At 61.6% G+C, this 115,343-nt stretch carries 75 protein-coding genes (1 of these 75 cut by a window edge); 59 read left to right on the forward strand and 16 right to left on the reverse strand.

All coding sequences use genetic code 11. From position 1 onward, the window contains the following. Positions 1-1,074, reverse strand: partial view of a glycosyltransferase gene (locus tag QTL96_RS11470; protein ID WP_289727790.1) — the 5' portion only. The gene continues 132 nt to the left of window position 1, outside the view; the window shows 1,074 of its 1,206 coding nt (coding positions 1-1,074); it begins with the start codon at positions 1,072-1,074; its stop codon lies off the left edge, out of view. Between the two features lie 332 nt (positions 1,075-1,406). On the opposite strand from QTL96_RS11470, the gene QTL96_RS11475 reads away from it, so the two are divergent. The 8 genes from QTL96_RS11475 to QTL96_RS11510 all read left to right on the forward strand — a co-directional run bounded on the left by QTL96_RS11475 (position 1,407) and on the right by QTL96_RS11510 (position 10,727). Continuing rightward, positions 1,407-1,913 carry an acyltransferase gene (locus tag QTL96_RS11475; protein WP_289727791.1) on the forward strand — a complete coding sequence of 169 codons (507 nt, stop codon included), beginning with the start codon at positions 1,407-1,409 and terminating at the stop codon, positions 1,911-1,913. Next, complete coding sequence (locus tag QTL96_RS11480; RefSeq protein ID WP_289727792.1) at positions 1,910-2,947, forward strand: Gfo/Idh/MocA family oxidoreductase; 1,038 nt, start codon at positions 1,910-1,912, stop codon at positions 2,945-2,947. The genes QTL96_RS11475 and QTL96_RS11480 overlap by 4 nt, the downstream gene beginning before the upstream one ends. Further along, positions 2,944-4,050, forward strand: coding sequence for a DegT/DnrJ/EryC1/StrS family aminotransferase (locus tag QTL96_RS11485; RefSeq protein ID WP_289727793.1), 1,107 nt, complete (start codon positions 2,944-2,946; stop codon positions 4,048-4,050). Before QTL96_RS11480 ends, QTL96_RS11485 begins: the two co-directional genes overlap by 4 nt. Beyond that, on the forward strand, positions 4,040-4,750 hold the full coding sequence (locus QTL96_RS11490; RefSeq protein ID WP_289727794.1) for a DapH/DapD/GlmU-related protein: 711 nt from the start codon (positions 4,040-4,042) through the stop codon (positions 4,748-4,750). Before QTL96_RS11485 ends, QTL96_RS11490 begins: the two co-directional genes overlap by 11 nt. Positions 4,751-4,752: 2 nt before the next feature. After that, positions 4,753-5,727, forward strand: coding sequence for an NAD-dependent epimerase/dehydratase family protein (locus QTL96_RS11495; protein ID WP_289727795.1), 975 nt, complete (start codon positions 4,753-4,755; stop codon positions 5,725-5,727). Continuing rightward, positions 5,724-6,905, forward strand: a complete 1,182-nt coding sequence (locus QTL96_RS11500; protein ID WP_289727796.1) for a DegT/DnrJ/EryC1/StrS family aminotransferase — start codon at positions 5,724-5,726, stop codon at positions 6,903-6,905. Before QTL96_RS11495 ends, QTL96_RS11500 begins: the two co-directional genes overlap by 4 nt. Positions 6,906-7,241: 336 nt before the next feature. Beyond that, positions 7,242-8,150 (forward strand): Hint domain-containing protein, encoded by a 909-nt coding sequence (locus QTL96_RS11505; RefSeq protein WP_289727797.1) that lies wholly within the window; start codon positions 7,242-7,244, stop codon positions 8,148-8,150. A gap of 279 nt (positions 8,151-8,429) precedes the next feature. Then, on the forward strand, positions 8,430-10,727 hold the full coding sequence (locus QTL96_RS11510) for an FdhF/YdeP family oxidoreductase (protein ID WP_289727798.1): 2,298 nt from the start codon (positions 8,430-8,432) through the stop codon (positions 10,725-10,727). 50 nt (positions 10,728-10,777) lie between these two features. Here QTL96_RS11510 and QTL96_RS11515 read toward each other — a convergent pair whose 3' ends face one another. Next, the gene (locus tag QTL96_RS11515; RefSeq protein WP_113168256.1) at positions 10,778-12,112 is read right to left on the reverse strand and encodes an aspartate aminotransferase family protein; all 1,335 of its coding nucleotides are present in this window, start codon (positions 12,110-12,112) and stop codon (positions 10,778-10,780) included. 149 nt (positions 12,113-12,261) lie between these two features. Between QTL96_RS11515 and QTL96_RS11520 the strand changes: the two genes are divergently transcribed. From QTL96_RS11520 to QTL96_RS11555, 8 genes are all read left to right on the forward strand, one after another. Next, on the forward strand, positions 12,262-12,810 hold the full coding sequence (locus QTL96_RS11520) for a cupin domain-containing protein (RefSeq protein ID WP_112943398.1): 549 nt from the start codon (positions 12,262-12,264) through the stop codon (positions 12,808-12,810). 196 nt (positions 12,811-13,006) lie between these two features. Further along, the gene (locus QTL96_RS11525; RefSeq protein WP_289727894.1) at positions 13,007-13,645 is read left to right on the forward strand and encodes a response regulator transcription factor; all 639 of its coding nucleotides are present in this window, start codon (positions 13,007-13,009) and stop codon (positions 13,643-13,645) included. 141 nt (positions 13,646-13,786) lie between these two features. Then, a complete protein-coding gene (locus tag QTL96_RS11530) occupies positions 13,787-14,929 on the forward strand; it encodes a Xaa-Pro peptidase family protein (RefSeq protein ID WP_289727799.1) in 1,143 nt (380 codons plus the stop codon). Between the two features lie 169 nt (positions 14,930-15,098). After that, entirely contained in the window at positions 15,099-16,124 is a 1,026-nt protein-coding gene (locus QTL96_RS11535; RefSeq protein ID WP_113009151.1) for a hydroxyacid dehydrogenase, read from the forward strand. A gap of 367 nt (positions 16,125-16,491) precedes the next feature. Continuing rightward, complete coding sequence (locus QTL96_RS11540; protein WP_289727800.1) at positions 16,492-17,478, forward strand: Gfo/Idh/MocA family oxidoreductase; 987 nt, start codon at positions 16,492-16,494, stop codon at positions 17,476-17,478. A gap of 49 nt (positions 17,479-17,527) precedes the next feature. Further along, entirely contained in the window at positions 17,528-17,851 is a 324-nt protein-coding gene (locus QTL96_RS11545; RefSeq protein WP_113168258.1) for a helix-turn-helix domain-containing protein, read from the forward strand. A 22-nt stretch (positions 17,852-17,873) separates the two neighbouring features. After that, positions 17,874-18,221: a CAP-Gly domain protein gene (locus QTL96_RS11550; RefSeq protein WP_289727801.1), complete on the forward strand. Its 348-nt coding sequence runs from the start codon at positions 17,874-17,876 to the stop codon at positions 18,219-18,221. A gap of 52 nt (positions 18,222-18,273) precedes the next feature. After that, positions 18,274-18,513: a hypothetical protein gene (locus tag QTL96_RS11555; RefSeq protein ID WP_112943403.1), complete on the forward strand. Its 240-nt coding sequence runs from the start codon at positions 18,274-18,276 to the stop codon at positions 18,511-18,513. Between the two features lie 230 nt (positions 18,514-18,743). On the opposite strand, the gene QTL96_RS11560 is transcribed toward QTL96_RS11555, so the two are convergent. Beyond that, positions 18,744-20,636 (reverse strand): diguanylate cyclase, encoded by a 1,893-nt coding sequence (locus tag QTL96_RS11560; RefSeq protein WP_289727802.1) that lies wholly within the window; start codon positions 20,634-20,636, stop codon positions 18,744-18,746. A gap of 160 nt (positions 20,637-20,796) precedes the next feature. Beyond that, positions 20,797-45,990 (reverse strand): Ig-like domain-containing protein, encoded by a 25,194-nt coding sequence (locus QTL96_RS11565; RefSeq protein WP_289727803.1) that lies wholly within the window; start codon positions 45,988-45,990, stop codon positions 20,797-20,799. 431 nt (positions 45,991-46,421) lie between these two features. Between QTL96_RS11565 and QTL96_RS11570 the strand changes: the two genes are divergently transcribed. The 5 genes from QTL96_RS11570 (at position 46,422) to QTL96_RS11590 (ending at position 52,549) form a co-directional block, all read left to right on the forward strand. Next, complete coding sequence (locus tag QTL96_RS11570; protein WP_289727804.1) at positions 46,422-47,885, forward strand: TolC family protein; 1,464 nt, start codon at positions 46,422-46,424, stop codon at positions 47,883-47,885. 21 nt (positions 47,886-47,906) lie between these two features. Further along, the gene (locus QTL96_RS11575) at positions 47,907-48,668 is read left to right on the forward strand and encodes an efflux RND transporter periplasmic adaptor subunit (RefSeq protein WP_112943405.1); all 762 of its coding nucleotides are present in this window, start codon (positions 47,907-47,909) and stop codon (positions 48,666-48,668) included. A 10-nt stretch (positions 48,669-48,678) separates the two neighbouring features. Then, positions 48,679-50,061, forward strand: coding sequence for an HlyD family efflux transporter periplasmic adaptor subunit (locus QTL96_RS11580; RefSeq protein WP_112943406.1), 1,383 nt, complete (start codon positions 48,679-48,681; stop codon positions 50,059-50,061). Continuing rightward, positions 50,058-52,187 (forward strand): HlyD family efflux transporter periplasmic adaptor subunit, encoded by a 2,130-nt coding sequence (locus QTL96_RS11585; protein WP_289727805.1) that lies wholly within the window; start codon positions 50,058-50,060, stop codon positions 52,185-52,187. The genes QTL96_RS11580 and QTL96_RS11585 overlap by 4 nt, the downstream gene beginning before the upstream one ends. A 98-nt stretch (positions 52,188-52,285) precedes the next feature. Then, positions 52,286-52,549: a hypothetical protein gene (locus tag QTL96_RS11590; RefSeq protein ID WP_018896692.1), complete on the forward strand. Its 264-nt coding sequence runs from the start codon at positions 52,286-52,288 to the stop codon at positions 52,547-52,549. Between the two features lie 31 nt (positions 52,550-52,580). Here the strand turns inward: QTL96_RS11590 and QTL96_RS11595 are convergent, their stop codons facing one another. Then, on the reverse strand, positions 52,581-53,501 hold the full coding sequence (locus QTL96_RS11595) for a GGDEF domain-containing protein (RefSeq protein ID WP_112943605.1): 921 nt from the start codon (positions 53,499-53,501) through the stop codon (positions 52,581-52,583). Between the two features lie 250 nt (positions 53,502-53,751). Between QTL96_RS11595 and QTL96_RS11600 the strand changes: the two genes are divergently transcribed. Next, positions 53,752-55,053: a hemolysin family protein gene (locus QTL96_RS11600; protein ID WP_289727806.1), complete on the forward strand. Its 1,302-nt coding sequence runs from the start codon at positions 53,752-53,754 to the stop codon at positions 55,051-55,053. A gap of 64 nt (positions 55,054-55,117) precedes the next feature. On the opposite strand, the gene QTL96_RS11605 is transcribed toward QTL96_RS11600, so the two are convergent. Further along, a complete protein-coding gene (locus tag QTL96_RS11605) occupies positions 55,118-55,516 on the reverse strand; it encodes a hypothetical protein (protein ID WP_112818959.1) in 399 nt (132 codons plus the stop codon). Between the two features lie 325 nt (positions 55,517-55,841). Here QTL96_RS11605 and QTL96_RS11610 point away from each other — a divergent pair, with 325 nt between their 5' ends. Continuing rightward, on the forward strand, positions 55,842-57,170 hold the full coding sequence (locus QTL96_RS11610) for a DUF882 domain-containing protein (protein WP_289727895.1): 1,329 nt from the start codon (positions 55,842-55,844) through the stop codon (positions 57,168-57,170). A 30-nt stretch (positions 57,171-57,200) separates the two neighbouring features. Here QTL96_RS11610 and QTL96_RS11615 read toward each other — a convergent pair whose 3' ends face one another. Then, positions 57,201-58,040, reverse strand: coding sequence for a GntR family transcriptional regulator (locus QTL96_RS11615; protein ID WP_289727896.1), 840 nt, complete (start codon positions 58,038-58,040; stop codon positions 57,201-57,203). 122 nt (positions 58,041-58,162) lie between these two features. Here QTL96_RS11615 and QTL96_RS11620 point away from each other — a divergent pair, with 122 nt between their 5' ends. The 11 genes from QTL96_RS11620 (at position 58,163) to QTL96_RS11670 (ending at position 68,359) form a co-directional block, all read left to right on the forward strand. Beyond that, positions 58,163-59,419 carry an ABC transporter substrate-binding protein gene (locus QTL96_RS11620; protein ID WP_289727807.1) on the forward strand — a complete coding sequence of 419 codons (1,257 nt, stop codon included), beginning with the start codon at positions 58,163-58,165 and terminating at the stop codon, positions 59,417-59,419. 115 nt (positions 59,420-59,534) lie between these two features. Next, positions 59,535-60,650: an ABC transporter ATP-binding protein gene (locus QTL96_RS11625; RefSeq protein ID WP_289727808.1), complete on the forward strand. Its 1,116-nt coding sequence runs from the start codon at positions 59,535-59,537 to the stop codon at positions 60,648-60,650. Further along, entirely contained in the window at positions 60,647-61,537 is an 891-nt protein-coding gene (locus QTL96_RS11630; protein WP_289727809.1) for a sugar ABC transporter permease, read from the forward strand. The genes QTL96_RS11625 and QTL96_RS11630 overlap by 4 nt, the downstream gene beginning before the upstream one ends. Before the next feature lie 57 nt (positions 61,538-61,594). Continuing rightward, positions 61,595-62,419, forward strand: coding sequence for a carbohydrate ABC transporter permease (locus tag QTL96_RS11635; RefSeq protein ID WP_051110755.1), 825 nt, complete (start codon positions 61,595-61,597; stop codon positions 62,417-62,419). Positions 62,420-62,439: 20 nt separating this feature from the next. After that, a complete protein-coding gene (locus QTL96_RS11640) occupies positions 62,440-62,934 on the forward strand; it encodes a GNAT family N-acetyltransferase (protein ID WP_289727810.1) in 495 nt (164 codons plus the stop codon). A gap of 437 nt (positions 62,935-63,371) precedes the next feature. Further along, positions 63,372-64,604, forward strand: a complete 1,233-nt coding sequence (gene proV, locus QTL96_RS11645; RefSeq protein WP_018896681.1) for a glycine betaine/L-proline ABC transporter ATP-binding protein ProV — start codon at positions 63,372-63,374, stop codon at positions 64,602-64,604. Positions 64,605-64,626: 22 nt separating this feature from the next. Continuing rightward, entirely contained in the window at positions 64,627-65,508 is an 882-nt protein-coding gene (locus tag QTL96_RS11650; RefSeq protein ID WP_113168266.1) for a proline/glycine betaine ABC transporter permease, read from the forward strand. A 63-nt stretch (positions 65,509-65,571) separates the two neighbouring features. Next, complete coding sequence (locus QTL96_RS11655) at positions 65,572-66,444, forward strand: glycine betaine ABC transporter substrate-binding protein (protein WP_112943414.1); 873 nt, start codon at positions 65,572-65,574, stop codon at positions 66,442-66,444. Positions 66,445-66,509: 65 nt separating this feature from the next. Then, the gene (locus QTL96_RS11660) at positions 66,510-66,797 is read left to right on the forward strand and encodes a helix-turn-helix transcriptional regulator (RefSeq protein WP_112943415.1); all 288 of its coding nucleotides are present in this window, start codon (positions 66,510-66,512) and stop codon (positions 66,795-66,797) included. Between the two features lie 56 nt (positions 66,798-66,853). After that, positions 66,854-67,198: a hypothetical protein gene (locus QTL96_RS11665; protein WP_113008993.1), complete on the forward strand. Its 345-nt coding sequence runs from the start codon at positions 66,854-66,856 to the stop codon at positions 67,196-67,198. 123 nt (positions 67,199-67,321) lie between these two features. After that, on the forward strand, positions 67,322-68,359 hold the full coding sequence (locus QTL96_RS11670) for a dipeptidase (protein WP_289727811.1): 1,038 nt from the start codon (positions 67,322-67,324) through the stop codon (positions 68,357-68,359). 46 nt (positions 68,360-68,405) lie between these two features. Here QTL96_RS11670 and QTL96_RS11675 read toward each other — a convergent pair whose 3' ends face one another. Beyond that, the gene (locus tag QTL96_RS11675) at positions 68,406-68,591 is read right to left on the reverse strand and encodes a DUF3008 family protein (RefSeq protein WP_112818901.1); all 186 of its coding nucleotides are present in this window, start codon (positions 68,589-68,591) and stop codon (positions 68,406-68,408) included. Between the two features lie 176 nt (positions 68,592-68,767). Here QTL96_RS11675 and QTL96_RS11680 point away from each other — a divergent pair, with 176 nt between their 5' ends. After that, complete coding sequence (locus tag QTL96_RS11680; protein ID WP_018896674.1) at positions 68,768-68,935, forward strand: Thivi_2564 family membrane protein; 168 nt, start codon at positions 68,768-68,770, stop codon at positions 68,933-68,935. 30 nt (positions 68,936-68,965) lie between these two features. Then, entirely contained in the window at positions 68,966-70,129 is a 1,164-nt protein-coding gene (locus tag QTL96_RS11685; RefSeq protein WP_289727812.1) for a low temperature requirement protein A, read from the forward strand. Between the two features lie 86 nt (positions 70,130-70,215). Here QTL96_RS11685 and yghU read toward each other — a convergent pair whose 3' ends face one another. The 4 genes from yghU to QTL96_RS11705 all read right to left on the reverse strand — a co-directional run bounded on the left by yghU (position 70,216) and on the right by QTL96_RS11705 (position 74,406). Beyond that, on the reverse strand, positions 70,216-71,091 hold the full coding sequence (gene yghU, locus QTL96_RS11690; protein ID WP_113168270.1) for a glutathione-dependent disulfide-bond oxidoreductase: 876 nt from the start codon (positions 71,089-71,091) through the stop codon (positions 70,216-70,218). A 75-nt stretch (positions 71,092-71,166) separates the two neighbouring features. Next, positions 71,167-72,153: an LLM class flavin-dependent oxidoreductase gene (locus tag QTL96_RS11695; RefSeq protein WP_112818898.1), complete on the reverse strand. Its 987-nt coding sequence runs from the start codon at positions 72,151-72,153 to the stop codon at positions 71,167-71,169. Positions 72,154-72,299: 146 nt separating this feature from the next. After that, complete coding sequence (locus tag QTL96_RS11700) at positions 72,300-73,211, reverse strand: glycosyltransferase (protein WP_112818897.1); 912 nt, start codon at positions 73,209-73,211, stop codon at positions 72,300-72,302. Continuing rightward, complete coding sequence (locus QTL96_RS11705) at positions 73,183-74,406, reverse strand: glycosyltransferase family 4 protein (RefSeq protein ID WP_210297118.1); 1,224 nt, start codon at positions 74,404-74,406, stop codon at positions 73,183-73,185. The genes QTL96_RS11700 and QTL96_RS11705 overlap by 29 nt, the downstream gene beginning before the upstream one ends. A 255-nt stretch (positions 74,407-74,661) precedes the next feature. Here QTL96_RS11705 and QTL96_RS11710 point away from each other — a divergent pair, with 255 nt between their 5' ends. From QTL96_RS11710 to QTL96_RS11735, 6 genes are read left to right on the forward strand one after another with little or no spacing between them, the layout of a single operon-like run. Then, a complete protein-coding gene (locus QTL96_RS11710) occupies positions 74,662-75,510 on the forward strand; it encodes a hypothetical protein (RefSeq protein WP_289727813.1) in 849 nt (282 codons plus the stop codon). Positions 75,511-75,527: 17 nt separating this feature from the next. Next, the gene (locus tag QTL96_RS11715; protein WP_113168272.1) at positions 75,528-77,117 is read left to right on the forward strand and encodes an acyl-CoA ligase (AMP-forming), exosortase A system-associated; all 1,590 of its coding nucleotides are present in this window, start codon (positions 75,528-75,530) and stop codon (positions 77,115-77,117) included. Continuing rightward, positions 77,114-78,340, forward strand: a complete 1,227-nt coding sequence (locus QTL96_RS11720) for a pyridoxal-dependent decarboxylase, exosortase A system-associated (protein ID WP_289727814.1) — start codon at positions 77,114-77,116, stop codon at positions 78,338-78,340. The genes QTL96_RS11715 and QTL96_RS11720 overlap by 4 nt, the downstream gene beginning before the upstream one ends. A gap of 44 nt (positions 78,341-78,384) precedes the next feature. Beyond that, complete coding sequence (locus tag QTL96_RS11725) at positions 78,385-78,657, forward strand: acyl carrier protein (protein WP_112818893.1); 273 nt, start codon at positions 78,385-78,387, stop codon at positions 78,655-78,657. A 48-nt stretch (positions 78,658-78,705) separates the two neighbouring features. Further along, on the forward strand, positions 78,706-79,656 hold the full coding sequence (locus QTL96_RS11730; RefSeq protein ID WP_112818892.1) for a glycosyltransferase family 2 protein: 951 nt from the start codon (positions 78,706-78,708) through the stop codon (positions 79,654-79,656). Positions 79,657-79,658: 2 nt separating this feature from the next. Beyond that, on the forward strand, positions 79,659-80,336 hold the full coding sequence (locus QTL96_RS11735) for a polysaccharide deacetylase family protein (protein WP_113168274.1): 678 nt from the start codon (positions 79,659-79,661) through the stop codon (positions 80,334-80,336). A 23-nt stretch (positions 80,337-80,359) separates the two neighbouring features. Here QTL96_RS11735 and QTL96_RS11740 read toward each other — a convergent pair whose 3' ends face one another. Further along, entirely contained in the window at positions 80,360-81,481 is a 1,122-nt protein-coding gene (locus tag QTL96_RS11740; protein WP_289727815.1) for a mechanosensitive ion channel domain-containing protein, read from the reverse strand. A gap of 750 nt (positions 81,482-82,231) precedes the next feature. On the opposite strand from QTL96_RS11740, the gene QTL96_RS11745 reads away from it, so the two are divergent. The 10 genes from QTL96_RS11745 (at position 82,232) to QTL96_RS11790 (ending at position 102,279) form a co-directional block, all read left to right on the forward strand. Then, the gene (locus QTL96_RS11745) at positions 82,232-89,239 is read left to right on the forward strand and encodes a hypothetical protein (RefSeq protein WP_289727816.1); all 7,008 of its coding nucleotides are present in this window, start codon (positions 82,232-82,234) and stop codon (positions 89,237-89,239) included. 157 nt (positions 89,240-89,396) lie between these two features. After that, positions 89,397-90,644: an NAD(P)/FAD-dependent oxidoreductase gene (locus QTL96_RS11750; protein ID WP_113198461.1), complete on the forward strand. Its 1,248-nt coding sequence runs from the start codon at positions 89,397-89,399 to the stop codon at positions 90,642-90,644. A gap of 151 nt (positions 90,645-90,795) precedes the next feature. Then, a complete protein-coding gene (locus QTL96_RS11755; RefSeq protein ID WP_113198460.1) occupies positions 90,796-91,365 on the forward strand; it encodes a hypothetical protein in 570 nt (189 codons plus the stop codon). 428 nt (positions 91,366-91,793) lie between these two features. Continuing rightward, a complete protein-coding gene (locus tag QTL96_RS11760) occupies positions 91,794-94,223 on the forward strand; it encodes a glucose/quinate/shikimate family membrane-bound PQQ-dependent dehydrogenase (RefSeq protein ID WP_289727817.1) in 2,430 nt (809 codons plus the stop codon). Positions 94,224-94,504: 281 nt separating this feature from the next. After that, on the forward strand, positions 94,505-96,454 hold the full coding sequence (locus QTL96_RS11765; RefSeq protein WP_018896655.1) for a PrkA family serine protein kinase: 1,950 nt from the start codon (positions 94,505-94,507) through the stop codon (positions 96,452-96,454). 37 nt (positions 96,455-96,491) lie between these two features. Next, positions 96,492-97,811 carry a YeaH/YhbH family protein gene (locus tag QTL96_RS11770; protein WP_112943428.1) on the forward strand — a complete coding sequence of 440 codons (1,320 nt, stop codon included), beginning with the start codon at positions 96,492-96,494 and terminating at the stop codon, positions 97,809-97,811. 12 nt (positions 97,812-97,823) lie between these two features. Next, positions 97,824-99,362, forward strand: a complete 1,539-nt coding sequence (locus QTL96_RS11775) for a SpoVR family protein (RefSeq protein ID WP_113008980.1) — start codon at positions 97,824-97,826, stop codon at positions 99,360-99,362. Positions 99,363-99,427: 65 nt separating this feature from the next. Further along, entirely contained in the window at positions 99,428-99,880 is a 453-nt protein-coding gene (locus QTL96_RS11780) for a hypothetical protein (protein ID WP_112943430.1), read from the forward strand. Positions 99,881-100,035: 155 nt separating this feature from the next. Continuing rightward, a complete protein-coding gene (locus QTL96_RS11785; protein WP_112943431.1) occupies positions 100,036-100,269 on the forward strand; it encodes a hypothetical protein in 234 nt (77 codons plus the stop codon). A gap of 192 nt (positions 100,270-100,461) precedes the next feature. Beyond that, positions 100,462-102,279: an ABC transporter ATP-binding protein/permease gene (locus tag QTL96_RS11790; protein WP_289727818.1), complete on the forward strand. Its 1,818-nt coding sequence runs from the start codon at positions 100,462-100,464 to the stop codon at positions 102,277-102,279. Positions 102,280-102,339: 60 nt separating this feature from the next. On the opposite strand, the gene QTL96_RS11795 is transcribed toward QTL96_RS11790, so the two are convergent. Together QTL96_RS11795 and QTL96_RS11800 are read right to left on the reverse strand one after the other, a co-directional pair. After that, the gene (locus QTL96_RS11795; protein WP_112943609.1) at positions 102,340-104,262 is read right to left on the reverse strand and encodes an adenylate/guanylate cyclase domain-containing protein; all 1,923 of its coding nucleotides are present in this window, start codon (positions 104,260-104,262) and stop codon (positions 102,340-102,342) included. Between the two features lie 140 nt (positions 104,263-104,402). Beyond that, entirely contained in the window at positions 104,403-105,428 is a 1,026-nt protein-coding gene (locus QTL96_RS11800) for a LacI family DNA-binding transcriptional regulator (RefSeq protein WP_289727819.1), read from the reverse strand. A gap of 136 nt (positions 105,429-105,564) precedes the next feature. Between QTL96_RS11800 and QTL96_RS11805 the strand changes: the two genes are divergently transcribed. From QTL96_RS11805 to QTL96_RS11825, 5 genes are all read left to right on the forward strand, one after another. Then, the gene (locus QTL96_RS11805) at positions 105,565-107,886 is read left to right on the forward strand and encodes an alpha-L-rhamnosidase (protein WP_112943434.1); all 2,322 of its coding nucleotides are present in this window, start codon (positions 105,565-105,567) and stop codon (positions 107,884-107,886) included. 78 nt (positions 107,887-107,964) lie between these two features. Continuing rightward, positions 107,965-109,239, forward strand: coding sequence for an extracellular solute-binding protein (locus QTL96_RS11810; RefSeq protein ID WP_289727820.1), 1,275 nt, complete (start codon positions 107,965-107,967; stop codon positions 109,237-109,239). A 54-nt stretch (positions 109,240-109,293) separates the two neighbouring features. Continuing rightward, positions 109,294-110,157, forward strand: a complete 864-nt coding sequence (locus QTL96_RS11815; protein ID WP_113168281.1) for a sugar ABC transporter permease — start codon at positions 109,294-109,296, stop codon at positions 110,155-110,157. Further along, complete coding sequence (locus tag QTL96_RS11820) at positions 110,154-110,978, forward strand: carbohydrate ABC transporter permease (protein ID WP_112943437.1); 825 nt, start codon at positions 110,154-110,156, stop codon at positions 110,976-110,978. Before QTL96_RS11815 ends, QTL96_RS11820 begins: the two co-directional genes overlap by 4 nt. A gap of 3 nt (positions 110,979-110,981) precedes the next feature. Further along, a complete protein-coding gene (locus tag QTL96_RS11825) occupies positions 110,982-111,962 on the forward strand; it encodes an ATP-binding cassette domain-containing protein (protein ID WP_113168282.1) in 981 nt (326 codons plus the stop codon). Between the two features lie 287 nt (positions 111,963-112,249). Here QTL96_RS11825 and QTL96_RS11830 read toward each other — a convergent pair whose 3' ends face one another. Then, positions 112,250-113,584, reverse strand: coding sequence for a solute carrier family 23 protein (locus QTL96_RS11830; protein ID WP_112943610.1), 1,335 nt, complete (start codon positions 113,582-113,584; stop codon positions 112,250-112,252). 391 nt (positions 113,585-113,975) lie between these two features. On the opposite strand from QTL96_RS11830, the gene QTL96_RS11835 reads away from it, so the two are divergent. After that, complete coding sequence (locus QTL96_RS11835) at positions 113,976-114,650, forward strand: L,D-transpeptidase (RefSeq protein WP_112943439.1); 675 nt, start codon at positions 113,976-113,978, stop codon at positions 114,648-114,650. Positions 114,651-114,663: 13 nt separating this feature from the next. Further along, entirely contained in the window at positions 114,664-115,200 is a 537-nt protein-coding gene (locus QTL96_RS11840) for an OmpA family protein (RefSeq protein ID WP_112943440.1), read from the forward strand. The last annotated feature ends 143 nt before the right edge of the window (positions 115,201-115,343 follow it).

Below are 115,343 nucleotides of genomic sequence, written 5' to 3' on the forward strand. Positions count from 1 at the left end.
CTCGTGAGTCGGGGAATACGTCGCCGCGATATATCGCGCCGCCTCAGCTCCTTGCCGCTGACACCAGTCAGGCTCGCGTTCATCGTTGATCACCGCCTGTTCCACTGCCTGGGAAAATCCAAGGATGTCCCCACTTGCTACCGGCGCCGCGAAGCCTTCTCGAAAAAAGTCGGTTCCACCGTATCCATGATTTCCCACCACGTAACACCCGCAAGCCATAGCCTCCGCTGCGGGAAGACCAAACCCTTCCTGACGCGTGAAGGCCATGAAAATACGGGACTTCCGAAGCTCTTCGCCTATAGCAGCATGAGCAAGGCCGTTTAGTGGTACGAATTCCCAGCCTTGGAATGCATCTCGGTTTTTGAGCAGGCTCATCACCTGAACAGCATCGTCACTGCTTCGACGAGGCATATAGCAAATCCGCTTTGGCCGCGGAGCGACGGATGGATAAAAGATGTCGGGATCGATACTCAAGCGTAGATGGAAAACGTCTAGATGAGGAAACCCGTATTGCAGCATCGCCGCGTTATGTTCTGAGACGGTCAAAACGCCCGCGAGATCAGATGACGCTCTGTAGGCGACGCGTGCGGCCTGCTCCCCTTGGCGCCAAGTCAAGTGTGTGTTCTGATTGAAGATCGCGTAACGAGTACCTTTCTCTAGGCTTTGAATGGTGCTCACGCTAATCTCGGACACAACCAGCAGGTCGCCGTGCAAGACAACCGTGTCTTCGACGTAGCATATAGGCGTTTGGTTCTCGAACCAATCGCACCTGAAGCCCGCGCGCTGGTGGAGTACAACGGCGTTAATACCGGCCTTGTTGAGAATATCTACATGTCGATAGATCACCAGTATGCCACCCGAAGGAACCTGATAATCAGGCGTAAGGAAGTATATAGTCGGCTTCGAGCTTGGGGCCGTGCTGGTCTTAACTTTGAGACGCCCTTTTCTCTCGGCACAAGCTGCCGCAATTCGCTTTAGAACACTGGAAAGGCTCGTGCGTAGGCCGAGTCGAGTTCGGTCCAGCGTCACCATAAAAATCCTCCTCAGCACCATGTCTTGGAAGAACTTACCCATAGGTCTGACGATATTCTACTTGCTCAAACGTGGAAACAGATACGCCAAATGGCGAGCAATTACCTGCGAGCGGCGGCTATCAAGCCTTGCAGCGATATGATAAACGCCGCTCCCCAAGTATATTCTCCCTCGCGCTACTATTATAAATGTTCTTTTATTACTTTCAGTAAAATATCCTCCTGTCTTTGACGTCTACGTCTTTAGGCGATGCAAATACAACATTCGTCATTCTTTACTTCTTGCAAAAAAATATATCTTCTGACCCCACGGACACCAACGCAGATATGTTTCGAGTTTCAAAGCATTGGCGCCGTATTTGTGGGGTTTCATGCATGATTGCTTCAAGTGTAAAACTAGGCGACGACGTCGTCATTCATCATCCAGACCTAGTGAATCTCTATGGCTGCTCGATCGGCTCGGGCACACGTGTCGGAACCTTCGTCGAGATCCAGAAGAGCGCCGTTATCGGTGAAAACTGCAAGATCTCCAGCCACTCCTTCGTTTGCGAGGGCGTGACGATCGAGGATGGGGTGTTTATCGGCCATGGCGTGATGTTCACGAATGATCTTCAGCCTCGCGCCGTCAATCTCGATGGCTCACTTCAGTCGGACGCCGATTGGGCTGTCGTCCCCACGGTTGTGAAACGCTATGCCTCGATCGGCAGCAACGCGACCATCGTCGCAGGCATCACAATCGGCGAGGGCGCGCAGATTGGCGCCGGCGCGGTCGTGACAAAGGATGTTCCTGACTACGCAATTGCAGCAGGCGTGCCTGCGCGGATCATTGGCCGCGCCAAGGACGCTCCAGTCGAAATTCTGTCATCTGGGAGGGCACGATGATCGGTATTGCCGTCGTCGGTTATGGCTATTGGGGACCCAATCTGGTCCGAAATTTCGCGGAAACGCCAGGCGCACAGCTGTTGTGGGTCTGCGATTTGAAAAAGGACCGGTTGGGCGCCGTGCAGATGCGCTATCCGACCGTCAAGATCACCGACGATTTCGACGAGGTCTTGCGCGACCCCCGCGTCGACGCGATCGCGATCGCGACACCGGTTTTCGCCCATTACAAGCTTGCCATGCAGGCGATGATGGCCGGCAAGCACGTGTTCGTTGAAAAGCCGATGGCTTCGACCTCGGAAGAGGCGCGCCGCATGGTGGAAGAAGCCACCCGCCGGGGCCTGATCCTCGCGGTCGACCACACCTTCATCCACACCGGCGCCGTCCGCAAGATGCGCGAGATCATCGAAACCGGTCTCGGCGACGTCTATTATTACGACTCCGTGCGCGTCAATCTCGGCCTCTTCCAGCACGATGTCAGCGTCGTCTGGGATCTGGCGGTTCACGACCTGTCGATCATGGACTACGTGTTGCCGGAAAAGCCGGTCGCGGTGTCCGCCACCGGCATGGGCCATGTGGCAGGCGAGCCGGAGAATATCGCCTATCTGACTCTGTTTTTCGAGAGCAAGCTGATCGCGCATATCCACGTGAACTGGCTGGCGCCGGTGAAGGTTCGCCGCACACTGATCGGCGGCAGCAACAAGATGATCGTTTACGACGATCTCGAGCCTAGCGAAAAGATCAAAGTCTACGACAAGGGCATCACGCTGAACGGCAATGCCGAACAGAACGGCGACAAGGTCTACGAGATGCGCGTCGGTTACCGCACCGGCGACATGTACGCGCCGCAGCTCGACATGACGGAAGCGCTCGGCCGCGAGCTTAAGCAGTTCGTCGATTGCGTCACCAACAAGACGCAACCGCTCGCCGATGGCCACGCCGGCCTGCGCGTGGTGCGCATTCTCGAAGCCGCGACGCAATCGCTTGCTCAGCGCGGCCGTGTCATCGAACTCGAACAGGCAAGGCTGATAGCATGATCCCGTTGCTCGACCTGAAGGCTCAATACGCGTCGATCAAGGACGATGTCGATGCCGCGGTTCTCCGCGTTCTTGCTTCCGGCCACTATGTGCTCGGCGAGGAAGTCGCGCGCTTCGAAGAGGAATTCGCGCACTATTGCGGCACGAAACACGCCATTGCCGTCAACACCGGCACCAGCGCGTTGCACCTGTCGCTGCTCGCAGCCGGCGTCGGGCCTGATGATGAGGTCGTCACGGTATCGCTGACCTTCGTCGCGACCACCGCCGCCATCTGCTACACGGGCGCCCGGCCGGTTTTCGTCGATGTGGAGCCGGTGACGCTCACCATGGACCCGGCGAAGCTGGAAGCTGCGATTACCCGCAAGACCAAGGCGATCGTGCCGGTTCATCTCTATGGCCAGATGGCCGATATGGATGCCATTCAGGCGATCGCCGACAAATATGGCCTGCCCATTATCGAGGACGCCTGCCAGGCACATGGCGCCGAATATAAGGGCAAGCGCGCCGGCAGCATCGGGATCTCCGGCAGCTTCAGCTTCTACCCGGGCAAGAACCTCGGCGCCTGCGGCGAAGGCGGCATCATCGTCACCAATGACGACGAGCAGGCCAAGGCGATGCGCATGCTGCGCGATTGGGGCCAGGAGAAGCGCTATCACCACGTGATGAAGGGCTACAACTACCGGATGGACGAAATCCAGGGCGCCATCCTCAGGATCAAGCTGCGACATCTCGAAGACTGGACGGAAGCCCGCCGCACGCGCGCCGCGCGCTATTCGGCGCTGCTTGCCGGATCGAGAAGCGTTCAGGCGCCGGTTGCCGCAAGCGACCGCCGCCATGTCTACCACGTCTATGCGGTGCGCACCCCTGATCGCGATCATCTGCAACAGGCGTTGCGCGACGAAGGTATCCATACTGGCTTGCACTATCCCGTGCCGGTCCACCTGCAGGAAGCGCATGCTGATCTCGGCTACCAGGTCGGTGACCTCCCGGTTTCGGAAGCGGCGGCGCGCGAAGTGCTTTCGCTACCGATCTATCCGGAGCTGACGATGCGCCAAGTCGAAGAGGTCGTGGCCGCGGTGGAGCAGGACGCCTATGTCAGCTGACCCAGCCCCTCTCGTCCGGCTTGTCCAGTCGGTGCACGGCCTGAAGGAAAACGCGTCCGATCCGCTCTATCAGAGTGAACTCGCCAAGGAGCTGCGCCAGACCTACGGGCTGGCGGGGCTGGTGGAGCTATACGCGCGTTTCGCCAATGGCGACGGCTTCGTCGACGCCTTCATGCGCAAGGTCATCTGGAACAGCTTCACGCGCTCCTGCGGCTCGGGCCTGCAGGTCGGCAGCGGCGTCGGGTTCAAGCATCCGGAGACCTTCGAAATCGGCAACGGCGTTTTCATCGGCGCCCAGGCCTATATCCAGGGACGTTTCGACGGCACCTGCAAGATCGGCGACAATACGTGGATCGGCCCGCAGGCCTATTTCGACGCGCGTAACCTCATCCTTGAGGAATGCGTCGGCTGGGGGCCGGGGGCCAAGGTTCTTGGCTCCAGCCATACGGCACTTCCGGTCGACGTACCCATCATCCGCACCGATCTCGAAATCAAACCGGTGCGCATCGGCGCTTGGGCCGATATCGGCACCAACGCCACCATCCTGCCGGGCGTTACCGTCGGCAAGGGCGCGATCGTCGGCGCCGGCGCGGTGGTTGTGGCGGATGTGGAACCGTTCTCTGTCGTTGCCGGCGTACCGGCGAAATTCATCCGGTGGCGCGAAGACTCCGATCCCTCAACTGTGAAAAGCGTGGAGTAGTCATGAAGAACCAGCGAATTCTGATCACCGGCGGCGCGGGCCTCATCGGCTCGCATATCGCGGACCTCGTTGCGCTGGAAGAGCCACGCGAGATCGTCATCATTGACAACTTCGGGCGTGGCCGCCGGGAAAATCTGGCCGAGGCGATCAAGGCAGCACCTGTCACGATCATCGAGGGTGACATCCGCGACCGCAAGCTGCTGAAGGAAACATTCGCCGGTATCGACACCGTGTTCCACCAGGCGGCCATCCGCATCACCCAATGCGCCGAGGAGCCGCGTCTGGCCTTCGATGTTCTGGCCGGCGGGACGTTCGATGTGCTCGAGGCGGCTGTGGAAGCAAAAGTTTCCAAGGTTGTCGCGGCATCGTCCGCCTCCGTGCTCGGCCTCGCCGAGAGCTTCCCGACTACCGAGGATCACCACCCCTATAACAATCGCACGATCTACGGCGCCGCCAAGGCCTTCAACGAAGGGCTGCTCAGAAGCTTCGCCGAGATGTACGGCTTGCGCTACGTCGCACTTCGCTACTTCAACGTTTACGGGCCGCGCATGGACGTGCACGGCGTCTACACCGAGGTGCTGATCCGCTGGATGGAGCGCATCGCCAGCGGTCTGCCGCCCATCATTCACGGCGACGGCCTGTCCACCATGGATTTCGTCCATGTCCACGATATCGCCCGCGTCAACATGCTTGCGGCCAAGTCCGACGTGACGGACGAAGTGTTCAACGTCGCCAGCGGCGAAGAGACCAGCCTGCGCGATCTGGCGGAGCTGCTGATGAAGGTCATGGGCGCGTCGATGGACGTGCAGTACGGGCCGGCGCGCAAGGTCAACGCCGTTCCTCGTCGTCTTGCCTCCACGGTCAAAGCGGAGAGCATGCTCGGCTTCAAATCGGAAATCAGCATGGAGCAGGGCCTGCGCGATCTCGTCGCCTGGTGGCGGAATGAGAAGATGCTGAGCACCGGAGAAGCGGCATGAGCCAAATTCCTGTCGCAAAACCTGTTCTCGACGAGCAGGAAGTCGAGGCGGTTCGCCGTGTCATACTCTCCGGCTGGGTCACGCAGGGCCCGGAAGTCGCGGCCTTCGAACGCGAGTTCGCCGATTTCGTCGGCGCCTCGCATGCCTGCGCGGTTTCGAACTGCACGACTGCGCTGCACCTTGCGCTACTTGCCGTCGGCGTCGAAGCCGGCGACGAGGTGATCACCGTAAGCCACTCCTTCATCGCGACCGCCAACGCGATCCGCTATTGCAACGCGACGCCTGTCTTCGTTGATATCGAGGCCGATGGTTTCAACATCGATCCCGAGCTGATCGAGGCGGCGATTACGCCGCGCACGAAAGCGATCATTTGCGTGCATCAGCTCGGCATGCCCTGCGATTTGAGCCGCATCGTTGCGGTCGCCGAGCGGCACGCCATCCCGGTTATCGAGGATGCCGCCTGCGCAACGGGCAGCGAGCTTCTCTGGAAGGGCCGCTGGGAGAAGATCGGCAAACCGCATGGCGATATCGCCTGCTTCTCCTTCCATCCACGCAAGGTGGTAACGACGGGTGACGGCGGCATGCTGACGACCGCGAACCCGGAATACGACTGCAAGTTCCGCCTTTGGCGCCAGCACAGCATGAGCGTTACCGATAGTGTGCGCCACGGCTCGAAGCAGGTGATCTACGAAAGCTACCCGGAGGTCGGTTTCAACTACCGGATGACGGACATGCAGGCGGCTGTGGGCCGCGAGCAGCTGAAACGACTGCCTGACATCGTCGCAAGACGGCGTGCACTCGCCGCTGCCTACACGCAGGCGCTCGACAAGCTGGACGGCATGCGCGCGCCTATCGAGCCGGATTGGGCGCGAAGCAACTGGCAGAGCTATTGCACAACGCTGCCAGATCATCTGGATCAGCAGGAGTTCATGCAGGCGTTGCTCGATCAAGGCATCTCGACGCGACGCGGCATCATGAACAGCCATCTCGAGCCGGCCTACGCGGCGGAGACTTCGCACCGCGTTTCGGGAGATCTGCAGAACAGCGTCAGCGCTCAGAACCGGACGGTCATTCTTCCTCTCTTCGTGCAGATGACCGACGTGGAGCTCAACGAGGTCGTGGACGCCATTGCAGGCAGCCTCGCGCCTTCCACGCCTGTGATCGCGAAGGCGGGCTGAAGCGAGCTTCGAACACGGAAAGCAGCAAGGCGAGCGGCGCTAAGCGCGCTGCTCGCCCCCGCGCGGCCAAACCCGTGATCAAAGTGGCGGATTATCCTGGAAACAAATGCGATCGGCGACAGGCGGAGCGTCCGCCGATGGGGACGCCCCTTATCAAATATCTCGCTAAGGTTGTCCGTTTCCCGGCATTCGCGCGACCTCGCATGCCGCGTATCACCTACCGCTATTTGAGTAGCTTCGAACCTATTCGGCTGAGTTTATCGCGGATGAAGTTGGTGTACGATGGTTAACAGCAATCAGGAATAGATACGTGTAACCCAAAAGACGGAGAGCATTATGTCATCGATGGACCCGGAAGAAACACCCTCTAACCGTGCACGCCGACATTTTCTCGGTGTTGCGGCGGCTACCAGCGCAAGAGTTGCCGGAATCGCTGTTGCGACCATGGCAATCGCCTCTTCGCCCGCGAAAGCAATGGGACGTAATTGGGGTGGCGGTCGCGGCGGCGGACATGGTGGTGGTGGCGGTGGCGGTGGTCACGATGGCGGCGGCGGTGGCGGCGGCCATTCCGGTGGCGGAAACTCCGGTGGTGGCGGCGGGGCGAAGTGCCTGCTGCGCGGCACCCTGATTGCGACACCATGTGGCGAAGTCGCGATCGAGGATTTGCGCCTTGGCGATCTCGTCGAAACGATCTCGGGCGAAGCCAAGCCAATCCGCTGGATCGGCCGCCAGACATTCCGCAAAAGCGTCTCCTCCTGGCATCCGACAGTCGTGCCGGTGCGCATCTCGAAGAGCGCTCTGGATGACGGCATGCCAAGCCAGGATCTCTACATCTCCGCCGGCCACGCCCTTTATGTCGATGGCGCTCTGGTCCGTGCGAAGGATCTGGTCAACGGCAGCTCCATAATATCGACACTGCCTCATGACAGCGAAACGATCGAATACTACAACGTCCTGCTCGACAGCCACGACGTGGTGATTGCCGCTGGCACGCCGGTCGAAACATTCCAGCTGAGCGGCAGCGACTACGAGAGCTTCGACAACTTTGTCGAAATCGAAAAGCTCTATCCGGCCGGGCGCCGCCCACGCATGATGCCTTATGCACCAGTGGTCGGCGAAGAAAGCGGACGGCAGCATCTGAAAGCTCTGCTGTTGCTCAGCGTTTCGCCCATCGTTCCAATGCGTGATCCGTTCAAGGACGTTTCGCGGCGCATATCGAGCCGCGTCGGCGAACTGGTCGGCTGAGAACCGTCGTCACGCGAATAGGTCTATCAATTGCGGATTGGCGCGGTCCTGCGCCAGTCCGTTTTTTTGATCTCCCGTGATCCTACATGCGGATGGCCACAGCCAACGCGTCCCGCCCGCCTTTCGTGTGCCCGCGCATGCCTGGACTAATCCGCTAAGCACATCTTGCGGCGTCAAACTGCGCTTATAGAGCTATGGCAACACCCTATGCTTCGGTATAGTGCAGTGCGGCATCGACAGATGTTATGCTGGCTATACTGAGTGTGGAGACGTGTGAACATGGCGAAGAAGCGGCCCGAGGGAATTGAGAAGTACGACGCACCGGCCGGCGGATGGGGCGCGCTGCGTGCCGTCGCCAAGACACTTGCCCATCAGCAGGTCGTCGCCCAGGGGGCCGCAACACTGCTGAAGGCCAACAAGCCCGAAGGCTTCGATTGTCCCGGTTGCGCATGGCCGGATCCCAAGCACACATCATCCTTCGAGTTCTGTGAAAATGGCGCCAAGGCGATCACCTGGGAATCGACGGCAAAACGTGTCGACCCAAGCTTCTTTGCAGAGCATACGGTGTCCGAATTGTGGGAATGGACCGACCACAGTCTTGAGGACGAGGGCCGCCTGACGCACCCGATGATCTACAATGCCGAGACCGATCGCTATGAGGTGATCGAATGGGACGATGCCTTCGCGCGCATCGGCGCGGAACTCAACCGTCTGGAGGATCCGCATCAAGCCGAGTTTTATACTTCGGGGCGCGCGTCCAACGAGGCCGCCTTTCTCTATCAGCTACTGGTGCGCGCTTATGGCACCAACAATTTTCCCGACTGCTCGAACATGTGCCACGAAGCAACCAGTGTCGGCTTGCCGAAGTCGATCGGCGTCGGCAAGGGTACGGTTCTGCTCGAGGATTTCGACCACACGGATGCGATCTTCAGCTTCGGCCACAATCCGGGTACCAACCATCCGCGCATGATGGCGACATTGCACGAGGCGTCGCGCCGCGGCGTACCGATCATTGTCTTCAATCCGCTGAAGGAGCGCGCGCTCGAGAAATTCGCCTCGCCGCAGGACCCGGTCGAAATGGCAACGCTGTCGTCGACACGGATTGCGTCGGCCTATCATCAGGTCCGCACCGGCGGTGATCTCGCGGCACTTAAAGGCTTGATGAAGTGCATCTTCGAGATCGATGACGCCGATCTTGCAGCCGGCGGTCCTGGCGTGCTCGACCGCGCCTTCATCGCCGAGCATACGACCGGCCTGGAGGCGCTGCGGGAAGATATCGACAACACCAGCTGGGACAGCATCATCACCGTATCCGGCCTGACGCGCGAGGCGCTGAAGAGTGCCGCCGAGGTCTATGTGAAGGCCAAAAGCGTCATCGTTTGCTACGGCATGGGCATCACTCAGCACAGCAACGGCACCGGAAATGTGCAACAGCTCGCCAATCTACTGATGTTGCGCGGCAATATCGGGCGCCGCGGCGCCGGCATCTGCCCTCTGCGCGGCCATTCCAACGTTCAGGGCGACCGCACCGTCGGCATTACCGAGATTCCCAACAAGGCGCTGATCGACGGAATGGAGAAGGCCTTCGGCTTCCGCCCGACCGACATGAAGGGACACAATGCGATTGAATCCGTCGAAGCAATCATGGAGGGTAGGTCCAAGGCGTTGATCTGCCTCGGCGGCAATCTGGCCGTCGCCATGTCCGACACCGACTTCACATTCGAGGCGATGCGCAAACTTGACCTTGCGGCGCACATCACGACCAAGCTCAACCGCTCGCATTTGCTGATTGCCAAGACCTCCATCATTCTACCCTGCCTCGGCCGCACCGATCTCGACACGCAAGCGTCGGGCCCGCAATCGGTGACCGTCGAGGACTCCATGTCGATGGTGCATGCGTCGCGCGGCTTCCTGAACCCGCCGAGCGAGATGCTGAAATCCGAGCCCGCAATCGTCGCCGGCATCGCCAAGGCGACGCTCGGAGATCGCCATGGCATCGATTGGGATGGCATGGTCGCAGATTACGACAGGATACGCGACAAGATCGAAATCGTCTTTCCCGATTTCTTCGACTTCAACAAGCGTGTGCGCGTCCGCGGCGGCTTCCGGCTGGACGTACCGGCGTCTGAGCGTCGCTGGAAGACGGAAAGCGGCAAGGCTACTTTCCTCATCGGCCGCGGCCTGCATGAGGACCCGTTGGTGAAAAATCCGGACGCGCTTGTCCTGACCACGCTTCGCAGCCACGACCAGTACAACACGACGATCTATGGTATGGATGATCGCTATCGCGGCGTTTTTGGTCGCCGTGACGTCATCTTCATGAATAAGGACGACCTCGCGAAACGCGGATTGTCGGATGGCGACATTATCAATGTCGTCGCCCTACCGTCGGCGGATGGAAAGTCGCGCAGCGCGCGCGGGCTGACCGCGATCGAGTACGATATTCCACGAGGATCGATCGCCGGCTATTATCCTGAGATGAACGCGCTGATCGCGCTCTCCGCCTATGACCGCATTTCTGGCACACCCGCCTACAAGGGCGTTCCGGTGACGGTCACTGGCGTGACCACTCAGTAGGCACGATTTGTGTTTCGGGCCTCGTCAAAACGAGGCCCGAAACATATTGATCAGGCTGCGCGCTTCAGCGCATCGCCGATGATCGAGACAATGGTCTCGATCTGATCCTTTTCGACGATCAGCGGCGGCGAAAGCGCGATGGTGTCGCCGGTGACGCGGATCAGCAGACCCTTCTTGAAGCAATCGACGAAGACGTCATAGGCGCGGGCGCCGACAGCACCTTCACGCGACGAGAGCTCGATGGCGCCGACTAGGCCTAGGTTGCGGATGTCGACGACATTCGGCAGGCCCTTCAGTGAGTGAAGTGCTTCCTGCCAAGTCTCCGCCAGACCGGCGCCGCGCGTCAGCAGGCCCTCTTCCTCGTAAATCTCGAGTGTGGCGATGCCGGCGGCGCTTGCAACCGGGTGGCCGGAGTAGGTGTAGCCGTGGAAGAGTTCGATGGCATTTTCCGGACCGGTCATCATCGCGTCATAGACCTTGCGGCTTGCAAACACAGCACCCATCGGGATCGCGCCATTCGTCAGGCCCTTAGCCGTCGTCACTAGATCCGGCACCACGCCAAAGTAATCGGTCGCGAACGGCGTACCAAGGCGTCCAAAGCCGGTGATGACTTCGTCGAAGATCAGCAGAATGCCGTACTTATCGGCGATCGCGCGCAAGCGTTCGAGATAGCCCTTCGGTGGAAGGATAACGCCAGCGGAACCGGACATCGGCTCGACGATGACGGCCGCGATGGTCTCGGCGCCATGCAGGGCAACCAGACGCTCGAGATCTTCGGCGAGCTCGATGCCATGGGCCGGCAGGCCCTTGCTGAAGGCGTTGTGCTCGACGTCAAGAGTATGGCGCATGTGATCGGCCGGGATCTGCGGGAAGACGCGACGGTTGTTGACGAGGCCGCCGACGGAAATACCGCCGAAGCCAACACCATGATAGCCCTTTTCGCGCCCGATGATACGGCTGCGGGTGCCCTGTCCGATGGCGCGCTGATAAGCGATGGCAATCTTCAGCGCGGTGTCGACGGATTCAGAACCAGACCCGGTGAAGAACACCCGATCAAGCTGCGCGCTCGCGCCACCGGGGGCAATCTTGGCCAGCCGCTCGGCGAAATCGAAAGCAATCTGATGGCCCATCTGGAAGGTGGGGGCGAAATCCATGGTCATCAGCTGACGCTCGACCGCCTCGGCAATCCTCTTGCGGGCGTGGCCCGCGTTCACGCACCACAGACCGGCGGTCCCATCCAGTACCTTGTTGCCGTCGACATCGGTGTAATACATGCCCTCGGCGGAGGCGAGCAGGCGGGGGGCTGCCTTAAACTGGCGGTTGGCCGTGAACGGCATCCAGAAGTTATCGAGCGACGGGCTGTTTGCTTTGCTGATCTGGTCCATAAGGTCTCTCCGGAATGGTGATGATGAAGTGATCGGCCAATTCAGATTCTCGAACAAGCCCTTTTCTGGATGCTTCCAACTCATTGAAAATCATGGAATTCGAAATCGAATGTTGTTATATTTCGAACACTCGAAACCTTGGAAACACCATGTCCGTCGATATCGGCCAACGCCTGCGCCATTTGCGCATGCTTCACAATCTTTCGCAACGCGAATTGGCGAAGCGGGCGGGGGTCACCAACTCCACCATTTCGCTCATCGAATCCAATTCCTCCAACCCATCGGTGGGCGCCCTGAAGCGCATTCTGGATGGAATCCCGATCGGATTGGCCGAGTTCTTTGCCTTCGAACCGCAGAAGTCGCGCAAGGCCTTTTACGCCGCCGAAGAGCTGGTCGAGATCGGCAAGGGCCCGATTTCCTACCGGCAGATCGGCGAGAGCCTGTTCGGCCGCCAGCTACAGATCCTGAAAGAATGCTACCAACCGGGCGCCGACACTGGAAAGGTCATGCTCGTCCATGAAGGCGAAGAAGGCGGCATCGTGCTTTCAGGCCGCATGGAAATAACGGTCGAGGACGAGCGCCGGATCCTTGGCCCCGGTGATGCCTACTACTTCGAGAGCAGGCGCCCGCATCGCTTCCGATGCGTCGGACCGGTCCCCTGCGAGGTTATCAGCGCCTGCACGCCACCGACGTTCTAACCACGCCAATCGCGAGCGTGGTGGCTATCAAGACCCCAAACCTAAGTATAGTGTGGCCGATCTTCATGTCTGGCTATGTTGCTTACGGTCGCGGATGCGGGCACAACGTGCAGCGAAGTGCCCACCCGCATTCAAAGCGGAGTGATGAGGGAGGCACTGCGAAATGACTCAACTCTGGAGAAACGCCGTGAGTGACATGCGACGAGCGACCATGGTGCAGCCAGTATTTCCCATGGTACTGATCGTCGACGACGACATCTCCGTGCGCGAAGCACTCGTCGATCTCTTTCATTCGGTCCGGATCGATGTTTCCGCTTTCGACAGCCCAGCCGCCCTGCTTGCGGGGGCGGACCTCAAGCGGCCAGGGTGCATCCTGCTCGATGTTCGCTTGCCAGGGCTGAGCGGCCTCGATTTCCAGGGGCAACTGGAGCGCTTGGGAAGCAGGCTGCCGATTGTCTTCATGACGGGTTTCGGCGATATTCCAATGAGCGTCAGGGCGATGAAGGCCGGTGCCGTGGATTTTCTGGTAAAGCCGTTTCGCGACCAGGACCTGCTCGATGCTGTCTCCACGGCGATCGAGCGCGACGCGGTGCAACGTAGCGAGAGCGCGGAGGGTGACGCAGTCGTCACTTTGGCCGACACGCTGACGCCGCGCGAGCGTGAGGTGATGATGGCTGTCAGCAAGGGGCTGATGAGCAAGCAGATCGCCTATGATCTCGGCATCAGCGAGATAACCGTCAAGCTTCACCGCGGCAACGTCATGCGCAAGATGGATGTCCGTTCGGTCGCCGACCTCGTACGCAAGGTCGAGCTTCTGGCCACTCGCCAGCCGTAAGGACCTATCGGGGCAACCCCCTCCCGATTGACTTGACGGCAGGAGCAGGACTAGCTGCGCGCGATCAAGCTGCGACTTGATTGCTGACACGGCGGCGCATGTGCGTCGTCAAGCAGCGGATCGATATCAAGAGGAATAGCCATGTCGGCCACACCCCGCCCCTCCCCCATTCCCGAAACAGAGCGCCGCGAGCGGCTTTCGACGCTGCGCAGCCGCATGGGTGCCGCCGGCGTGGACGCCGTGCTCCTCGGCTCGACGGAGAGCCTGCGCTATTTCACCGGCCTTGTCTGGCACCAGAGCGAACGACTGGTCGGCGCGCTGATCACGCAGGCTGACCTCTTCTACATCGTGCCGGGTTTCGAGCGCAGCCGCGTCGACAGTCTGCCAAAGCTCGACGGCGCAATCGTGACCTGGGAGGAAGACGAGAACAGCGCCGAAACCGTAGCCGGCTTGCTTTCGGCGGAAGGCCGCGTGGCGCTCGATGACGCCTTGCCGCTGTTCGTCTATCACGCACTTGCCAAGGAGCTCGGCGCGGAGCGCCTTGTCGATGGCGCGCGACTGATCCGCGATATTCGCCTACGCAAGTCTGCGGCCGAAATCGGCATCATCCAATACGCGATGAACCTGACGCTTGAAGTCCACCGCCGCGCGTACACGTATATCAAACCCGGCGTCCTGGCATCGGATGTCGTGCGCTATATCGACGAACAGCACCGTGCCCTCGGCGCCGATAGTGGATCGACCTTTTGCATTGTCTCCTTCGGCGAAGCGACCTCGCTGCCGCATGGCGCCGACGGCGAGCAGACCTATGCAGCCGGCGATGTCATTCTGGTCGACACCGGATGCCGTATCGACGGCTATCATTCCGATCTGACGCGCACCTATGTTCTGGACGAGCCGGATGCGGACTTTGCCCGCGCCTGGGCGATCGAGCGCGAGGCGCAGCAGGCCGTTTTCGACGCGGCCAAGCTCGGAGCTGCCTGCTCCAGCCTGGATGACGCGGCCCGCGCGGTCATCGTTCGCCATGGGCTTGGGCCTGATTACGCGCTGCCTGGCTTGCCTCACAGAGCCGGCCATGGTCTCGGCCTGGAAATCCACGAAGAGCCCTATGTCGTTCGCGGCAATAAGACGGCACTTGAACCCGGCATGTGCTTCTCGAACGAACCGATGATCGTTTTCCCCGGCCGCTACGGGATCCGTCTTGAAGATCATATCCACATGACCGAGACCGGCGCCGCATGGTTCACGCAGCCGGGCAAGAGCCCGACGGAGCCGTTTGCGTGAGATGCACGACATCGCCTGACTGAGCTGTCGGGCCCTACCCGACATGAAAATCAAAGGCCGCTGCCCGCGCAGCGGCCTTTCGTCAGTGTTACAGCGCCAGGCTCGAAGCCCCCTGTTACAAGCGGCATTTGCTGATAAGTCTTGCTCTCAGGGAATGGAGGAGGATGTGATGAGCCGCAATATTGTTCTGGTGGACCCTTTGCCACGAACGCTCGATCTGATCATGAAGCCGGATGTTCGCCGCCGGCTGGAAAATCTCGGCGAGCTGGTGATCTGCGAAGATCGGCAGATGCCGGCTGAGCAGGTCGACGCATTGCTTCCCGAGACGGTGCTGATCTTCGGGCAGACCGACATGCCGCGCGAGCGGTTGGACCGGGCGCCGAAGCTAAAGGCCATCATCAACGTCGAATCCAACTTCATGGCGAATATTGACTACCAGGCCTGTGTGGAACGCGGCATCTGGGTGATCACCCCGGCATCGGCCTTCGCATCGCCCGTGGCTGAGGCGGCACTCGGCATGGCGCTCAATCTTGCCCGCGGCATCACCCGGGCCGACCGCGATTTCCGGGCGGGAACCGAAGAATATGGGCTGGCCGGCAACGACGGCGTCTTTCGTTTCGCCGGCGCGCCGGTCGGGATCATCGGCTTCGGCGATCTCGGCAGGCAGCTGCGCGATCTCGTTCGTCCGTTCAAGAACACGGTGCGCGTGTTCGACCCATGGCTGCCCAAAGAGATCGTCGAGCGGCTGGACTGCGTGCCATCGGGCCTGGACGAGACGTTGAGCGAGAGCCAGGTGGTTTTCGTCTTCGCCAGTGTGACCAGCGAGAACGAGGGCTTCATCGGCCGTCGCGAGTTCCAGTTGATGAGGCCGGGCGCCGCCTTTCTCTTGATGAGCCGCGCAGCGGTGGTCGATTTTCCCGCGATGCTGGAGGCAGTGAAATCCGGCCACATCATCGCCGCGACCGATGTCTTTCCGGAAGAGCCTGTGGCGGCCGACGACCCCGTGCGCGGTTTGCCGGGCTTGCTGCTCTCGGCGCATCGCACCGGTGGCACCCGCGATGCCTTCTACGAACTCGGCACGATGGCCGTCGCCGATGCCGAACTCATCATGAAAGGTCTGCCGCCCCAGCTTTGCCGACGTGCGGACCCGGCAACGGCGAGCCGCTTGCGCTCGAAACCTGTGTCGGTGTCCTGAGATGGCCTTGGGATAGAGCAGAAAATAAAAAAGCCTGTCGCGGGAGGAGGTGCGACAGGCTTTTTAAAACAAATGAACAGCAGCTGGGAGGAGGAGTGCTACTGTTCGCGCAAGTCCCTCTGGGAGGAGGAGTGAGGCACTTGCAAACTCGAAGCTCTGCGGGAGGAGGATGCATCGCTTCGATGGATATGTATATACACACCCGTGCGCCTAAACGGTAGGCAAGTTTGTGCAAGGCAGCCATGCGCCATGCGCTTGGCGCGGAGCTCTCGATATGGCCGTCGGAGCACGAAGCCCCTGTACTGATCGACCGATCCAGCTATAGAACCAGCAGTCACGCGGAAATGCTGGTGAAAGGCGACACGGAATGCTGCGCTGGGGAATTCTCGGAACGAGCTTCATCTCGAACACAATGGCAGAGGCCATCAATGGCAGCGACGGATCGGTGATCGGCGCGGTCTTCGGTCGCGATCGTGAGCGCCTCGCAGCCTTTGCCGACCGCTACGGCATCTCCGTCAGGCATTCCAGCATCGATGCGCTTGTCGACGATCCCTATATCGACGTGATCTACGTTGGCCTGCCTAACAATGTGCACCACGACGCCGTCATCAAGGCGGCTGCTCGCGGCAAGCCGGTGCTGTCGGAGAAATCGCTGGCCACGACGATGGAAGAAGCGCATGCGCTTGCCGCCGCTGTCGAGCAGGCCGACATTTTCTTCCTCGAAGGGCTGATGTATCTCAGCCATCCTGTCATCGCCGAGCTTGGCAACATCATCCGATCCGGCCGTCTCGGCGCCATACGCTCGATTTCGGGCGCCTATGCCGCGGACATCTGGCAGGTCGTCAATCCCGCGGGCCGCGGAACGCTCTATAATCTCGGCTGCTATCCGGCTTCGCTGATGCACTACGTCATCCAAACGGCTTTCGGCGCCGACGCCTTCGGGGATCGCGTGATCTCGGGACACGGCAACCGGTCGCGCCACGACGGCAACATCTGTGACGCTGCGCTCACCGCCCGATTCGGCTCAGGCGTTTTGGCGACGCTGCAATCGACGGACTGCTATGGCATGTCGTTCGACTTCACTGTGCGCGGCGACCGCGCCTCGCTGCGCTTCCTCACCAATCCGTGGCTGCCCGTTGCCGGCGACAATCTGCTGGAGATCGAGGAATACGGCCTGCCCACGGAACGCATCGTCGTTCCGTCGGACCACGACGCCTTCGGCCACCAGGTCCGCCTCGTCGAAGACTGCCTGCGCAAGGGGCTGAAGCAGGCGCCCCGCCCCTCGCCGCGCCTTTCCGATTCCATCGAAATCATGCAATTGCTGACCGAATGGGAGCGGTGCTGCCGGACTTGAGCCGTCGTCCAGCTTGAGAAAGAGATCGATCCGGTTATATAAAATCATCATGATAACGTCAGCACAGATACGTGGCGCCCGCGCAATGCTCGGCCTCCAGCAAGCCGAATTGGCCGAGGCCGCCGGTATCTCCGTAGCGGATCTCGACCGTATCGAGCGCGGGGCCGAAAGCGCTGGCAGCACATTGCGCGCAATCAAGCACGCGCTAAAAGCCTCGGGCATCATCTTCGAAGCGGACGGAGAATTGATATCAGGCGGGCCGGGCGTGCGGCTGGCGCAATCGGCGGGCAAGTCGTTCGACACGGTCGAGACGGAAGTTGTTCAATATCCGGAATTCATGAAGAACGACGCACCTCCCGGTGCCGGCGGGTGAAGTTGAGGTTGAGGTTTGTGAGATGAGCTACGACTTTCATGTCGGCCAGAAGGTCGTATGCATCGATGACACGTTCAAGCATGTCAGCATCGACCAGGGTATTCGCAAGGGCGAGATCTACACGCTGCGCTGGGTCGGCGAATACACGCACTATATCGACGGCACCTTCTTCGGCGTGAAGCTGGAAGAACTGCATCGCGGCAACGATGATGGCCCGGAGGGCTACGGCGCGGCCGACATGCCATTTCGCGCCACGCGCTTCCGCCCGCTGGTCAAGGACAAGATCTCATCGCTGCGCAAGCTGCTTGCCCCCACGCCGGATGCGCCGGTGGAACCGAAGGTGAAGGTCAAGACGAAGGAAGAGGTCTGAGCCAGATACAATCTGGCCTCATCGAACCGACCCATCAATTTGAGGACAATTCTTGAACAGCGTTTCCGACCTCGTCGCCTCCGCAAAGACCGTTCACGCACGCTATCTGGCAGGCCGCATGGAGCGTGAAACGGTCAGGGAGTGGGTAATCCGGCTTGGCGCCTATCCCCAGCCGCACGGCGAACGGGTGCGCGAGGCAGCCGAATGGTTTCGCGTCGCCCAGACTGATCCCGTCCCGCTTGAAATCAAGCTTGTCGATCTCGATCGGCTGTCCGCAATCGTTTCAGGCTGACCGAAATAGGTAGTCTTCGCGCAAAACGAACCCATAAATGGCGCTTGAACTTCCCAGAAGTTGCGTTACATTCAACTTACATAATTCGTCTCTGACGGCTGACCACGGAGGTACTGGCAGTCGTTGTCGAGACGGGTCGAGGAAGGTCGGTGCGGTTTCGCCCCGGCCTTTTTCTTTACCGGATTGCCTGAAAACGTGCGCAGTGGAGGCCGCAGCAGCGGTGGAAACAGCTACCGCGCCGCTCTGCTCGTCCTTGGCGGGTTCCAGGCGACAGCCTGATTGCGGCCATCGCGCTTGGCCTGATAGAGGCCCTGATCGGCCTCGAGAATAAACTCGGCAGCGCTTATCTGTTGCTTCCAGTTAGATTTGGCCGAAATTCCGATGCTGGCCGTCACCACGCCGTATTCGCTGCCAGAGTGAGCGATCGCCCGCGCCAGCAGGGTGCTGCGGAACTGCTCCGCCAACACCAGCGCCTTGGTCCCATCGGTATCGGGCAGCAGAACGACGAATTCCTCGCCGCCGAACCGCGCGAGCACATCCTGCGGGCGGTTCATCGTGCGGCGCAGGCAATCGGCGATCGCCTTCAGGCACGCGTCGCCTTCTGGATGGCCGTAGGTGTCGTTGTAGGCCTTGAAGCGGTCGACGTCGATCATCAGCACCGCCATCGGCCGGCGCTCCAGGCGGCTTCGCTCGACCGCAACCGACATCGCGTGGTCGAAGGCCCGGCGGTTGAGAAGCCCAGTCAGGGCGTCGGTCTCGGCGAGGCTCTTCATCTGCTCGGCGACTGTCCTGAGCGCGAACTCGGCCTGCTTCATCGTCGTGATGTCTGAGACCGCAACAAGCGCCATGCCATTATCGGCGACGCGGGTGCGCAGGCTGAGCCAACGCCCGTCATAGAGTTCGATGTATTCTTCCTTGTCGAAGAACAACGCAGCGGCTGCTTCCGACAACCAGGCATCGGTAATCTCCTGACGGAAATCCCGTCGCTCGTTCGATTCCACGACTTTCTTGAGGATGTCCCTGATATTCGTTCCGGGCACGCGGGCCTCGCCCGACAGCGGGAACAACGCCGCATATTGCGTGTTGCTGAAAACAAGCGTGCCTGTTCGATCGAACATCGCGAAACCATCCGACATCCCGGCCATGGCGAGCGACAGCAGATCCTTGCTCTCGCGCAGTTCCTGCTCGATCTTCCGTTCCTCGGTCACATCGCGCGTCGCGCCCGCAAGCCCGATGACAGCACCGGTCCGGTCGCGTAGCGGCACCTTCGATGTCGAATAGCAGCGATCGCGGCCGCCTTCGCTCAGATATTCGATCTTGTCCAGCTGCGACTGCCCGCTCTCCATCAAGGCTTGCTCTTCGGCATAGAGCATTTCGGCGCGGCGCTGGGTGGCGAGCTGGAAATCGGACGCGCCGACCATGGCCGCCGGCGAGGGATAGTGGTGGTGCTCGGCAACGTTCTTGTTGACGATGACGAACTTGCCTTCCCGGTTCTTCACGTAGTGAAAGTCGGGCGTCTGCGTCAGCGCTGCCGACAGGATATCGCGGTCATGCGCCATTCTTTCGAACTGGATCAGGACAAAGGCGGCGATCATGATGCTGAGGAAATTGAGAACCGTGATCGGGAACCCGACGAGCTCGACGGCTCGCGCATTGGCCTGCGACGTCAGCACAGACATGACCACCAGCAGCGTGGCCGATACCGCGATCCCAAGCACGGCTGCATCGGCCAGCCTGACCTTGCGCCTTCTCACGATCAGATAGCCGCAGAGCCCGACCAAACCGACGACGCATATGCTGATAACCCCATCGACCGCGCCCGCTCCCCCCTCAGAAAAGCGAAACACCGACGCAATCACGATCGTCAAGAGCACGGAGAAGGGGCCGCCAAACAGGGCCGACACCGCCACCAGCGTGTAACGGAGATCGACGAAAACGCCTTGATCCAGCGGCACCGCCAGCATCATCGAACAAATTGCGCCAAGACCCATGGCGATACCGAACGCCTGGTTGCGCCGAGGCTCGGACAAGACACGCGTGTGATAATAGGCGTGCGACCACAGCGATATTGCTAGCGCGGTGATGGCGAGGTTTCCGAGCAGTATCTGCCAAGTTGCGTTCATCGATGGTCTGGTCTGGAACTCAGGACAATAGAGAACCCAACTACATCAATTTTCTTTCCGTCCCTTTAATCCGCAGCGGCAGCTTCTCGCCTCGCCAGCAAGCTCATCCGGCCGGCGCTAGAAGGCTCGAGGAGACGGCGCAGCGTCGCCGCAGTCGGTATCATTGACCGCGCAGCGCGCTCCAGAGCCGGTCGCCTTGCCCGCTGTTTATGTTCGCTTCGGCCAACATTTGGCTGGAGAACAACGCCCCCGGCCCCAGTTCGGCGCGCCGGTCCCTGACATGGTCGAGCACTGTTCCCGTCTGCAGGTCGATGCGCAGCGTGTCGCTGACCGTACCGTCACGCGAGGTGCCCCATACGCGGATGTCGATCGATACGGCGCCGACGGGCGGGCGGCCGATAATCATGCCGCCATGCGTCACCGTCATCCAGTCCGGCAGCGCGCGCCCATCGGATAGCGTCACGCTGAAGCTCGTCTTCTCGGTCTGGCTGCCATAGGCGGGCAGGATGTAGAGGAAGTTCTCGTTGAAGATCGTATCGACCGTGAACCAGGTGCTATCGTCACCCGATCCGGCGATGTGAATATTCGATCCTCCCTTGAAGAAGCCGATGTGGATATCGTCGAGACGACGTCCGCTTTCGATCCATTCGGAGATCTGACGCACGGCATGCAGCACCGCGCCGTGGCGCGGCAAAGAGCCGATGCCGTTCAGAGGCTGAGCGGCGTTGACGACTGCGTCGATCGGACCATCCACCGTGATATCATCCGATATAGCGCCGAGATCGTCCATGATCTCCTTCGATGCGCCACCAATCTCCTCGGTCTCGTCACCGAAATCAGGCGCGCCGGGATCGTTCGCATCGATGGGGAACACGACCGGCGGATCCCTTTCGAGCGGCGGACGTTCGCCGGGCGGTGTTTCCGGCGGCGGTTCTGTCGGCGGCACGGCAGCACCCACGGCAATCGTGACCGTGTAGGTCGATGTCGCGTCGCCGTCGGAGACCGTGAAGGTGAAGCTGTCGCCACCCTCATAGCCGGCTGACGGCGTGTAGCTGTAGCTGCCATCCGGATTGACCGTGACGACGCCGTGGGCTGCGGCCGATCCAAGCTGGTAGGTGATCGGCGATCCCTCGACATCGAAGGCCGGCGGCAAGGTGCCTGTGACGGTCTGATCGCGCCCGACCGCGATCGCCGTGCCGGACCCGACAGGTGCGTCGTTGACGGGCGTGACCGTGACGAACACGCGGTAGACGACCGTCGCCCGACCATCGCTCACCGAATAGCTGAACTGGTCCGTGCCGTTGAAATTGCCGTTCGGCGTGAAGACATATCGGCCGTCGGCGGTGATCGTGACGACGCCGTGGGCAGGCCCGGCCGCAACCGCGTAGCTCAGCGGATCGCCATCGGGGTCGGTGGCGGCGGGAAGCGTGCCGGTAAACGTCGTATCTTCGGCAATCGTCAGCGTCGTATCACTGCCGACGGGGGCACCATTGGCCGCGCCAATGGAAACCGTCACGGTGTAAACCGAGGTCGCCGTGCCGTCGGACACCGTATAGGTGAACTGATCGGCGCCGCTGAAGCCAGCGTCGGGCTGGTAGGTGTAGTTGCCGTTCGGATCGATGGTAACGGTGCCGTGGACGGGATTAGCACCGAGACCATAAGTGACCGGTGATCCCTCGACATCGGTGGCTGGCGGCAGGGTGCCGGTGGCAACGGTCCCCTCCTGCACGGAGATCGATGTATCCGAACCGACGGGAGCATCGTTGACGGCGGTGACGGTCACGGTCACGCGATAGATGTTGGTGACCGTGCCGTCGCTCACCGAATAGCTGAATTGGTCGGTGCCATTGAAATTGCCGTTGGGCCTGTAGCTGTACGTTCCATCGGCATTGATGCTGACCGTCCCGTGGCCGGCAGCGGCCGCCAGACCATAGGTGATGGCATCGCCATCGGCGTCGGATGCCGTCGGCAGCCGCCCGGTGAAGGTCGTGTCCTCGGCGAGCGAGATCGCGGTATCGGACCCGACGGGGGCGTCGTTGACGGGCGTGACCGTAACGAACACGCGGTAGACAACGGTCGCCCGGCCATCGCTCACCGAGTAGCTGAACTGATCGATGCCGTTGAAATTGCGATCGGGCGTGAAGGAATATTGCCCGTCCGCCGAAACAGTAACGACGCCATGCGCCGGTCCGGCGGCAAGGCCGTAGGTCAGCGCGTCGCCATCCGCATCGGTCGCGACGGGCAGTTGGCCGGTAAACGGCGTTTCCTCGGAAACGGTCAGCGTCGTGTCTTGCCCCGTGGGCGCGCTGTTGACGGCGCCGACCGAGACGGTGACGGTGTAGATCGATACCGCCGTTCCGTCGGAGACCGAGTAGGTGAACTGATCGCTGCCGCTGAAGCCACTGTTTGGCTGATACGAGTAGCTGCCGTTTGCTCCGATCACCACGGTGCCGTGCGCGGCCTGCGCGCCCAGTCCATAGGTGACCGGGCTTCCCTCGATATCATAGGCCGGCGGCAGATTGCCGGTCGCGACCGTGCCCTGCTGCGCCGAGATTGACGCGTCGGATCCGATCGGCGCATCGTTGACGGCGCTGACGGTCACCGAGACGCGGTAGACGTTGGTCGCCGTGCCGTCGCTGACGGAATAGCTGAAGCTGTCGGTGCCGTTGAAATTGCTGTCGGGGGTGTAGCTGTAGGTCCCGTTGGCATTAATGCTGACGGTCCCGTGGCTTGCCGCGCCGGCGAGAGCGTAGGTGACTGGATCGCCGTCAGGATCGACGGCCGGCGGAAGCTGACCTGAGAAGGTCGTATCCTCGGCAAGCGAGATGGCTGTATCGGCGCCGATCGGCGCGTCGTTCACATTCTGAACGTCGATTGTAACGGTATAGGACACCGTTACGGTTCCATCGAACAAGGTGTAGGTGAACTGGTCCGGCCCGGCATAGTTTGCCTGCGGCACGTAGCTGAAGGTGCCGTCGGGATTGACCGTCACGGCCCCATGGGCCGCCGGCGTGCCGAGGCCGTAGACGATGGTGTCTCCATCCGCATCGGAGGCTGATGGAAGCGAGCCGGTAAAGCTCGTATCCTCGGAGATGCTGATTGCCAGATCCGAGCCCGTCGGCGCATCGTTTTCGGCACCGACGTTCACCGTCACCGTGTAGACGGACAGCACAGTGCCGTCGGACACCGCGTAGGTGAACGTGTCCGTCCCAGAGAAATTGGCCGCGGGGACGTAGGTGTAGCGGCCGTCGGACTGCACCGTGGCCACGCCGTGGCTCGGACCGTTCTGCAGCAGATAGGTCAGCGGGTCGCCATCGCCATCGACCGCGCGCGGCAGCGTTCCAGACGCGGAGCCGTCTTCATCGACGGCGATCGAAACGTTGCTGCCAACCGGCGCGTCGTTGACCGCAGTCACCGTGATCGCGACCGTGTAGGTCGAGACCGCCTGGCCATCGGTCACCTGATAGGTGAAGCTGTCAGCGCCGTTGTAGTCGGCTGCCGGCACGTATCGATAAGTGCCGTCGGGATTGACGGTCACCGAACCATGCATCGGCTGGGTGCCAACGGCGTAGCGAACCGGATCCCCATCGACATCGCTGGCGGCCGGCAACACGCCGTCGAAGGGTATGTCCTCGGAGACGGTAATCGCGGTGTTCGATCCGACCGGGGCGTCATTGACAGGCGTCACGGTGATAGAGACCGTATAGGTCGATTGATCGATGCCGTCGGAGACGGTGTAGGTGAAGCTGTCGGTGCCGTTGTAGTTGGCATTCGGCCGATAGGTGTAGGTGCCGTCGGTGTTGACGGTGACCGTGCCGTGCGCGGCAGGCGCACCCAGCCCATAGGTCAGTGGATCGCCATCCGGATCGGTTGCGAGGGGAAGCGTTCCGGTGGCCAGGCCGTCTTCGGCAACGGTGATCGCGGCGTTGGAGCCGCTTGGCGGATCGTTAACTGCGCCCACGGTGACATTGACCACATAGGTCGTGGAATCGGTGCCATCCGAGACGCTGAAGCTGAAACTGTCGGAGCCGTTATAGCCGGGGGCCGGCGTATAGCTGTAGCTGCCGTTGGGGTTGATCACCACGGTGCCGTTGGAGGCCTGCGCGGTGAGCCCATAGGTGATCGGGTCGCCATCGGCGTCGGTGGCCGGGGGCAGCTGGCCGGTGACGGTTTCATCCTCCTCGGTGGAGATCGAGGTTCCCGAGCTCACCGGCGCGTCGTTGACCGCAGTCACGGTAATCGAGATCGTGTAGGTCGAGGTCGCCTGGCCGTCGGAGACGGTGTAGGTGAAGCTGTCGGAACCGTTGTAATTCGCAGCCGGCACGTAGCTGTAGGTGCCGTCGGCGTTGACCGTCACCGTGCCGTGCGCCGCCTGCCCGCCAAGTCCGTAGGTCAGGCTGGGGCTGTCCACGTCAGTCGCGACCGGCAGCTGGCCGTTCAGCGTCTGGTCCTCGGCCACCGTCACCGTCGCATCCGAACCGACGGGCGCGTCGTTGACCGGGGTCACGGTCACCGCGATCGTGACGGTCGTGATACCGCCCTGTCCGTCGCTGACGCTGATGTCGAAACTGTCGGTGCCGTTGAAATCGGTGTTGGGCGAGTAGAGGTAGCGCCCAGCGGCGTCGATGACGACAGTGCCGTTGCGCGGGCCTGTTGCGACCGCATAAGTCAGCGGGTCGCCATCCGGATCGGTGGCGGCCACCACGCCCGACACCGGCACGTCTTCCCGCGTCTGGATCATCGAGCCGCTCGCGACAGGGGCGTCGTTGACGGGCGCGAGAATGATCGTCGCCCGGTCGGTATCGGTCTGAACGCCCCCGGCGCCGCTATTGCCGCCGTCGCTGGTGACCATGGTCAGCGTCACCGGCGCATTCGAATTCAGGAGCGGATGATAGGCCGGGGCCGATGCGCCGGCGAGGTAGGCGTTGATATCGCCGAGCGTGCCTGTGAGCGTGATCACGCCCGAACCGTTGCCGGTCACGGCTACATTGCCGCCGGCGGCAGCCGTCAGCGTGCCGGCATCGACCGAGAGCGTCACCGTCATCGTGCCCGATCCGGCATCGACATCAGAGATCGACAGGCCGGCAAGCGGCAGCGCCGTATCCTCGGTGCCGTTGAAGGTCGCCGGCAGGCCATTGACCGGCGCGTCGTTGACGCCTGTCACCGTGCCGGTGACTGTGCCTTGCACGCTCAGGGTTCCGTCGGAAACCGTGTAGGTGAAGCTGGCATTGCCGGAAAAATCAGGTGCTGCTGCAAATGTCAGCGTGCCGTCGGAATTCAGCGTCACGGTTCCGAACACGAGAGCAACGCTGCCGCCGACGCTGATCGGCTGACCGTTGATCTCGGTTATCGTCAGCGTATCGCCATCGGGATCGCTGTCGTTGGCCAGGACCGGAACGACCACCTGGCCGTCTTCGGCGACAGTGAAGTTGTCGTTGACGGCGACAGGCGCGTCGTTGACCGGATTGATAGTGATGGTGACGGTCGCCGTATCGGTGCCGCCATTGCCGTCGTCGATGCGATAGACGAAGCTGTCAGTGCCGTTGAACCCGGTGGTCGGCGTGTAGGTGAAGGTGCCATCGGGATTGAGCACGAGGGCGCCATGCGCGGTATTCGTCACCAGCGAAACGGTGAGCGGATCATTATCGGGATCGGTGTCGGGGCCATTGCCGTTGGCGACGAGAACCGAGCCGCTCAACTGCCCGCCTTCGTTCATCGTGAAGAGATCGTTGACCGCGTCCGGCACCGGGTTCGTCACCGTCCAGGCAAAACTGCGAACCGCTTCGCCGCCGAGGCCGTCTCTCGCCGTAATCGTGACATTGTAGACCGCGCTGCCGGTCGCACCGGAGGCGTTCGGCAGGATGTTGCCCGTGATCTCGCCGGTCTGGGCGTTGTAGACGAGGCCCGGCGGTAGTCCGGTGATATCGAAGGTCAGCGGATCGCCATCGACATCGGTGAACTGAGCACCAACAGGCAGCACGATGGCTGCGCCGTCAAGGCTTGCCTGTGGCGGCAAGGCCGGCGCATTCGGCGCGTCGTTGAGGCCGGTGACGGTGACCGTCAGCGTCGCAGTGGCCACGCCGCCATGGCCATCGGAGATCGTGTAGCTCGCTGATGTCGTCGCTGTCGCACCTGCGGCAAGGCCGTCGAAGTCGGTGCCGGGGTCGAATGTATAGGAGCCGTCGGCGGCAATCAGGAAGCTGCCGCCGCCCTGGCCGGGGATTGCTACCCCGACATTACCGGTGGCCGCGCCGACGCCGACAACGGTCAGCGTGTCGCCATCCGGATCGCTGTCGGCACCTGGCCCGCCGACGATCACATTGCCTGAGATCGCGGTGTTTTCGGTGGTCGCGGCGGTATCGTCGACAGCTACGGGCGGATCGTTGACCGCGCCGACCGTGATCGTGATCGTTGCCGTGGCGGTGGCGCCACTGGGGTCCGTGACGACCACGACAAAGCTGTCAGTGCCGTTGAAATTGGGATTGGGGATATAGCTGTAGGTGCCGTCGGGGTTGACGACGGCGGTCCCGCTCGCGGCTGCGGTCTGAAGACCATAGACCAGCGTGGCCGGCGCGTCGTCGATGTCGGTGGCAACGATCTGGCCCGTCGCCGTGCCGTCTTCATTCATCGAGACCGCGACATCCTGCAGAACCGGCGCATCATTAACCGGGTTGACTGTCACGGTCACCGTATGCGTAACGACGGCGGTTCCATCAGAGATCGTATAGGTGAAGCTGTCCGCACCGTTGAAGTCCGCAGTCGGCGTATAAACGTAGGCGCCAGTCGGGTCGATCGTGACGCCGCCATGCCCGGGTTGGCTGCCGACCCCATAGGTCAGCGGATCGCCATCGACATCGGTCGCCGCCGGCAGCTGGCCGCTGAGGGCCGTGTCCTCGGCGGTCGAGACCGCGATGTCGGAGCCCACAGGAAGGTCGTTGGCGCCCGATACCGTCACCGTGAAGGTCGCGGTCGATGTGCCGCCCTGGCCGTCGGAGATGGTGTAGGTGATGCTGGTGGTACGCTGTTGGCCGGCCTTCAGATTGTCGAAGTCGGTGCCCGGCACGAATGTGTAGCTGCCATCGGTGCCGATCACGAACCGCCCGCCCGCCGAGCCTGCGATCGACGCACCGACATTTCCGGCAACGCCGTTGACAGCGCTGACCACGATCGTGTCGCCATCTGGATCGCTATCCGCGCCATTGCCGTTGTCGGCGAAGACCGAGCCGGCGATGTCAACGTTCTCGCCGGTGCTGGCGGCATCGTCGCGGGCGATGGGCGCCGGGTTGGTGACCCTGATGATGAAGGTCTGGCTCGCCGAGCTCGTGCCGTCGCTGGCGGAGACGGTGACGGAATAAGCGCCGCCATTGAGCTGCGACGCATCGCGGTCGACCGTTCCGGTGATGACGCCCTGCGACGAGATCGAGAGACCTCTCGGCAGGCCCGTCGCGGTGAAGGTCAGGCTGGGCGTATCGATATCGCTGAAGTTGCCCGAGACATCGAAGCTGATGGTCTGCGCATCCTGATAGGCCTGGTTGGCGATCGGCGTACCCACCGGTGCGTCATCGACTGGCGTGACGGTGACGGCCATGGTGTAGGTGACCGTCGAACGACCATCGGAGACGCTGTAGGTGAAGCTGTCGCTGCCGTTGAAGTTGGCTGGCGGTGTGTAGCGATAGCTGCCGTCGGCGCTGATGGTGACCACCCCATTGGCGGGCGGCGTGGCGATGGCATAGGTCAGCGCATCTCCATCGGTGTCGGTTGCAGTGGGCAGGAGGCCGGTCGCAACCGTATCTTCGGCGGTCCTGATGATGCCATCACTTCCAATCGGCGCGTCGTTGACGCCGACGACGGTGACCGACAGCGTCGCATTCGCCGTGCCGCCATTGCCGTCCGATACCGCGTAGGTGACCGAGGTAACCCGTGTTTCGCCGGCCTTGAGGCTCTGGAAATCGGCGCTGGGATCGAAGCGATAGCTGCCGTCGGCATTGATCACGAAGCTGCCGCCCGTCGAGCCGGCAACCACAGCACCGGGCGCGCCAGTACCCACAGCCGTGACGACGAGCGCGTCGCCATCAGCGTCGGTATCGTTGCCCAGTACGCCGGGCACAGCGCCGACAATGGCGGTGTCTTCATCCGTGGTTGCCGTGTCATCGATGGCGACAGGCGCGTCGTTGACGGCACCGATCGAGATCGTCGCGACCGCCGCTACCGAAGTCGCGCCGCCATCGTCCGTCACGGTGATCGAGACCGTCCGGTCTCCCGTAGTCGGGTTGTCACTTCTGTTTTCATATTGAATGGCGCGCAGCAGGGCGCTGGTCGCCGCATTGCCCATCGTGCCGCCAGCCGCATTGGTGATGGCGAGCGCATTGGCGCCGTCATAGCTAAAGCGGAAGGTCGTGCCGCCGAAGATGATCGTGCCGGTGTTGGCCGTACCGTAGACGATGTCGACGGAGCCGTTCAGGTGGATGATCTCGGAACCTGCATTGGCAAAGCCGCCAAGCGCGAGGTTCAGCGACGTGATGCCGTTCTCGACATCGAACACGGTTGCGTCGCCGCTGGCGATCGCGACCGGCGCATCACCCTCGTTGAAGGAGACGGCGATGTCGACGCCCGCGCCGGCGCCGTTGAGATCGACGACACCGACATCGTTCACCGCCGCGACGGTGATGACGATCGATGCTTCCGCAAAGCCGCCATTGCCGTCGCTGATGCGGTAGGTTACCGGCACAGTGCCGTTGAAATCGGCCGCCGGCGTGAAGGTCAGCGATCCGTCGCCGTTGAGGCGGATGACGCCGCCCGCGACGGCAACCGTGCCATTGATGGCAATCGGCTGGCCGTCGATCGCCACGATCGTCAGCGGATCGCCGTCTGGATCGACATCCACGCCGCCGCCGGCCGTACCGACACCGGTGATCGGATTGAAGGTAACGGCGGTATCTTCATTGGTCGCGACAGCGTCATTGGCGGCGATCGGCGCCGGGTTGCTGACGGAGAAGACGAACTGCGTCGAGACCTGGCCGCCATGGCCATCGTCGGCGGATACCACGACAGTGTATGGGCTGCCCGTCGATGCATTGGCATCCAGCGTGCCACTGATAAGACCGGTGGCCGGATCGAAGCCCAGGCCGGGGGGCAGGCCATTGACTGCGATCGCCAGCGTATCGCCATCGACATCGCTGAAGAAGCCCCTGACGTCGAAGCTGACGGCTGAGCCATCTGCCTGTGCGCGATCGGGGATCGGGGTCGCCACGGGCGCATCGTTTACGGGATCGACCGTGACGGTCACCGTCGCCGTGTCGCTGCCGCCATTGCCGTCGCTGATCGTGTAGGTGAACGAGGCGGTGCCGGCGTAGTTGGCCGCAGGCGTGAAACGCAGTACTTGCGCGCCGTTGACCAGCACGAGCTGCACCGAGCCGTTGGAAATCGGAACGGCCGCGCCATCGACGCTCAGGTTGACGCCGTTGACGAGAACTATGCTCCTGGCATCGCCGTCGGTGTCGACATCATTTGCGAGCACGTCGATATCGACAGGCTGGTCTTCCAGCGTTCTTGCCGTGTCGTTCATCGCGTCGGGCGCGATGTTGCGGATAACATAGGTGAAATCGGATTCGGCGGTGAGGCCGCCGTCGTCGGTCGCGATGACCTTGACCAGGTAGTTGGAGAGGCCCATCGGGCCGGATGCGCCGGCGCTGATCCGGCCGCTGATGATGCCGGTCGCCGGATCGAAGGTCAGGCCCGGTGGCAGGCCTTGCACGTCGTATGTCAGTACGCCGCCCTCGGGATCGGCGAAATAGCTCGAAATGTCGAAGCTGATCGTATCGCCGTCATTGCGCTCCATATCGGCGATCGGGGTTTCGATCGGCGCGTCATTCTGGGCACCGACCGTGATGGTCAGCACGCCGGTGCTGAGACCGCCCTGACCGTCGGTCACGCGGTAGACCACCGTGTCGATGCCGTTGAAATCTTTTGCGGGCGTATAGTTCAGCGTTCCATCGCTGTTGACCGTCACCGTGCCGTGGCCGGCCTGCGGCGCGAAAGCAGGATCGATCATCAGCACGTCGCCGTCAGGATCGGTATCGTTTCCAAGCACGTTGATGTTGAGAAGGGGCACGTCCTCGGTCGTGGTCGCCGTATCGTTGACCGCGGTCGGAGCCGGATTGGTGACGGTGAGATTGAAGGTTGTCCTGAACGTGCCGCCCTGGCCGTCGTTCGCCACTACTGCCACCGTATAGATCGGGCCACCCTTCGACGCGTCGGCGGCGATCGTGCCGGTGATAACCCCATTCGCGTCCATCGACAGGCCTGCCGGCAGGCCGGATGCCGTAAAAGTCAGCGTATCGCCGTCGACGTCGCTGAAGAAATCGCTGACATCTATCGGCTTTCCATCGAGCGACTGGCCATCGGCGAGTGTCACCGCGGGGATGGGCGTTGCCGTCGGATTGTCGTTGATGCCGGTGACGGTGACGGTGATCGTCGCCGTATCGCTTTCGCCATCGGCATCCGTCACGCGGTAGGTGACCGACGTCGTGCGGGTCTCGCCGGCGCCGAGATCGGCGAAATCGGTGCCCGGGTTGAAGGTGTAGCCACCCGTGGCGCTGACAGTGAAGGTACCGCCATTCGATCCGGCGACCGGCTGGCCGACACTGCCCGCCTGGCCGTTGATCCGATCGATGATCAGGGCGTCGCCATCGGGGTCCGTATCATTGGTCAGCGCATTGCCGCCGCCGCTGGTGTTTTGACCAACCGAGAGGACATCGCTGAACGCCTTGGGCGGGAAGTTGCTGATGATCCAGGTAATCGTCCGCGAAATCGTGCCGCCATGTCCGTCCGATACTGTGATCGTCGCGACATACGGTTCGGGACGCGAGGCGTTGTTCGGAAGCGGACCAGAGATCACGCCGGTCGCGGCGTCGATCTGCAGGCCGGGCGGGAGATCGGTCGCAGCATAGCCCAGCGTATCGCCATCGCGATCGGAGAAATAGACGCCGGCATCGAAGGAGACGGTCTGGCCGTCGCTGTCCATCTGGGCCGGAAGCGGACCACTGACATCGGGCGCGTCGTTGACGGCATTGATCGTGATCGTAACCGTCGCCGTCGAGACGCCGCCCTGCCCGTCGGAGATCGTGTAGATGATCGTGTCGGTACCGTTGAAATCGGCAGCCGGGACATAGGTGATCGCACCGTTCGCCGCGAAGGTCAGCGTCCCGTGGCCGGCTGAGGCAGCAATCAGGCTCAGCGTATCGCCATCCGGATCGGTGTCCGCGCCGGCGGTGCCGCTCGCCGTTCCAGCGCCGGTGATGACGTTGAATGTCGCGGATTGATCCTCGTTGATCGCGAGATTGTCGTTGACGGCGGTCGGGCCCGGATTGGTCACCTGGAGCTCGAAGGTCTGGGACACGGACGCACCTGTCCCGTTTGGCCCGTCATGCGCCGTGACCGTGATCTGGTAGAAGCCCGAGGCGCCGCCCTGGCTGGCGTTGTGATCGATCGTGCCGAAGATGAGGCCGGTTGCCGCGTCGAAGCTCAAGCCGGCAGGCAGGCCTGTGATCGTGTAATTCAGCGTATCGCCATCGGGATCGTCGAAGAAATCAGAGACGCGATAGATCAGCTGCTGGCCATCGGCACGCACGCGATCCGGTATCGGGTTGGTCCCCTCGGGCGCGTCGTTCTGCGGGATGATCGTGATGGTCACCGTCGCGGTATCGACGCCGCCATTGCCGTCGTCGATCGAGTAGCTGAAGCTTTCCTGGCCGTTGTAGTTCGCGTTCGGCGTGAAGCGTAGCAGCGGCCGATCGGTTGGGCCGGCGACCAGTCGAACCGTGCCGTTGGTCGTCGCCACGGCCGGGCCGTTCAGCTGCAGCACCACATTGTTGACGCGGATGACCTCGTCATTGTCGCCATCCGGATCGCCGTCATTGGCGAGCACGTCGATATCGACGGGCGTATCCTCGTTCGTGGTCGCGAAATCGTCGCGCGCGATCGGCGGCAGGTTGAGGATGGTGTAGTGGAAGGTAACCGAGGTCGTGCCGCCCTTGCCGTCCGATGCAGTCACCGTCACCGTATAGACGGCCTCGCCCGTCGGGCCCGAGGCTTCCGGCGCGATGCGGCCGGAGACAAGGCCGGTGGCCGGATCGATGGTCAACCCCGCAGGCAGGCCGCTCGCGGCATAGGTGAGCGGATCGCCGTCGGCATCGGAGAAGAAGGACGAGATATCGAGACTGTCGGTGTCTCCGTCGTTCCTCGTACGATCGGCGATCGGCTGGCCGACGGGTGCGTCGTTGACCGCAAGCACGGTGACGGTGACCGTCGCGGTCGCCGTTCCGCCGTTTCCGTCGGAGATCGTGTAGGTGATCGTATCGGTGCCGTTGAAATTGGCGTTCGGCTGATAGGTGATCTGGCCGCCGGAGCCGAGCGTCACCGTGCCGTTGGCGGCACTGGCCACCGTGACCGTCAGCGGATCTCCATCGGGATCGCTATCCGGCACGCCGCCGCTCGCCGAACCATCGAGCACGTTGAAGGTGAGCGGCGTATCTTCCGTCGCGGTGACCGCATCATTGACGGCGACCGGCGGCGGGTTGCTGACCGAGAACGAGAAGCTCTGGCTGGCCGTGCCGCCATGGCCGTCATTGACGCTGATGGTCACGGTGTAAACGCCATTGCCCGTTGGCCCGCCGACGCTCGCCTGGCGATCGATCGTTCCCGTCACCACGCCGGCGGCGTTGATCGACAGGCCGACCGGAAGACCGCTTGCCGAATAGGTCAGCGTGTCGTTGTCGGCATCCGTAAAGAAGCCGGAGACATCGAAGGTAACGGCTGCGCCATCGGCGCCCGACCGGGCCGAGAGCGGCGTGCCGACCGGTATATCGTTGACGCTCGCGACATTGACCGTGACCGTATATTCGTTGCTGCCGCCCTTGCCGTCGCTGACGACATAGGTGAACCGGTCGGTCCCGTTGAAATTGGCCGATGGCGTGTAGCTGTAGGTGCCATTCGGATTGACGACAACGGTGCCATGGGCCGGCGTGGTACTGCCGACGGCATAGGTGATCGCATCGCCGTCGACGTCGGTTGCCGTCGGCAGTGTGCTTGAGATCACCCCATCTTCATCGACCGAGACGGTGGTATCGGAGGCAACGGGCGCGTCGTTGACCGGCGTAACCGTACCGTTGACCGTGGCCGTCGCGGTGCCGCCATTGCCGTCCGATATGGTGTAGGTGAAGGATGGGGTGCCGTTGTAGTTCGCAGCCGGCGTGAAGGTCAGCGTGCCATTCGCATTGAGCCTGACGCTGCCGCCGGTGATAGCCACGGACCCGCCGGATGCAATCGCGGTCCCGTTGATCGCGGTCACATTGAGCGCATCGCCATCCACGTCGCTGTCGTTGCCGCGGACATCGAAGGTCACGGCCGTATCTTCAAGCGTGGTAAAGCTGTCGTTAACGGCAACCGGCGCGTCGTTCACCGGCGTCACGCTGCCGCTGACGGTGGCGGTCGCGGTGCCGCCATTGCCGTCCGAGACCGTGTAGGTGAAGCTCGGGCTGCCGTTGAAATTCGCCGTCGGCGTAAAGGTCAGCGTGCCGTTGGCGTTCAGCCGCACCGTGCCGCCGGTGACGGTAACCACCCCGCCGGCCGCGATGTTGGCGCCATTGATGGCGGTCACGGTGAGCGTGTCGCCGTCGATATCGCTGTCATTGCCAAGCACATCGAAGGTGACGGCCGTATCCTCTGCCGTCGTGAAGCTATCGGCCACAGCGACGGGGATATCGTTGACCGGCGTTACCGTGCCGCTGACGGTGGCGGTCGCGGTGCCGCCATTGCCGTCGGAAACGGTGTAGGTGAAGCTCGGGCTGCCGTTGAAATTCGCCGTAGGCGTGAAAGTCAGCGTGCCGTTCGCGTTCAGCGTGACGCTGCCGCCGGTGATCGCCACGGAATTGCCGACCGTGATGCCGGTGCCATTGATCTGCGTGATCGTCAGCGCGTCACCATCCGGATCGCTGTCATTGGTAAGAACGGCGATGGTAACGGCCTGGTCCTCCGGCGTCGTGAAACTATCGTTCTGCGCGACCGGCGGATCCTGAACCGGGTTGACCGTACCGTTGACCGTTGCCGTCGCCGTGCCGCCGTGGCCGTCGGAGATGGTGTAGCTGAAGCTCGGATTGCCGTTGTAGTTGGCCGATGGCGTAAAGGTCAGCGTGCCATCGGCATTCAACCGGACACTGCCGCCGGTGACGGCGACCGAGCCGCCGGACGCGATGTTCGAGCCGTTGATCTGGACCACGGCAAGCGCGTCGCCATCGACGTCGCTGTCGTTGGCGCGCACATCGAAGGTGACCGCCGTATCCTCGTTGGTGGTGAAGCTGTCGTTGGCGGCGACCGGCGGATCCTGCACCGGGTTGACGGTGCCGGTGACCGTCGCGCTCGCCGTGCCGCCCTGGCCGTCGGAGACCGTGTAGGTGAAGGTCGGCCTGCCGTTGTAATCGGCCGTCGGCGTGAAGGTCAGCCGGCCATCGGCATTGAGCGTGACCACGCCGCCGGTGACGGCCACCGAGCCGCCCGTGACGATGGCGGTGCCATTGATCGCCGTGACAGCAAGCGTGCCGCCATCGACATCGCTGTCATTGGCGCGCACGTCGAAGGTGACGGATGTGTCCTCGTTGGTGGTGAAGCTGTCGGCCACCGCGACCGGGGCATCGTTCAGGCCAGTGACGGTTACGGTCACCGTCGCCGTCGAGAAGCCGCCCTGGCCATCGGTGATCGTGTAGGTCACGGTCGTGACCCGCGTCGCGCCGGCGGCGAGATCGTCGAAGGCGGTGCCGGGATTGAAGGCGTAGGTGCCGTCGGCGTTGATCGTGAAGATACCACCGTTCGAGCCGGCCACGGCCTGGCCGACACCGGCGCCGCTGCCGCCGACCGCCGAGACGGAAATCGGGTCGCCATCGGGATCGGAATCGACACCGTTGCCATTATCGGCGAAGACGGAGCCTGCGAGTGGGCTATTCTCGGTCGTCGCCAGATTGTCGGCGGCGGCCGCCGGCGGCGGGTTGAGGACGGCCCAGGTGAAGCTGCGGTTCGCTGTCGCCCCGCTGCTGTCGGTTGCCGTCACCGTGACGGCATAAGGACCGTTGACGCTGGCGCTGCGGTTGATGGTACCGGAGATGACACCGGTCGTGGCGTTGATCGTCAGGCCCGGAGGAAGACCGGTCGCGGTGAAGGTCAGCGTGTCGCCGGTATCGGGATCGCTGAAGTTGCCGCCGACATTGAGCGTCACCGTCTGCGCGTCGTTGCCGGTCTGGTTGGCGATCGGCGTCGAGATCGGCGCATCGTTGACACCCGTGACTGTCACCGTGACGGTCGCCGTCGAGAAGCCGCCATGGCCGTCGGACAGCTGGTAGGTGACGCTGGAGATGCGGCTCTGGCCGGCCGGAAGGTCGGTAAAGGCCGTGCCCGGGTTGAACACCGCCGCGCCGTTGGCGCCGATCGTGAACGTGCCGCCGTTCGAACCTGTGACTGCAAGACCGACATTGCCGGCGACGCCGTTGATGGCCGAGACCTGCAGCACGTCGCCATCGACATCGGTGTCGTTGGCGAGCACATTCAGGCTCGTGCTGACGCCGGCATTGGTCTGGGCGGTATCGTTGACGCCGACGGGCGCGTCGTTGACCGAATTGACCGTCACGCTGACCAGATATTGCACCGTGACGGTGCCGTCGCTGACGCTGTAGGTGAAGCTGTCGGTGCCGTTGAAGTTGGCGGATGGGGTATAGATATAGGTGCCGTTAGCGTTGACCACGACGGTGCCGTGCGACGGCGCGATCGATCCGGCGCCATAGGTCAGGCTGTCACCATCGACATCGGTGGCGACGGGCAGCGTGCCGGAGAAGGCAGTATCCTCGTTGGTGGTGATCGCCGTATCGGAACCGACAGGCGCGTCATTGACCGGGGCCACTGATATCGTCGCCGTATCGGTATCGGACAAGGCGCCACCGCTGCCGGTGTTGCCATTGTCGTTGGTCACCATCGTCAGCGTCACCGCGCCATTGGCGTTGGCGGCGGGGTTGAACACCGGCCGGGTGCCGGCTGCGGCAAGGAAGCCGTTGATGTTGGAAAGTGTGCCGGTCAGCACCAGCGTGCCCGATCCGGAGCCGCTGACCGTGACGCCGGAGCTGCCGGTGGCGGCGAGCGTGCCGGAATTGACGCGGAGCGTCACGGTGATCGAGCCGGAGCCGGCATCGACATCAGCGACCTGCAGGCCGGCCAGCGACAGCGCCGTATCCTCATTGGTGCCGAAGCTCGCGGGCAGCGTGTTGACCGGCGCATCATTGACGGCCGTGACGTTGAAGGTGAAGCTGTTCGGGCTCTGGTCGGTATCCTGGCCGCCATTCGCGGTGCCGCCATTGTCGCGGACCTGGAAGGTGAAGGAGGCGAGCGCCGTGCCATTGGCATTGGCTGCCGGTGTGAAGGTGAGGTTGCCGAGATTGGCGGCGGAGATCACCTGGCCGGCGGTGACGGCGGTGCCGCCGAGCGAGAGAACGCCATTGGTCGGCAAGGTGGTGATGACCACGGCGGCAAGGCTGTTGGCCGGGCTGTCGTTGGGATCGGTAAAGCCGAAGCTTGCGGCCGAGAAGGTGTAGACGCTGTCCTCGTTGATCGTGACAGTATTGTCGGTGCCGGCGGGCGCATCGTTGACCGATGTAATCGCGATCGTTGCCGTATCGATATCGACCAGCGAGGGGCCGCCGGTGTTTCCATTGTCGTTGGTGGTCATCGTCAGCGTGACGCTGGCGGTGGAATTGGCAGCAGGCGTAAAGCTCGGACGCGTCGCGCCGGCTAGATAGGCGTTGATGTCGGTCAGCGTGCCGGACAGCGTGAGAGCCTGCGATCCGGAACCGCTCACCGAGACACCGCCGGCCCCAAGCGCCGAAAGCACTCCGGAATTGACCGACAGCGTCACCGTCATCGTGCCGGAGCCGGCGTCCTGGTCGCTGATCTGCAGGCCGGCGAGGCCGAGAGACGTATCCTCGATCGCGGTGAAGGATGGCGGCAGCGTATTGATAGGTGGCGTATTCACCGAAGCGACGGCGACTGTAACCTGCGCGGTCTCAGTCACCCCGCCCGACGTGACGGTATAGGTGAAGGTCGTCACGCCGTTATAGTCGAGCGTCGGCGTGAAGATCAGCTGGCTGGAGGCATTCAGCCGCACCGTACCGTTGGCAACGGTGACCGCCGCCCCGCCTGCCGTGATCGCGGTGCCGTTGACGGCGGTGATCGCGCGGCCCGGGTTCTCGAAGCTATCGTTTGCGAGGACCGAGATGACGGCTGGGACGTCCTCATCCGTCGACACGGAATCATTGGCGATGTCGGCGACAGGGGTGATGGTCACCGGTATGGTGTTGGTGGCACTGAGCGAACCGTCGGAGGTCTGCACGGAAATCTGCGCCGATCCATTGTAATCGGCAACCGGCGCATAGCTTGCGCCCGCGAGCGCCGTGTTGATCGCTGCGGTGGTGCCGGTGAAGGTCATCGTCTGGTCGGCCGTGCCGTCGCCCGCGCTGAACGACAGACCTGATGTGCCAGACAGCGAGAAGGAGCCGTTGGTGACGGTGACCGTCACCGTCAGCGTTCCATTGTCGACATCGGAGACGACGATCGCATTGCCTGCGGAGGATGAGAAGACGATGGAGGTGTCTTCCGCCGTCGTCTGTGCTGTCGGCACGGTGTTGACCGGTGCGTCGTTGACCGGATTGACCACGATCGTCACCGCCGCGGTTTCCGTCACGCCGCCGGAAGTGACCGTATAGGTGAAGCTCGTCGTGCCGTTGAAATTGGCTGCCGGCGTATAGGTGATCGTGCCATCGGCGGCGAAAGTGACGGTGCCCTGGCCGGCCGGGGGCTGCGTGACCGATGTGATCGCCCTGCCCGCATTTTCGAAATTGTCGGCCGACGCGCCGTTCGTGCCGGTGATGGCGTTGAAGGTGATGGCCGTGTCTTCGTTGGTCGTCAGGTTGTCGGCGACGATATCGGCGACCGGCGTGATTGTTATCGCCACCGTATCAGTGTCGGTCAAAGAGCCATCCGTCGTCTGGATGGTCAGCTGCGCCGCGCCGTTGTAGTCGGCGGTGGCGGTGTAGGTGAGGCCCGAAAGAGCCGCGTTGATCTGCGCGGCGGTGCCGGACAAGCGAACCGAAGACGTGCCGTTGTTGGCAATCATCGCGCCGGTCCCCGTCGTCACGTTGGCGATACCGTTGGTGACTGTCACCGTCGTGGTCAGCACGTCGCCATCGACATCGGCGACCGATACGCCCGATACGACCAGCGGCGTATCCTCGGCGACCGTTTGGGCGCCCGGAACGGTATTCACCGGCGCGTCGTTGACCGGAACGATGGTCACGTTGACGGTCGCGGTCTCGGTCACGCCGCCGGAGGTGACCGTATAGGTGAAGCTGGTGCTGCCGTTGACGTTGGCGGATGGCGTGAAGGTCAGCGTGCCATCGGCGTTGAGGCGAACCGTGCCGCTGGTGACGTTGACGACGCCGTTCGCAACGATGGCCGAGCCATTGATCGCGGTGATCGTGTGGCCAGCGTTTTCGAAGCTGTCATTGGCATCGACGGCGATCACCACCGCCGTGTCCTCGTTGGTCGTGGCCGTATCGTTGGCGATATCAGCGACGGCGGTTATTGCGATTGTCTGCGTATCGGTGTCAGTCAGCTGGCCGTCGCTGCTCGTCATCGTCAGCGTCACGCTACCGTTGAAATCGGCGACCGGGGCGTAGCTCGGTCGCGCGGTGCTGGCCAAATAGGCGTTGATGCTCGTGAGCGTGCCCGACAGCGTGATCGTGGCGGTGCCCGAACCGGTGACCGTCACGCCCGAGCCGCTTGCGGCCGTCAGCACGCCGGAGCCGACCGACAGCGTCACCGTCGCAGTCCCCGAGCCGATATCGGGATCGGCCACCGAGAGGCCGGTCAGCGACAGCGTACCGTCCTCGTTCATTGTCCAGCCGCCTGATGGCAGCGTGTTGACCGGCGCGTCGTTGACAGGCGTGACCGCGACCGTCGCCACCGCCGTGTTCGACGACGCCGCGCCGTCGGATACGGTGACGTTGATCGAGCGGGTGAGCGCACCCGGATCATCGGAGGTCGAGGCATAGCGGATCTGGCCAAGCGCCGTTTGGTAGGCGGCCTTTGTCGCCGAGCCGGTCAAGGTGAGCGTGTAGGTCGAGGCATTGTAGCTGGCGGTGATGCCAGATGGCAGCGTGCCGGTGACCGCCAGCACGTCGCCGGCCTGTCCATTGGAAATGATGATTGTCGCCGATGCCATGTTGGTATTGTCGACGTCGGCGACGAGAACACCGGTGTTGACGATGGCGACGCCAGCGGCGTTTTCCGTGTAGCTGGTGGCGTAACCGGTGCCGGCTGCGGATGTGTCGAGGTCGAGCGTCGGCGCGTCGTTGACGGCGATGACGGTGATCGTTGCCGTGTCCACGTCGGTCAGCGCGCCGCCCGAACCGGTGTTGCCGCCGTCGTTGGTCGTCATCGTCAGCGTGACCGCACCGTTGAAATCGGCCACCGGCGTGTAGACCGGTCGCGCGGTGCTGGCGAGATAGGCGTTGATGCTGGCAAGCGTGCCCGACAGCGTGAGCGACGAGGTGCCGGAGCCGCTGATCGTGACACCCGCACCGGATGCGGCGGTCAGCTGCCCGGAATTGACGCCGAGCACGACGGTCATCGTGCCGCTGCCGGCATCGACATCCGAGATCGCAAGGCCGGTCAGCGCAAGGGCCGTATCCTCATTGACCGACCAGCCGCCCGCCGGCAGCGTGTTGACCGGTGCGTCGTTGACGGGATCGATGGTGATGGTGCGCGTGTCGATATCGGTAAGCGCGCCGCCGGAGCCGGTATTGCCACCATCGTTGGTCGTCATTGTCAGCGTCACCGAGCCGCTGGCATTGGCGGCCGGGTTGAACTGCGGGGCGGCGGCCGACGCCAGATAGGCGTTGATCGCCGAGAGCGTGCCCGACAAGGTCAGCGACGCCGATCCCGATCCGGAGATGGTGACACCGGCGCCCGAGATCGCGGAAACCGAGCCGCCGGAGACAGCGAGTGTGACCGTTATCGTGCCGGTGCCGGCATCGACGTCGGAGATCGACAGGCCGGATAGCGCGATGGACGTGTCCTCGCTGGTGCTCCAGCCGGATGCCGGCAGGCTGTTGACCGGCGCATCGTTGACAGCGCTGACATTGACCGTGACGGTGGCCGTCTCGGTGACGCCACCCGCGGTCACCGTATAGGTGAAGGTCGTCTGTCCATTGAAGTTCGCGGATGGTGTATAGACCAGCGTCCCGTCGGCGGCGAAGGTGACGCTGCCCTGCCCGGCCGGTGGCTGCGTGACCGACGTGACGGCGCGGCCGGGATCCTTGAAGGTATCGGCGGTGGCGCCGTTAGTCCCGGTGATGACGTTGAAGGTGATTGCCATGTCTTCGGCCGTCGCCACCGTATCCGGCGTGATATCAGCCACAGGCGTGACCGTGATCGCGACATTGTCCGTGTCCGTTAGCGAACCGTCGGAAGTGGAGACGACAAGAGTGTCCGAGCCATTATAATCCGCGCGGCCGGTGTAGCGCAGCGAGGCGAGCACGCTGTTGACCTGCGCAAGCGTGCCAGAGACGGTGACCGAGGTCGTACCGTTGCCGGTGACGGTTCCCGCGATGATGGAAGGCGACAGCGTGCCGTTCGCGACCGACAGGGTGACGGTGACCGAGCCGCTGTCGACGTCGCTCACCGAAATGCCCGAGATCGCCGTCTGCACGTCCTCGCTCAGCGTCACCGACGTCGGCACCGTATTTACCGGCGCGTCGTTGACGGCGATGACGTTGACCGTGGCGACCGCGACGTTGGAATTGGCGGCGCCGTCGTTGACCGTGACGTTGATGCTGCGCGGCGTGGTGGATGGGTTTTCCGAACTCGACAGGAAGCGGATCTGCTGCAGCGCCGTCTCGTAGCTGGCGCGCGGGGCCGAACCGCTGAGCGTCAGGGTGAAGGTCGTGGAATTGTAGCTCGCGGTGATGCCTGAGGGCAGCGTGCCGGCCACGGCCAGAAGGTCGCCCGCCTGGCCGTTGGTGATGACCGCGGACAGCGAGGCCATATTGGCGCTGTCGATGTCGGTGATCACGCCATCGGTATCGGCAATCGCAACGCCGGGGTCGTTTTCCGTGTAGGTCGTGGTAAAGCCGGTGCCGGCGCCCGAGGCATCGAGATCGAGGATCGGCGCATCGTTGACGGGCGTGATGTTGATCACGGCCGTATCGGTATCGGTCAGCGGGCCGCCGGTGCCGAAATTGCCGAGATCGCTCGTCGTCATCGTCACGGTGACGCTGCCATTGGCATCGGCCACCGGCACGTAGACGGGCGCCGCGCTTGATGCCAGGTAGGCGTTGAGATTGGCGAGCGTGCCTGTCAGCACCAGCGTGCCGGTGCCAGAACCTGAGACGGTGACGGAGCCGCCGGCCGTGGCGGTCAAGACGCCTGTCGGAACCTGCAGCCGGACGGTCATCGCCCCCGTCCCGGCATCCGGATCGGCGATCGACAGGCCTGTCAGCGCGACGCTGGTGTCTTCGTTAGTGGTCCAGCTCACGGGCAGCGTGTTAACAGGCGCGTCGTTTACGGCAGTGATCGCAACGGCAGTGACGGCGGTATTGGAATTCGCCGCGCCGTCATTGACGGTGACGCTGATGTTGCGTGACGCGGCGGCGCCATTGAGCGTCGGGTTGTCGGAGCTTGAGGTGTAGAGCACCTGGCGAAGCGCGGCCTCGTAATTCGCCTTGGTCGCCGAGCCTGACAGCGTCAGGGTGAAGGTGGTGGCGTTATAGCTGGCGGTGATCCCCGCTGGAAGGTTGCCGGTGACCGTAAGCAGGTCGCCGGCCTGGCCGTTGGTGATCACGATCGAGGCCGAGGCCATGTTGGTATTGTCGACGTCGACGACACTGCTGTTGGTGTTCGAGATCGCCACGCCAGCGGCATTTTCCGTGTAACCGACCGAATAGCCGGTTCCAGTCGTCGACCCATCTAGATCGAGCACGGGCGCGTCGTTGACCGGGTTGATGATGATGTTGCGCGTATCGACATCGGTGAGCGCGCCGCCCGTGCCGGTGTTGCCGTTGTCGTTGGTCGTCATGGTCAGGACGACCGTGCCGTTGGCATCGGCGACAGGAACGTAGACCGGCGCGGAAGCCGAGGCGAGATAGGCGTTGATATTGGCAAGCGTGCCGGTCAGCACCACGATGCCGGTTCCCGATCCCGACACGCCGACACTGCCGCCCGCCGTTGCCGTGATCGTGCCGGAGGCGACGCTCAGCGTGACCGTCATCGAGCCCGTGCCGGCGTCGAGATCGGTGACGGAAAGACCCGACAGCGCCAGGCTGGTGTCTTCGTTGGTCGTCCAGCTGGTGGGCAGGTTGTTGACCGGCGCATCGTTGACAGCGACGACCGCGATGGTGGAGGTGGCGACGGCCGACGACAGGCCGCCGTCATTGACGGTGACGTTGATGACGCGCGGCGTCGTGCTTGGATTGTCGCCGGTGTTGGAGAAAGTGATGGCCTTGATCGCCGTGGCGTAGCTCGCCTTGGTGGCCGAGCCCGTCAGCGTGACGGTGACCTGCCCGGCAACGGACGTATCGACCGATCCGGTGATGCCGCTCGGCAAGGTGCCGACGGTCAGCATATCGCCGGCCTGCGCGTTGGTGAGCACGATGGTCGCCGAGCGCATGTTGGTGCTGTCGAGATCGCGCACATCAGTTGCTGTGCTGCCGATCGACACACCGGCGCCGTTTTCGGTGTAGGTCGTCGTGTAGTTGACGCCGGCCACCGTATCGACGTTGCGGAAGGCGCTGACATTGTCGATGAAGATGTCATCCGTACTCGGTGTCAGCAGGCCGCCGGCTGCGGAATAGCTGAAGACGAGGTCGCCGGTGGCGACCACCGTCGAGGGCAGGTTGATGGTAACGGCGGTGCGGCCCCAGGCGGTGGTGCCGGCGGCTGATGCGGCAACGGTGGAGGGTGAGCCGGACGCGCCGTTGAAATAGGTGATGGTCGCGGTATTCGGCGTGCCGTTGAGCGTACCCGTGGTGATGCGTGCATAGAGCACGCCGCCGATGGTGACATCCACGGTTGCCGGCGTGTTGTTATCGTTGGAGATGCCGAGCAACAGATCGTTGCTCCAGCCCACATCGAAGGTCAGCTGTGCTGCACCAGACGGCGCAAGACCGTCAGTCCAACCTGACACGTTCGCTTGTGTGAGAGTGCCGGTTCCGCCATTGAGCGTCCAGGCAAAGCCGCCGTTGGCCTGCGCCCCCGCGGTGCCGCCAACCGACCAGCCTGTGGTGCCAGGCGTGCCGCCATTGGTGATGATCTGCGTCGGCGTCGTGCCGGAATTGAGGTCAACGATTGGTGCCTGGGCGTAGTAGCCGAAGTCGGCCGCGAGGTTGGCGGCGCCGATCGTGGCGAGCGCAAGCGATTGGGTCGTGCTTCCCGTCGTAAGCGTCGCCGTACCAAGCACACCGTTCGCGTCGGTGACGCGCACGATGTACTGGCCGGGGAGAACGCCGGTGAAGAGATAATTGCCGTTGGCGTCAGTCGTATCCGTCGCCAGAATGCGTTCGCCGGCACTGACCAGGCCGTCGCCATTGACGTCATCGATCAGCTGCACCGTGACGCCGCCGATGCCGCCATCGCCCGTGTTAAAGGTGCCGCTTTTATCGTTGTCGGCGAAGATCTTGTCGCCGATCGTACCCGTCGGCGGCGTCCAGCGCGCGGCATCGGAGATGTTGGTGAGCGCGGTAGTGCCATTGGTGGTGACCGTTACAGCCGATCCGATGGCAACACCCGTTACCGGGTTGATCTGGCGAATATCGGTGCCGACGAGATAGGTGTTGCCGTTGATGTCGCCGCCGCCCTGCGCACCTGTGCCGCCGGTGGCATTGGCGATGCTGTCGATGATTGCGCCGGTCGTGAGATTATAGCGGGTGATGCCAAGCGTGGTGATGCTGAGCAGCGTGTTGTTGGCCGAATCTATGGCGAAATCACCCCAGTCGTTCGCTGCCGTAATCTGCGCGCCAAATGCGGTCGCGCCGGCCATGGTGCGGCCGTTGTTGCTGAAGGTGATGCGGTAGATCTGGTCGTTGCTTCCCGAAACGTTCTCGACGCCGAGATAGAGGCCGCCGTTGAAGAATGTCGCGGCGCCGCCGCCGACGCCAGTCGTGCCCGTAACAATATTGGTCGCGGCGCCCGTGGTCAGATCGGAATCGACCAGGATGTGGGTGTTGTTGATGTAATCGTAGGCGAACAGAGCCTTGTTGCCTGCAACCGAGTTGCTGTCGGTGTAGTAGATCAGGCCAGTTGACTGATCGGCCGCCAGCGAGTTGATCGTGTCTGACATGGTAATGCCGCCGACGGACGTCGGTACCGTCGTGATCATCGTCGCCTTGCCGGTCAGGACATCGACGCTGTAGATCGAGCGCCCGGCCGAGACCAGTAAAGCGCCATTGCCGTTCGACGAGGCGATGTTCAGCGTATCGGCGTAGTCCGCATGGCTCTTGTCCGTGCCGATCAGGTCGGAGGCGATATCGCCATCGTGATATTCGAGATCCCAGTTGCCGCCGAGGGCAGCACTTCCCGTCGGATCGGTCGAGGCGGCGACGTCTGCGCCGGTGAGGTAGCCGAGCATTTTGACAGCGTTCGTGCCCGTTTCGCCCTCGGCAAAATTACAGCCGTAGACAAGAATATCGGCATTGTCGGTCAAGGAGCCGCGTATCGACGTCAGATCAGCGGCGTAATCGGTCGCCATCGTGGTTGCCGTCAGCGACGCGGAACCGAGCTGCAGGAAGCCTTCCTTGCCGTGCGATATGATGTGGATCGCTTCGACATCGTGCATAGACGATAGCGTTTCTGCGAGTTCGTGAACGCCATTCTCGTTCTGGTCTACCACGATGATCTTGAAATTGTCCCCTAGGTCTTTGACCAGCGCCTGATAGTCGGGCACGGAGGAATCGATCACCACCACCTGGCGCGGCTGTGCAACGGCTGACGTCTCGGGTGCTGCCGAAGCGGCTTGGTGTTCGGCGAGTGCGGCGACCAACGCGTCATGGCCATCGCTGGCGCCATCGTGCTGGGCCGTCTCGGCGGAGCCGTGATCCCCTTGATCCTGATGGGTTTTTTCCTGGGATTTTTCCACGGTCGCCGCGCCGGCAGCGTCGAATGCGATGCGTTGTTCCAACTCCATCAACATCGAGCCGTATTTCGGCTTGGCATTCCTACCCCGCACCTTTTCGATGCGGACAGGGGCGGGGCGAACGTAGCGTTCGTTCATGGGGTTTCCTCCACGACAGATCGTTTTCGTTTGGCCGGGTGCCCTATTCGCCCGGCATGTCAGCGATGTTAGTCATCCCTCAAAAACCGACTCCCAATGTCGGCTTCCGCAACCGTAGTGAGCAGAGAATTAACAATTTCCTAATTTTGACCAAAAGGAATTAGTGAACACTAAATCAACCATGACAGGCGCTCACTACCGTATCCGTTCGACACATCATTTAGCACACGACAATAATTAATGCTCTGAAAAATTGTGTTTTATTAAGAGTTGATTAACCATGTTAGCAAAGACTGAACGTACTCAGACGACAGTTTCGTATTGCTAAAGCGCGTTCTGATTGCCGAATTTACGCCCCGCAATTGCATATCCGTAGACACGAGCTACCTGCGGCTTAGTCGTATACGGAACAGGTTCGAGGAATGAATGGAATGAAACTCCCAGTCTTTCTAGTGGTTTCCGTCAGTCTGATTGCGACAGGATGCACTGTTACCCCGAAACCACTGCCCCCAGAAGCGCATGCCAGCTTCGGGAAGGAGAGACTTGCCCTTGCCACCGCCAATCAGGAGCCCATTTCAGACAGGGTAGACTTGTACGAAGCCATGGCGAGAGCCCTCAAATACAATCTTGACACGAAGGTTGAGGTTATGCAGGCAGCGCTAAAATTGCGGGAGGCGGATCTGGTGAGCTATTCCGCACTGCCTAAGATTGTAGCCGGCGCAGGGTATGCCGGCCGCAGCGAAGCGGATCCGACCGAGGCCTCTACCCGCGATGATAGTATTGTTACAGCCGACCTAACATCCTCCTGGAACATCCTGGATTTCGGCCTCTCCTATGTGCGCGCCAAGCAGGCGACCGACGAAGTGCTGGTTCAGGACGAAATGAAGCGGCGGATGGTCAACAAGGTGATCGAGGATGTCCGCACGGCCTATTGGCGCGCGGTGAGCTACCAGCGTCTCGTTGGCCGCATGCGCGCGCTGGAAGGCCGCGTCGCCCGCGCGCTCAAGGACACCCGCAATCTTTCGTCCAACGGCGAAACGTCGCCGCTGGTGGCACTGACCTACGAGCGCGAACTGATCGAGGTCAAGCGAGAGGTGGAGCTGCTGGAAGGCGAGCTGCTGGTCGCCAAGACGCAGCTTTCCGCGCTGATGAACGTGAAGCCCGGCACGGAATTCACGCTCGAGGTTCCCAAGCGCCGCGATACGCAGCTGAAGATCAGCTATACCTCGCAGGAAATGTTCGATATCGCCGCGACCAACCGCCCGGAGATGCGCGAGATTTCCTACCGGCTGCGGATCAACGAGCGCGAAGTGGATGCGGCGCTGCTCGACCTGCTGCCCGGCATCAATCTCTACGCCGGTCCGAACTACGATTCCAACGACTATATCGCCACCAACGACTGGGTGTCGTGGGGCGCCAAGGTCAGCTTCAATCTGATGAAGCTCGCGACACTGCCGGCGGTCAACAAGAAGATCGAGGCCGAAAAGCAGATGCTGGATACGCGGTCGCTTTCGGTCGCGATGGCAGTGATGACGCAGGTCCATATCAGCCGCGCCCGTTACGCCCACCTGAAGCACTCCTATTCGACGGCAGCCGCTCTTTCGAATGTCTCACACCGGATCCTCACACAGGTGCGCACCGAGACGGACGCGCAGAAGACCAGCGAACAGATGCTGATCCGTGAGGAGATGAACGCGCTGCTGGCCGATGCGAAGCTCGATATGGCCTATGCCGACCTGCAGAACGCCTATGCGAACATCTACGCTTCCCTGGGCATAGATCCGTTCCCGCAGACGCTGCGCACCACCCAACCCGTGAAGGAAATGGCTGGCGAGTTGCGTGATATGTGGCTGGAGCGCGGTGAATTGAAGACAGACCTCGTTGCGGCCAAATAACCGCCGGCATGGGAGACCGTGATGAAGCGCATAGCGGCATCCGTTCTGATGATACAGCTCTTGGCAGGTGGCGCAACTTACGCCGCCGGCAATGATGCGGCGGATGCCACGGCATCGCTGGAAGGGCTGCGCGGCATCGTCCGCGCCGCCGATGAAGCCTCGATATCGAGCGACCTCGGCTTTGCCATCGCCACACTGCCCTTCAAGGAAGGCGAAAGCTTCAACAAGGGCGACATCCTCGCCACTTTCGAATGCGGAGATATCCAGGCCCAGCTCAAATCCGCCGAAGCGGCGCTGGCGGCCGCGCAGATCGCCGTTGCCAACGACGAACGGCTGGCGCGCTCGAATGCGGCCGGCAAATTCGAGGTCGACATATCGCGCGCCAAGGCCAACCAAGCCGCAGGCGAGGCCGATGCTTATCGCAGCAAGCTTGGGCGCTGCACGATAAGGGCACCCTTTGACGGCCGGATCGGCGCCATGCCCTCCCACGCGCATGAAACGCCGGAACCGAGCCGTCCGATCATGCATATCGTCGCCAGCAACGACCTGCTGGTCGACGTGCTGGTGCCTTCGCTCTGGCTGCGCTGGCTGCGGGAAGGCGAAGAATTTTCGTTAAGCGTCGACGAGACGGCCAAGACCCTGCCGGTCGATATTATCCGCATCGGCGCGACCGTCGATCCGGTCAGCCAGACGGTGAAGGTGACCGGGCGTTTTTCCGGCCAGGCCACCGGCGTCCTGCCGGGGATGAGCGGCCCCACAGTGTTCAAAATCCCGAGTGAGTAGGCATACGCAGATGCAAGGTGTCGAAAAGCCAGCCAGCGATCCCATCAAGCTTCAGCCACCGGCAGCGGCCGCCGCCCAGCACGCCTACGAACTGTTGCTCAGGATTGAAGCTGACGCACGCCGTGCAGACAGCGTTGGCGAACTGCGCTTCCTCATCGCCAACGAGACGATGAAGCTCACCAAGGCCAGGCAGATCTTCGTGCTGTCGGTATCCAAGGGCGTCTTCAAGGTCGAGACGGTGTCCTCGATCGGCGCGGTGGATCGAAACGCGCCGCGCATCCGCTTCGTGGAGGGCGTGATCAGGCAGCTGTCGCGCGAGGCAGGGCTGGCGAAGATCAAGGCCTTCACCCTCCCCGCCTATTGCCCACCCGGCGAGATCGAGCAGGATAGCTATCCCTTCCCCTTTATGGCCTGGGTGCCGTTTCAACTGCGCGACGGCCATATTTTCGCGGGTATGCTGCTGGCGCGAGAAACGCCATGGCCGGAGGCGGATCTACTGCTGGCCGAAAGACTGGCCGAGACCTATTCCCACGCGTGGCGGGCGCTGAGCGGACCAAGACGCTTGAAGCACAATCTGCCGATCAAGCCGCTGATCGGAACCGCCGCTGTGCTGGCCATCGCCGCGATGTTCATCCCGGTGCACATGACGGTGCTGGCGCCGAGCGAGGTGGTTCCCGTGGCGCCGGAGATCGTCGCGGCACCGCTCGATGGTGCGATCGAGGAGATCCTCGTCAATCCGAACGCGACCGTCGTCAAGGGACAGCCTCTCTTCAGGCTTGCCGACACAGCCCTTCGAAACGAGCTGCGCGTCGCTGAACAGGACGTGAAGGTGGCGCAGGCGAAGCTGATGCAGATCAGCCAGCGCGCGATCGCCGACCCGGAAGCGCGGCGCGATCTAGCGGTCACTCGAAGCGAGTTGAGTGTCGCCTCGGCCAAGCGCGATTACGCGTCCGACATGCTGGCGCGAACCAACGTCAAGGCTGAGACCGACGGCGTGGTCATCTTCACCGACAAGCGCGACTGGATCGGTCGGCCGGTATCGATCGGCGAGCGCGTGATGGAAGTGGCCGACCCCAAGCGCGTCCAACTGCGCATCGACGTGCCGGTGGCTGATGCCATCGCGGTCGAGAACGGCGCTGCTGTCAGCGCCTTTCTGGATGCCGACCCGCTACATCCGGTCGCGGCGAAAACGCTGTCCTCATCCTTCGATCCGCAGATGATTGAAGGCAACATTCTGGCCTATCGCATCTATGCCGGATTTGACGCCGTGCCGGAGCGCGGTTTGCGTCTCGGTATTCGCGGGACGTCGCAGATCTTCGGCGAGAAGGTGCCGCTGGCCTATTATCTGTTCCGGCGGCCGATTGCCGCGATCAGGCAGCGGCTGGGTCTATGAGCGTATCACCGTCGCCCGATCTCCGGCTGCCGCCTTTGCGTGAGGATCTGCAGATCGTACGCGGCGGTACCAGCCTATCCGGCGAGCCGGTCTGGATTGTGCTCGATCCGGTCCGCAATCGCTTCTTCCGCATCACATTCGAGATGTTCCAGCTGCTGACGCTCTGGAATTTCGCCCGCTCGCTGCGCGGTCTCACCCAGGCGGTGCAAGCACAGTTCGGGCGGCTTCCCGAGCAGGAAGAGATCTATGCCGCGATGCGGATGCTGGAGACGAGCTTCTTCGTGACCGAACCAGCCTCCGCGACCTGGCGCGCGCTTCATGCCAGCGCGACACGCCGCCATTCGCTCTTCATGCGGCTGATCCACAATTACCTCTTCTTCCGCATTCCGCTGGTCAGGCCGGACCGCTTCATCCGAAAGACCGCGCCTTACATTACGGGGCTCTTCAGCCCGACCTTCCATGCTTTCACCATATGCGCAGCCATTCTCGGGCTCTATCTGGTGTCCCGCCAATGGGATGCGTTCACCGGGACATTTCCCTATATTTTCACGCTTGAGGGCATCGTGGTCTCGGTGATCTCGGTTGGCTTCATCAAATCGATGCACGAATTGGGCCACGCCTATGTCGCGCATCGCCATGGCTGCCGCGTTCCCACCATGGGTATCGCCTTCATGGTGCTGGTGCCGCTGCTCTACACCGACGTCAGTGATGCGTGGCGGCTGAAGTCGCGCTTCGATCGGCTGAAGATCGATACGGCCGGCGTGCTGACCGAGATGCATATCGCCGTCTTCGCGCTGCTTCTATGGGTGTTTCTCCCCGACGGCCCATTTCGATCCGCGGCCTTCGTTCTTGCGGCGACCGGCTGGGTGCTGAGCCTGATCGTCAACCTCAATCCGTTCATGCGCTTCGACGGCTATTACATCTTCGCCGATCTCCTCGGTGTCGAAAACCTGCAGCCCCGCGCCTTCCGGCATCTACGTTGGCGGATCCGCCATCTCTTGTTCAACACCGGCGAGGAACGGCCCGATCGCTTCGGTCCGAAGCTCGACGTGATCGTGACGCTCTATGCGATCGCCACGACGATCTACCGGCTGTTTCTCTATTTCGGCATCGCGCTCCTCGTCTATCACTTCACAATCAAGATCGTGGGCGTGATGCTGTTTGCCGTCGAGATCGGCTTTTTCATCCTTCGGCCGATCCTGTCCGAACTCAGGGAGTGGTGGACCATGCGCCATGACATTGTCACGAGCAGACGCAGCTATCTTTCGCTGGCGATCCTTCTTGCGATTATCGCATTGCTCTCGCTGCCGATCTTCAAGAGCGTGTCGGCCCCGGCGGCGCTTTATCCCAACGAGTTCACGCGGCTTTTCCCGATGGAACCGGGAAAGATCGAGGCAATCGGGATCAAGCGCGGCGATGTCGTGAAGAAGAACGACGTGCTGTTTTCAATCGTCCGCCCCGAGCTTCAGCAGGAGCTTCGCACCACCGAGATCGAAGCCGAACTGACACGCTACCGCTTGGCGCGCGTGCTGGCCGATCCGCAAAACCTCGTCGATCGTGGCATCCTCCAATCGCAACTGGCCGCGCTCGAGGCCAAGCGTGATGGGCTGGCGCGCCGGCAGGCATCGCTCATCGTTCGCGCACCGTTCGATGGCACCGTGATCGACATCGATCCGCAGGTCCATCTCGGCCGTTGGATCAGCCGGAAGGACCAGCTCGCGACCATCGCCGGCGCATCCGGCATGGCGGCGCGCGGCTTTTTGTCCGGCGGCGACCGTGGCCGCCTCGACGTCGGCGCCACCGGCCACTTCATCCCTGACGATCTCACGCAGTCTTCACTACCGGTGCGGCTCACCTCAATCGCCTCGGCGGGCGCCTCCGAGATCGATATTCCGCAGCTGACATCCGAGTATCATGGCGAGATCGCAGTCCACCCGCAGAACGCCCATGAACGTCTGCGCCTCAGCCCTGTTTCGGCACAGTATGCGATTACCGCCGAGGTCTCCGGAAAGGCTTTCTCGGAGACCGTCCGAGGCGTGGTTGTATTGAACGGCAAAGGCGAAAGTATTGCCGGCCGCGTCTGGCGTCAGGTTGTAAAAGTTCTGGTCCGCGAGGCCGGCGCGTGAGGTTTTCGTAATAACTGTGAAACCATTGCGGGCGTCAGCGCTTTATATCACAAACCGGTGATAGTATTCCGGGTGATCAAAAGCGGAAAGGATGCGCAATGCGCCTGTTCAGGACGCGGACAACTCATCGTCACTCCATTTGGAAGCGCGACACGACCGGTCGGGCCTATGCCAGCCACGGCAGGTTCCGGTTGACGATCAATGGCGCCAATGAAAATTGGTTCTATCGCGTGTCCGACATGAACGGCGAGCTGCCCTCCGTCGACAGCAACCCCTTTACCAGCGAAGATGAAACGATGAAGGCCGCGCAGGCCGAGCTTGAGGACACGGCCGCCGAGCTACCGCTGCCGCCGGAATACTGATCTCGATATCAGAAAGGCAGGCGAGACGGCTTTAGCCGGTCGTGCCGGTCACAAGCCTTGCAATCGCCTCGGTGCTTCCCGGCTGCCCGAGCCAGATCATGGCCAGTCGATCACCGGTCTGCTTCGCCAGATACATATAATTATCCGCACGCTTCACGAAGGAAGCCGCGTCATCCTCTGGCTGCAGGAGCGTGACGCCCATAGCGGCCCCCAGTTCGACAACCACACCTTCGACGGCAATCGGCTTGAAGATGCGATCCACCGCGTCCCTGAGCGTGAGTTCCACGTCGTTCAGATGCGAGGAATCGACCTCTAGAAGAACGACGAACTCGTCGCCGCCGATGCGCGCGATGAAATCGTTGGCGCGGAAGCTGTCGCGGAAGCGGCTGGCTATGATCCTCAGCACCTCGTCGCCGGCGGCGTGTCCCATCGTGTCGTTCACAGCCTTGAAGCCGTTGAAATCGATGAAGGCCAATGCCAGCAGTTTGTCGGTTTGGTCGCGCCGTTCCAGATGCTCGGCCAGAACTTCGTCGAAACAGGCGCGATTGGGCAGGCCCGACAGCGCATCGGTACGCGCCGAAGCGCGGAGCGCAAGCTCGATTTCGTGCTGATGGCGAACACGCGCGGAGACGTCGAGGATGACTTCGACATCGAAGGACACGCCATCGATGACGGTGCGCTGCGCGGAGATCAGCGTCGGCAGGATCGTTCCGTCGGCATGACGGATATCGACTTCCTCCAGCACATAACCGCCGTCTTCGGCGAGCATGCGATGGCGCCGATCGCGCGCCGGGCTGCTGATCGCGGCACCCTCAGCGATCAGCGTTCTGCCGCTGATATCCTCCCATTTCAGGCCTGTAAGCCTGAGATAGGCGTCGTTTACCTTCAGATAGCTGGATGTCTCGGTGTCGCTGGTCGACACGGCCATGGCAATCGGTGCGAACTCGAACATTCGCATCAATATCGAAGTCAGGATCTCTGGTGGAAGTATCTCTTCGTCGGCCATACACGTGATCGCAACAAGTATGGCTGGTTGTGTAACAGACGAAAGTTAAGCTCTTCTGACTTAAAACGCTAATTTACCAAACGCATGACGAGAGCGAATTCTCAGGTTCCGCGCGCGATAAAATCGGAGCCGCCGCTTTGCAACCGGTGTGATTACACCTATCTTGCGTCATCATCGTCAACGAACAAGGGCTCCTGTGTTTCTCGAAATTGGAATTGTGGTCTTGCTCACCATCCTGAATGGTGTGCTCGCCATGTCGGAATTGGCTGTCGTGTCTTCCAGGCCCGCCCGCCTCAAAGTTCTCGCCGATCACGGAAGCAGAGGAGCCGCACAAGCCATAAAACTTGCCGAGAACCCTGGCAGGTTCCTGTCGACCGTGCAGATCGGCATCACGCTCGTCGGCGTTCTCTCCGGCGCCTTCTCGGGCGCCACGCTCGGTAGCCGCCTGACGGCCTGGCTGCAGCTTCAGGGCATGTCGCCGACTGTGGCCGATGCCGTCGGCGTCGGCACCGTGGTCATCGCCATCACCTACCTTTCGTTGATTGTCGGCGAACTGGTGCCGAAGCAGATCGCGCTGCGGGAACCTGAAGCGGTGGCCGCAAAGGTCGCGCCCGCCATGGCGGTCCTGTCGAAGATGGCGCTGCCGCTCGTCTGGCTGCTCGATGCTTCCGGCAAACTCGTGCTGAAGCTGCTCGGTCAGTCCGGCAAGGGCGGCGACAATGTCTCCGACGAGGAAATCAAGACGGTGCTCGCCGAGGCGCAATCCGCGGGCGTGATCGAGAGCGAGGAATCCGCCATGATTTCAGGCGTGATGCGGCTTGCCGACCGCACGGCGCGCGCGCTGATGACGCCGCGACGCGACGTCGAGATCATCGACGTGGACGACAGCCTGGAGGAGATCCGCGCCCAGCTGCACAACACCAAGCGTTCGCGCCTGCCGGTCAGAAAGGGCAGCTCGGACGAAGTGTTGGGCGTGCTGGCCGTCAAGGATTTCTACGACGCCATGTCCGTTCAGGGCACCGCCGACCTGAAGGCGATCACGCAGGACGTGCCGATCGTCTCCGACCTTTCCAACGCCATCAGCGTCATCCAGGCGATCCGGACGTCGCCCGTGCACATGGTGCTTGTCTTCGACGAGTACGGACACTTCGAAGGCGTCATTTCTTCCGGCGACATCATGGAAGCAATCATGGGCGCGCTGCAGGATGGCCCGATCGACGAACAGGCGATCGCGCGCCGCGACGACGGCTCCTATCTGGTCTCGGGCTGGACGCCGATCGACGAGTTCGCGGAATTCATGAGCCTGAAGCTTGGCGACGATCTCGAATACCAGACCGTCGCGGGTCTCGTTCTCGAGGAGCTGAAGCACCTTCCGGTGCTTGGCGAAAGCTTTACCAAGGATGGCTGGCGTTTCGAGGTCATCGACCTCGACGGGCGACGGATCGACAAGATCCTGGTCAGTTCGCTGGACACGCGCCAAATGGCCGACGTCGAGTAATCACTTCGGAAGACATGTCGCGAGCGGTACCCGGACAGGATATCCGCTCGCGGCGCAATAGCTATCAGCGCTTCATGTCAGGGCAGACATAGGGCACCTTGGCGACACTGTAGCGGTGCTCGACCGTATCCTTCCCGGCCTTCACGCTGAGCGTCAGCTGGCTCGGCGACACCGATTTCACCTTCGCGGTGATTTTGGCGCCATCCTCATCCCAGGTAACGGTATCGTGAGAGCTGCGGCTCCATTTGCGTAGCGCATATGTTTCCCAGCAGGAATCCATCAGCAGGCTGCCATCGGCCATGAACACCATCATCACGCCGGGAAGACCGGATTGCGATTTGGTCTCGATCCACGCCCGGCCGACAAGCGGGTCAGCGGCCGGCGTCTGAGCCGCCGCAATCGGCGCCACCATCGTTGCCATCGTTCCCGCCGCAATTGCCAAGATCTTGTATAGATTATTCAATTCTCGCTCCTCCATTCTGGAATCATGTCCCAAGAGATAAGGATCGAAGCGACAGGATTGTGACCGCCGCGCGCTTTTCTTGCGGCCATGTCGCTTTGCGGGACGCTCGACAAACGGCCGCCCGGCTGCGCGCGCCTTCCCCAACTTCCGCGCCGCGCCCGGTCCCTGAAGGCCGAAGCAGCGAGGCCGCGCACGGTCCAACTGTCCCGATAATCCATTCCTCATAAACGATACGTTAGGGATCTGTTGACCATAATCGACTGCAAAGCGACCTCGCCGATCGCAAGAATCCGGCTCTCGCACCCGATCAACAATGACGGAAGTCGTGTTCGTGTACCATGCAGTCTTTTCCGTTCCCGTGACCATGCTGGCCCTGGCTGTGTCGCTTGCCGCGCACCGAATGGTGATGATCGCCCTGGTCATATTCGCGGCCATGGCCGGCGCAACGCAGGCAGCCGCCGACGACCGCGCGCTAAAACTCTATTTCACCCACACGGGAGAGCGGGCGACCATCGTCTTCAAGCGCAACGGCAAGTTCGATCCGAAGGGCCTGGCGCAGATCAACCGCTTCCTGCGCGACTGGCGCCGCAACGAGCCGACCAAGATGGATCCACGCCTGCTCGATCTGGTTTGGGAAGTGTACCAGCGCAGCGGCGCCAAGGAACCCATTCACGTCGTATCCGCCTACCGCTCTCCGGCCACGAACAACATGCTGCGCACCCGCTCGCGGGTGACAGGTGTCGCCAAGAAGAGTCAGCACATGCTTGGCAAGGCGATGGACTTCTATATTCCCGGCGTGAAGCTCGCCACCTTGCGCGGCCTTGCCATGCAGATGCAGGTGGGCGGCGTCGGCTATTATCCAACCTCCGGCTCGCCTTTCGTGCATCTCGATGTCGGCAATGTTCGCGCCTGGCCGCGCATGTCGCGGCTGGAATTGGCACGGCTCTTCCCAAGCGGCCGCACGCTACATCTGCCGGCCGATGGCCGAGCCTTGCCCGGCTATGAGCTGGCGCTCGCCGACCAGAAGAAGCGCAACCGCCCTGTGGCAATCGAGACCATCCGTACGCCGGAAAGCGATGACGACGAAGGCGCTCCGGCACCCTCCCGCGCTCTCGTAACCGCGATGCTGCCGGTGCCGCAGACACGCGCCGAACGCGGCCTCGAGCTTCAGCTTGCCCGGCCGACGCCGCGCGCCGACAACACAGATAGCAAGGTTCCCGACCTCGCCTCCCTCACCGTGCCACTGCCGACCTTCAGGCCGACGCTGGATGAAACCACCACGGCAAGCGTTCCCACGCCCGCCGCTCCCGTCCTGCTCGCCACCGCCGTCACCGGCAAGGGATCGGCGGGGCAGCTTCTCTTTGCCCTCCACGCAGGCGGCTCGCTTGCCGGCGGGGCGGCAAAGCGTTCTGATATGACCGCGGTCGCTCCTCGGGAACCGCAGGTCGTATCGGCAGGCGTCGGCGCCATGTCCGGCAAGGCGCTGGTCGCTTGGGCCTTGCAGCCACCGGGTATGAAGATCGAGATGACCGCACCGCGGCCATCAGGCATGCGCCTGACGACGCTCGAAGATGTCGGTCCTGCGATCGACAGCGACACCGACGAATTTGCCGAAGAGGAATTCGATGAGGACCGCTTCGCCCTGGACGGCTAGCGGCGAGCCCTCAGCGGTTCCCACCACCACTCAGTATTGCGTGAAATCGCCGGTTTCCGATTGCAGCAGCGTCAGCGGATAGCGGGCCGGATGGTGCACAAGCGCCGTCATGTTGACCGGGCGGTTGCGGTCGTCGAAGGCGATCTGGTCGACCGTCAGCACTGCCGCCGGCGGCGCCAGCTGCAGCAAGCGCGCCTCGTCCTCGCCCGCCAGACGGGCACTCAGTGTCGTTTGGCCACGTTTCGGAAATATGCCGTAGCGCTGGCGCAGCTCTTCATATAGCGAGCGGTTGGCGATACCCCAATCGAGGTCGAGCAGCCCCGGCACGCGCCCGGCCGGAATCCAGTCAGTCTGTATCACCGCCGGAATATTGTCGAGCAGGCGCAGGCGCGATAGCACCACGACCTCGGCGCCGGGGGCGAGGAAGAGCGGTCTGCTGACTTCGAGCGGCGCCCGCACGAGGCTTGCCTCGATCAGCTGGTGACCCGGCGCACGGCCATTGGCCAGCGCGATGCTGGTGAAGCTCTTCAGCACCTGCAGCTCGAAGCCGCCGCCGCGTTCCGTGACATAGAGCCCTTTGCCGGGCTGGCTATGCACCACGCCCTGCTGGATGAGTTCACGCACCGCGTGGCGAATGGTGATCCGGCTCACATCATAGAGATCGACGAGTTCGCGCTCGGAGGGCAGCTTGCCGCGCAGCGGCAGACGCCCGTCGCTGATTGCCGCCAGCAGTGCCTCGTACACCTGCTTGTGCAGCGGCCGCGGGTCGTCGCGATCGATGACGCCGCGTGTTGCGATCAATGTGTCCTCGGTTTCGAGCGTCTTCAAATTCGATTTTCCCTGGGCTTTGGCCGCCTCTTCCAATGTCATCTTCAACGCAATTCTCTCGAAAGTCCATATTGACATAACTGGTCATAACCAGTCCTATTGATTGCAAGGAGCCAGAAGAGCCCCGACGATGCCGTGCACTATCACAATCAAGGGAACCCACCATGCTTAAGAAGAGCCTTGCCGCCCTCGCGTTCTCCGCCGCCCTCTGGAGCGGAACGGCCCACGCTGAGACGATTTCCGTATTTTGCGCGCCGACGGAATTCGAGCTGTGCACCAATGTCGCCAATGCCTGGAAGGAGAAGACGGGCAATGAAGCGAAGATCAACAAGATGCCAGCGCTGCTCGATGACGCCATTCCGATCTATCAGCAGCTGATCGCGGCGAAGTCGACCGATATCGACGTGCTGTTCCTCGACGTCATCTGGCTCGGCATGTTCAAGAACGGCCTTCTCGACCTGAAGACCGTCATCCCCCAGGCCGATCAGGACAAGCACTTCACCTCTACGCTTAACGCCGCCAAGCTGGACGGCAATCTGGTCGCCATGCCTGCCTACATGGACGTCGGGCTGATGTTCTACCGCAAGGATCTGCTCGAAAAATACGGCAAGCAGCCGCCGAAGACTTGGGATGAGCTGGCCGCCACGGCCAAGGAAATCCAGGACAAGGAGCGCGCCGACGGCAAGGGCGACATGTGGGGTTACGCCTGGCAGGCCAAGAGCTATGAAGGCCTAACCTGCGACGCGATCGAGCTCGTTGCATCGAACGGCGGCGGCACGATCATCTCCGACGACGGCAAGGTGACGATCGACAACCCGAAGGCTGCCGAAGCGATCGAAAAGGCAAAGGGCTGGATCGGCTCGATCAGCCCCGAGGGTACGCTGAACTACGACGAGGAAGCTTCGCGCGCCGTCTTCGAATCCGGCAACGCTGTGTTCCACCGCAACTGGCCCTATGTCTGGGGCACGTCGCACAAGGAAGGCAGCGCCGTTGTCGACAAGGTCGGCGTCATGCCGCTGCCCGTCGGCACGGAAGGCCAGAAGTCGAGCGGATGCCTCGGCCCGATGTATTATGGCGTCTCCAAGTACAGCTCCAAGCCTGACGTCGCGGCAGATTTCGTGAACTTCATCACCGGCCCCGACCTGCAGAAGAAGCGCGCGCTGCAGGATGCGGTCAATCCCTCCATCCCGGCGCTCTACACCGACCCCGACGTTCTGGCGAAGATCCCCTTCCTTAAGGACAACCAGCAAGCCTTCGCCGATAGCGCGGTGCGGCCCTCGGGCTATACCGGCACCAGCTACAACCGCGTGTCGCAGGCCTTTTATCGCTCCGTCCACGACATGCTGTCTGGTGGTGGCGATATCAAGTCCGGCCTGACCTCGCTCGCCGGGCGACTGGAAAAGCTCAAAGAAAGCCGTTGAGCCTCGATCGAACGTACAGGGGCAGGCCGGCGATCGGTCTGCCCTGGTCTCGCGCATCGCACACCGCCACCAGCAAGGGGGCGAGCCCTTTATCGTGATCAAGTCCGGGTGAAAAATGGCATCGGTTTCGCTTGAATCCGTTTCGAAGAATTTTGGGACGCACACCGTCATTCAAGGCGTCGACCTCAGGATCAACGACGGCGAGTTCGTCGTCTTCGTCGGCCCTTCCGGCTGCGGCAAGTCAACGCTTCTGCGCATCGTCGCGGGCCTTGTCGCCGCATCCAAGGGTGTCGTGACGATCGGCGGCGAGGACGTGACCGATGTTCCGGCCTCGAGACGCGGCGTCGCCTTCGTCTTCCAGTCCTATGCGCTCTATCCGCATATGAGCGTCGCCCGCAACATCGGCTTCGCGTTGGAAACGCTGGGCATGGCCAAGGACGCCATCAGCCAGAAGGTCTCATCGGTTGCGCGCATGCTCAAGGTCGACCACCTGATGGATCGCCGACCGCGCGAACTCTCCGGCGGCCAGCGCCAGCGCGTGGCGATCGGCCGGGCGCTGGTGCGCCAGCCCGAGATCTTCCTGTTCGACGAGCCGCTGTCCAACCTCGATTCCGATCTTCGAATGGAAATGCGCATGGAGATCGCCAAGCTCCATGACGACCTGAAGACGACGATGATCTACGTCACCCACGATCAATCGGAAGCGATGACGCTCGCCGACCGGATCGTCGTCCTGAACCACGGCCGCATTGAGCAGGTGGGAACGCCGCAGGAACTCTACCACGCCCCTGACAATCGCTTCGTTGCAAGCTTCATCGGCAGCCCCCGGATGAACTTCCTGGCCGTCTCGCCGAAGACAGGCGCGGATGCGGGCACGATCGTCGGCCCCGGCAATCTCTCGATCGCCATGGTCGCCAACAATCCCTCGGGCCCAATCGCCGAGATCGGCATCCGGCCTGAGGGACTGCGGCTTGTTGGCGCGAATGAAGGCCGGATCACCTGCACGCTGGAACGCGTCGAAGACCTAGGCCACGAGCATTTCGCCTATTGCCGGATCACCGACGACACCGTCTGGGTCATCCGCGTCGCGAAGGCGCCTGCGCATGATCTCATCGGTCAGCCTGTCGGCCTGGATTTCGCTGACGCCGCCGTCTTCGCCTTTACGGCCGACGGCAAGCGCGTTCTGCTCAGCCAGCCGGCCGGTGGACAGGCACAGGTGAGCCAGCCATGAGCGCCAAACTTGCCCGCCGCGATTTCCGGGCCGCATGGCTGTTTCTGGTTCCCGTCATCGCCGTTATCCTATTGGTCGCCGTCTGGCCGCTGAGCCGGACCTTCTTCTTCTCCTTCACCAACGCCTATCTCGACGACCCCTCCGTCTACTCCATGGTCGGTCTCGACAACTTCATGGAGGTCATCAACGACCACAGCTGGTGGGTTGCGGTGAAGAACACGCTCGTGTTCACCGTCATCTCGGTCGCAATCGAGACCGCCCTCGGGCTTGCGATCGCCTTGTTGCTCAACGAGATGATCCCGGGCCGCGGCCTGGCGCGCGCCGCCATTCTGGTGCCATGGGCCATTCCTGTCGTCGTCGCCACCAAGATCTGGGAATGGATGCTCAACGACCAGTTCGGCGTCATCAACAAGATCCTCACGGGGCTCGGCGTGGTCGATCACGGTATTGCCTGGACGGCCAGCAGCTCGCTGATCATGGGCGTCGTCATTTTCATCGACGTGTGGATGACCACGCCTTTCATGGTGCTGCTCATCCTCGCCGGTCTTCAGCTAATATCGCCGGAGATCTTCGAGGCCGCCGAAGTAGACGGCATCCCTGCCTGGAAGCGCTTCTGGTCGATCACCCTTCCGATGCTGCGCCCGGCGATCGGCGTCGCCGTCCTCTTCCGTGTTCTCGACGCGCTCAGAATGTTCGACCTTGCCTATGTCCTCGCGGCCAGCAACGAGAACGTGATGACCGTATCGATCTATGCCCGCGACCGGCTGATCAGCTTCCAGGAACTCGGCGTCGGCTCGGCAGCGTCGACCTGGGTCTTCCTGCTCGTCGCGCTTGTCGCAATCATCATCATCGGGGTTCTTCGCCTCGACAAAGCGGCGGGGACCTGATCGATGGCCAATGCAATCGCACAAAAGGCACTGCGCAAGCCCGCCGGCTACTATCGAATGAGACGGCGCGTCGTGCGCGGCCTGCAGATTTTCGCCCTGCTGCTCGTGCTCGTCTATACGCTGTTCCCATATTATTGGGCCTTCGTCTCCTCGACGAAGCAGGGTGCGGCACTCTATCGCTCGGCCCTGATGCCGGCGCTGGATTTCACCTATTACCGGCAACTGATCGACAACCCGGTCTTCATGGGGTCGCTGCTCAACTCGGCCTATGTCGCGATATCGACGACCTTCCTGTCGCTGATCATTGGGCTGTCGGCCGCCTACGCGCTCGGCCGCATCGAGTTTCCGCAGCGACGCGCGATCCTGATGATCGTCCTGATGATCTCGATCTTCCCGCAGGTGGTCGTGCTCTCGGGCATGTTCGAGCTGATCAACTGGCTCGGGCTCTTCAATCGCCCGAGCGCGCTGATCCTCACTTATCTCCTGTCGACGGTGCCCTTCACGACGTGGATTCTCACCACCTTCATCCGCGAGTTCCCACGAGAACTGGAAGAGGCTGCCATCATCGACGGCTGCTCGCACTTCCGCATCCTGATGAAGGTGCTGCTGCCGCTGATGGGGCCGTCGCTGGCCAGCACCGGCATTCTCGCCTTTATCCTCGCCTGGAACGAGTTCCTGTTCGCGCTGACATTCACGCTGACCGACGAGAACCGCACCGTGCCGGTGGCGATCGGCCTGATCGCGGGCACAAGCCGCTACGAGTACCCGTTCGGGCAGATCATGGCAGCCTCGATCACCGTTACCCTCCCCCTCATCGCCGTCGTGCTTATCTTCCAGCGGCGGATCGTGGCGGGCCTGACCGCCGGCGCCGTCAAAGGCTGACAGATACAAGGATCAAGACCATGGACATGCTTGTGAAGCTCTACGAGCTGAAGCGCGACCCAGCACTCGACAGCCGCATGACGTCGCAAGGGGTCACCGTCCGCCGCGTGCTGGTGCCGGAACTACCGGCGCTGACATCGTGGATCGAACCGCGCTTCGGCGCCGGTTGGGCGGCCGAGGCGACCGCCGCTGTCATGCGCCAGCCGACCACCTGCTTCATCGCCATTCAGGCGGGAGAACTGATCGGGTTTGCCTGCCACGAGGCGACAGCCAAGGGGTTCTTCGGCCCCACCGGCGTCGATCAGCCGGCCCGAGGCAAGGGTGTCGGCCACGCCCTGCTTCTGGAAACGCTGCTCGACATGCATGCGCAGGGCTATCCCTATGGCGTGATCGGCGGCGCCGGGCCCATGGATTTCTACAGCAAGAGCGTCGGCGCGATCCCGATCGAGGGCTCCGAACCGGGTATTTATCGGGGCATGCTGTCGCTAGCCCACCCGAGCGAAATCTCCTCATAGAGGACACGATTTCGGACGCATCACCGCCGTATTTCAGCCTTTGATTTCAAAAATACCTGTCATGCCGGCGTGGCGCTGCTTCGCCGGTACAGCAGGCGTTGTGGCCTGTTTCGACAGTGCCGGCGACCGGTGTGTCTGTCACAAAAATTGATTTTAAGATGGACAATTTTTGTATATCGCCCTATATACGCAGCTAAGAAGCACAATGCTCCGTCGAAAAGGACAGTATCAAAGTTCGAATACGTGACCTTTTGTCATATCGGATAGATATTTTCGATATATTATATTTTTCCTCGGACGAATTTGACTTATAAAATGTCTATTTGTCTCAGCAACACAACGGATAATACATCCTGATCCAGAAGACATTCTGCAGATCGTGGACGTATGCGAATAAAGGAGAATGCCTGGCCTCTCGAGCTCGGCGCCAAGATTATATGAATGCTGCAACTGAAACAGACGCGCCGACATCATCGGCTTCGACCAAGATCAGTCTCAACAACATCTACAAAGTTTTCGGCGAACACCCGAAGAAAGCCCTCGCGCTACTGCGCGCCGGCAAGTCAAAATCCGAGATCCATGCAGCAACGGGCTGCTCGATCGGCGTCAACGACGCCAGTTTCGATATTCGCGCCGGCGAGATCTTCGTCATCATGGGCCTGTCGGGCTCCGGCAAATCAACACTACTGCGCCTCCTCAATCGGCTGATCGAACCCACATCCGGCTCAATCAAGATCGATGGCCGCGATATCACCGACATGTCGCGCAGCGAGCTGATCGCGCTTCGCCGCCGCGATATCAGCATGGTCTTCCAGTCCTTCGCGCTGCTTCCCAACCGCACCGTTCTCAGCAACGCCGCCTTCGGCCTCGAGGTTGCCGGCGTCGGCGAGGCCGAGCGTCGCGAGAAGGCATTGGCCGCGCTGAAGGCCGTTGGCCTCGAAGGCTATGCGGACAGTCGCCCGGATCAGCTTTCCGGTGGCATGAAACAGCGCGTCGGTCTTGCCCGCGCACTTGCCAGCGAACCCACCATTCTTCTGATGGACGAGGCATTCTCTGCGCTCGACCCGCTGATCCGCACCGAAATGCAGGACGAACTCGTTCGCCTGCAGTCCGAGCACAGCCGCACCATCGTCTTCGTCAGCCACGATCTCGACGAGGCGATGCGGATCGGCGATCGCATCTGCATCATGCAGAACGGCAATGTCGTGCAGATCGGCACGCCGGACGAGATCGTCACCAAGCCGGCCAACGACTACGTCCGCTCTTTCTTCCGCAACGTCGATGTCGCGCATGTCTTCAAGGCAGGCGATGTCGCCCGCAAGTCGCAGGTCACTATCATCGAGCGCGAAGGGGTTTCGGCTGCGGCAGCACTTGAGCGGATGAAGAACTACGATCGCGAGTACGCAATCATCCTCGGTCGCGACAAGACCTATCACGGCATGATCAGCCAGACCTCGCTGATCGAGAAGATCAGGGCGAAGACGGCCGATCCCTATCGCGGCGCCTTCCTGCCCGAGATCGAGGCCATTCCGGCCGACGAACCGCTGTCGAACGTTCTTGGCAAGGTGGCAGCCAGCCCCTGGCCGGTTCCCGTCATCGACGGCGGCAAGCGCTATCTCGGCTCCATCAGCAAATCCGCGCTGCTCGAAACGCTCGACCGCGCCGGCTGATCACAAACACATCGGATAAATCATGAACTTCGATATCGGAAACGGCATCGACGCTGCCGTCAATTATGTGCTCGACAACTTTTCACCCGTGCTTGATTTCATCGCGGCCACGATCGGCTTCGTGACGTCAGGCATCCAGAACGCCCTGCTCGCGATCCCCATGCCGGTTGGCATCGCGATCTTCGTGATCCTCTCGCTCTGGCGCGTCGGCATCGGCTTTGCGGTGTTCACCGCGCTCGGCCTGCTGCTCGTCAACCACATCGAGCTCTGGGGTCCGATGATGGAGACCTTGTCGCTGGTCATCGCCGCGACGCTGATCGCCATGCTCATCGGCCTGCCGCTCGGCATCGCTATGGCCCGCAAGGATTCCGTCGCAGCCTTCGTGCGTCCGGTCCTCGATCTGATGCAGACCATGCCTGCCTTCGTCTACCTGATCCCGGCCGCCATGTTCTTCGGCCTCGGCGCCGTCCCCGGTGCGATCGCGACGGTCATCTTCTCGATGCCGCCGGTAGTTCGCCTGACCAATCTCGGCATTCGCCAGGTGGATGGCGAGTTCATCGAGGCGGGCAATGCCTTCGGCTGCACGGCGACCCAGCTTCTGTTCAAGGTGCAGCTTCCGAACGCCCTGCCCTCGATCATGGCGGGCATCAACCAGACGATCATGCTGTCGCTGTCGATGGTCGTGATCGCCTCGATGATCGGCGCAGGCGGCATCGGCAACACGGTTCTGACCGGCATCCAGCGCCTCGACGTCGGCACCGGTTTCGAGGGCGGCATCGCCGTCGTCATTCTAGCGGTCATCCTCGACCGCATCACCCAGAGCCTTGGCAAGCCGCGCGCCGCATTCTGGCAGGGCCTGTTCAGCAAGAGCGAAGGCGAAAAGCTGAAGCCGGCGACGGCCTGATCTCTAGCAACTCATCATGGTGGGCAGCGCCTGCCAAATGCGAACCTTCACAAAGGAGCACTCATGTTCAAAACACTCGCAACCCTCGGCCTTGCCGCCGCTCTCGTCAGCGGCGCGGTCACCTCGACCATGGCGCAAGATGCCAAGCCGGTGAAGATAGGTTGGGCCGCCTGGTCCGACGCCGAATTCGTCACCAAGCTTGCCGCTAAGCTGATCGAGACGAAGCTCAACCAGAAGGTGGAGCTCGTACAGGCTGATGTCGCGCCGCTCTACCAGGGTGTCGCGCGCGGCGACCTCGACACGATGATGATGGCCTGGCTGCCGCAGACGCATGCCGACTACTATGCCAAGGTCAAGGACAAGGTCGAGACGCTCGGCACGGTCTATGACGGCGCCAAGCTCGGCTGGGTGGTTCCCGACTACATTCCAGCCGACCAGATCGGCTCGATCGAGGACCTGAAGAAGGAAGACGTGCAGAAGAAGCTCTCTGGCACCATCCAGGGCATCGATCCGGGCGCCGGCCTCACGCGTCTCTCGGAAAAGGCCGTGAAGGATTACGGGCTCGACGGCTACAAGCTGCAGATCTCCAGCGAGGCCGGCATGCTGACTACGGTTGACCGCGCGATGCGGGGCGAGAAATGGTTCGTAGCCACCGCCTGGAGCCCGCACTGGATGTTCGGCAAGCACAAGCTTCGCTATCTCGATGACCCGAAGAAGTCGCTTGGCGAAGCAGAACATGTCGACATTCTCGCCCGCAAGGACTTCAAGTCCGACAACCCCAAGGTTGCTGCCTTCCTGTCGCGCATGAATCTGTCAATCCCCGATCTCGAAGCGGCGATGTTTGCCGCGCAGGAAACGTCCTACGACAAAGCCGTGGATAAATATATCCAGGACCATCCCGACCAGGTGAAGAGCTGGATCGGCGACGAAGGCTGACCGGATTATCGCGCCCGGCCCGATTTTCGGCGGGGCGCGACCCTTCGACCGAACAGGAGCGATGAATGTATATCGACCGCCTGCAACCGACCGACGCCGAAGACGACACGATGGGTGGGCGCATGTCGCTCGCCCGCGACGCGGTGAAACTCTCCATTGAAGCCGCCGCGAGAAGCCTCGGCATCACGCCCGACATCTGGGCATCGTGGGAAAACGACCGCGCGGCGCCCGCTGCCGGCAATCTGGAAACGATCGCCGATACGCTTGAGGTCAGCCTCGCATGGCTGCTGCGCGGCCATGGGGCGGGACCGACATGGCCGGTTGCGAACGACAACGCTCAACAGCCGAGCTGAACGGAAAGCCGCTGTGCGGCCGACCGATCACTACACACAAAGACAAGGAAATGACAATGGATACGAAAGCGATCACCGCTGAACTGGCACAGCATGTCCCTGTTACCTCCACGCTGGAGAACGTCATCGAGGATGTCGCCCCAACCGATCTCGGGGATATGCATACGCTATACTCCGACATGGGCTGGCTGATTGCCGAGCGTTTTTCGACGCTTGAGGACAAGCAGCGGGTGTTCGAGCTGATTGAGCTCGGCATGCGCAATGGCGATGGAAGACTGAAGGATGCCGTCTCCACCGGACTTATCGAGGCGATGATTTCACGCACGGGCGCCCAGCCGGCGCGATGGCGCCAGATATTGGCCGAGCTCGGCCCGCTCTCGTCCGCCTACGTTAGGCAGTAATCAGACAGACAAGCCGGCTGGCCGCGCGATTTTCAACGCACGGCTCGCGGTTTGGGTTTGCGTGGGGGCGCCGACCTGTCATACGAAGACCCGCAAGCAAAGAGACACAGGACCCTCCCCATCATGCCAAACTCCCTCATGCCCGTTTTTGACGGCCACAACGACGTGTTGCTCCGGCTGCAGCATTCGGGCATCGCGCAACCGGCCAAGGCGTTTATCGAGGGAGAGGCGACTGGGCATATCGATCTTCCCAAGGCGCGCGCCGGCGGCCTGGCCGGAGGGCTTTGCGCGATCTACATCCCCTCGCCCAGCATGGGGAAGGACGCCAATGGCGATTTCCTGACGCCGGCACAGCCGGAATCGCTGAACCGCACCCTCGCGATGGCCCGCATTCTCTTCGACATCGAGGCTCAAAGCGCCGGCGGGCTGAAAGTCTGCCGCACGGCAGCCGATATCCGCCAGTCGATCGAAACCGGCGCCTTCGCGGCCGTGATGCATATTGAGGGTGCCGAAGCGATCGCCGCCGATCTCGATGCGCTCTATGTGCTTCACCAGAGCGGGCTTCGCACGCTCGGACCAGTCTGGAGCCGGCCGAACATTTTTGCTTACGGGGTGCCGTTCCGCTTCCCGTCATCGCCCGACATCGGCCCTGGCTTGACCGACGCTGGCAAGGATTTGATCCGCGCTTGCAACGAGTTGAAGATCATGGTCGATCTCTCGCATATGAATGAGCAAGGCTTCTGGGACATCGCCAAGCTCTCAAGCGCCCCTCTGGTCGCCTCGCATTCCAACGTTCACCACATCAGCCCGCACAGCCGCAACCTGACCGATCGGCAGCTTGACGCCATCCGCGATACGGGCGGGCTTGTGGGCATCAATTTCGGCGTGCTCTTCCTGCGCGACGACGGCACCCGCAACGCCGACACCAGCCTCGACCTCCTGGTCCGCCACGCCGCGTACATCGCCGATCGCATCGGCATCGACCACGTCGCCCTGGGCTCGGATTTCGATGGAACGACGATCCCGGCGACGATCAAGGACGCGACCGGTCTACCTCAGTTGATCGACGCGTTCCGCGCCGGCGGCTTCGATGAGAAGGCCCTGGTCAAGATCACCCACGCGAACTGGATCGATGTGCTCGAGCGCACTTGGGGCGGCTAAGTTACCAGCGGTGGTAATCGCGGCATAAAACGCCGAGAACCATGGGCTACTTGGACACGTGCTCCGGCTTACCCTTGGTCTTCGTGGATGCGAATTCCTCAAGCTGCTTTTCCGTCATGGAATCCACCATCTCGCGGGATGCGCCCTTGAGCTTGCTCTTCGGCGTTTCACCGCGCTTGGCAGACAAAGCTGCGCCGGCTGCCTTTTGTTGCGCTTTCGATTTTGCGGGCATGATCGTCTTCTCCCTTTCACCTTGAACTCACGGCGACACTGAAGGTTCCTGCGACAGAGCGCTCAGTCATTCCAACCGCCGCGATAGACTTTCTGGCCCCCGATCCTTTCCTTTTCGAAAGAGCGATTTATCTAACGCTCTGTGACTAAAAGATTTTTCAACGGAGTGGGATCCAAATGGCAGCATCTATACTGATTGGAATACTGATTACCTTCCTGGTCATCATCCTTGTCTTGTACCTTGTTGCCCGCCTGCCGATCGATGCCAGAGCTAAGCAGATCGTGCAGATCATCGTCATCATCATTGGCATCATTTCGCTTTTGAAATATCTAGCGGTTTTCTAAGGCCAGGGCTCGATCGATGGAGGGATCGCATTGAGCCTGATCCGCGGTAAAAGCACCGAGAAGACGAAGGCCAGCTTTCCGGAGCTGTTCTTCGATCTCGTCTTCGTATTCGCGCTGATCCAGCTGTCGCACACGCTGGTCGAGGACTTCAGTTCGACGACGCTCGCGGAATCGATCTTGTTGATCCTGGCGATCTGGTGGCTGTGGGTCTACACGACCTGGATCACCAACCTGCTCGACACCGACAAGGAAGCGGTGCGCCTGCTACTCTTCGCCCTTATGTTCGGCGGCATCCTACTCGCGATCGCCCTGCCCGAGGCATTCAAGCATCGGGGCACGGCATTCGCGGCGCTCTATTGCGCCATGCAGCTCGTGCGCTCGGTCTTCATGCTCTACGCCTACAAGGGCGTCGACCGGCCCTCTTACCTCACCTTTGTGCGCATCACTGTCTGGGTGATCGCTTCCAGCGTCTTCTGGATAATTGGCGGTTTCGCCAGCCTTGAGGCTCGCGTCGCCTTTTGGGGCGTCGCACTATTGATCGAGTACGTCTCGCCTTTGGCGCGCTACTGGGTGCCTGAACTGGGAGCGTCGCCGCGCGAAACGCTCGACATATCGGGCGAGCATATGGCCGAGCGCTGTGCTCTCTTCGTCATTCTCTGCCTAGGTGAAACCATTCTGACGACGGGCAGGACTGCCGCGGAACACATGCAGTCGAACCTGTCGGTCATGGTTTTCTGCAGCGCGTTTCTGACGACAGGCTTCATGTGGTGGATCTATTTCCACCACGGCCAGCAGAAGGCGGCCGACAAGGCGGAGACGACCTCGGCGCCCGAAACCGTGGCCCATGGTCTTTTCACCTACGGGCACTTGCCGATCGTCGCCGGCATCATCCTCACCGCCGTCGGTGAGGACTTCAGCCTGTCGCATCCCGAAGAGCATAGCAGCCTGAAGACCACGCTCGCCATTCTCGGCGGGCCGGGGCTGTTCTTGATCGGAAATATCTGGCTGAAATTGACAGCCGCGCGTAAGCCGCCGCTCTCTCACATCGCCGGCCTTGCCATCCTGCTGGGGACCCCCGTTGTGCTGCCGATGCAGCAGAATTTCACGATCCAGATGGTGAGCACCGTCACGCTTTTGCTCGTCGCTCTGTGGGAGTATGTGGCGTTGCGAAAGGCGAAAGCCACCACCGCCTGAGCCACGGTGGCTCACTCATTCGCACATCGGCGAACCGTCGCACCCCGGATCGCCGAGATGGCGACCGGGTGCGACAAATCCGAAACTTAATCGGCAGAGCCGATCTTATCCTGCGTCTTCGTGTCGAAGTCGCTGGCGTCGTGACGCTCCCAGAGCTGGCTCGACGGTTCGCCGGAGAGACGGTTGACCATGCGCCCGCGCTGAACAGGCTTGCGCTCGCCGATCAGATCGGCCCAGCGCTGGATATTCTTGTATTCCTGAACCTGCAGGAACTCCGCCGCTTCGTAGATCCAGCCCTTCACCAGCCCGCCATACCAGGGCCACACGGCTATGTCGGCGATGGTGTATTCGGCACCCCCGAGATACTCACTCTCGGCAAGACGGCGATCGAGCACGTCGAGCTGGCGCTTGGTTTCCATCGCGAAGCGATCAATCGCATATTCGATCTTGGTCGGCGCGTAGGCATAGAAGTGGCCGAAGCCACCGCCGAGATAGGGCGCGCTGCCCATCTGCCAGAACAGCCACGAGAAGCATTCGGCGCGCGCCGCCGGCTCCGTCGGCAAGAAGGCCTGAAATTTTTCGGCAAGATAGGTCAGGATTGAACCGGATTCGAAAACGCGGATCGGCTTGGCACCGCTGCGATCAACCAGAGCCGGGATCTTGGAGTTCGGATTTGCCTGAACGAAGCCGCTGCCGAACTGGTCGCCATCGCCGATCCTGATCAGCCAGGCATCATACTCGGCGCCGCTGTGACCGGCGGCGAGAAGCTCCTCGAGCATGATCGTCACCTTGACGCCATTCGGCGTGCCGAGCGAATAGAGCTGCAAAGGATGGCGCCCGATCGGCAGTTCCTTCTCATGCGTCGCGCCTGCGATCGGTCGATTGATGTTGGCGAAACGCCCGCCGCTGTCCTTGTTCCAGGTCCAGATCTTTGGCGGCGTATACTCAGTCGAATTGGCCATGCTTTGTCTCCAGTGGTGGCGTCTTCATGCGATACGCAACCTGTCTCGATTGCGTTTTATGGGGATGGCTTAGTGTCAGATCTTTCGCCCGACCTCGGCGATCATTTCGAAGGATTGCAGGCGCGCGTGGTGATCATAAACGTCGGACACGATCATCAGTTCGTCGGTGCCGGTTTCGTCGATCAGCTTCTCCAAGCCGACGCGAACCGTCTCGGGCGAGCCGATGATCGAGCGGGCGAGCATCTGCTGCGCCTGCACCTTTTCCATCGGCGACCAATAGGTCTCGATGTCGTCGATTGGCGGCTGGCTCAGTCCGCGCGTGCCGCGAAACATGTTGGTGAAGGACATCTGCTGTGTCGTCGCAAGTCGGCGTGCCACGGCATCGGTTTCGGCGGCGATCACGTTGACGCCGACCATGGCGTAGGGCTGCGACTGCTGCTCCGATGGCTTGAAACGCGTGCGATAGATCTGCAGCGCCTGGAGAAGAAGTTCGGGCGCGAAATGGGAGGCGAACGCATAGGGCAAGCCGAGTTCGCCCGCGAGCATGGCGCCAAAATTGCTGGAGCCGAGAATCCAGAGCGGCACGTCGGTGCCGGCAGCCGGAACCGCCTGTATCCGCTGGTTCGGGCCGGCCGGCGCGAGAAATGCCTGCAGCTCAAGCACATCCTGCGGGAACTGATCGGCTGACTCCGGCGACCGGCGTAAGGCGCGAAGTGTCATCTGGTCGGTTCCCGGCGCACGGCCGAGTCCGAGATCGATGCGATCGGGAAACAGGCGCGCCAAAGTGCCGAACTGTTCGGCGATGACATAAGGAGGGTGGTTGGGCAGCATGATGCCACCGGCCCCGACGCGGATCGTCTTCGTGCCGGCAGCGAGGTGGGCGAGGACAACCGATGTCGCGGCACTCGCGATACCTATCATGTTGTGGTGTTCGGCAACCCAGATGCGCCGGTAGCCCCACTCTTCCGCATGCGCGGCTAAATCGCGTGCGTTGTCGAGTGCGCCACGGGCGTCCGTCTCCTCCGTCACGCGAACAAGTTCGAGGATGGAAAGAGCGGCCATGGCAATACCTTTGTAATCAACAAGTGGAGGCAGCCGCTGAAGACGGCTGCCCTAATCAAAAGGTATATGGAGTCCGCGACGCGCCCGAACAATGGTTGGGACGTCTGCTTTTTTTGAGATCGGGTTGCCCGGCCAATGATCCCGGCCTAGGCCACCGTCTTGCGGTTCCAGCGCCCGCTCATCTTCGCGGCACTGCCGCCGAATGTCAGGCCAAGCATGATCGCCGCCCTATAAAGACGGATGAGGACGACCACGACGAAGGCGAGCGCTCTGGACCGCAGACCCTTGATGCGATCCGAGCGGATAATGGAGACCAGGCCCGCGGCCGGCGACAGCGCCACGGCGAGCGTGCGCGCGACCCAGCGCAGCCGCCAGGCGGACTTTGCCTGGATGCGCACGAAATCATGCGCGGTGTGCCGGTCCCATTTCTGCGCGAGCTCAGCGAAGGTCTTGCGCGCGGGATGATAAACGACCATGCCCGGGCAATAATGCGTGCGATAGCCCTGACGGAGCGCGCGCTGCCCCCAGTCGCGGTCCTCGGCGACCTCGATGCCCCCGAAGCGGCCGACCGCCGAGAAAACCTCGGCGCGGATGGCCAGATTGCCGGTTCCGGTAAAGCCCTGTTTGGCGATGTATTCCTTCATTCGATAGGCGAACACGCTCTCGTAGGCTTCGAGCATCGTCAGATGATTGGTGTCTTCATAGGCGATGCGCACATCGCCGCCCAGGATCGAGCGCTCGGGATCGCTCGAGAATTGCCGCTCGATTTCGGCAAGCCAGCCATTGCCCGCAAGGCAATCGGCATCGATGAAGGCCAGTATCTCGCCGCTGGCACGCGATACACCACGGTTGCGCGCCGGCCCCGGCCCCGGAATAGATTCCGAGAGCAGCGTGACGGATGCAAAGGCGGCGCAGGTCTCGACCGGCAGCACCTGCGACCCGTTGTCGACCACGATGATCTCGACCGCTTGCTTCACACCTGCCTGCTCGGCCAGTGACACAAGGCAGGCGCGAAGCGCCTGAGGCTGGTCAAGATGCGGGATAATGACGCTGATCATTGACGTCCAATCTGCGGTCGAACAGGGTTCGGTAAGCGTCGAGATAGCGGTGCGCCTCGGCCGTCCAGCGGAAGCTGCGCTCGGCAACGGCGCGGCCGAGCACACCCATTTCCTCGCGCCGCTCGCGATCGTCCACGAGCGAGACGATGCCTTCGGCGAGCGCCCGCGGCGAATGTTCCGCCACGACCATCGCCGCATCGCCCGCGTCGTTCGTCGCCTGACGCAGATTGAATTGCACGATCGGTAGGCCGAGCATCATATATTCGAACACCTTGTTCATCGACAGCTTGTCGTTGAAATCGTTTGGTGGATCGGGAATGATCCCGACATTGAGCGCCGAAAGATGCGCGAGCAGCGACGGTCCGCTGAGATAGCCGGTGAAGCGCAGCCGGTCGCCCAGCTGTCTTTCGGCGGCGAGCGCCTTCAAGCGGCCGAATTCCGGCCCGTCACCGATAATCAGGCAATTGATGTCGTCGCGCTTCTGCACGTGAACAATGTCGTGCATGGCCTCGACCAGCGTATCCACGCCATCCTGCGCGCCCATGATGCCGATATAGCCTATCAGGTGCTTGCCGGGAACGACGAGCGATTGCTCCGCCTCCGTCAGCCTGAAGCGCGAGGCCTCGGGATAGCTTTTGACCACAACCACCTTATCGGGAGACATTCCGCCGCGGGCCACTGCAATATCGCGGAACGTCTCGTTGGTGGCGATGCTGACATCGGCGACGCGGAATGTCTGGCGTTCGAAGAACTGCACCAGCCGATAGAAGAAATCCTTACGGCCGAATTTGCTGACATAGAGCTCGGGGCTCAGGTCATGATGATCGAACACGAAGTAGGTGCCAAACAGGATCTTGTGTACCAGAGCCACGAGAAACATCAGGTCCGGCGGATTACAGGCCTGGATGGCATCGATGCGCTGCCGGCGGCGAACGCGGAACGACAAATAGAGCTGGTTTATCAGCGCCGTCGCGTACTCTCTGAAATAGCCGGCGGCCGTGTCGGCCTCGCGCAGCGGATGACGATAGATATGAATGTCGTTGATCACCTCATAGGCCTCGTTGTGGCCTTTGCCCATCGGGCAGATCACGGAGACTTCATAACCCGCGTCGTTGAGCGCCTGCGCTTCCTGCCAGACGCGACGATCGAACGGAACCGGAAGGTTCTCGACCAAGATTAGAACGTGTTGTGTCATAGAAATGGTGGCCTCCCATACGCGTCTGGTGAACACGCTGAGCCACGACCATACGATCTCGCCACGTTAACTCTCTAGTTAGCTAACAGGATAAGCGATAGACCTTTTGTGTAACTACCGCTCAATCTTAAGAGCGGCTATGAACACTACAGGTAATACTTGCATCAATGCTTTCAAGCATAGTGTCTCGAGTGGTTGCAAAGGAAGTGGCGGGCTGTGTCAAACACTGTTTTGAAAGCGACGGGACGGAACGTCGTGATATGCCCGATAACCGCAGGCGACATCGCCTCGGTCGCGGACTTCCTGCATGCGGAACTGAACAGCCGGCTCTCGCCCGCCCTATGGGCCTCCGCGATCCGTCCCTCATGGCAAACCACGGCACCGAACCACGGCTTCATGCTTATGTGTGACGGGCACGTTGTTGGCGCGCAGGTCGCCTTCTATTCGGAGCGCCACGTCAGCGATCTCACGGAAAATGTCTGCAATCTATCCGCCTGGTGCGTTGACGAAAATTACCGCTCGCACGGCCTGAGATTGATCCGGGCTATACTTGGCCAGCAGGGCTATACTTTCACCGACCTATCGCCGAGCGGCAACGTCGTTCCCCTAAACCGGCGCCTGAACTTCAGCGACCTGGATACCGCCGCCGCACTGATCGTCAACTTACCGGTGCCACGTATCGGGACCGGCATCCGCATCATCTCCGACCGAAAGGCAATCGAGACCAGCCTCGACGGACGCGATCTTGAGATCTATCGCGACCACGCCAATGCGCCTGCCGCACACCACATTGTCGTCACGCGCGGCCAGCAGCGCTGCTATGTGATATTTCGGAGAGACCGGCGCAAGCGCCTGCCGCTGTTCGCCTCGATCCTCTACGTCGGCGATCCCAAGCTTTTCCAGGACGCCGCGCAGCAAGTTTACGGCTACTTGCTGACCCACTTCGGCATCCCGATGACTCTGTTGGAAAACAGGCTCGGCGTTGCCCGTCCACGCTTGTCGATCGCGCTTCGCTCGCCACGACCTAAGATGTTTCGAAGCAGCAGACTGGGGGCCGACCAGGTTGACTATCTCTACAGCGAACTCACGTGCGTGCCTTGGTAGTAGGGGAGTAGGTACACATGCAATCAGCAATCAAGATCAACCTGTCCCACCTCGTTCTCCAGGCCGCGCAGAAATACGCAGACCTACCCGCGCTCACATACAAGAGTGAAACCGTAAGCTACGGCGAGCTGTGGAGACGGGTCTGCGGCTTTGCCTACGCCCTTCGCGACCTCGGCCTGCAGCGAAGCGACCGCGTGGCCGTGTTGCTCGAAAAGCGGACGGAGACGGTGGTCTCGATCTTCGGCACGACGGCGGCAGGCGGCGTTACCGTTCCGGTCAATCCGCTGCTGCGGCCGCAGCAGGTCGCCTATATCCTCGCAGACTGCAATGTCCGCGTCCTAGTGACATCGCACGATCGGCTGCTGCAGCTGCAGGAACACATCGCCGATCACCCGGCCCTCGAGCATATCGTGCTCGTCGATCAGGCCTCGGGCGATATACGGGGGCTCGACATCAGTAAGGTCCGCCTGCATGGCTGGGCGCCGTCGTTTTCGCAGGAGCAGGAAACCGCGTCATCCATCGTCGCCGTCGATTACGATATGGCGGCCATTCTGTATACATCGGGAAGCACCGGAAAGCCGAAGGGCGTCGTTCTCAGCCATCGCAACATGATTGTCGGCGCGGAAAGCGTCAGCCATTATTTGAAGAACGGTCCTGAAGACACCATTCTCTCGGTTCTGCCGCTGAGCTTCGACGCTGGCCTCAGCCAGCTGACGACCGCGTTTAATTCCGGCGCGCATGTCGTCTTGATGAACTATTTGCTGCCCGGCGATGTCATACGCCTCTGCGAGAAACACAAGGTGACTGGTATCACCGGCGTACCGCCGTTCTGGATCCAGGTGGCAGCACTCGACTGGCCTGCCGAAACGGCTGCGCGACTGCGCTACTTCGCCAACACTGGCGGCCGCATGCCAAAGGCGACGCTTGATCGGTTGCGCAGCCTGTTTCCCCAAGCCCTTCCCTATCTGATGTATGGCCTCACCGAAGCGTTCCGTTCAACCTACCTCGACCCGTCCGAGATCGACCGCCGGCCGGATTCGATCGGCAAGGCGATCCCCAACGCGGAGATTCTCGTGGTCCGGCCCGATGGTTCGCGCTGCGATCCGGGCGAGCATGGCGAGCTTGTCCATCGCGGCCCGCTCGTCTCGATGGGCTATTGGAACGACCCCGCCCGCACCGCCGAGCGTTTCCGCCCGGTGCCGGGGAGCGAGGCGAGCTGGCGTGCGCCTGAGCTCGCCGTCTTCTCGGGCGACACCGTCGTTGCCGACGAGGAGGGCTTCCTGTTCTTCGTCGGTCGGCGCGACGAGATGATCAAGACATCGGGCTACCGCGTCAGCCCCACCGAAATCGAGGAAGTGGCCTACGCCACCGGCCTTACCAAGGACGCGGTCGCGCTCGGCGTCGAAGACGGCGCGCTCGGCCAGCGGATCGTGCTGGTCGCGAGCCCGATCGCCAGCTCGCTCGATGTCAGCGCCCTTTTGACCGCATTCCGCCGGACCCTGCCGCAGTACATGGTTCCGTCGCAGGTTGTTGAAATGAGTGCCATTCCAACCAATCCGAACGGAAAGTTCGATCGGGTTCTATTGAGGGAGCAATTAGGTTCGTGAGTTCGCACCCTTCCATTTCCATGTTCGAGCCGGTCGGAAGCTGTATGGCCGTGGGCGGCATACCACTGGATCGCTTGGCCGAGCGTGTCGGATCGACGCCGTTCTTCGCCTATGACCGGGGCCTGATCACCTCGCGCATCGGCTATCTCCGCTCGATTTTGCCCGCCGACGTCAAGCTCAGCTACGCGGTGAAGGCCAACCCGATGGCGGCCGTCGTCCAGCATCTCGCCGGCCTCGTCGACGCATTCGACGTCGCCTCGGCATACGAGATGAAGGCGGCACTGGACACGCCGGTACCGGCAAACAACATCAGCTTCGCCGGTCCCGGGAAGACGACGGCGGAGCTGACGCAGGCCGTTGCGGCGGGCGTGACAATCGAGATGGAATCGACCAACGAGGCAGCCCGCGTCGCCGATATCGGCCACAAGCTCGGCATCCGGCCGCGCGTGGCCTTGCGCGTCAATCCGGATTTCCAGGTCAAGGGCTCCGGCATGCGCATGGGCGGCGGGCCGCAGCAGTTCGGCATCGATGTCGAGCAGGTTCCGGATCTCCTTCAAACGCTCCGTGTCACCGATCTCGATCTCCTCGGTTTTCACGTCTTCGCCGGCTCGCAGAACCTGCACGCCGATATCCTGTGCGAAGCACTGACGCGCAACGTCGCGCTGCTAATGGGGCTTGCGGATCAATCGCCGTGGCCCGTTCGCTATCTGAACCTCGGCGGGGGCTTCGGTATTCCCTATTCCGAGAAGGATCAGCCGCTCGATCTGGTGCCCGTCGGAGCCAAGCTAAAGGAGCTGATCGAAGGCGAAATCCGGCCGCAGCTGCCCGATGCGCGCGTAACGATCGAGCTCGGCCGATACATCGTCGGCGAAGCCGGCGTCTACGTCACGCGCGTGGTCGACCGAAAGGTGTCGCGCGGGCGCACCTATCTGGTGGTCGACGGCGGCATGCATCATCAGCTGGCGGCATCGGGCAATCTCGGCCAAGTCATCCGCCGCAACTATCCTGTCGTGATCGGCAACCGGGTGCAGGAAAGCGAGCGCGAGGCAGTCTCCGTCGTCGGCTGTCTGTGCACGCCGCTCGATCTGCTTGCCGACAACGTGATGCTGCCGCCGGCCGAGATCGGCGACCTCGTCGTCATCTTCCAGGCCGGGGCCTATGGCCTGACCGCCAGTCCGACGGCGTTCCTCGGGCATCCGATGCCGGTGGAAGTTCTTGTCTGATTTGATTTCACCGGCGGGTAGCCGGCAACATTAAGAGGGGTATCATGAATTCGTCTACCTTCGAGGCCGTCAAGGACGTCATCATCGAAACGCTCGGCATCGAAGACCGGGATCGGATCGAGACCGCCGCAACGCCGCTACTCGGCAACATTCCGGAGCTCGATTCCTTCGCTGTGCTGAGCCTTGCGGCCGCGCTCGAAGAGCGTTTCGGCTTCCAGATCGACGATAGCGATTTCACCGGCGAGGTGTTCGAAACCGTCGGATCGCTGGCGCAGTTCGTTGACCGCAGCCTCATTGATCGCAAGCAGCTTCACTAGCAACCGTGGCTTCGCGGCCAATCAACGGTGGGGGATAAATTGGCAGTCATGGAACGAGATCGTCCGATCACGCGCGATACGGAAGGGGCTTCGCCGGCGCTCTCCGTCATTATCGTCACCTATAACAGCGCGGGAGCGCTGCCGCCGCTGCTCGATTCGATCCCGGCGGGTCTTGCCGGCATCGACCGCTTCGAGGTCCTGATCGCCGACAACGAATCCAAGGACGGATCGGCGGAGCTGGCCGAAGCGCATCCGGTTTCGCCGACCGTGATCCGCATGGGCTACAATGCCGGCTATGCGGCTGCAATCAATGCGGCGGCGGCGCGGGCGCATCCGGGATCGCATCTGCTCATCCTTAATCCCGATCTCAGGCTCTACCCCGACGCGGCGCGACCGCTTATTGAGCGGGCTGAAAAGACTTCAACCGGCGTTGTTGTTCCGCTCAACTACACCGAAGAAGGTCGGGTCGATCCAACGCTCCGGCGCGAGCCGTCGATTATGACGGCCTGGGCCGATGCTCTGCTCGGAGGTACGCTTGCGATGCGCGTTGGTCTCGGAGAAGTCATCGGCGGCGCGGCGCGCTACGGCCGCAGCGGCACCGTGGAATGGGCGACGGGATCAGCGCTGCTGGTATCCGCGCGGGTGCGGGACTTGATCGGTGCTTGGGACGAATCCTTCTTTCTCTACAGCGAGGAGGTCGATTATCTCCGGCGCGTTCGCGAGGCCGGCTTCGAGGTGGTGTTCGAACCGCGCTCGCAGGTCATGCATGAAAGCGGCGGCAGCGGCCGAAATGCGCGTCTCTTCGCACTGATGACCGCCAATCGCATCCGCTACTACGGCCGCCACCACAATGCACTGCAGACATCGCTCTTCAGGCTGGGCATTGCACTCGGGCAGGCGATCCGCTGCTGGCGGGGAGCGGCGCACCGGGCGGCGCTATCGAGCGCACTGATGCCGCTGAAATCGCCGACCGAATTCATGGCGATCCGCCGGAGCTGAGAATGGCAAGGACGGCGCTCCGGATCATCAACTTTCACGGCATCGGCGAGCCTGAACGGCCGCTGGAACCGGGCGAGGCCCCCTATTGGCTGAGTGTCGCGCGGTTCAACGACATGCTCGACCGTATCGCCGATCACCCCGACCGCGACGCCTTGGCGATCACCTTCGACGACAGCAACACCTCCGACCTCACGATCGCAGCACCTGCGCTCGCCAAGCGTGGACTGACGGCGCGGTTCTTCGTGCTGACCGGCCGGATCGGCGAGCCGGGATCGCTGGACAAGGCCGATATCAGCGCGCTTGTTGACATGGGCATGCCCATCGGCAGCCACGGCATCGCCCACCGCGACTGGTCGAGCCTTGCCCCGGCCGAACTCGACGAGGAATTGAAGACGTCGAAGAGCGTGCTGGAAGAGGTGTGCGGTTTCGAGATCACGGACGCGTCCATCCCCTTCGGCCGATACAACGCCGCCGTTTTGTCGCGGCTGCGGCGTGCGGGATACAGATGCGCCTATTCCAGCGACAAGGGGAGCGCCGATTCCGCTGCGTTCCTTCAGGCCCGAACCTCGGTTCGATCCGACACGACGGATGAAGCGCTGAGCGACGCGCTGTCGGGAGACATGCCCGCCATGAGCCGACTGCGGAGAGCGGCCCGCATGCAGCTGAAGCAATGGGTCTGACCCCCTAGCGCGGCCCCCAGCAGTCAGGATTGCGCCGAGGCCCGAACCGCCGCTTCGGCTCCCATCACGCCATTGAAGTTGGCCGCCCCCTCGGCCCTCACGCGCGGCAAGCTTGCCGGATATTCCCGCTGCACGAAGTCGATGATCTTCTCGCGCATCTCGCAGCGCAGGTCGAAGGTCTTCGGCGCATTGGAGGCCGAGATGAGGATGCGGATTTCCATGACGTTTTCGCGGAAATCGGTGACCTGCACGGCGACCACCCGCTTGTCCCACAGCTTGGAGGCGGCGGCTATTTCCTCGACCTTCGTGCGGATAACGGAAACCGGCACCGAATAATCGAGATAGATCATGACGGTACCGATCAGCGAGGAGCTCTCTCGTGTCCAGTTCTGGAAAGGGTTCTCGATGAAATAGCTGAGCGGCAGGATCAGCCTTCGCCAATCCCAGAGCTTGACCACGACATAAGTAGACGTGATCTCCTCCACATTGCCCCACTCGCCTTCAACGATCAACGCGTCGTCTATGCGGATAGGCTGCGTGATCGCAAGCTGGATGCCGGCAAAGACATTCTTTAATACCGGCTGCAAGGCGAGGCCGAGCACGATGCCGGCAACGCCCGCCGAGGCGAGCAGGCTGACGCCATATTGCTGCACGGCCGGAAAGGTCATCAACCCTGCCGCGATGGTGATCGCGACGATCATGAAGGCGGCGATACGCTCGCCGATGCGCGATTGGGTGACGTGGGTACGAGCCAGCAGATTGTCTTCGGCGTCGAGCTTGAAGCGACGCAGATAGACCGTCATCCAGATGTGCAGCGTGGTCTTGGTGATCCAGCCGACGACGGCGATGAAACCCAAGAGCAGGATGTGGCGGATGAACTCCGCCTGCGGCGTCGTTAGCGGCGCGATCGTGGCGCAGAGCGACAGCGTGAGGGTCAGAATGCTGAGCCTAAGCGGCCGGCGGCCGCGCGAGACCAGCGATCGCCAGAACAAATCCCGCGTTTCGACCACGCCGCTCAGAAAGCGAAAAGCGAGACGATGGATCATCAAACCCATGGCCAGTGCAGCGGCAAGGACACCGATGCTTACAAGCCAAGCGGGCAGCCACGCTGTTGCCTCCTGAAAGTGGAGAATGAAACGTTCCATACGACATCAGCTAGAGTGCAATGCAGCATAGGAAAGGTCGAGGCGGTGAAAATCATCCTTGTCGTGACCGGTCGCGCTTGCGGGAGGCACCGCGCTTTAGACAGAAAAGCCCCGGTCTCAACGTGACGTCAGAGCCAGCGAAACCGGGCTCTGCCGCGTCGATCGATGCGGTGAAGTGCGATCGGCGTGGATCTGCCGCTAATCGTATCGAGCAGTCGGATACTCTGTTTTCCGGCCACGAGCGCGAGGAATCGCGGACATCCGCGGATCGTTCCGCCGTTATCGTTCTCGGTAAAGATGCAGGGTACGGAGAGAACCGTCCCATACACGTTCATTCGTCCACTTTTTGGCATGCGCAAATCCTATTCGCTTTGCGTCGCCGTGTAGTGGAGCCGTGATTCCGGCATGTGACAATCTCGTGATAATTTTGGACATGTGTGAAATCACCGGCCTCTTGCATTTTCGCAGTCGCTGATAGTGCCCGCGCTAAGACGCAGCACGACACCAGCTGCGGGCAAGGCCGGCGACCTAGCCTTCTTGTCGACAGCGGGCACCTATCTGTTGGGGGGAGACCACCTACAATTTCAGGTTCGGACAAGCCACACAACCTACTCTGCGGCTCATAGCTGCGCGGGCTTGGGTGACCGATTCTTCATTCAGACCTTGGGGCCGGAAGCCGCCTGCCGTTCGGTATCGGAATTTCGACCCGGCTTTTTATTGACGCCATTTGAACACTTGGGATTGATGAGCATGACGACGGTTGCATCCACGCTGACGATAACGCAGATCAGATCCCTCTCGTCCGCGGCGGTCGCAGCATGGACAACCGACGACATCGCGTCGCTATCCACGGCCCAGGTCAAGGCCCTATCGTCCTCTCAGATCGCGGCGCTCGACGTCGAGGACGTCGAGGCGATGAACTCGCAGCAGCTCAGCGCAATCGCTAAGACTTCCATCGTCGGCTTCACCTTCGATCAGCTGCACGCGCTCAACAAATATGCCATCGAGAGCCTGACATCCGTCCAGGTCTCCGCCCTGACCACGTCGCAGCTGAGCGCCTTGACGACCGAGCAGTCGGAAGCCCTGACCCCGAACCAGATCAAGGCGCTGTCCACCGCGCAGCTCGCGGCACTCAGCCCCGAGGATATCGCGACCTTTTCGACCGCCGATATCGCCGCCATCACCAAGGCCATCCAGGGTCTCGGGACGGCGGCACTCGCGGCTCTTTCTCCCGATCAGATCGCAGCCTTGAACACGAGCGCTGTCGCGTCGATGACGAGCAGCCAGATCGGCGCATTGAGCGCCGACCAGGTCGAAGCGTTTTCACCGGCGCAGATGGCGGCAATGACGTCTGCGCAACTGGCAGCGCTCGGACCCGATGACATAGCCATGCTGTCGCTCGAGGATATTGCCGCGATCAACACCAAGGCCATGAAGGGCTTGAACCTGTCGGCCTTGTCGCCCGAACAGATCGCGGCGCTGACGACGGCCCAGGCGAACACGCTGACGACGGCGCAGCTCGCCTCGCTCGATATCGGCCAGATCGAAGCGTTCTCGCCAGCCCATATCGCCTCGCTCAGCTCCAGCGCGCTGGCGAGCCTCACAACCGAACAGATCGGAGCTCTCAGCCCCGAACAGGTAGAAGCCTTCACGCCGCAGCAGGTCAAGGCACTTACCTCCGACCAGCTTGCCGTTCTCAACCAGGACGGCATCGCTGGGTTTTCGACCGCCGATATCGCAGCCATCAGCAGCAAGGCCATCGCGGGCCTCAGCCCGGGCTCCATCGCGGCGCTGTCAACCGTGCAGATCGCCGCCCTCGGCACTGGTTCGATCGCGAGCCTGACGACCGAGCAGCTCGGGGCCTTGAACGACGAACAATTCAAGGCGCTATCGTCGGTACAGGTGAAGGCGCTGAGTTCCGGGCAGCTCGCCGCACTCGACGCCGCCGATATCGAAGCCTTCTCGACCGCCGCGATCGCCGCGATTTCCAGCCGCGCCATGTCGGGACTGAGCACGGATGCGCTCGGCGCGCTTTCATCGGCTCAGATCGCCGCCATGTCCACGAGCCTGATCGCCAACCTCACCGGCAGCCAGCTCGAAGCCTTGAGTGCAGACCAGATCGCGTCGTTCTCGACCAGCCAGATCACCTCGCTCGGCGCACAGATCGCTGGCTTCAGCACAGGGCAGCTGGAAGGGCTTTCGACCTCAAAGATCGCGGCGCTGAGCACGGCCGCAATCGCCAGCCTGACGACCGAACAGATCGACGCGCTGAGCGTGGAGCAGGTCGAGGCCTTGACGCCCGCGCAAGTCAAGGCGTTGAGCGCGGCGCAGATCGCGGCCTTCGGTGCCGACGATATCGCAGCCTTCTCGACAGCCGATATCGCCGCGATAACCAGCAAGGGCTTCACCGGCCTCAACATGGATTCGCTCTCGACCGCGCAGATCGCGGCGCTGTCCACCGCGCAGATCGCGAACCTCGGAACAGACCAGCTGGCCGCGCTGACCACCGACCAGACGGAAGCGTTGTCGCCGACGCAGGTAAAGGCGCTGAGTTCGGTTCAGCTAGCTGTGTTCGACGCCGAGCACATCGCAACCTTCTCCACCGACGATATCGCCGCCATCACCAGTAGGGCCATAAACGGCCTGACCACCGATATCATCCCGACCTTGTCCACCGCCCAGATCGCGGCGTTGAACTCGACGGCGATCCCACGCCTGACGAGCGGCCAGATCGCGGCACTCAGCACCGATCAGGTTGAGGCGCTGACACCGGCACAGGTCGCATCGCTGACCTCCGTACAGCTCGCAGCGATCGATGCCGATCACATGGCGACCTTCTCGACGGCCGATATCGCGGCGATCACCAGCAAGGCCATACCGGGTCTCAGCACAGACATCATCGCCACTTTCTCTACCGGCCAGATTGCTTCGCTGACGACCGCGCAAGTCAGCGCGCTGAAGACGACACAGCTTGCGGTTTTGAACACCAGCCAGGTCGAGGCGCTCACCCCGGCGCAGGTGGCATGGCTGAGCTCGCTGCAGCTCTCGGCGCTTGGCGAAGACGGCATCGCAACCTTCTCGACGGCCGATATCGCCGCGCTCTCGAGCAAGGCGATCCCCGGCCTCAACATGTCCAGCCTGACCTCGGGGCAGATCGGCGCACTCACGACCGCCCAGGTCAACGCGCTGAAGACCCTGCAGATCTCCACCTTGGGCACCAACCAGGTCGCGGCGCTCACCACCGCCCAGATCGCGGCCTTGAGCACGACCTCGATTGCCAGCCTGACGACCGATCAGCTCGACGCCCTCGGCTCGGCGCAGGTAGAAGCTCTGTCGCCGCTGCAGGTGATGTCACTGACCTCGTTGCAGCTTGGCGTGCTCGACGCCGGCGATATCGCGACTTTCTCGACCGCCGATATCGCCGCGATCACCAACAAAGCGCTGCCGGGCCTGAGTACGGACGTGCTCGCAACGCTCTCAACCGCCCAGATCGCGGCCATGAGCACGAATGCGGTCGTGAGCCTGACGAGCGACCAGATCGGCGCTCTCAGCACAGCACAGGTCGAAGCCTTGTCGCCGGCGCAGGTGAAGGTTTTGAGCTCCGCGCAGATGGCCGCACTCGGCGCCGATGATATCGCCACCTTCTCCACCGCCGATATCGCCGCGATCACCAACAAGGCCATCTCGGGCCTCAGCGGCGACGCTATCGAAGGCCTGACGAACGAGCAGATCGCAGCGCTCAACACCAGCGCGATCGCGAGCCTCACCAGCCTGCAGATCGGCGCGATGAGCACGTCGCAGATCGAGACGCTGTCGCCCGTGCAGGTGGCGGCTCTGACATCGCTGCAGTTCTCAGCGCTTTCTGCTGAGGACATCGCGACCTTCTCGACCGCCGATATCGCGGCAATCACCAACAAAGGCTTGCCCGGCCTCGGCACTGATGCGGTTGCAGGCCTGACCACCGCTCAGATCGCGTTGCTGAGCACCAGCGCTCTTGCGAGCCTCACGAGCACCCAGGTCGCAGCACTCGGCACAGACCAGATCGCCAAGCTTTCGACCGCACAGGTGAAGGCGCTGACATCGGCGCAGGTCGCAGCACTCGGCGACCATGTCAGCGTTCTCTCCACCGACCAGATCGCCTTCCTGACGCCAGCGGGCATCACGGGTCTGACATCCGATCAGGTCGACGCGCTGAACAGCGCGCAGCTGCACACGCTCAGCACCAGTCAGATCGCCGCGATGACTACCAAGCAGGTCGCGGGGCTTAGCACCGGCGACATGGCCGGACTGACCACCCAGCAGCTGGCGGCCATGAGCTCGTCCGGCGTTTCCGGCCTGTCGACCAGCCAGGTCGCGGCCCTCAGCAACACACAAATCCTGGCGCTTTCGACCAAGCAGATGGCAGCCCTCAGCTCCTCTCAGGTCGGCGCGCTGCGCACGGACGACATAGCGGCACTCTCCACAGCACAGATCGCCGCTTTCTCGGTTGGCGGCATCGCGGGATTGAACTCGCAGCAGCTGGCGGCGCTTTCGACCGCACAGGCGGAGGCGCTCACCAGCAACCAGGTCGGAACGCTGAATTCCAGCCAGCTCTCGGTCCTCGGACCTGAGGATGTCGTGACCTTCTCCACCAAGGATATAGCCGCGATCACGTCAAGCGCGCTGGGGGGAATGTCGACGGATACGATCCGGGCCCTGACCACAGCGCAGATCGCCGCGCTGAGCAAGAATGCGATTGCAGGTCTGACCACCCAGCAGCTTGCGGCACTCAGTACCGCCCAGGCGGAAGCGCTGACCAGCAGCCAGATCAGCGGCCTGAGCTCCTCGCAGCTTGCCGCCCTCACTGCCGATGACATTGCAACCTTCTCGACCAAGGATATGGCGGCCATGGGCTCCGGCGCCATCGCCGGCCTTTCGACCGGCACGATCGCGGCGCTCTCTGCGAGCCAGATCGCGGCGCTGAACACGGCAGCGATCACGGGGATGACGACCGGGCAGATCGCGGCGCTGCGGACCGATCAGGTGGAAGCGTTGACCTCGGCGCAGATCGGAGCCCTGAGCTCGAAGCAGACGGCGGCTCTCAGCACCGACGATATCGCCATCCTGTCGGCGAAGAACATTGCCGCGATCAACTCCGGCGCCATCGCCGGCCTGTCGGCAGCCGCCCTCGCGACGCTGACGACGAGCCAGATCGCAGCGCTCAGCACTGCTGGCATCGCCGGCCTGACTGTCGATCTCATCAGCGCGCTCAGCAGCGACCAGATCGGCGCGCTGACGACGAGCCAGATCGCCGCGTTGAGCTCGCGGCAAATCGGAGCGCTTGGCACCGACGACCTCGCATCACTGACGACCGCCCAGGTCGCCGCATTGAGCACGGCGGCAATACCCGGTCTCAGCAGCGACCAGATTGCGGCATTGAGCACCGATCAGACTGAGGCCCTGACCAGCCTACAGGTCGGCGCCCTGAACTCAAGGCAGATTGCCGCCCTAGGCACGGACGATCTCTCGCACTTCTCCACCGCGGACATCGCCGCCATTGGCTCGGGCGCTATCCTTGGCCTTTCGACCGCCGCGATCAGCGCGCTGTCGACCGCACAGATAGTCGCCATGAGCTCGGCAGGGATATCCGGTCTCTCCAGCGGCCAGATGGCCGCGCTCGGCTCCAACCAGGTGGAGGTGCTGACAACAGCGCAGATCGGCGCGCTGACCTCTAAGCAGGTCGGGGCGCTTGCCACCGACCATATCGCGGCGCTTTCGATCGACCAGATCGCCGCCTTCGGCACGGCGGGGATCGCGGGCCTGACCAGCGATCAGATCAGTGCGCTCAGCGTGCGCCAGGTCGAGGCGTTCACCAGCGTTCAAGTAGGCGCGCTGAACTCGAAGCAGATCGCTGCACTCGGAACCGATGATCTCGACAGTTTCAGCACCGCCGACATGGCCGCGATCACCTCCAGCGCAATAACAGGCATTTCGACATCAGCGCTGGCCTCGCTTTCGGGCGACCAGATCTCGGCCCTTAGCCCCACCGGCATTGCAGGCCTCACCAGCGACCAGATCGGCGCGCTGCGCACCAACCAGGTGGAAGCACTGACGACCTCCCAGGTTGGCGCGCTGACCTCCAAGCAGATCGCGGCGCTGAACACAGCCGACATCAGCGCGTTTTCGCCGGAACAGATCGCGGCGTTGAGCACGGCAGGCATAGCGGGGCTCTCGACCGGCCAGCTCGTCGCACTGCATAGCGACCAGATGGAAGCGCTGACCAGCATCCAGATCGGTGCCCTCTCCTCGCGGCAGGTCGCGGTTCTGACCTCAGACAATCTCGACAGTTTCACCACGGCCGAAATCGCCGCGATCAGCTCGTCGGCCATCTCCGGCCTTTCGACAGCAGCCCTTGCCTCGCTCTCGCCAAGCCAGATCGCGGCGCTGAGCACCGCAGGCATCGCCGGCCTCAGCACCGACCAGATCGCCGCACTCAGCGTCGATCAGGCAGAAGCGCTGACCAGCCTGCAGGTGGGCGCGCTGAGCTCCAAGCAGATCGCGGCACTCGGAACGGATGATCTCGACAGCTTCTCGACGGCCGATATCGCCGCGATCAGCTCTGCTGCGATCTCCGGGCTGTCGCCGGCGACGATCGCTTCGCTTTCGGCCGAGCAGATCGGCGCGCTGAGCACAGCCGGCATTGCCGGTCTTTCCACCGCCCAGATCGCTGCCTTAAGCACAAGCCAGGTCGAGATGCTGTCGACAAGCCAGATCGGAGCGCTGGGCTCGGCCCAAATCGCAGCGCTCAGCACCGGCGATATCGCCGTGCTCTCGGTCGAGCAGGTGGCGGCGCTGAGCGCGAAGGGGATTGCCGGCTTGAGCAGCACCCAGGCCGGCGCGCTCAACGTCGACCAGATGGAAAGGCTGTCCACAAGCCAGATCGCGGCACTCAGTTCGGATGCGCTGAAGGGTCTGACTTCGTCCAGCCTGGACGCACTGACACCCGCCAAGTTGGCGGCGATCAGCTCTGGCGCCATGAAGGGACTGTCGACGGACTTCATCGCATCACTCTCCACCGAGGAGATCGCGGCTCTGGGAAGTTCTGGGGTTTCAGGCCTGACCAGCGATCAGATTCACGCGCTGAGCACAGATCAGTTCAGCACCTTCTCCACTGACCAGATCGCGGCCCTGAGCTCGACCGGGCTTGCAGGATTGACGAGTGGCCAGCTGCAGACGCTATCGACCGAGGAGTTCGCGGCCATCACGCCAGGTTCGATCAAGGGGCTGACGACGGCGCTGTTTTCGACCCTGCCGTCGAGCGACATCGCGGCACTGACCACGGGCCAGGTGGCGGCGCTCAGCTATAGCCAGGTCGCGGCCATGAGCACGGCGCAGATCGGGATGCTGTCGACCACCCAGATCGGCGCGCTCAATGTGGTTCAGGCCGCAGCCCTTGGTCCGGATGACTTGGCAGGCTTCTCGCCCGAGAGCATCATCGCGCTCAGCTCCAGCGCGGTTTCGGGCTTGAGCACGAGAGCGCTCGGCGCGCTGACAGTGAGCCAGGCCGAAGCCTTCACGCCGGCTCAGATCAACGCGATGACCTCTGCCCAGGTGCAGGCGCTGACCAACGGCCCGCTCTCTGGCGCAAGCGCCGCCGCCGCGACAACGACCACGACGACGGCCACCACGCCGTCGGAGACAACGACCTCGGCCGCAGCATCGCCGGACACGAGTGAATCGTCTCAGGTTGCCTCGGTGATCATGTCCTATCTGGGATAAGCAGCTGATTGTGGGCGCGGCGGAATTCGATGCCGCGCCCGCAATGGTTCGTAGTTTCAGAGAAGAGCCTGAAAACGGCATTGATCGACAAGCCATTTATGGAGCATGTGGCGGAGACGTTCGTATTCAGTTGACCGCAAGGAAAGTCGCCTAGGCCATGTCGATGATGGAAGAGCCCGATGTTGTGATCATTGGCGCCGGCGCGGCCGGCACGGGTGCGGCCCGAACGCTCGCCAAGGCCGGTCTGAAAACACTGGTGCTCGAGGCTCTCGATCGCAAGGGCGGCCGTGCTTGGACGAAAACGGCAGCGGGCAGCGTCGTCGATCTCGGCTGCGGCTGGCTTCACTCCGGCGATCGAAATCCCTGGACCCGCATCGCCGGCGAGATCGCCATCGCGGTCGATCGCCGCCCGTCCGCCTGGGGCGGGCAATTTCGTGATCTCGGCTTCACTCCATCCGAGCGCGATGGGGCCCATATCGCCTTCGAACGGTGGACGGATCGCGTCTCCGCCACCCCGCCCCTTTCCGACATCGCCGCCGATGCGCTCGACCCGGCGGACGGCTGGACGAGTTACTTGCAAGCGCTCAGCGGCTACATCAGCGGCGACGAACTCGAACACATTTCCTGCAAGGACTACGCGGCTTACAACGAAGCCTCGACGGACTTCAACTGGCGCGTCGCAACAGGCTACGGCGCACTCGTCAGCGCCGCCATACCGGCCGAAGCAACGGTGAGGCTTTCGACGCCCGTTGAAGCGATTGGGCTCGATGGGGGTCGCGTCGAGATCAAGACATCGGTCGGCATCGTGCGCGCTGACGCGGTCATCGTCACCATCTCCACCAATATTCTGGCAGGCGACACGATCCGCTGGCCGTCGGTTTTGGATGCATGGCGAGAGGCGGCAGCCCGCTTGCCGCTTGGCGCCAACGAGAAGCTCTTCCTTGAAATCATCGGCTCCGCTCCCTTCGAGGACGAGACGCATCTTATCGGCGATCCCCGCGACGCATCGACCGGCAGCTACTATATCCGCCCCTTTGGCCAGCCCGTGATCGAATGCTTTCTCGGCGGTGCCGGCGCGCGCGGCGTGGCGGAGCGCGGCCATGAAGCTGCATTCGCGCGCGCCACGGATCAGCTCGCCCATCTGTTCGGCAGCAATATCCGGCGCAATCTCCGCCCGCTTATCGCATCGGACTGGACCAGGACGGCATCGATCGGCGGCGCCTACAGCCACGCTCTACCCGGCCACTCCAACGCCCGCCTTACGCTCGCGAGATCATACGACGAGCGCGTGTTCTTCGCCGGGGAAGCAACGCACAGCACGGACTTTTCGACCGCCCATGGGGCGCTGCAAAGCGGCGAGCGCGCAGCACACGAAGTCATCGCCGCGCTTCAGCTAAAACCGTGATAGATGTGTCCTTGCGTGACACACGGGCGTGCAATCGCAGAACCCGCGGCAAGTGTGGCGATTCATCGGTTTGAAACCTGTTCGTGCGACAAAGTCGGTTCAAGGGATAGCCCCCTGAAGACCAAGCCGTGTTGCACAAAGGTACGGAAAAATGAGACCGTTCGCCGTTCTTTCTGCGAGAGTTTCTCTTGCTGCCGCTCTCTTCAGCGCGGGCACGCCGCTGATGGCAAACGCCACCGAGGATTGGATCGGATCGTCCCGCCAATGGTCGATCGGCTATGTCCACAATGGCGGCGAGCCCTATTGCGCGCTGGTTTGGGACAGCATGACCGGGAAGACCGTCGAGTTCCGCGAAAGCCTGAAGGATGCGTCCTGGCTGATCAAGAACGACGCGTGGTCGCTTCCTGATCATCTCGCCACCAAGGTTTCGGTGACCGGCAAAAGCAACAGCATGGAAGTGCCTGCCATCGGCGCCGACGGCAAGAGCCTGCGCGTCTGGAGCCTGCCCGGAAATTCCAATGCCGGCGGCGTTCAGGGCATTATTCGCGCCGCACTCAGCGGAATGGCCGACATCAACGTCTCGTTCCAGGGCAATGAACCCGACTGGGTCATCCCGACCTCGCGCATCTATCCTATGCATGCGACCTACGCGTCCTGCATCGAGCGGCTCTCGAACAAGAAGCCGGTGAAGATCGAAAGCGCCACGACGAACCCGTTCTAAATTCGTTGTTGCTGAGAGCTGCGAACGGACGGAATTCCGCTTCGGTTCCGGACGCAAAGTCGCGCCTGCGACGCGCTCCTTGCCTGCTATTCATCTGTCTAAAATAGCACTTGCCACAATGCTGCCGCTGGCGATATATCCCAGCCCAGGGTTGGAGACGTTAAGGTGCTGTCTCCCTCCGTCGGTGCCTGACGCGTGCATTTCGAACCACGTAGGACGAGCCTGATGGACTTTTGCAGATTTCCCGAATTGGCGCCGAACGCGCCGCTTTTCGCAGATCATGGTTCGCCAGCGCACATGCGCTCGAAATCGCTCCTTTTCGCCTGCTGTCGTTAAGACAGCTAACCAAACGGCGAACGCGCAAGGCGAGCATCTCGTATTTACAGGCTTTCCATCTTCGTTTGCCGGATATGCAATGAGGCTATTCAATGGATAATTCACCGAACCCACCGGCGCTGTTAGGTCGCCTGTGGCTGGTATTGCTCGGCGCGATCATCACGCTCGCCGGGCTGTTTTTCGCGATCGGCGGCGGCAAGCTCGTCTCGCTGGGCGGCAGCTGGTACTTCCTGCTCGCCGGCGTCGGACTGGTCATCGCAGGCCTGCTCATCATCCGCCGCAGGCCGCTGGGCGCCCTGCTCTTCGGGCTCGTCTTCGTTCTTTCGGCCATCTGGGCCATCTGGGACGCAGGCTTTGAGTTCTGGCCGCTGATTTCGCGGCTGCTGGCGATTGCCGTCGGCTCCATAGTCGTTGCCGTCTCCCTCCCTTTGCTGCGTCGCTCGGCCGGCCGCACGCCCGCTTACGGCGCCTCGTTCGGTCTGGCTCTGATCCTCGCGATCGGCACTGGCGCGGCCTTCTACGGCATGTTCATCCCGCATCCGCCGGTTGTCGCCACTGGCGCCGGCCCGGCCCGCACGCCGGTCGATCCGGCCCGCGAACAGAAGAACTGGGAAGCCTACGGTAACACCTCGGGCGGCAGCCGCTTCGCCGCACTCGACCAGATCAACCTCGACAACGTCAACGATCTGAAGGTTGCGTGGGAATACCACACCGGCGACACGCCGATCAGCCCCGGCGCCAACGGCGCGGAAGACCAGGAAACTCCGCTGCAGGTCGGCGACCGTGTGTTTGTGTGCACCCCACACAACAACGTCATCTCGATTGACGCCGATACCGGCAAGGAAATCTGGAAGGCCGAGATCAACGCCAAGTCGTCTGTCTGGATGCGCTGCCGCGGCCTCGCTTACTTCGATGCGACGCGCGCACTCGAACAGCCTTCGGCACCGAACTCCACGCCGGTCACCGCGGTCAACGTCGCACCCGGTGCGCTTTGCGAACGCCGCATCCTGATGAACACGATCACCGCCGAGCTGATCGCGCTCGACGCCGACACCGGCGCGTTCTGCCCGGATTTCGGCACCAAAGGCCGCGTCGACCTGAAGGTCGGCATGGGCCAGGCGGCTGATCCGAGCTACGTGCTCACCTCGGCGCCGACGCTTGCCGGCACCACCGTCGTCGTTGGCGGCCGCGTTGCCGATAACGTCAGCACCGACATGCCTGGCGGCGTCATGCGCGGTTTCGATGTCGTGACCGGTCAGCTGCGTTGGGCATTCGACCCGGGCAACCCGAACATCACGCTCCTGCCGCCCCCGGGCGAAAGCTACACGCGTTCGACCCCGAACGTCTGGGCGTCGATGTCCTATGATCCCGCTTCCAACACCGTCTTCATGCCGGTCGGCAGCCCGTCGGTCGACCTTTACGGCGCGACCCGCACGGATCTCGACCACAAGTACGGCGCCTCGATGCTGGCGCTCGACGCCACCACCGGCCGTGAGAAGTGGGTCTACCAGACCGTTCACAACGATCTGTGGGACTTCGACGTTCCGATGCAGCCTTCGTTCATCGACTTCCCGAAGGCCGACGGCACGACGGTTCCTGCTCTGGTGTTCGGCACCAAGGCTGGCCAACTCTATGTGCTCGATCGCGCAACCGGTCAGCCGCTGACCAAGGTCGACGATGTACCGGTGAAGCCGGGCAACATCCCGAACGAGCCTTACGCACCGACCCAGAAGCTCTCCGTCGGCATGCCGCAGATCGGCGCCAAGACGCTGACCGAAAGCGACATGTGGGGTGCGACGCCGTTTGACCAGCTGCTGTGCCGCATCGCCTTCAAGGGCATGCGCTACGATGGCGTCTACACGGTTCCGGGCACCGACCTCGCGCTCAACTTCCCGGGCTCGCTGGGTGGCATGAACTGGGGCGGCCTTTCGACCGACCCGAACTCGAACTACATCTTCGTCAACGACATGCGCCTCGGCCTGTGGATCCAGATGAAGGAAGCCGCACCGACCAAGGCCGTCAACAGCGGTGGCGAATCCGTCAACACCGGCATGGGCCTCGTGCCGATGAAGGGTACGCCCTACGCGGTCGACAAGAACCGCTTCCTGTCGGCGCTCGGCATTCCCTGCCAGGCTCCGCCCTTCGGCAGCCTGACGGCGATCGACATGAAGACGCAGAAGATCGCCTGGCAGGTTCCTGTCGGCACCGTCGAAGATACCGGCCCGCTCGGTATCAAGATGGGTCTGCCGATCCCGATCGGCATGCCGACGCTCGGCGGCACGCTCGCCACCCAGGGCGGCCTGATCTTCATCGCCGGTACGCAGGACTTCTACCTGCGCGCCTTCAGCACGGCGACCGGCAAGGAAGTCTGGAAAGCCCGTCTGCCCGTTGGCAGCCAAGGCGGCCCGATGACCTACAAGTCGCCGAAGACAGGCAAGCAGTACGTCATCATCTCGGCCGGCGGCGCACGCCAGTCGGATCTTCGTGGCGACTACGTCATCGCCTACGCTCTGCCGAACTAAACGTCAGCGCAAGCAACAGAAAGGGGCCGTTCAGCGGCCCCTTTTTTGTGCATGGACGAGATTTGTCACATATCGTGCAAAAAAGAGTGAAAACCTATCTGCGCCCTTGGCGATCTGCCGCGTCGGCTGCATAATGTGAGTCTGACGAGTATCGCGGCTATCGGCTACAGACTGTCCCGAACTTCGTAAGCGCATTGTAATAAAATAGTCTGACGCGTTCTATCTCGCGAGCCGACACGTAGCGATCCCGTCCTCATTCAACCGGCCGCGGGAGAGCAAAGATGCAGAAGAGCGAAAGCGACGTATTCGATCTGTTTTCGGAGATCTATACGAACGCCGCGCAAGAAGAGCTAAGTCTCCAGGAATACCTCCTGGCCTGCCGTGATGACAAACGACTATATGCCACCGCGCAGGAACGCATGGTGGAAGCCATTGGCGAACCTAAACTAATCGACACCAGCGCCGATGAGCGATTGGGCCGCATATTCTCCAACCGCACCGTCAAGATTTATCCCGCCTTTGCCGATTTCTATGGAATGGAAGACACGATCGAGCGGATCGTCGGCTATTTCAGATATGCCGCGCAAGGTCTCGAAGAGCGCAAGCAGATCCTCTATCTCCTCGGTCCTGTAGGCGGCGGCAAGTCGTCTCTCGCCGAACGGCTGAAGAAGCTGATGGAGCGCTTCCCGATCTACACGCTGGCGATCGACGGACAGGTGAGCCCGGTCTTCGAATCGCCGCTGGGCCTATTCCAGCCGGAGCGCATGTCCGATCTTTTGGAAGACAAGTACGGGATTGCCAGACGCCGCCTCACCGGACTGATTTCCCCCTGGGCCACCAAGCGGCTCGACGAGATCGGCGGCGATATCTCGCGCTTCAGCGTCGTCAAGCTGATGCCATCAAGGCTTCGTCAGATCGCGATTGCCAAGACCGAGCCGGGTGACGAGAACAATCAGGACGTCTCGGCGCTGGTCGGCAAGGTCGATATCCGGCAGCTGGAAAACTACAGCCAGGCCGACCCCGATGCCTATTCCTACAGCGGCGGCCTCAACCGCACGACGCAAGGGTTGCTCGAATTCGTCGAAATGTTCAAGGCGCCGATCAAGGTGCTGCACCCGCTGCTGACGGCGACACAGGAGGGCAGCTATAACGGCACCGAAAACTTCGGCGCCTTCCCCTATCAGGGCATCGTGGTTGCCCACTCCAACGAATCCGAGTGGCAGCAGTTCAAGAACAACCGCAACAACGAGGCCTTCCTCGACCGTATCCTCGTGGTCAAGGTGCCCTATTGCCTGCGCGTGACCGAGGAGCGGCAGATCTACGAGAAGCTGCTGCGCGAAAGCGAGCTCGCCAAGAGCGCCTGCGCGCCGGAGGTTCTCGAAAACCTGAGCCGCTTCACGGTCGCGACCCGCCTGATCCGCCACGAAAACTCACCGCTCTACACCAAGATGCGCGTCTATGACGGCGAGAACCTGAAGGACACCGACCCCAAGGCCAAGTCCGTGCAGGAATATCGTGATGTCGCCGGCGTGGACGAGGGGATGAACGGCATCAGCACCCGCTTTGCCTTCAAGGTGCTCTCGGAGACTTTCAACTACGACACCAAGGAAGTCGCCGCCGATCCCGTACACCTGATGTACATCCTCGAGCAGGCGATCAAGCGCGAGCAGTTTCCGAAGGAAATGGAGGCCAGCTACCTCGACTTCATCAAGTCGGAGATCGCCACCCGCTATGCCGAGTTCATCGGTCACGAGATCCAGAAGGCCTATCTGGAGTCCTATAGTGAATATGGCCAAAACCTCTTCGACCGCTACATATCCTATGCGGATGCCTGGCTGGAGGACCAGGATTTCAAGGATGCCGATACCGGCCAGATTCTGAACCGCGAAATTCTGGACAGCGAACTCTCGCAGATCGAAAAACCCGCCGGCATCGCCAATCCCAAGGATTTCCGCAACGAAGTAGTGAAGTTCACCCTGCGAGCAAGGGCGCGCAATGGCGGCCGCAATCCGGCATGGACAAGCTACGAAAAACTTCGCGAGGTGATCGAAAAGCGGATGTTCGGTCAGGTCGAGGATCTGCTGCCCGTCATCAGCTTCGGCTCCAAGAAGGACAGCTCGACTGAAAAGCAGCATGACGAATTCGTTCAGCGGATGATTGAGCGCGGCTATACCGCACGCCAGGTCCGCCGCCTGGTCGATTGGTACATGCGGGTGAACAAGGCCGGTTAACGATGCCAAAACCGGAGCCAAAGCGAGGGATTGGCGCATGCCGAATTTCATCGACCGCCGGCTTAACCCGAAGGACAAGAGCCTCGGCAACCGGCAACGATTCCTTAAACGCGCCCGCGACGAGCTGAAGCGGGCGATAAAGGATCAGATCAAATCCGACAAGATAGCGGATGTCGACACCGCTCATGGCGTTCCGATGCCCGCGCGGGGCGCCGGCGAGCCGAGTTTCCGACCCTCTTCCACATCGGGCAATCGGGAACATGTGCTGCCGGGAAACAAGGAGTTTTCCGCAGGCGACCGGATTTCCAAACCCGATGGCGGCGCGGGCGGCGGTGGCGGACATGGCGCGGGCGGCGGCGGAAGCGATGACGACTTTCAGTTCATCCTGTCGCGCGAGGAGGTACTCGATCTTTTCTTCGAAGATCTCGAACTGCCCGATCTAGTCAAGCTGAGCCTGAAGGAAACGGTGACGTTCAAGCCGCAACGCGTCGGCTTCACCACCTCGGGTTCACCCACCAATATCAATATCGGCCGCACCATGCGCAACAGCTTTGGCCGACGCATGGCCTTGCAACGACCGAGCGAGCGGCAGGTGAAGCTCATTACCGACGAGATTGCCGCTCTCGAAACCGAGAAACCGTTATCGACTGAGTCCCGCCGCAAACTGACGGCTTTGCGCGACGAACTTACAGCACTTGAGCGCCGCCGGCGGCGGATTTCCTATGTCGATCCCGTCGACGTTCGCTTCAACCGCTTCGAGCGTCAGCCGGTGCCGAACGCCAATGCCGTGATGTTCTGCCTGATGGACGTCTCGGCCTCGATGGGTGAGCGAGAGAAGGATCTCGCCAAGCGCTTCTTCGTACTGCTGCACCTCTTTCTCAAGCGCAGATACGGCCGGATCGACATCATCTTCATCCGGCACACCGATGAGGCGCATGAAGTCGATGAGGAGACCTTCTTCTACAGCAAGCAAAGCGGCGGCACGGTGGTCTCCACGGCTCTCGAGGAGATGCAGCGGATCATCGAAGCGCGCTACCCGGCCGACATGTGGAACATTTACGCGGCGCAGGCGTCGGATGGCGACAACAGCAGCGGCGATTCGGAGCGATGTGCGGCACTACTGCGCGGCGATCTGATGCGGCTTTGCCAATATTACGCTTACGTCGAAATCATCGACGAGCGCGAGACCGAAATATTCGGCGCCACCGACAATGGCACATCGCTCTGGCGCGCCTACCGAACCGTCGATGGCGAAATCCCCAACTTCCACATGGCCCGCATCGCAAGACCAGGCAATATCTACCCGGTCTTTCGTAAGCTCTTCAGCCGCAAAGCCGGCGCGCGTACGCATAACTGAGGGAACACCGATATGGCGAAGCGAGCGGAGAGTTCCGAGCTGCTGTTTGAAGGCTCCGACTGGAATTTCGGAACGCTATCGATCGTCCACGATGCCATCCAGGATATCGCGATCGGCGAGATGGGACTGGATATCTATCCGAACCAGCTGGAGATTATATCGTCGGAACAAATGCTCGACGCCTATTCCTCGGTCGGCATGCCCTTGATGTATCAGCACTGGTCCTTCGGCAAGCGCTTCATTTACGAGGACAGCCTCTATCGCAAAGGCCACCGGGGGCTCGCCTACGAGATCGTCATCAATTCCAACCCCTGCATCGCCTATCTGATGGAGGAGAACACGATGGCCATGCAGACGCTGGTCATCGCCCACGCCTCCTTCGGCCACAACCACTTCTTCAAGAACAACTATCTGTTTCGCCAGTGGACGGATGCCGGCGCCATTCTCGGCTACATGGACTTCGCCAAGAAATATATCGCCAAGTGCGAGGAGCGACACGGCACCGAGGCGGTCGAGGCGATCCTCGATTCCGCCCATGCGCTGATGGACAACGGCGTCTTCCGCTACCGCCGCCCTCCCCGCCTCTCCTCCGAGAAGGTGCGCGAGCGGGCGCGTGAACGATTGGAATATGAGGAGCAGACCTATAGCGACCTCTGGCGCACCCTGCCTTCTTCCGTCGACAGCCGCGATCCGCACGAGGCGGAGCGCAATGCCTCAGAACGCAAGAAAGCGCTTAACCTCCCGGAGGAGAACCTTCTCTACTTCATCGAGAAGCACAGTCTGATCCTTGAGCCCTGGCAGCGCGAGATCCTCAGGATCGTGCGCATTATCGCCCAATACTTCTACCCGCAGCGGCAAACCAAGGTGATGAACGAGGGGTGCGCGACCTACGTTCACTACACGATCATCAACCGGCTGTTTGATCAGGGCAAGATCAGCGAAGGCAACATGCTGGAGCTCTTGAGCAGCCATTCCAATGTCGTCTTCCAGCCGGGCTTCGACGATCCCCGCTTCTCGGGCATCAACCCCTACGCGCTCGGCTTCGCGATGATGCAGGATATCGAACGCATCTGTACCAATCCGACGGACGAGGACCGGAACTGGTTTCCCTCCATGGCCGGCAACAACGATCCGATGGGGACTTTGCGCGACGCATGGGCGAACCACCGCGATGAATCCTTCATCCTGCAATATCTGAGCCCAGCCGTGATCCGCAAGTTCCGGCTTTTCAGGCTGTCCGACATGGCGGCCGACAAGTTCTGCGAGGTTTCATCCATTCACAACGAACGCGGCTACGCGGAGATCCGCTCAGCACTCGCCCGCAGCTACGATGTCAGCGCCAGGCAGCCCGATATCCAGGTCGTCGACGTCGATCTCCTCGGCGACCGCAGGCTTCGGCTGAAGCACACGGTCAATGACGGCCTTCTTCTCGAAGAAACCAGCCGCAACGAGACCCTCACCCATATCCGTCATCTCTGGGGATATGAGGTCAGCCTCTCTGGTGTCGATGGCGCGACCGGCAACGCCCTCTACGATCACTCGACCGGATAGCCGGCACTGATCCGTGGAACGACATCGAGTGCTTCTCGTTTTCCATTCACGAGAAGGAGAAAGCCATGTCAAACGTCGTACGAAACGGTGAAAGCGCCGACAACAATGCCACGACCGCAAATACCTTCGGGAAATCCGTCGAAAGCCAGGCGCAAATAGAAGATGCAGCACGCACGGGATCCGAGGCTGTCGGACAGGGCGAAGCTCTGAACATCTATCGTCTCGAGCCCATTGCCGAGCCAAGCGATCCGCGTTGGGATAATTCGCCCGGACATGGCAGTCTCGTGGTTGCTGCCCGCACGGCAGGGGACGCTCGCATCGTTGCGGCGTCCAAGGAGCTCGACTTCATGGAAGTCGACACCGCACCGGCGGATGACGTGACGACGGTGAACGCCAGCGCCTTCCGGGACGACAAGCTTTACACCGTGATCGAGATCGAGCACGGGCGCCAGGACGTGAGACGAGGCGTTATCGAGGGATCGGTGTCTGTGGATACGATAATATCCGTTCAGGTTTAGCGTCTGGGCATCTGTGCCAAGGCCGGCCGGGAACAAACCTCCTGGAAACCTCGTTCAATAACTATCTCGGAATAAACCCATCCGAGACTCTCCTGTGGCAAAGCGCTCGCAGTGCCGGGCGCTTAGCCATCGGGCTCTGTGGAAAGGAGACTAGGATGATCAACCGCGCCAAGCAGACAGCAGACGAATATCGCCATCTCGGAGGGCGGCGGTTGGCAGCTTTTGACGACAACAAGGCCTCCACCCGAGCCTGGGACAAAGACACGCCAGAAGCCGAGCGCTTCTGGCAAACCAGGATTGCAATCCTTCCCGACAGAGAGCGGGCGGAGGTGCAATCGTTTCTGCCGTCGATTGTCGACGAAAGCGATGAGCCACGCGGCAGACACTGATCTCTGTCCTTCAGTCTTGAAACTTTCTGATTTTCAGAACGTTTAGCCCTTATGAGGGACGATGATATTGATCCGACCAATGCTGGCAGCACCCGACCGGGTGACGATGTAAACCCGGTCCACGATCAGGCGCCGACGCCTGATGTAGCTGACATAGACCCTCCACCGGACATCCCGAAACCCGAAGAAAACATGACGCCCGAGGAAGTCGAGGCGGCACGCAAGGCTTACCTGCTCAAGAGGTTCTGGATCAGCGCGCGTGGCTACTGGACACGGCGCGGCGATACGCTGGCCTGGCCACTATCCATCGGCCTGCTGGCGCTCATCGGACTGAATGTCGGCTTCCAATACGGCATAAACGTCTGGAACCGCGGCCTTTTTGACGCGATCGAGAAGCGCGATGCGCCGACGGTCTATTTCCTCGGCGCCCTTTTCCCGCCGCTCGTGCTGGGAAGTGTCGCCCTCGTCACCATTCAGGTCTACATGCGCATGAAGATGCAGCGGCGTTGGCGGTCATGGCTGACGAAGGCGCTCATCGGACGGTGGCTGGCCAGCGGTCGCTACTATCAGCTAAATCTCATCGGCGGTGACCACAAGAATCCGGAGGCGCGCATTTCCGAGGACATGCGCATCGCCACCGAATCCCCCGTCGATTTCGTCGCCGGCGTCATAGCGGCCTTCGTCTCCGCTTCGACCTTTATCGTGGTGCTCTGGATGATCGGTGGAGCATTGTCGTTGCCGATCGCGGGGACCGTGATCACCATTCCCGGCTTTCTCGTCGTCACGGCCGTTCTCTATGCCGTTATCACTTCGACCTCGATCGCCTATATCGGCCGCCACTTCGTCAAGGTCTCGGAGGCGAAGAACCAGGTCGAGGCCGAATTCCGTTACACGCTGACGCGTGTGCGCGAGAATGGCGAAAGTATCGCCCTGCTTGGCGGGGAAGACGAAGAGCGCAACGACCTAGACAAGACCTTCGGGAACGTTCTGCACCAGTGGGCTCTGCTCGCGCGTCAGTACATGCGAACGACCCTGGTTTCGCATGGCTCGATGCTGATTGCGCCCGTCGTGCCCGTCCTGCTCTGCGCGCCCAAATTCCTAGATGGCAGCATGAGCCTGGGCCAAGTCATGCAGGCCGCGTCCGCGTTCACCATCGTCCAAAGCGCGTTTGGATGGCTGGTCGACAACTACCCGAGGCTTGCCGACTGGAATGCATGCGCAAGGCGCGTCGCGTCCTTGATGATGTCTATCGACGGGCTGGAGCGGGCTGAACAGAGCGATGCGCTTGGACGTATCAAAAGAGGCGAAACCGAAGGCGATGCGATCCTCAGTTTGAACGATCTCTCTGTCTCGCTGGGCGACGGCACGGCCGTGGTCAAGGAGACCGAGGTGGAGATCCAGCCAGGTGAGCGGGTGCTTGTGGCCGGTGAGTCCGGATCCGGCAAGAGCACGCTGGTCCGGGCGATCGCCGGCCTCTGGCCATGGGGCGATGGCGCTGTCAATTTCCGCCCCGACAAACGCCTCTTCATGCTGCCGCAGCGACCATACATCCCATCGGGAACACTCCGCAGGGCGGTCACCTATCCGGCGGGCGCCGACACATGGACAGTCGAGGAGATTGGTGGTGTCCTTGAGCAGGTCGGACTTGGTCATCTGAAGGAGAGGATCGAAGACGAGGCGCCGTGGGACCAGACACTATCCGGTGGCGAAAAACAACGGCTGGCATTTGCCAGACTGCTGCTGCATGATCCCGATATCATCGTTCTCGATGAGGCGACTTCGGCTCTCGACGAAAAGAGCCAGGATCGGCTCATGGAAATGCTGATCGGCGAATTGCCAAAGGCCACCATCCTAAGCGTCGGGCACCGGGTCGAACTGGAAGAGTTTCACAGTCGCAAGATTACGTTGGAAAAACGCGATGGCGGCGCAAGGCTCGTGAGCGACGTCGACCTGATCCCACGGAAGAAAAAGCGCAACGTCCTGTCGCGGCTTGTGCGACATCGACGCTGACGCGGTGGCGGCGGAACGCCCGTTCCCGACGGGGCTGAGCCGTGAACCACCCAAAGCTCATCAGCCCGGACCAGTCGAGCGCGCCCCTACAAGTTCCAGCACATCCACTTTGCCCGACCGCCCCTTGAGCTGCGCCAGGCCGAGCGGTCGAAAATCGAAACCATCGCCGACCGCATTCCTCACAGCCGCGCTGACTAGGATCGCCGTGTTGAATTCCTTGTTCAATCCTTCGAGCCTTGATGCGACGTTGATCGTGTCACCCATTGCCGTGTACTGCTGGCGCGAAGCCGCGCCGAAACTGCCGACAACCGCCGGCCCGGTGTGCAGGCCAAATCGCGTCAATAGCAGCGGACGCCCATCCTTCCGATTGGCATCGTTCAACGCATCCACGGCTGCCTTCATCGCAAGTGCGCACCGGCAGCCCTCTTCCACATGGGTTGCGGTCTCAACGGGCGCGTTCCACATGACGAAAATGGAATCGCCGAGATATTGGACAACCGTCCCGCCATGTCGCTCGGCAATGCTGTTCAGCAGCTCGAAATAAGTGGACAGCGTTTCGACGACATCCTCCGGGGAATGTTGCTCGGATATGGTCGTGAAGTCGCGTATGTCGGTAAACAGCGCGGTTATTTCCTGCCGCTTCGCCTGGACGATCGCCGGCCCGCCCGGCCCAACGATCCGCCGAACCACCTCGCGGGGCACATAGAGCGCGAATTGGCTGATGGCGCGGCGGCTTGCAGCCAGCGCAGTCGCCAGCATGTTGATCTCGGTGATCAAGGAATGCGAGGTGATCTTTTCGTGAACATCGAGGTTGCCGATCTCGCGTGCTTCCCCAGCAAGCTGGTTGAGAGAGCGGCTGACCATGCGCGACAGAAGCACCGATGCGACCACACCGGCAATGACAAAGCCAGCAGCGATAATGAGATTGTGCATTAGCGATCGGTTGGCCTGCTCGACGAGATCCGCCAGTGGCACGACGATCGCCGCCTCGCTTCCGGCAAACAGGCCGGACACGCTGATCGGCGCGACCTGGATCAGATAGCGCTCGCCGTCGAGGTCCAGCCGCGCGAGCCCCCCGGCGCCGAAGGCTGAATCTCGCCTCAGGTTGGCCACGGTGGCCAGACTGGTATCGAAACCGCTTGCCGTTGCGCCAATGCCGCCGGCGCTTCGGGACCACAGGTCCATGAGCCTGCCCATGATTTCGGGGGCTGAGTGCGCGACCAGCTGATTTTCGTCATCGATGATGTAAGCCCGAGCGCGCGGCGAGATCTGGCTGGTATCCAGGAGGCGGCTGATCGTTCTCAGGTGGATGTTGATGCCGACCACGACCTTGCCGTCGTCGCGCATCGGCGCGGCGATCGTCAATGTCGGCGTCTTGAGCGTTCCAGCGACGTAGGGCCCGACGGAAACCGCCTTTCCATCCTGGACGACCGCCTGATACCAGGGCCGCTGCCGTGGGTCGAATGATGCGGACTCGACTGGGCGCTCCTCGATCACCCGGGCGTCGCTATCAAGAAACCGCAGCGTCGACACGGCGTCTGGCTGGCCTCTGTTGGCGATCGTCCGGATCGCGAAAGCCGCTCCCTCCGGTGCCGACAGCGTCTGCCTGACGTCATCGCGAGCGGTAGCGATCACCTGCAGGTACGAGCCATCGGGATACCCGGTATAGACGCTTGTCGCATTGGGGACGTTGCGCAGAACTTCTAGAAAGAAATCTTCCTTCGCTCGGATATCGGCTGGCGGCACGGAGACGAGCTGTTGCATGGTCGAGGCAAGCGCCACCGCTTCGGTGCCTTCCTGCAACGTGTTGCGATATCCCTCGATCAGTCGCAGGCTCATTTCGCGCATCTGCTGCGCGCCCGCGGTGACTGCCGCGCTCGTTCCCTGGCTGAAGGCCATCCAGATGATGGGTATCGATGTGCAAAGAAGCGATCCGACGACGAGAACGCCAAGATGCAGCCTGAGCGGCCGGGACCAATCCACAAGCCCCTTGGGCGTGCCATGCCCCATCATCCCACTCCCCCAACCGTGCTCCCTTAACGCCAGCTAAGCGTGTTTTAAGCGAGCGCACAAGATGGCTGAGGGTTGCAGGCCAAGGCTACGAAGCACGCATTGGCGTCATTTCATGCGCTATCGCGATGCTCGACATGCGGCGCGATCAAAACATGCCTCGCATCGCCTCTGCCGTCGATGCGCTCAAGCAGCATTTGCGTCGCGGTTCGAGCCAACTGAACGACGTCCTGGTCAACACTTGTCAACCCGACCAGCGGAAGAGCGGAGACCGGCGAATTATCATAGCCGATGATGGCCAGTTCCGAGGGGACACGGATGTTTCGCATCCGCGCGATGTTGATAAGCGGGACAGCATCGAGATCCGACCAGACGAATACCGCTCGCGGACGATCGGGCGCGGATAGGAAATCGTTCAAAGCCACGGTCCTGTCGGCATCAACCGGCGGGAGCCGCAGCACTTGCCCCTTCAACCCAGCTGCCTGCATCGCCTCCAGATAACCAAGCTCTCGCTGCATGGCGACGATGGTGGCCGGCGACCCGTCCGTGTCGTAGCCAAGCATGGCGATGTCACGGTAGCCCTTCGAAAGAGCGGCTTCGACGGCGAGACAGGCGCCTTTCCGATCGTCGGAGTTGACCGTGTCGTATGTCAAAGCGTCCGGCTCGTGATGCGCGATGACCACGATCGGGATCTGCTTGGCGTAGCGCTCGAGCACCTTGCCGGAAATGCGAGGCGCTATGATCAGAACGCCATCCATCCTGTTGTCGATCATCGACTCGATCATCGATGCCTCGATCGGCTGTGCGGAGCGCCCGAGACCGACGAGCGCCTTGAAGCCGCTGTCGGCGAGGGTGTTGTTCGCCGTCTCGATCAGCCCCGGCAGGAACGGGTTGGAAAGTTCGATCGCAAGTACGCCGATCGTGTTCGTCCGTCCTCGCATCGCGCGTGCGGCCACGGAAGGGCGATAGTTGAGCTTCTCGATCGAAGCCTCGACCTTCGTGCGCAGAGGCGCGCTGACGCCATATGCGTTGCGAAGGACTTTCGATACCGCGGCAACTGAGACGCCGGCATCTTCCGCGACATGGCGGATCGTCACTCGCGTCTGCGGCCTGTCACTATCCTTTTGAAAGCTCTGCATAATCCGCCGTTCTCATCAATCGTGGCGCGAGTATAGGCATTTTTCTGTTGCACATCAAACAGGAATGTAGAATGATATACATATAACGATACACACTTCGTTTTATATGCCCGCGGCAAGCGGATTGGGAGGAAACATGGATATTTTGCGAGGCGGCCCGAGGGTCGCTGCTGGTTCGTCATTTCAGTTCACGGCAGCCATGGTGGCGCCATTGTGCGATGAGGGCCAAGGTACCGCCGGCACCTTCGTCTCTCGTAGCTTCCAGCTTGAACATGCCCCTCGCGAAGCTTTGCTGAATATCTCCGCTCTCGGGCTTTACCGCGCCTTTATCAACGGTCGCCGCGTTGGCTCGGATCTGCTTACGCCCGGCTGGACCTGCTATGACGATCGTATCGCCTATCAGTCCTACGATGTCGCCAGCCTGCTTCAGCCAGGCGAAAACAACATCGAGATCTGGCTCGGAGACGGTTGGTATCGCGGCCAGCTCATGTGGGCGTCGAACCCGATCTTCAACTGCTGGGGCGAGCGCACGGCCGCCATCGCCGAGCTCAGCATCGATGGCGCCTTGGCGGTGAAGACGGACTCCACCTGGAAAAGCGGGCTGACACCCGTGACGCGGAACGGCATCTATTACGGCGAGGATTACGACGCCCGCGTGAGCACAGAAGCCGCATTCGGCGTGGAAGAGCTTGTCTTCGACAAGACCTTGCTTGTTCCGCATGAGGCGGCCGCCGTTGTGGAGCTCGCACCGTTCGAACCGATCGACAGCTGGTCTGAAGAGGATGGACGGCTGGTCTATGATTTCGGCCAGAATGCCGGCGCATATATCCGGATCGAGGCACAGGGCGAGGCAGGCGCCAGCGTTCGCGTGGAGCATTCCGAAGTCCTCGGCCCCAACAATTTTTTCGACAATCGCAACTATCGCAGCGCCCGCGCCGAACTCGTCTACACCCTGTCGGGTGACGGTGTCGAAACATACGCGCCGCTGTTCACGTTCATGGGCTTCCGCTACGCCCGCGTTACAGTCACCGGCGACGCGAAGCTGGCCTCCATCAAGATGATCCCGATCACCTCGGTCCCGGTCGCGACAGGGGGCATCACGACGGGCGTGTCCGCCGTCAACCGTCTCGTCGAGAATACGATCTGGTCGCAGCGATCGAACTTCATCGAAATACCGACAGACTGCCCGCAGCGCGACGAACGTCTGGGATGGACGGGCGACGCCCAGGTCTTTGCCGGCACTGCGTGCTGGCTTGCCGATAGCCAGCTGTTCCTCCGGAAATTCCTTCGCGATGTGATGCACGATCAGAGAGAGAACGGAGCGGTACCGCACTTCTCGCCGGATCCGACGCGTCTGCATCCGATCAGCAACCGTGGCGATTGGGCAGGCTCGACCGGTTGGGGCGATGCGATCGTCATCATCCCCTGGCAACTCTATCTCCACTATGGCGACAAGGCCGCCTTGCAGGAATGCTTCCCCGCGATGCTACGTTGGCTGGACTACCTCTGGGGTATTTCCGATGGCCCGATCATTCGTCCCCCGGCGGTTTGGGGTGAACACGGCTTCACGTTCGGCGACTGGCTGCAGCCGGTCGGAGACAATCGCAAGCCGCGCCCGACCGTTGCTGACGATTGCGCCGCAACGCTCTACCACTTCGTCGCCACGCAGCTGACGGCGAAGATCGCAAGGGTGCTCGGCAATACGAACGAGGCGCAGCGCCTCGACGGCAAGCTTGAAAATATCCGCGAGGCATTCAAGAACGAGTTCTTCTCTCCGTCGGGCCGCATTGCGCATAACGATCAGAGCTCATGGGCGATCGCCTTCCTGTATGGCCTCGTTCCACCTGAGTACGAAGAGGCAGGTCGCGGCTATTTCCGCCGGGTCGCGGAAGAGACCGATGGCGTGATCGGCACCGGCTTTATCGGAACGCCCGCACTGCTGCCTGCCCTCACCCGTCTCGACATGCTCGACCTCGCGGAAAAGATGTTCCTCAACCGCAAGGTTCCCGGTTGGCTTTACCAGGTGGAGCGCGGAGCGACATCGATCTGGGAGCGCTGGGATGCGCTTGCAGAAGACGGGTCGATCTATGACCCCGACATGAACAGCTACAACCACTATGCCTATGGTGCCGTTTGCCAATGGTTATTCGAGGATGTGGCCGGGATCCGGCCCCTCGAGGACAAGCCGGGATTTGAGGAAATTGAGTTCGATCCCGCGATCCTTCCGACTCTTTCTCCCGTTTCGGCATGGCACGACACACGGCTTGGTCGCATCGAGGCCGGATGGAGTGTTGAGGGCGGAAAGGTGACGTGCCATCTTGAAATTCCTGATGGCATTACGGCACACATACGCGCAAACCGTGTAAGGCAGAACATGAAGGTGAACGGTGCCGACATGGCGGGTGACGCGCGTGTCCAGATCAGACAGGGACGCCACTCGATAACGTTCGACATTTGATCAGAAAGCGCGGCAAGCGCGCGAACGACATGACTAATTGTAACGGCAAATCGCCCGTCTTTGGAGGAGAAGATGACAATGCGAATGACGAAATGCAGCATCATCGCAGCGGCTACGTTGGCGCTGGCGAGTAGCGTCGCCCACGCCGATGTGACCTTGAGCGTGTTGATCGACACAAACCCGGAAACGATCGCTTCGTTCGATGCCGTTTCCAAGGCTTACAGCGAGAAAAACCCCGATGTGACCTTCGACGTCGAGCAGCGTGCGGGTGGTTCCGAAGGCGACAACATCGTCAAGACCCGTCTGGCAACCGGCGAGATGCCGGATGTTTTCCAGTATAACAGCGGCTCGCTTTTCAAAGCCCTGAAGCCTGAGCAGACAATGGCCGATCTCTCCGATCTGCCATCCGCCGCGGGCATCCTTGAGAGCTTCAAGAAGGTCGTCAGCGGAGCCGACGGTCACGTCCGCGGTATTCCGTTTGGTCCGGCGATGGGTGGCGGCATCTTCTACAACAGGAAGATCTATGCCGAGCTCGGCCTGCAGCCGCCAAAGACCTGGGCCGAATTCATCGCCAACAACGAGAAGGTCAAGGCTGCCGGCAAGGTCGCCATCGCCCAGACTTACGGCACGACCTGGACATCGCAGATCTTTGTCCTGGCTGATTTCTTCAACGTTCAGACCGAGGTGCCGACCTTTGCTGACGACTACACTGCCAACAAGGTGAAGTATGCCACGACACCTGCGGCACTTCGCGGCTTCGAGCACCAGGAAGAAGTGGCGAAAGCAGGCTTCTTCAACGAGGATTTCGGCGCCGCAACCTTCGATGACGGCATGCGCATGGTCTCGACGGGCGAAGCAGCACATTACCCCAGCCTGACCTTCGGCATCGGCAACATCCAGCAGAACTTTCCCGACAACGTTCAAGACGTCGGATTTTTCGCTGAACCCGGGACCGATGCCGCCAAGAACGGTTTGACGATCTGGATGCCGGCAGCACTCTATCTTTCTGCGAAGGCCGAACATCTCGAGGAGGCTAAGAAGTTCCTCGATTTCGTAGCCTCCAAGGAAGGTTGCGAGCTGATGGCCAAGGCGGTGCCGTCGGGTCCGTATCTGATCAAGGGCTGCGAGTTTCCCAAGGACGTTCCGCAGGCAGTCACGGACATGCTTCCGTATTTCCAGACGGAAGGCCGAAACGGCCCGGCGCTGGAATTCCTGTCGCCCGTGAAAGGACCGGCACTCGAGCAGATCACCGTCGAGGTCGGAACGGGTATCCGCTCCGCCAAGGACGCAGCCGCGCTTTACGACCAGGACGTCGCAAAGCAGGCAAAGCAGCTCGGCCTGCCGAACTGGTAACCTCCCAGACGCAGCTTGCCCGGCAGATATCTGGGCAAGCTGCTAGGAGCCGCTATGGTTATACGCAAGTCACCCTACCCCTATTGGTTCATCCTGCCGGCGGCGGTCATCTTCACCGTCCTGTTTCTGGCCCCCACAATCGCATCCTTCTGGTTCAGCCTGACACGTTGGGACTTGTTCACGACCGTGTTCATCGGACTTGAGAACTACAAGCAGTTCTTCCGCGAGCCCTTCCTGATCCAGGGACTGACGAACACCGTCATCTACGCGGTGGCGACGTCGGCCGCGAAGACGGTTCTCGGCCTGCTTCTGGCTGTCCTGCTGACATCCGGACTCTGGGCCCAGGGTCTTCTTCGAACGGTAATCTTCTTTCCCGTTCTGGTGTCGACCATCGGCGTCGGCATAACCTTTTCCGTTCTCATGCATCCGACGCGTGGCATCATCAATGTCGCGCTGGCTGCCATCGGCATCCACGGTCCCGGCTGGCTGACGGATCCGGCGCTGGCGCTCTACTCGATCGTTCTCGTCGATCTCTGGAAGGGCATCGGACTTGCGACGGTGATCTATATCGCCGGATTGGCATCCATCAGCGCCGACTACTACGAGGCAGCGCGCATCGACGGTGCAACGAGAACGCAGATGTTTTTCCGCGTGACCATCCCCCTGGTCAAGCCGGCCACGATCACCGTCATCACCCTTTCGTTGATCGGCGGCCTGCGTAGCTTCGATCTGATCTGGGCCATGACAAAGGGCGGCCCCGGCTTTTCCTCGGACGTGCTCGCGAGCGTGATCTACAAGCAATATCAGGCCGGCTTCTATGGATTATCCACGGCCGGGAACGTCATCCTGTTCGTCCTGATCGCCGCGATCGTCTTGCCGCTCACCTTCTGGCTCAATCGCAAGGAGGTCGACATATGACCCGGCGCCAGTTTTACACCGGAGCCTCCGCGTTGGTCGCATGCTGCGTGATCTTCGTGATGCCGTTCCTGTTCATCTTTCTGACGGCCGCGAAAACCAAGCAGGATGCAGCGGCACTGAAATTCACCCTGCCAAGCGAGTGGCATCTATGGACGAACTTCATAGATGTGATCCAAGCCCGCAACTATATGCTGCTGCTGGCATATCTCAACTCGACGATCATCACGGTGGCTGCCGTCACATTGCTCGTCCTGTTCGGCGCAATGGTCGGCTATGTCCTGCAGCGCCGGCCATCGCAATGGAACGCGGTCATCTATGCCTTTGTGCTGGCCGGCTTGATGATCCCGCCTGCCGTGGTGCCGACGATCTGGGTACTGCAGGCTCTTGGCCTGTTCAAGACGCTCTCCGGCATGGTTTTGATCCAGGTTGCCTACGGCCTGTCGTTCACCGTGCTGCTCTTTCGGAGCTTCATCGCGACAATTCCACGCGATCTGGACGAAGCAGCGATTATCGACGGCGCAAAGCCGTTGCAGATCTTCTTCCGTGTCGTCCTGCCTTTGTTGAAGCCGGTGACCGTAACCGTCATCGTCGTCCAATCGATCGCGATCTTCAACGATTTCACCAACCCTCTCTACTACCTGCCCGGCCGGGAAAACGTGACCGTGCAGCTCACTCTCTATAACTTCCAGGGACAGTTCCAAACGCAGTTCAATCTGCTGTTCATGAACATCCTGCTTGTGACCATACCGCCGCTGATCGTCTTCATCTTCTTTAACCGACAGATCGTAGCGGGCATGACTGCCGGCGCAGTGAAAGGATAATTTATGACAAGTGTTGTTCTCGACGGCGTAAAAAAGAGCTTCGGCGGCCTCGAAGTCATCAAGGGCATCGATCTCACCATTGCCGCCGGAGAGTTTTGCGTGTTCGTTGGCCCGTCAGGCTGCGGAAAGTCAACGTTGCTCAGAATGATCTCAGGGCTTGAAACATCGAGCGCCGGGAAAATCGTCATCGACGACAAGGATGTGACCGACGCAGAACCCTCCGAGCGCGGTATTGCAATGGTGTTTCAATCCTATGCCTTGTACCCGCATCTTACAGTCGCTGAAAATATCGGTTTCGGCCTTTCGCTCGCGAAAAGACCCAAGGCGGAAATCGCGGAGAAGGTCAAGCAAATCGCCGATATCTTGCAACTGTCGCATCTGCTCGATCGGAAACCGAAAGCGCTTTCCGGCGGCCAACGACAACGCGTGGCGATCGGAAGGGCCATCATCCGAAATCCTAAGGTGTTTCTATTCGACGAACCGCTGTCCAACCTCGACGCTTCCCTACGATCACAGATGCGCATGGAGCTGACCGAACTGCATGCGCGACTCGGCGCGACCATGATCTACGTCACGCACGACCAAGTAGAAGCCATGACCATGGCCGACAAGATCGTCGTGTTGAACGGCGGCCATATTGAGCAGGTAGGCTCTCCGATGACGCTTTACAACGGGCCGCAGACAGCCTTTGTCGCGGGCTTTATCGGATCCCCCAAGATGAACCTCTTTGAGGGAGCGATCGCCAAGGCAGAGGGATGTCGCATATACGGTGTCCGACCCGAGCACCTGTCGCTTTCGCCGACCGACGGCAAGTGGCGAGGCACCGTCCGGCACATCGAGCGGCTGGGCGCGGATTCTATCGTCCATCTCGATGTCGAGACGCTGGGATCGTTGCTGGTTCGCACCGACGGCGACAAGGCCATCACCATCGGCGACGCGGCGTTCGCCTCACCAATGCCGAGCAAAGAACATCGTTTTAGCTAGGCGCTCCTTAAATATCGGGGAAAACCGACTAGCGTTGGCAGACGCTGGAGGTAACCGTGGTGAAAATCGGAGCAGTTACGAAAAGCTAGCTGCGATCGCGGGGGCATCAAAACCCCGCATTTGCGGCGTGGTCCAAACCGCCGGGCAACCAATGCAACCCATTATCGGTTGCAGATTATGGCGGCCGTAGAATAAATAGTGACGTCGAACAAACAAGGCCGCCTCTCATGAAGGCGGCCTCAATTTTACATCTGCTACGCGCAGATGGCGAAGCAGATGTATTGCCGCTATAGATTCGCGTTCTTGGTAGTTGAAGTTTTCGACCAACCGAGACCATGATATAATAGGATCGCACCGATCGTTGCGGTGCCGATGCCATCTAGCGTAAATCCTGCTACTGCCAGCTTAAAGTTGCCCGCGCCCAGCACAAGCGCAACGCCGACAGTGATGAGATTGCGCGGTTCGGCGAAATCGACCTTGTTTTCAACCCAGATGCGGCCGGCAGTCGCTGCGATAAGCCCAAAGACGACGATCGAAAGGCCGCCGATGACAGGGGCGGGGATGGTCTGTATCAGGGCTCCGAATTTCGGCGAAAAACCAAGTAGGATCGCGACCGCGGCCGCGACAAGGAACACGAGTGTCGAGAAAATGCGTGTAACAGCCATAACGCCCATGTTTTCCGCATAGGTCGTCATTCCTGTGCCCCCGAACGCACCCGATAACATGGTAGCGACACCATCTCCAATGAAGGCGCGACCGAGGTAAGGGTCCAGGTTACGTCCGGTCATGGCACCGATTGCCTTGATGTGCCCCAGGTTTTCCGCGATGAGGATAACGACAACGGGCACAATTAGAGCCACGGCGGAGGCAGAGAAGATGGGTGTTGTGAAGTGCGGCCAACCGAACCATGGCGCTGCAGCCACTCCGGTAAAGTCGATGGGAGCGCCAAGCCTCAAAACGTTGGCGACGACGTAGTAGGCGAGATAAGCGAGCGCACCGCCGATGAGGATCGGCAGGCGGCGTGACATGCCTGGTGCATAGACCGCGATGGCGCCAACAGCCACGAACGTCAGGATCGCGATCCAACGCGAGAGCTGGCTCCCATCAGGGCTAGCAGCATTGATACCAGACGCGCTCGATATCGCGATCGGTGCCAGCACAAGTCCGATTGCCGCGACAATCGCACCGGTGAGGACAGGTGGCATCAACCGCTCGATCCATCGGTGACCTGCGAACGCAACCAAGACACCGATCAGCGCATAAAGCACACCAGCGGCAATGATACCGCCCAAAGCCAGCGCGATGTTCGGATTTGGCGCGCCGGCTGTCGCTGCGGTCGCAGCAAGTACGGGACCGATGAAGGCGAAAGATGAACCAAGATAGCTCGGAACTCGACCACCAACGGCAATGAAGAAAATCAGCGTCGAGATTCCCGAGAACAGAATGGATACGTTGGGATCGAAGCCCATGATAAGCGGAGCAAGCACGGTCGAGCCGAACATCGCAACGACATGCTGCAGTCCCAGCACCAACGTCTGCGCAGCCGGCAACCGTTCATCGGGCTGGATCCGCCCTTCCGCCTTTAACCGCCAGCGCGGAAAATAGCCGCCAGTCTCGCTCATCATTCGTCCCTTCGATGTTGTTGCGCAGAACCGCGCCCGAGGCGCCTGTACGCGCTGTGACACCGGTCCAGATTAGGGTTATCGCCCATCGCATACGCAAATTGACATCTAATGTCATTGGGGTGCAGAGTTTACCCACAGTGGCTGGGCTGTTCAGTCTATCCATCGTCAGCCGTCGGGTGCACATGAGGGGAAATAAACTGGAGACACCACCGAGGCACACTTCGCGACCTGCTCTTATGTGAAGCCGTTGCGCCGATGCTCGTCTACGATCGTGGGCGAGGGAGTTCTAGGCCTCGATACGGAAGAAGTATGCGATTTTTGCTCTTGTGAGCGGAAAAAAATCTGCTTTATATGAGCGATTGCTACTTGGCTTTCGGGGGAATAGCCGATGATGTGGACGCGCAGGAGCCTACTATTCGGTGGACTGGTTTCAGTCGGCGCCGTTGCGCTCCAAAAGCCGGTCGTAGCAGTGGCTCCGTCCTATTTTGCTGGTACCAGTACAGACAACGGCGTCGCTTTCAGAAGCACCAATTTCGCGAAAATCGAGAAGAAGTGGCATAGGCAGGTCGTCAAGTATTTCAGTGATGAGCCAATCGGCACTGTCGTTGTCGATACCACGCATCATTTTCTCTACCTGATCATGGAGAACAAGACCGCGATCCGGTACGGCGTCGGCGTCGGCCGTGAGGGCTTCAAATGGTACGGCCGAGCGACTATCGACCGCAAGGCGCTCTGGCCGCGCTGGACACCGCCCCCTGAGATGCGCAATCGGCACCCGGAGCTTCCAGAATCCGTCGATGGCGGTTCACCGAGCAACCCGCTGGGGCCGCGTGCCATGTATCTGCTGCGCGACGGCGTGGATACCGGCTATCGCTTCCACGGTACTTTGGAGCCTGGGAGCATTGGCAGGGATGCCTCTAGCGGTTGCATCCGCATGTTCAACGAAGATGCGATCGATCTTTATCAGCGCTGTCCGATCGGGACTGCGGTGCAGGTGCTGCCACATATAGCCGATCAGGCGCAAAATGCTGCCCAGGCCAGACAGCCCCTCTCGGCGGAATGAGGAAATCACACTGATGTTTGATTTGACCGGATTGCCGAAAATACTTGCTGTTGCAATCATCGTGGCGACGCTTGCTGCATGCAGTACAACTGAACTCGCCGAGGTGGAAGAGCCATTGCCAACGAAGATGACGGGCCAAACCAACGATCCGGCGCCCGGCTTCGAGAATATAGCATCTGGCAGCGAAGAAGACTTCATTCTCAATGTTGGCCGTCGCACCTATTTCGCACAGGACTCGGCAACGCTTGATTCCGTCGCCAAGGCGACATTGGACAAGCAGGCTGTTTGGCTTAATAATAACCCTCAATGGCTTGTCAAACTACAGGGCTTTGCCGACGATTCTGGATCTGGGTCAGCGATGACTTCGCTGTCGCGAAAACGTGCTGACGCGGTGATGGCCTATCTAGTAGAGAAAGGCGTCGCATCGGATCGGCTGTGGGCCAAGGGCTATGGCAACGACCGCGAAGTCAGGGATTGCACAAACCGATCCTGCAAGGTGCAGAACAGGCGCGTCGTCACCAACCTTCGCTCGCAACGCGATTCAGTGTAAGCCTTCTATCAAGGGGCATAGATCGGTTGGAGCAGCATCGCCAAGATACAATGCACGGATGAACTTTTTAAGCGGCTTCTAGTTCAGCCCTGGTGCAGCCCTACAGATATTGTGTGACTACAGCACTATTGCGAGAGTAATGC

Origin of the sequence: Rhizobium sp. S163 (assembly GCF_030380805.1) — a bacterium.
In the GTDB taxonomy this organism is placed as follows: Bacteria; Pseudomonadota; Alphaproteobacteria; order Rhizobiales; family Rhizobiaceae; genus Rhizobium.

What these genes read in the sequence shown, in the direction of transcription:
- QTL96_RS11475 (WP_289727791.1), top strand. Translation starts at nt 1,407, where the DNA reads ATGATTGCTTCAAGTGTAAAACTAGGCGACGACGTCGTCATTCATCAT.
- QTL96_RS11480 (WP_289727792.1), top strand. Translation starts at nt 1,910, where the DNA reads ATGATCGGTATTGCCGTCGTCGGTTATGGCTATTGGGGACCCAATCTG.
- QTL96_RS11485 (WP_289727793.1), top strand. Translation starts at nt 2,944, where the DNA reads ATGATCCCGTTGCTCGACCTGAAGGCTCAATACGCGTCGATCAAGGAC.
- QTL96_RS11490 (WP_289727794.1), top strand. Translation starts at nt 4,040, where the DNA reads ATGTCAGCTGACCCAGCCCCTCTCGTCCGGCTTGTCCAGTCGGTGCAC.
- QTL96_RS11495 (WP_289727795.1), top strand. Translation starts at nt 4,753, where the DNA reads ATGAAGAACCAGCGAATTCTGATCACCGGCGGCGCGGGCCTCATCGGC.
- QTL96_RS11500 (WP_289727796.1), top strand. Translation starts at nt 5,724, where the DNA reads ATGAGCCAAATTCCTGTCGCAAAACCTGTTCTCGACGAGCAGGAAGTC.
- QTL96_RS11505 (WP_289727797.1), top strand. Translation starts at nt 7,242, where the DNA reads ATGTCATCGATGGACCCGGAAGAAACACCCTCTAACCGTGCACGCCGA.
- QTL96_RS11510 (WP_289727798.1), top strand. Translation starts at nt 8,430, where the DNA reads ATGGCGAAGAAGCGGCCCGAGGGAATTGAGAAGTACGACGCACCGGCC.
- QTL96_RS11515 (WP_113168256.1), bottom strand. Translation starts at nt 12,112, where the DNA reads ATGGACCAGATCAGCAAAGCAAACAGCCCGTCGCTCGATAACTTCTGG.
- QTL96_RS11520 (WP_112943398.1), top strand. Translation starts at nt 12,262, where the DNA reads ATGTCCGTCGATATCGGCCAACGCCTGCGCCATTTGCGCATGCTTCAC.
- QTL96_RS11525 (WP_289727894.1), top strand. Translation starts at nt 13,007, where the DNA reads ATGCGACGAGCGACCATGGTGCAGCCAGTATTTCCCATGGTACTGATC.
- QTL96_RS11530 (WP_289727799.1), top strand. Translation starts at nt 13,787, where the DNA reads ATGTCGGCCACACCCCGCCCCTCCCCCATTCCCGAAACAGAGCGCCGC.
- QTL96_RS11535 (WP_113009151.1), top strand. Translation starts at nt 15,099, where the DNA reads ATGAGCCGCAATATTGTTCTGGTGGACCCTTTGCCACGAACGCTCGAT.
- QTL96_RS11540 (WP_289727800.1), top strand. Translation starts at nt 16,492, where the DNA reads ATGCTGCGCTGGGGAATTCTCGGAACGAGCTTCATCTCGAACACAATG.
- QTL96_RS11545 (WP_113168258.1), top strand. Translation starts at nt 17,528, where the DNA reads ATGATAACGTCAGCACAGATACGTGGCGCCCGCGCAATGCTCGGCCTC.
- QTL96_RS11550 (WP_289727801.1), top strand. Translation starts at nt 17,874, where the DNA reads ATGAGCTACGACTTTCATGTCGGCCAGAAGGTCGTATGCATCGATGAC.
- QTL96_RS11560 (WP_289727802.1), bottom strand. Translation starts at nt 20,636, where the DNA reads ATGAACGCAACTTGGCAGATACTGCTCGGAAACCTCGCCATCACCGCG.
- QTL96_RS11565 (WP_289727803.1), bottom strand. Translation starts at nt 45,990, where the DNA reads ATGAACGAACGCTACGTTCGCCCCGCCCCTGTCCGCATCGAAAAGGTG.
- QTL96_RS11570 (WP_289727804.1), top strand. Translation starts at nt 46,422, where the DNA reads ATGAAACTCCCAGTCTTTCTAGTGGTTTCCGTCAGTCTGATTGCGACA.
- QTL96_RS11575 (WP_112943405.1), top strand. Translation starts at nt 47,907, where the DNA reads ATGAAGCGCATAGCGGCATCCGTTCTGATGATACAGCTCTTGGCAGGT.
- QTL96_RS11580 (WP_112943406.1), top strand. Translation starts at nt 48,679, where the DNA reads ATGCAAGGTGTCGAAAAGCCAGCCAGCGATCCCATCAAGCTTCAGCCA.
- QTL96_RS11585 (WP_289727805.1), top strand. Translation starts at nt 50,058, where the DNA reads ATGAGCGTATCACCGTCGCCCGATCTCCGGCTGCCGCCTTTGCGTGAG.
- QTL96_RS11590 (WP_018896692.1), top strand. Translation starts at nt 52,286, where the DNA reads ATGCGCCTGTTCAGGACGCGGACAACTCATCGTCACTCCATTTGGAAG.
- QTL96_RS11595 (WP_112943605.1), bottom strand. Translation starts at nt 53,501, where the DNA reads ATGTTCGAGTTCGCACCGATTGCCATGGCCGTGTCGACCAGCGACACC.
- QTL96_RS11615 (WP_289727896.1), bottom strand. Translation starts at nt 58,040, where the DNA reads ATGACATTGGAAGAGGCGGCCAAAGCCCAGGGAAAATCGAATTTGAAG.
- QTL96_RS11620 (WP_289727807.1), top strand. Translation starts at nt 58,163, where the DNA reads ATGCTTAAGAAGAGCCTTGCCGCCCTCGCGTTCTCCGCCGCCCTCTGG.
- QTL96_RS11625 (WP_289727808.1), top strand. Translation starts at nt 59,535, where the DNA reads ATGGCATCGGTTTCGCTTGAATCCGTTTCGAAGAATTTTGGGACGCAC.
- QTL96_RS11630 (WP_289727809.1), top strand. Translation starts at nt 60,647, where the DNA reads ATGAGCGCCAAACTTGCCCGCCGCGATTTCCGGGCCGCATGGCTGTTT.
- QTL96_RS11635 (WP_051110755.1), top strand. Translation starts at nt 61,595, where the DNA reads ATGAGACGGCGCGTCGTGCGCGGCCTGCAGATTTTCGCCCTGCTGCTC.
- QTL96_RS11640 (WP_289727810.1), top strand. Translation starts at nt 62,440, where the DNA reads ATGGACATGCTTGTGAAGCTCTACGAGCTGAAGCGCGACCCAGCACTC.
- proV (WP_018896681.1), top strand. Translation starts at nt 63,372, where the DNA reads ATGAATGCTGCAACTGAAACAGACGCGCCGACATCATCGGCTTCGACC.
- QTL96_RS11650 (WP_113168266.1), top strand. Translation starts at nt 64,627, where the DNA reads ATGAACTTCGATATCGGAAACGGCATCGACGCTGCCGTCAATTATGTG.
- QTL96_RS11655 (WP_112943414.1), top strand. Translation starts at nt 65,572, where the DNA reads ATGTTCAAAACACTCGCAACCCTCGGCCTTGCCGCCGCTCTCGTCAGC.
- QTL96_RS11660 (WP_112943415.1), top strand. Translation starts at nt 66,510, where the DNA reads ATGTATATCGACCGCCTGCAACCGACCGACGCCGAAGACGACACGATG.
- QTL96_RS11665 (WP_113008993.1), top strand. Translation starts at nt 66,854, where the DNA reads ATGGATACGAAAGCGATCACCGCTGAACTGGCACAGCATGTCCCTGTT.
- QTL96_RS11670 (WP_289727811.1), top strand. Translation starts at nt 67,322, where the DNA reads ATGCCAAACTCCCTCATGCCCGTTTTTGACGGCCACAACGACGTGTTG.
- QTL96_RS11675 (WP_112818901.1), bottom strand. Translation starts at nt 68,591, where the DNA reads ATGCCCGCAAAATCGAAAGCGCAACAAAAGGCAGCCGGCGCAGCTTTG.
- QTL96_RS11680 (WP_018896674.1), top strand. Translation starts at nt 68,768, where the DNA reads ATGGCAGCATCTATACTGATTGGAATACTGATTACCTTCCTGGTCATC.
- yghU (WP_113168270.1), bottom strand. Translation starts at nt 71,091, where the DNA reads ATGGCCAATTCGACTGAGTATACGCCGCCAAAGATCTGGACCTGGAAC.
- QTL96_RS11695 (WP_112818898.1), bottom strand. Translation starts at nt 72,153, where the DNA reads ATGGCCGCTCTTTCCATCCTCGAACTTGTTCGCGTGACGGAGGAGACG.
- QTL96_RS11700 (WP_112818897.1), bottom strand. Translation starts at nt 73,211, where the DNA reads ATGATCAGCGTCATTATCCCGCATCTTGACCAGCCTCAGGCGCTTCGC.
- QTL96_RS11705 (WP_210297118.1), bottom strand. Translation starts at nt 74,406, where the DNA reads ATGACACAACACGTTCTAATCTTGGTCGAGAACCTTCCGGTTCCGTTC.
- QTL96_RS11715 (WP_113168272.1), top strand. Translation starts at nt 75,528, where the DNA reads ATGCAATCAGCAATCAAGATCAACCTGTCCCACCTCGTTCTCCAGGCC.
- QTL96_RS11725 (WP_112818893.1), top strand. Translation starts at nt 78,385, where the DNA reads ATGAATTCGTCTACCTTCGAGGCCGTCAAGGACGTCATCATCGAAACG.
- QTL96_RS11730 (WP_112818892.1), top strand. Translation starts at nt 78,706, where the DNA reads ATGGAACGAGATCGTCCGATCACGCGCGATACGGAAGGGGCTTCGCCG.
- QTL96_RS11735 (WP_113168274.1), top strand. Translation starts at nt 79,659, where the DNA reads ATGGCAAGGACGGCGCTCCGGATCATCAACTTTCACGGCATCGGCGAG.
- QTL96_RS11740 (WP_289727815.1), bottom strand. Translation starts at nt 81,481, where the DNA reads ATGGAACGTTTCATTCTCCACTTTCAGGAGGCAACAGCGTGGCTGCCC.
- QTL96_RS11745 (WP_289727816.1), top strand. Translation starts at nt 82,232, where the DNA reads ATGACGACGGTTGCATCCACGCTGACGATAACGCAGATCAGATCCCTC.
- QTL96_RS11750 (WP_113198461.1), top strand. Translation starts at nt 89,397, where the DNA reads ATGTCGATGATGGAAGAGCCCGATGTTGTGATCATTGGCGCCGGCGCG.
- QTL96_RS11755 (WP_113198460.1), top strand. Translation starts at nt 90,796, where the DNA reads ATGAGACCGTTCGCCGTTCTTTCTGCGAGAGTTTCTCTTGCTGCCGCT.
- QTL96_RS11760 (WP_289727817.1), top strand. Translation starts at nt 91,794, where the DNA reads ATGGATAATTCACCGAACCCACCGGCGCTGTTAGGTCGCCTGTGGCTG.
- QTL96_RS11765 (WP_018896655.1), top strand. Translation starts at nt 94,505, where the DNA reads ATGCAGAAGAGCGAAAGCGACGTATTCGATCTGTTTTCGGAGATCTAT.
- QTL96_RS11770 (WP_112943428.1), top strand. Translation starts at nt 96,492, where the DNA reads ATGCCGAATTTCATCGACCGCCGGCTTAACCCGAAGGACAAGAGCCTC.
- QTL96_RS11775 (WP_113008980.1), top strand. Translation starts at nt 97,824, where the DNA reads ATGGCGAAGCGAGCGGAGAGTTCCGAGCTGCTGTTTGAAGGCTCCGAC.
- QTL96_RS11780 (WP_112943430.1), top strand. Translation starts at nt 99,428, where the DNA reads ATGTCAAACGTCGTACGAAACGGTGAAAGCGCCGACAACAATGCCACG.
- QTL96_RS11785 (WP_112943431.1), top strand. Translation starts at nt 100,036, where the DNA reads ATGATCAACCGCGCCAAGCAGACAGCAGACGAATATCGCCATCTCGGA.
- QTL96_RS11790 (WP_289727818.1), top strand. Translation starts at nt 100,462, where the DNA reads ATGACGCCCGAGGAAGTCGAGGCGGCACGCAAGGCTTACCTGCTCAAG.
- QTL96_RS11800 (WP_289727819.1), bottom strand. Translation starts at nt 105,428, where the DNA reads ATGCAGAGCTTTCAAAAGGATAGTGACAGGCCGCAGACGCGAGTGACG.
- QTL96_RS11805 (WP_112943434.1), top strand. Translation starts at nt 105,565, where the DNA reads ATGGATATTTTGCGAGGCGGCCCGAGGGTCGCTGCTGGTTCGTCATTT.
- QTL96_RS11810 (WP_289727820.1), top strand. Translation starts at nt 107,965, where the DNA reads ATGCGAATGACGAAATGCAGCATCATCGCAGCGGCTACGTTGGCGCTG.
- QTL96_RS11815 (WP_113168281.1), top strand. Translation starts at nt 109,294, where the DNA reads ATGGTTATACGCAAGTCACCCTACCCCTATTGGTTCATCCTGCCGGCG.
- QTL96_RS11820 (WP_112943437.1), top strand. Translation starts at nt 110,154, where the DNA reads ATGACCCGGCGCCAGTTTTACACCGGAGCCTCCGCGTTGGTCGCATGC.
- QTL96_RS11825 (WP_113168282.1), top strand. Translation starts at nt 110,982, where the DNA reads ATGACAAGTGTTGTTCTCGACGGCGTAAAAAAGAGCTTCGGCGGCCTC.
- QTL96_RS11830 (WP_112943610.1), bottom strand. Translation starts at nt 113,584, where the DNA reads ATGAGCGAGACTGGCGGCTATTTTCCGCGCTGGCGGTTAAAGGCGGAA.
- QTL96_RS11835 (WP_112943439.1), top strand. Translation starts at nt 113,976, where the DNA reads ATGATGTGGACGCGCAGGAGCCTACTATTCGGTGGACTGGTTTCAGTC.
- QTL96_RS11840 (WP_112943440.1), top strand. Translation starts at nt 114,664, where the DNA reads ATGTTTGATTTGACCGGATTGCCGAAAATACTTGCTGTTGCAATCATC.